Origin of the sequence: Luteolibacter sp., assembly GCF_039920825.1 — a bacterium.
Taxonomy (GTDB): domain Bacteria; phylum Verrucomicrobiota; class Verrucomicrobiia; order Verrucomicrobiales; family Akkermansiaceae; genus Luteolibacter.
The window spans coordinates 1-114,579 of record NZ_JBDSCX010000008.1 but is presented as its reverse complement, the minus strand read 5'-3'; the positions used below and the strand labels follow the sequence as shown (position 1 = coordinate 114,579).

At 57.2% G+C, this 114,579-nt stretch carries 108 protein-coding genes and 1 pseudogene (1 of these 109 only partly in view); 28 read left to right on the top strand and 81 right to left on the bottom strand.

What is annotated here, in order from left to right; genetic code table 11:
• The 4 genes in view from ABIQ96_RS01710 to ABIQ96_RS01695 are tightly spaced (at most 42 nt apart) and all read right to left on the bottom strand, a layout consistent with a single transcriptional unit that may run on beyond the window.
• Positions 1-1,936 carry the 5' portion of a hypothetical protein gene (locus ABIQ96_RS01710; protein WP_348212804.1) on the bottom strand. It extends 500 nt beyond the left edge of the window, so 1,936 of the gene's 2,436 nt are visible here — the first part of the coding sequence; the start codon lies at positions 1,934-1,936; its stop codon lies off the left edge, out of view.
• Entirely contained in the window at positions 1,933-2,874 is a 942-nt protein-coding gene (locus ABIQ96_RS01705) for a glycosyltransferase (protein WP_348212803.1), read from the bottom strand. The genes ABIQ96_RS01710 and ABIQ96_RS01705 overlap by 4 nt, the downstream gene beginning before the upstream one ends.
• On the bottom strand, positions 2,871-3,614 hold the full coding sequence (locus ABIQ96_RS01700) for a class I SAM-dependent methyltransferase (protein ID WP_348212802.1): 744 nt from the start codon (positions 3,612-3,614) through the stop codon (positions 2,871-2,873). The genes ABIQ96_RS01705 and ABIQ96_RS01700 overlap by 4 nt, the downstream gene beginning before the upstream one ends.
• A 42-nt stretch (positions 3,615-3,656) precedes the next feature.
• On the bottom strand, positions 3,657-4,505 hold the full coding sequence (locus ABIQ96_RS01695; RefSeq protein WP_348212801.1) for an alpha-1,2-fucosyltransferase: 849 nt from the start codon (positions 4,503-4,505) through the stop codon (positions 3,657-3,659).
• Between the two features lie 74 nt (positions 4,506-4,579).
• On the opposite strand from ABIQ96_RS01695, the gene ABIQ96_RS01690 reads away from it, so the two are divergent.
• Positions 4,580-5,488, top strand: coding sequence for a hypothetical protein (locus ABIQ96_RS01690; protein WP_348212800.1), 909 nt, complete (start codon positions 4,580-4,582; stop codon positions 5,486-5,488).
• Between the two features lie 17 nt (positions 5,489-5,505).
• Here the strand turns inward: ABIQ96_RS01690 and ABIQ96_RS01685 are convergent, their stop codons facing one another.
• The 37 genes from ABIQ96_RS01685 to ABIQ96_RS01505 form a co-directional block, all read right to left on the bottom strand.
• Positions 5,506-7,815, bottom strand: coding sequence for a glycosyltransferase (locus ABIQ96_RS01685; protein WP_348212799.1), 2,310 nt, complete (start codon positions 7,813-7,815; stop codon positions 5,506-5,508).
• A gap of 91 nt (positions 7,816-7,906) precedes the next feature.
• Positions 7,907-8,689, bottom strand: coding sequence for an FkbM family methyltransferase (locus ABIQ96_RS01680; RefSeq protein ID WP_348212798.1), 783 nt, complete (start codon positions 8,687-8,689; stop codon positions 7,907-7,909).
• A gap of 99 nt (positions 8,690-8,788) precedes the next feature.
• Positions 8,789-9,844, bottom strand: a complete 1,056-nt coding sequence (locus ABIQ96_RS01675; protein ID WP_348212797.1) for a hypothetical protein — start codon at positions 9,842-9,844, stop codon at positions 8,789-8,791.
• Between the two features lie 38 nt (positions 9,845-9,882).
• The gene (locus ABIQ96_RS01670; RefSeq protein ID WP_348212796.1) at positions 9,883-10,719 is read right to left on the bottom strand and encodes a glycosyltransferase family 2 protein; all 837 of its coding nucleotides are present in this window, start codon (positions 10,717-10,719) and stop codon (positions 9,883-9,885) included.
• Between the two features lie 96 nt (positions 10,720-10,815).
• A complete protein-coding gene (locus tag ABIQ96_RS01665; protein WP_348212795.1) occupies positions 10,816-12,918 on the bottom strand; it encodes a metallophosphoesterase in 2,103 nt (700 codons plus the stop codon).
• Positions 12,915-15,140: a metallophosphoesterase gene (locus tag ABIQ96_RS01660; RefSeq protein ID WP_348212794.1), complete on the bottom strand. Its 2,226-nt coding sequence runs from the start codon at positions 15,138-15,140 to the stop codon at positions 12,915-12,917. The genes ABIQ96_RS01665 and ABIQ96_RS01660 overlap by 4 nt, the downstream gene beginning before the upstream one ends.
• Before the next feature lie 113 nt (positions 15,141-15,253).
• Entirely contained in the window at positions 15,254-15,943 is a 690-nt protein-coding gene (locus tag ABIQ96_RS01655) for a response regulator transcription factor (protein WP_348212793.1), read from the bottom strand.
• Positions 15,940-17,331 (bottom strand): ATP-binding protein, encoded by a 1,392-nt coding sequence (locus ABIQ96_RS01650; protein WP_348212792.1) that lies wholly within the window; start codon positions 17,329-17,331, stop codon positions 15,940-15,942. Before ABIQ96_RS01650 ends, ABIQ96_RS01655 begins: the two co-directional genes overlap by 4 nt.
• Entirely contained in the window at positions 17,328-18,581 is a 1,254-nt protein-coding gene (locus tag ABIQ96_RS01645) for a glycosyltransferase family 4 protein (protein ID WP_348212791.1), read from the bottom strand. The genes ABIQ96_RS01650 and ABIQ96_RS01645 overlap by 4 nt, the downstream gene beginning before the upstream one ends.
• Positions 18,582-18,591: 10 nt before the next feature.
• The gene (locus ABIQ96_RS01640; RefSeq protein WP_348212790.1) at positions 18,592-19,236 is read right to left on the bottom strand and encodes a methyltransferase domain-containing protein; all 645 of its coding nucleotides are present in this window, start codon (positions 19,234-19,236) and stop codon (positions 18,592-18,594) included.
• A gap of 125 nt (positions 19,237-19,361) precedes the next feature.
• Positions 19,362-20,141, bottom strand: coding sequence for an FkbM family methyltransferase (locus tag ABIQ96_RS01635; protein WP_348212789.1), 780 nt, complete (start codon positions 20,139-20,141; stop codon positions 19,362-19,364).
• A gap of 6 nt (positions 20,142-20,147) precedes the next feature.
• Complete coding sequence (locus tag ABIQ96_RS01630) at positions 20,148-21,056, bottom strand: polysaccharide deacetylase family protein (protein WP_348212788.1); 909 nt, start codon at positions 21,054-21,056, stop codon at positions 20,148-20,150.
• Entirely contained in the window at positions 21,053-21,691 is a 639-nt protein-coding gene (locus ABIQ96_RS01625; protein ID WP_348212787.1) for an FkbM family methyltransferase, read from the bottom strand. Before ABIQ96_RS01625 ends, ABIQ96_RS01630 begins: the two co-directional genes overlap by 4 nt.
• A complete protein-coding gene (locus ABIQ96_RS01620; RefSeq protein WP_348212786.1) occupies positions 21,654-23,111 on the bottom strand; it encodes a glycosyltransferase in 1,458 nt (485 codons plus the stop codon). Before ABIQ96_RS01620 ends, ABIQ96_RS01625 begins: the two co-directional genes overlap by 38 nt.
• Positions 23,112-23,330: 219 nt before the next feature.
• Complete coding sequence (locus ABIQ96_RS01615) at positions 23,331-23,915, bottom strand: hypothetical protein (RefSeq protein ID WP_348212785.1); 585 nt, start codon at positions 23,913-23,915, stop codon at positions 23,331-23,333.
• 29 nt (positions 23,916-23,944) lie between these two features.
• Positions 23,945-24,955: a hypothetical protein gene (locus tag ABIQ96_RS01610; RefSeq protein WP_348212784.1), complete on the bottom strand. Its 1,011-nt coding sequence runs from the start codon at positions 24,953-24,955 to the stop codon at positions 23,945-23,947.
• 2 nt (positions 24,956-24,957) lie between these two features.
• On the bottom strand, positions 24,958-25,389 hold the full coding sequence (locus ABIQ96_RS01605) for a DapH/DapD/GlmU-related protein (protein WP_348212783.1): 432 nt from the start codon (positions 25,387-25,389) through the stop codon (positions 24,958-24,960).
• A 52-nt stretch (positions 25,390-25,441) separates the two neighbouring features.
• Positions 25,442-26,284, bottom strand: coding sequence for a DUF6492 family protein (locus ABIQ96_RS01600; RefSeq protein WP_348212782.1), 843 nt, complete (start codon positions 26,282-26,284; stop codon positions 25,442-25,444).
• Between the two features lie 55 nt (positions 26,285-26,339).
• The gene (locus tag ABIQ96_RS01595) at positions 26,340-27,038 is read right to left on the bottom strand and encodes a class I SAM-dependent methyltransferase (RefSeq protein WP_348212781.1); all 699 of its coding nucleotides are present in this window, start codon (positions 27,036-27,038) and stop codon (positions 26,340-26,342) included.
• 66 nt (positions 27,039-27,104) lie between these two features.
• Positions 27,105-28,553 carry a hypothetical protein gene (locus ABIQ96_RS01590; RefSeq protein WP_348212780.1) on the bottom strand — a complete coding sequence of 483 codons (1,449 nt, stop codon included), beginning with the start codon at positions 28,551-28,553 and terminating at the stop codon, positions 27,105-27,107.
• Between the two features lie 56 nt (positions 28,554-28,609).
• On the bottom strand, positions 28,610-29,326 hold the full coding sequence (locus tag ABIQ96_RS01585) for a glycosyltransferase family 2 protein (protein WP_348212779.1): 717 nt from the start codon (positions 29,324-29,326) through the stop codon (positions 28,610-28,612).
• 336 nt (positions 29,327-29,662) lie between these two features.
• Positions 29,663-30,808, bottom strand: coding sequence for a glycosyltransferase family 4 protein (locus ABIQ96_RS01580; RefSeq protein WP_348212778.1), 1,146 nt, complete (start codon positions 30,806-30,808; stop codon positions 29,663-29,665).
• Positions 30,809-30,866: 58 nt separating this feature from the next.
• Entirely contained in the window at positions 30,867-31,742 is an 876-nt protein-coding gene (locus ABIQ96_RS01575; protein WP_348212777.1) for a glycosyltransferase, read from the bottom strand.
• A 55-nt stretch (positions 31,743-31,797) separates the two neighbouring features.
• Positions 31,798-32,850, bottom strand: a complete 1,053-nt coding sequence (locus tag ABIQ96_RS01570) for an acyltransferase (RefSeq protein WP_348212776.1) — start codon at positions 32,848-32,850, stop codon at positions 31,798-31,800.
• Between the two features lie 43 nt (positions 32,851-32,893).
• Positions 32,894-33,640, bottom strand: coding sequence for an FkbM family methyltransferase (locus tag ABIQ96_RS01565; RefSeq protein WP_348212775.1), 747 nt, complete (start codon positions 33,638-33,640; stop codon positions 32,894-32,896).
• 159 nt (positions 33,641-33,799) lie between these two features.
• Positions 33,800-34,951: an acyltransferase gene (locus ABIQ96_RS01560; protein WP_348212774.1), complete on the bottom strand. Its 1,152-nt coding sequence runs from the start codon at positions 34,949-34,951 to the stop codon at positions 33,800-33,802.
• A gap of 6 nt (positions 34,952-34,957) precedes the next feature.
• Positions 34,958-36,103, bottom strand: coding sequence for a hypothetical protein (locus tag ABIQ96_RS01555; protein ID WP_348212773.1), 1,146 nt, complete (start codon positions 36,101-36,103; stop codon positions 34,958-34,960).
• 64 nt (positions 36,104-36,167) lie between these two features.
• Positions 36,168-37,121 carry a class I SAM-dependent methyltransferase gene (locus tag ABIQ96_RS01550; RefSeq protein ID WP_348212772.1) on the bottom strand — a complete coding sequence of 318 codons (954 nt, stop codon included), beginning with the start codon at positions 37,119-37,121 and terminating at the stop codon, positions 36,168-36,170.
• Positions 37,122-37,167: 46 nt separating this feature from the next.
• Positions 37,168-37,878: an acylneuraminate cytidylyltransferase family protein gene (locus tag ABIQ96_RS01545; RefSeq protein WP_348212771.1), complete on the bottom strand. Its 711-nt coding sequence runs from the start codon at positions 37,876-37,878 to the stop codon at positions 37,168-37,170.
• Positions 37,871-39,100: an N-acetyl sugar amidotransferase gene (locus tag ABIQ96_RS01540; RefSeq protein WP_348212770.1), complete on the bottom strand. Its 1,230-nt coding sequence runs from the start codon at positions 39,098-39,100 to the stop codon at positions 37,871-37,873. The genes ABIQ96_RS01545 and ABIQ96_RS01540 overlap by 8 nt, the downstream gene beginning before the upstream one ends.
• Positions 39,101-39,109: 9 nt before the next feature.
• The gene (gene hisH, locus ABIQ96_RS01535; protein ID WP_348212769.1) at positions 39,110-39,757 is read right to left on the bottom strand and encodes an imidazole glycerol phosphate synthase subunit HisH; all 648 of its coding nucleotides are present in this window, start codon (positions 39,755-39,757) and stop codon (positions 39,110-39,112) included.
• Positions 39,758-39,788: 31 nt separating this feature from the next.
• Positions 39,789-40,541, bottom strand: a complete 753-nt coding sequence (locus ABIQ96_RS01530) for an imidazole glycerol phosphate synthase cyclase subunit (RefSeq protein ID WP_348212768.1) — start codon at positions 40,539-40,541, stop codon at positions 39,789-39,791.
• A gap of 56 nt (positions 40,542-40,597) precedes the next feature.
• A complete protein-coding gene (neuC, locus tag ABIQ96_RS01525) occupies positions 40,598-41,734 on the bottom strand; it encodes a UDP-N-acetylglucosamine 2-epimerase (RefSeq protein ID WP_348212767.1) in 1,137 nt (378 codons plus the stop codon).
• A 63-nt stretch (positions 41,735-41,797) separates the two neighbouring features.
• Positions 41,798-42,847: an N-acetylneuraminate synthase family protein gene (locus ABIQ96_RS01520; protein ID WP_348212766.1), complete on the bottom strand. Its 1,050-nt coding sequence runs from the start codon at positions 42,845-42,847 to the stop codon at positions 41,798-41,800.
• Between the two features lie 128 nt (positions 42,848-42,975).
• Positions 42,976-44,766: an ABC transporter ATP-binding protein gene (locus ABIQ96_RS01515; RefSeq protein ID WP_348212765.1), complete on the bottom strand. Its 1,791-nt coding sequence runs from the start codon at positions 44,764-44,766 to the stop codon at positions 42,976-42,978.
• A 54-nt stretch (positions 44,767-44,820) separates the two neighbouring features.
• Positions 44,821-46,392 (bottom strand): hypothetical protein, encoded by a 1,572-nt coding sequence (locus tag ABIQ96_RS01510; protein WP_348212764.1) that lies wholly within the window; start codon positions 46,390-46,392, stop codon positions 44,821-44,823.
• Between the two features lie 84 nt (positions 46,393-46,476).
• Positions 46,477-47,400 (bottom strand): NAD-dependent epimerase/dehydratase family protein, encoded by a 924-nt coding sequence (locus ABIQ96_RS01505; RefSeq protein WP_348212763.1) that lies wholly within the window; start codon positions 47,398-47,400, stop codon positions 46,477-46,479.
• A 358-nt stretch (positions 47,401-47,758) separates the two neighbouring features.
• On the opposite strand from ABIQ96_RS01505, the gene ABIQ96_RS01500 reads away from it, so the two are divergent.
• Positions 47,759-48,373: a VTT domain-containing protein gene (locus ABIQ96_RS01500; protein ID WP_348212762.1), complete on the top strand. Its 615-nt coding sequence runs from the start codon at positions 47,759-47,761 to the stop codon at positions 48,371-48,373.
• Between the two features lie 78 nt (positions 48,374-48,451).
• Here the strand turns inward: ABIQ96_RS01500 and cysN are convergent, their stop codons facing one another.
• From cysN to ABIQ96_RS01450, 10 genes are all read right to left on the bottom strand, one after another.
• Entirely contained in the window at positions 48,452-49,696 is a 1,245-nt protein-coding gene (gene cysN / locus ABIQ96_RS01495) for a sulfate adenylyltransferase subunit CysN (RefSeq protein WP_348212761.1), read from the bottom strand.
• A gap of 94 nt (positions 49,697-49,790) precedes the next feature.
• Positions 49,791-50,696: a sulfate adenylyltransferase subunit CysD gene (cysD, locus tag ABIQ96_RS01490; protein WP_348212760.1), complete on the bottom strand. Its 906-nt coding sequence runs from the start codon at positions 50,694-50,696 to the stop codon at positions 49,791-49,793.
• Between the two features lie 217 nt (positions 50,697-50,913).
• Positions 50,914-51,522, bottom strand: coding sequence for an adenylyl-sulfate kinase (gene cysC / locus ABIQ96_RS01485; RefSeq protein ID WP_348212838.1), 609 nt, complete (start codon positions 51,520-51,522; stop codon positions 50,914-50,916).
• 52 nt (positions 51,523-51,574) lie between these two features.
• Positions 51,575-52,963: a UDP-glucose 6-dehydrogenase gene (locus ABIQ96_RS01480; RefSeq protein ID WP_348212759.1), complete on the bottom strand. Its 1,389-nt coding sequence runs from the start codon at positions 52,961-52,963 to the stop codon at positions 51,575-51,577.
• 31 nt (positions 52,964-52,994) lie between these two features.
• Positions 52,995-53,756 (bottom strand): WecB/TagA/CpsF family glycosyltransferase, encoded by a 762-nt coding sequence (locus ABIQ96_RS01475; protein WP_348212758.1) that lies wholly within the window; start codon positions 53,754-53,756, stop codon positions 52,995-52,997.
• 33 nt (positions 53,757-53,789) lie between these two features.
• Positions 53,790-54,908, bottom strand: coding sequence for a GDP-mannose 4,6-dehydratase (gene gmd, locus ABIQ96_RS01470; RefSeq protein WP_348212757.1), 1,119 nt, complete (start codon positions 54,906-54,908; stop codon positions 53,790-53,792).
• A 21-nt stretch (positions 54,909-54,929) separates the two neighbouring features.
• Positions 54,930-55,868 (bottom strand): GDP-L-fucose synthase, encoded by a 939-nt coding sequence (locus ABIQ96_RS01465; protein WP_348212756.1) that lies wholly within the window; start codon positions 55,866-55,868, stop codon positions 54,930-54,932.
• Positions 55,865-57,037, bottom strand: coding sequence for an FAD-dependent oxidoreductase (locus ABIQ96_RS01460; RefSeq protein ID WP_348212755.1), 1,173 nt, complete (start codon positions 57,035-57,037; stop codon positions 55,865-55,867). Before ABIQ96_RS01460 ends, ABIQ96_RS01465 begins: the two co-directional genes overlap by 4 nt.
• A gap of 201 nt (positions 57,038-57,238) precedes the next feature.
• Entirely contained in the window at positions 57,239-57,790 is a 552-nt protein-coding gene (locus ABIQ96_RS01455) for a transcription termination/antitermination NusG family protein (RefSeq protein ID WP_348212754.1), read from the bottom strand.
• Entirely contained in the window at positions 57,787-58,290 is a 504-nt protein-coding gene (locus ABIQ96_RS01450) for a transcriptional regulator (RefSeq protein WP_348212753.1), read from the bottom strand. The genes ABIQ96_RS01455 and ABIQ96_RS01450 overlap by 4 nt, the downstream gene beginning before the upstream one ends.
• Positions 58,291-58,429: 139 nt before the next feature.
• On the opposite strand from ABIQ96_RS01450, the gene ABIQ96_RS01445 reads away from it, so the two are divergent.
• Entirely contained in the window at positions 58,430-59,365 is a 936-nt protein-coding gene (locus ABIQ96_RS01445) for a UDP-glucuronic acid decarboxylase family protein (RefSeq protein WP_348212752.1), read from the top strand.
• A gap of 70 nt (positions 59,366-59,435) precedes the next feature.
• Positions 59,436-60,491, top strand: a complete 1,056-nt coding sequence (locus ABIQ96_RS01440) for a c-type cytochrome (RefSeq protein ID WP_348212751.1) — start codon at positions 59,436-59,438, stop codon at positions 60,489-60,491.
• A gap of 3 nt (positions 60,492-60,494) precedes the next feature.
• Here the strand turns inward: ABIQ96_RS01440 and ABIQ96_RS01435 are convergent, their stop codons facing one another.
• The 3 genes from ABIQ96_RS01435 to ABIQ96_RS01425 form a co-directional block, all read right to left on the bottom strand.
• On the bottom strand, positions 60,495-61,748 hold the full coding sequence (locus tag ABIQ96_RS01435; protein ID WP_348212750.1) for a nucleoside permease: 1,254 nt from the start codon (positions 61,746-61,748) through the stop codon (positions 60,495-60,497).
• 138 nt (positions 61,749-61,886) lie between these two features.
• Positions 61,887-62,768 carry a polyprenyl synthetase family protein gene (locus ABIQ96_RS01430; RefSeq protein ID WP_348212749.1) on the bottom strand — a complete coding sequence of 294 codons (882 nt, stop codon included), beginning with the start codon at positions 62,766-62,768 and terminating at the stop codon, positions 61,887-61,889.
• A gap of 103 nt (positions 62,769-62,871) precedes the next feature.
• On the bottom strand, positions 62,872-63,870 hold the full coding sequence (locus ABIQ96_RS01425; protein ID WP_348212748.1) for an aspartate-semialdehyde dehydrogenase: 999 nt from the start codon (positions 63,868-63,870) through the stop codon (positions 62,872-62,874).
• Between the two features lie 122 nt (positions 63,871-63,992).
• Here ABIQ96_RS01425 and ABIQ96_RS01420 point away from each other — a divergent pair, with 122 nt between their 5' ends.
• The 4 genes from ABIQ96_RS01420 (at position 63,993) to ABIQ96_RS01405 (ending at position 68,429) form a co-directional block, all read left to right on the top strand.
• On the top strand, positions 63,993-64,775 hold the full coding sequence (locus ABIQ96_RS01420; RefSeq protein WP_348212747.1) for an ABC transporter ATP-binding protein: 783 nt from the start codon (positions 63,993-63,995) through the stop codon (positions 64,773-64,775).
• Positions 64,776-64,980: 205 nt separating this feature from the next.
• Entirely contained in the window at positions 64,981-65,784 is an 804-nt protein-coding gene (locus ABIQ96_RS01415) for an ABC transporter permease (RefSeq protein ID WP_348212746.1), read from the top strand.
• A 201-nt stretch (positions 65,785-65,985) separates the two neighbouring features.
• Entirely contained in the window at positions 65,986-68,013 is a 2,028-nt protein-coding gene (locus tag ABIQ96_RS01410) for a GNAT family N-acetyltransferase (protein ID WP_348212745.1), read from the top strand.
• Complete coding sequence (locus ABIQ96_RS01405) at positions 68,010-68,429, top strand: ASCH domain-containing protein (RefSeq protein WP_348212744.1); 420 nt, start codon at positions 68,010-68,012, stop codon at positions 68,427-68,429. The genes ABIQ96_RS01410 and ABIQ96_RS01405 overlap by 4 nt, the downstream gene beginning before the upstream one ends.
• A gap of 52 nt (positions 68,430-68,481) precedes the next feature.
• On the opposite strand, the gene ABIQ96_RS01400 is transcribed toward ABIQ96_RS01405, so the two are convergent.
• The 4 genes from ABIQ96_RS01400 to ABIQ96_RS01385 are packed head-to-tail and all read right to left on the bottom strand — an operon-like array spanning position 68,482 to position 72,549.
• Positions 68,482-69,351 carry an SIR2 family protein gene (locus tag ABIQ96_RS01400; protein ID WP_348212743.1) on the bottom strand — a complete coding sequence of 290 codons (870 nt, stop codon included), beginning with the start codon at positions 69,349-69,351 and terminating at the stop codon, positions 68,482-68,484.
• Positions 69,352-69,354: 3 nt separating this feature from the next.
• On the bottom strand, positions 69,355-69,882 hold the full coding sequence (locus ABIQ96_RS01395; RefSeq protein WP_348212742.1) for a hypothetical protein: 528 nt from the start codon (positions 69,880-69,882) through the stop codon (positions 69,355-69,357).
• Between the two features lie 30 nt (positions 69,883-69,912).
• Positions 69,913-70,737, bottom strand: a complete 825-nt coding sequence (locus ABIQ96_RS01390) for a response regulator (protein WP_348212741.1) — start codon at positions 70,735-70,737, stop codon at positions 69,913-69,915.
• Between the two features lie 33 nt (positions 70,738-70,770).
• Positions 70,771-72,549, bottom strand: coding sequence for a GAF domain-containing sensor histidine kinase (locus tag ABIQ96_RS01385; protein WP_348212740.1), 1,779 nt, complete (start codon positions 72,547-72,549; stop codon positions 70,771-70,773).
• A 115-nt stretch (positions 72,550-72,664) separates the two neighbouring features.
• Between ABIQ96_RS01385 and ABIQ96_RS01380 the strand changes: the two genes are divergently transcribed.
• Positions 72,665-72,844, top strand: a complete 180-nt coding sequence (locus ABIQ96_RS01380; protein WP_348212739.1) for a hypothetical protein — start codon at positions 72,665-72,667, stop codon at positions 72,842-72,844.
• Between the two features lie 306 nt (positions 72,845-73,150).
• On the opposite strand, the gene ABIQ96_RS01375 is transcribed toward ABIQ96_RS01380, so the two are convergent.
• Positions 73,151-74,452, bottom strand: a complete 1,302-nt coding sequence (locus ABIQ96_RS01375) for a dicarboxylate/amino acid:cation symporter (protein WP_348212738.1) — start codon at positions 74,450-74,452, stop codon at positions 73,151-73,153.
• A 292-nt stretch (positions 74,453-74,744) separates the two neighbouring features.
• On the opposite strand from ABIQ96_RS01375, the gene ABIQ96_RS01370 reads away from it, so the two are divergent.
• Positions 74,745-74,879, top strand: coding sequence for a hypothetical protein (locus ABIQ96_RS01370; protein ID WP_348212737.1), 135 nt, complete (start codon positions 74,745-74,747; stop codon positions 74,877-74,879).
• An 8-nt stretch (positions 74,880-74,887) separates the two neighbouring features.
• On the opposite strand, the gene ABIQ96_RS01365 is transcribed toward ABIQ96_RS01370, so the two are convergent.
• The 6 genes from ABIQ96_RS01365 to ABIQ96_RS01340 form a co-directional block, all read right to left on the bottom strand.
• Positions 74,888-75,781, bottom strand: a complete 894-nt coding sequence (locus ABIQ96_RS01365) for a hypothetical protein (protein WP_348212736.1) — start codon at positions 75,779-75,781, stop codon at positions 74,888-74,890.
• 352 nt (positions 75,782-76,133) lie between these two features.
• Positions 76,134-77,174 (bottom strand): peptidylprolyl isomerase, encoded by a 1,041-nt coding sequence (locus tag ABIQ96_RS01360; RefSeq protein WP_348212735.1) that lies wholly within the window; start codon positions 77,172-77,174, stop codon positions 76,134-76,136.
• 31 nt (positions 77,175-77,205) lie between these two features.
• Positions 77,206-78,405 (bottom strand): L,D-transpeptidase, encoded by a 1,200-nt coding sequence (locus ABIQ96_RS01355; RefSeq protein WP_348212734.1) that lies wholly within the window; start codon positions 78,403-78,405, stop codon positions 77,206-77,208.
• Positions 78,406-78,426: 21 nt separating this feature from the next.
• Complete coding sequence (gene hflX / locus ABIQ96_RS01350; protein ID WP_348212733.1) at positions 78,427-79,728, bottom strand: GTPase HflX; 1,302 nt, start codon at positions 79,726-79,728, stop codon at positions 78,427-78,429.
• 64 nt (positions 79,729-79,792) lie between these two features.
• Complete coding sequence (locus ABIQ96_RS01345) at positions 79,793-80,131, bottom strand: hypothetical protein (protein WP_348212732.1); 339 nt, start codon at positions 80,129-80,131, stop codon at positions 79,793-79,795.
• Positions 80,115-80,456, bottom strand: a complete 342-nt coding sequence (locus ABIQ96_RS01340) for a hypothetical protein (RefSeq protein ID WP_348212731.1) — start codon at positions 80,454-80,456, stop codon at positions 80,115-80,117. The genes ABIQ96_RS01345 and ABIQ96_RS01340 overlap by 17 nt, the downstream gene beginning before the upstream one ends.
• 405 nt (positions 80,457-80,861) lie before the next feature.
• Between ABIQ96_RS01340 and lysS the strand changes: the two genes are divergently transcribed.
• Together lysS and yjjJ are read left to right on the top strand one after the other, a co-directional pair.
• Positions 80,862-82,340, top strand: a complete 1,479-nt coding sequence (gene lysS / locus ABIQ96_RS01335) for a lysine--tRNA ligase (protein ID WP_348212730.1) — start codon at positions 80,862-80,864, stop codon at positions 82,338-82,340.
• A 107-nt stretch (positions 82,341-82,447) separates the two neighbouring features.
• Positions 82,448-83,842: a type II toxin-antitoxin system HipA family toxin YjjJ gene (yjjJ, locus tag ABIQ96_RS01330; protein ID WP_348212729.1), complete on the top strand. Its 1,395-nt coding sequence runs from the start codon at positions 82,448-82,450 to the stop codon at positions 83,840-83,842.
• Between the two features lie 17 nt (positions 83,843-83,859).
• On the opposite strand, the gene ABIQ96_RS01325 is transcribed toward yjjJ, so the two are convergent.
• Positions 83,860-84,795, bottom strand: a complete 936-nt coding sequence (locus ABIQ96_RS01325; RefSeq protein ID WP_348212728.1) for a prolyl oligopeptidase family serine peptidase — start codon at positions 84,793-84,795, stop codon at positions 83,860-83,862.
• A 234-nt stretch (positions 84,796-85,029) separates the two neighbouring features.
• Here ABIQ96_RS01325 and rplU point away from each other — a divergent pair, with 234 nt between their 5' ends.
• The 3 genes from rplU (at position 85,030) to ABIQ96_RS01310 (ending at position 86,725) form a co-directional block, all read left to right on the top strand.
• Complete coding sequence (gene rplU / locus ABIQ96_RS01320; RefSeq protein WP_348212727.1) at positions 85,030-85,341, top strand: 50S ribosomal protein L21; 312 nt, start codon at positions 85,030-85,032, stop codon at positions 85,339-85,341.
• A 28-nt stretch (positions 85,342-85,369) separates the two neighbouring features.
• Positions 85,370-85,639, top strand: coding sequence for a 50S ribosomal protein L27 (gene rpmA / locus ABIQ96_RS01315; RefSeq protein ID WP_348212726.1), 270 nt, complete (start codon positions 85,370-85,372; stop codon positions 85,637-85,639).
• A 135-nt stretch (positions 85,640-85,774) separates the two neighbouring features.
• Positions 85,775-86,725, top strand: coding sequence for an endonuclease/exonuclease/phosphatase family protein (locus ABIQ96_RS01310; protein WP_348212725.1), 951 nt, complete (start codon positions 85,775-85,777; stop codon positions 86,723-86,725).
• On the opposite strand, the gene ABIQ96_RS01305 is transcribed toward ABIQ96_RS01310, so the two are convergent.
• Together ABIQ96_RS01305 and ABIQ96_RS01300 are read right to left on the bottom strand one after the other, a co-directional pair.
• Complete coding sequence (locus ABIQ96_RS01305; RefSeq protein WP_348212724.1) at positions 86,714-87,583, bottom strand: NAD(P)-dependent oxidoreductase; 870 nt, start codon at positions 87,581-87,583, stop codon at positions 86,714-86,716. The genes ABIQ96_RS01310 and ABIQ96_RS01305 overlap by 12 nt on opposite strands.
• Before the next feature lie 18 nt (positions 87,584-87,601).
• Positions 87,602-87,925 (bottom strand): hypothetical protein, encoded by a 324-nt coding sequence (locus tag ABIQ96_RS01300; protein ID WP_348212723.1) that lies wholly within the window; start codon positions 87,923-87,925, stop codon positions 87,602-87,604.
• Positions 87,926-88,030: 105 nt separating this feature from the next.
• Between ABIQ96_RS01300 and ABIQ96_RS01295 the strand changes: the two genes are divergently transcribed.
• Together ABIQ96_RS01295 and ruvX are read left to right on the top strand one after the other, a co-directional pair.
• Positions 88,031-89,113: a sugar phosphate nucleotidyltransferase gene (locus tag ABIQ96_RS01295; RefSeq protein ID WP_348212722.1), complete on the top strand. Its 1,083-nt coding sequence runs from the start codon at positions 88,031-88,033 to the stop codon at positions 89,111-89,113.
• Between the two features lie 148 nt (positions 89,114-89,261).
• Entirely contained in the window at positions 89,262-89,693 is a 432-nt protein-coding gene (ruvX, locus tag ABIQ96_RS01290; protein ID WP_348212721.1) for a Holliday junction resolvase RuvX, read from the top strand.
• Positions 89,694-89,756: 63 nt separating this feature from the next.
• Here the strand turns inward: ruvX and ABIQ96_RS01285 are convergent, their stop codons facing one another.
• From ABIQ96_RS01285 to ABIQ96_RS01275, 3 genes are all read right to left on the bottom strand, one after another.
• Positions 89,757-90,305 carry a hypothetical protein gene (locus ABIQ96_RS01285; protein WP_348212720.1) on the bottom strand — a complete coding sequence of 183 codons (549 nt, stop codon included), beginning with the start codon at positions 90,303-90,305 and terminating at the stop codon, positions 89,757-89,759.
• 94 nt (positions 90,306-90,399) lie between these two features.
• Complete coding sequence (locus ABIQ96_RS01280; protein WP_348212719.1) at positions 90,400-90,903, bottom strand: hypothetical protein; 504 nt, start codon at positions 90,901-90,903, stop codon at positions 90,400-90,402.
• A 78-nt stretch (positions 90,904-90,981) separates the two neighbouring features.
• On the bottom strand, positions 90,982-92,118 hold the full coding sequence (locus ABIQ96_RS01275; protein WP_348212718.1) for a PatB family C-S lyase: 1,137 nt from the start codon (positions 92,116-92,118) through the stop codon (positions 90,982-90,984).
• Positions 92,119-92,251: 133 nt separating this feature from the next.
• On the opposite strand from ABIQ96_RS01275, the gene ABIQ96_RS01270 reads away from it, so the two are divergent.
• On the top strand, positions 92,252-93,208 hold the full coding sequence (locus ABIQ96_RS01270; protein ID WP_348212717.1) for an MBL fold metallo-hydrolase: 957 nt from the start codon (positions 92,252-92,254) through the stop codon (positions 93,206-93,208).
• 8 nt (positions 93,209-93,216) lie between these two features.
• Here the strand turns inward: ABIQ96_RS01270 and ABIQ96_RS01265 are convergent, their stop codons facing one another.
• Positions 93,217-93,900, bottom strand: a complete 684-nt coding sequence (locus ABIQ96_RS01265; protein ID WP_348212716.1) for a YoaK family protein — start codon at positions 93,898-93,900, stop codon at positions 93,217-93,219.
• Positions 93,901-93,913: 13 nt separating this feature from the next.
• The gene (locus tag ABIQ96_RS01260; protein ID WP_348212715.1) at positions 93,914-94,399 is read right to left on the bottom strand and encodes a hypothetical protein; all 486 of its coding nucleotides are present in this window, start codon (positions 94,397-94,399) and stop codon (positions 93,914-93,916) included.
• 100 nt (positions 94,400-94,499) lie between these two features.
• Between ABIQ96_RS01260 and ABIQ96_RS01255 the strand changes: the two genes are divergently transcribed.
• Genes ABIQ96_RS01255 through ABIQ96_RS01225 form a run of 7 tightly spaced genes read left to right on the top strand, consistent with a single transcriptional unit; the run spans position 94,500 to position 101,256 of the window.
• The gene (locus ABIQ96_RS01255) at positions 94,500-95,048 is read left to right on the top strand and encodes a YceI family protein (protein ID WP_348212714.1); all 549 of its coding nucleotides are present in this window, start codon (positions 94,500-94,502) and stop codon (positions 95,046-95,048) included.
• Between the two features lie 23 nt (positions 95,049-95,071).
• A complete protein-coding gene (locus ABIQ96_RS01250) occupies positions 95,072-96,010 on the top strand; it encodes a polyprenyl synthetase family protein (protein WP_348212713.1) in 939 nt (312 codons plus the stop codon).
• Between the two features lie 18 nt (positions 96,011-96,028).
• Complete coding sequence (locus ABIQ96_RS01245; RefSeq protein WP_348212712.1) at positions 96,029-97,141, top strand: FtsX-like permease family protein; 1,113 nt, start codon at positions 96,029-96,031, stop codon at positions 97,139-97,141.
• A 14-nt stretch (positions 97,142-97,155) separates the two neighbouring features.
• Positions 97,156-97,827: an ABC transporter ATP-binding protein gene (locus ABIQ96_RS01240; protein WP_348212711.1), complete on the top strand. Its 672-nt coding sequence runs from the start codon at positions 97,156-97,158 to the stop codon at positions 97,825-97,827.
• Positions 97,827-99,065, top strand: coding sequence for a hypothetical protein (locus ABIQ96_RS01235; protein WP_348212710.1), 1,239 nt, complete (start codon positions 97,827-97,829; stop codon positions 99,063-99,065). Before ABIQ96_RS01240 ends, ABIQ96_RS01235 begins: the two co-directional genes overlap by 1 nt.
• Positions 99,062-99,460: a hypothetical protein gene (locus ABIQ96_RS01230; protein ID WP_348212709.1), complete on the top strand. Its 399-nt coding sequence runs from the start codon at positions 99,062-99,064 to the stop codon at positions 99,458-99,460. The genes ABIQ96_RS01235 and ABIQ96_RS01230 overlap by 4 nt, the downstream gene beginning before the upstream one ends.
• Positions 99,457-101,256 carry a cbb3-type cytochrome c oxidase subunit II gene (locus tag ABIQ96_RS01225; protein WP_348212708.1) on the top strand — a complete coding sequence of 600 codons (1,800 nt, stop codon included), beginning with the start codon at positions 99,457-99,459 and terminating at the stop codon, positions 101,254-101,256. Before ABIQ96_RS01230 ends, ABIQ96_RS01225 begins: the two co-directional genes overlap by 4 nt.
• 106 nt (positions 101,257-101,362) lie before the next feature.
• Here ABIQ96_RS01225 and ABIQ96_RS01220 read toward each other — a convergent pair whose 3' ends face one another.
• Both ABIQ96_RS01220 and ABIQ96_RS01215 read right to left on the bottom strand, forming a co-directional pair.
• Positions 101,363-102,457, bottom strand: coding sequence for an aminoglycoside phosphotransferase family protein (locus ABIQ96_RS01220; protein WP_348212707.1), 1,095 nt, complete (start codon positions 102,455-102,457; stop codon positions 101,363-101,365).
• Positions 102,450-103,379 carry a sugar phosphate nucleotidyltransferase gene (locus ABIQ96_RS01215; protein WP_348212706.1) on the bottom strand — a complete coding sequence of 310 codons (930 nt, stop codon included), beginning with the start codon at positions 103,377-103,379 and terminating at the stop codon, positions 102,450-102,452. Before ABIQ96_RS01215 ends, ABIQ96_RS01220 begins: the two co-directional genes overlap by 8 nt.
• A gap of 286 nt (positions 103,380-103,665) precedes the next feature.
• Here ABIQ96_RS01215 and ABIQ96_RS01210 point away from each other — a divergent pair, with 286 nt between their 5' ends.
• On the top strand, positions 103,666-103,953 hold the full coding sequence (locus ABIQ96_RS01210) for a helix-hairpin-helix domain-containing protein (RefSeq protein WP_348212705.1): 288 nt from the start codon (positions 103,666-103,668) through the stop codon (positions 103,951-103,953).
• Between the two features lie 383 nt (positions 103,954-104,336).
• On the opposite strand, the gene ABIQ96_RS01205 is transcribed toward ABIQ96_RS01210, so the two are convergent.
• A complete protein-coding gene (locus tag ABIQ96_RS01205) occupies positions 104,337-104,732 on the bottom strand; it encodes a hypothetical protein (protein WP_348212704.1) in 396 nt (131 codons plus the stop codon).
• 1,521 nt (positions 104,733-106,253) lie between these two features.
• On the opposite strand from ABIQ96_RS01205, the gene ABIQ96_RS01200 reads away from it, so the two are divergent.
• The gene (locus ABIQ96_RS01200) at positions 106,254-106,625 is read left to right on the top strand and encodes a hypothetical protein (RefSeq protein ID WP_348212703.1); all 372 of its coding nucleotides are present in this window, start codon (positions 106,254-106,256) and stop codon (positions 106,623-106,625) included.
• Positions 106,626-106,650: 25 nt separating this feature from the next.
• Here the strand turns inward: ABIQ96_RS01200 and ABIQ96_RS01195 are convergent, their stop codons facing one another.
• On the bottom strand, positions 106,651-107,256 hold the full coding sequence (locus ABIQ96_RS01195; RefSeq protein WP_348212702.1) for an adenylate kinase: 606 nt from the start codon (positions 107,254-107,256) through the stop codon (positions 106,651-106,653).
• 153 nt (positions 107,257-107,409) lie between these two features.
• Between ABIQ96_RS01195 and ABIQ96_RS01190 the strand changes: the two genes are divergently transcribed.
• The gene (locus ABIQ96_RS01190) at positions 107,410-108,738 is read left to right on the top strand and encodes a hypothetical protein (RefSeq protein ID WP_348212701.1); all 1,329 of its coding nucleotides are present in this window, start codon (positions 107,410-107,412) and stop codon (positions 108,736-108,738) included.
• A gap of 199 nt (positions 108,739-108,937) precedes the next feature.
• Here the strand turns inward: ABIQ96_RS01190 and ABIQ96_RS01185 are convergent, their stop codons facing one another.
• The 4 genes and pseudogenes from ABIQ96_RS01185 to ABIQ96_RS01170 all read right to left on the bottom strand — a co-directional run.
• Positions 108,938-109,378, bottom strand: coding sequence for a PTS sugar transporter subunit IIA (locus tag ABIQ96_RS01185; RefSeq protein ID WP_348212700.1), 441 nt, complete (start codon positions 109,376-109,378; stop codon positions 108,938-108,940).
• A 58-nt stretch (positions 109,379-109,436) separates the two neighbouring features.
• Positions 109,437-111,299: a cation:proton antiporter gene (locus ABIQ96_RS01180; protein ID WP_348212699.1), complete on the bottom strand. Its 1,863-nt coding sequence runs from the start codon at positions 111,297-111,299 to the stop codon at positions 109,437-109,439.
• A 37-nt stretch (positions 111,300-111,336) separates the two neighbouring features.
• A pseudogene (locus ABIQ96_RS01175) lies at positions 111,337-111,552 on the bottom strand (AraC family transcriptional regulator); the annotation flags it as partial.
• A gap of 15 nt (positions 111,553-111,567) precedes the next feature.
• On the bottom strand, positions 111,568-114,579 hold a 3,012-nt coding region (locus ABIQ96_RS01170), incomplete at its 5' end, for an efflux RND transporter permease subunit (RefSeq protein WP_348212698.1).

Here is a 114,579-nt window from a genome sequence, read left to right as displayed (position 1 = left end):
GGGAAACTCCGAATCGTCCGAGCTTGTCGGCATCGACAGGTATGTTGTTAGGCATCACCATGCCGTTGGGAACGACGCTGTCATAGCCGGTGATGGAAGCTATTCCGTATGCCTCCAGTGTGTTCGGCACGAATGGTGTCCGGGATAAATGTTCTGTCAGGTGGTTCATCGTGGTGACCCTGCCGTCGCGTCCCACATTCGCCCTGAGGGCAGCCACTTCGGGTGTTTCCGGAAACAATGGATATTTCGCGGGGTCCGCCCAAACCACCCAACGGGCCGCGAACATCGTCACCTCCAGCACGATGGCGGTGGCCAGCAGGATGGATCCCGTATTTCGCCGTGACTTGAATCGGCTGGCCGTCCATCCCAACCCCCACAACGCCATCGCCAGAAGCAGCAGCGGTACTGCCTGTTGGGGACTCCAGATGAAAAGGTCGCCCGTGAAGTTTTCCGCACGGGTCTCCAGCCATTTCCGGCACCCGGCGAAGGAGCTTCCGCTGGCAGCCGTTAGGATTCGCTGGTGCAGCGCTATCAGGAAATTTTTTCCAAATAGCGAAAGTGCGACACTGCCCGCCAGCCACAGTGCCGCCATCGACCCGGAGACCCATGCGGTGATTTTGCACAACTTTCGCCGCGTCAGGTCTGCGGATTGCCCCATGAACGCGACGAACGCCATCGCCCCTCCGAGGAGGAACAGCAACAACAGCCGTTGATAGAGGAACCGCACCGCGGGTGTCAGCGGCAGCACCAGCCCGATCAGGATCAGCAGTCTCTCGAGTGCGCCGGTTTCCTTTCTGCCGATGGCGAGAAAGGCGATGAGCGTTGGGAGCGTTCCAATGTAGGCGACGAAGAACAACTCGCTCTTGAACAACTTCAGCAGGTCCATGGAGTCGCACCGTCCGAGCGCGGAAGGGAACACCTGTAGCGGATAGGCTGCCAGGTTGAATAGCGGCTGAAGGATGCCCTGCGGATAGATTCCGTTTTCCGCATGCGCGAAAAGTCCGAAGTGCAACCCCAGCTTGTTGCTGGTCATCAGCGCGTCGGTGCACGGCACCAGCATCAGCCCGGAAATGCCGGCCCCGAGGATTCCCCATACCGCATAGCGACCAAATAGACCTGCCTGCCGCCGCAAATGAGCCCGACCTCGCCAGGCGAGCCAAGCTTCCTCGCCCCAACTCGCCGCCACCGCCAGTGCCACCATCGCGGCATGTTGGAGAGTTCCTCCGAGGAATGCGAGCGAGATGAAAATCGGCACCAGCCCCCAGGCCCAGCGCCTTCCCCGCCGGTGGCAATCAATGGCCCAGAGGATCCAAGGCACCCAGCAGAATGGACCCAATGCGAACCGGTGGTTGATCCAGGTGACGAACTGGGAATTTGCGGCGAAGGCCAGGGCACCGCAACTACTCCACACCACGTTCGCACCCCGCCCTCTCAGCAGGAGGACCATGCCAAAAGCGGCTAACAAGACCTGGCCGATCAATCCGAGATGCCACGCCGTCCAGAAATCAAACCACCTGTGAAGCTGCATCGCCCAGTCATCATACAGGGCCATCGTGTTGGCATACTGCGCGGTGCCGCCGTAAGTTAGATCGCTCCATCCCAGCCAGCCTTCCTTGCGGTAGCTGTCGGCGGCGACCATGTGATAGCCGAGGACCACATCAATGCTATCCGAGACGAAATGATTTTTCGCGATGCCGGGTTCGCCAGCTCCCCTCCAGGGTTGCATCATCTCGTTCGCCAGATCGAGCGGTGCCAGATTCCTGCCACCTGCCCACCACGGGGAAAACCAAGCGAGTACGACCGCGAGGCAGATCGCCAGACAGACACTGGTCTTCTTGGCCGAGCCATCGCCGGATCGTGGAGGAATGCCGTTGCTACCGGTCATCGGGAGAGAGGGATAATCGGGAGCGTGTGTCTTCACATCCGTTTCTGTCATTTGCCCTGTCGGATGGTAAGTCGCTCGAGTTCAAGCAAGCGCAGGTTGATGCTGTTGAGGATCAGTCCCACGCTGAGGGAGATCATGGATAGGATCATCAGTGCCGCCGCCAACACGGCGCTGGGGACATGAGAGACATAATGGTCCGGATTGGTGATGAAGTCATGGGCTGGCATGAAACCCGCCGCCAGGCCGAGCGTTCCCGTCAGCAGGCAGATGCTTCCGAACAAGGTGAGCGGTTTGTAGGACTTCAGGATCAGGAAAAGTCGCAAAAGGACGAGGAAGCCGTCGGACCAGGTGTTCAGTTTTGAAAAACTTCCGTCGGGCCGTGCCCGGTAGGGTGCGGGAACCTCTTGGATCACCTGCCCGCGATACAGGGATTGCAATGTCATTTCTGTCTCCACATCGAACCCCTTTGTGGTGATGGGAATCTGTTGGACCGAGGCTCGGGTGAATGCGCGGTATCCGGAAAAGATGTCAGTGACGCTGGATCCGAACACTCTGTTGATGATGGAGCAAATCATCCGGTTTCCGGCCAGATGCATGGGCCGGAAGGAACCGTCACCATGGCTTGCGAGCCGGGTCGCCACACTCATGTCGGCATCGCCCCGCAGTATGGGCTCCAGCAGCTGGTGCACGTGCGAGGCCTCGTAGGTGTCGTCGCCATCCACCATGACGATGATGTCTTCCGTCAGTTGTTCGAAGATTGCGGCGACCACGAATCCCTTTCCCTGGCGCTTCTCGCGGCGAATGATGGCTCCTGATCCGGCAGCGGCTTCAGCAGTGCGGTCGGTGCAGTTGTTGTCATATACATAGATTCGTGCGTCGGGCAGTTCCTGTCGGAAATCGGCTACGACCTTGCCGATGGTGAGCTCTTCCTGATAGCAGGGGATGGCCACGGCGATGGTGGGCTTCACGGAGGTATCGCTGGACATCATGACTCGATATTTCGGCTGACGAAAAGGATGGACTGTCCGACTGGCGGGCGGATCAAACGCTCTATTCGCGAAGCGAGAGGCACGACCCAACGATCAAAAAAGCGGATCTGCGCGTCGTTCTGACCCTCCAGTTTTCCCATTTTCGCGTTCCACCACCAGCCCCAGATGCCGATGAAATTGTAATACCGCATGAATTCCAAACTAAGACCGGCATTTTGCAATAGGATCCTTGAGCAGGATTTGGAATACCTCCGGTAATGTCCTAACCGTTCGTCGATGGGTCCGTGGGCCCACGGTCCCGCAGGCACCAGAACGATCAGACGGCCGCCGGTGGCGAGCCGTTGTTTCAATGTGTTCAGCACGGCGCGATCATCTTGAATGTGTTCGAGGACGTTCATCAGCACCACGCTGTCAAATCGCTCCTCGGGCGCAAGCACCGTGTCCAGGGATTCCACCGTGGCCCGGAGCGGTCTGACATTGCAGAGTTCCCGCGTTTTTTCCTCGAGCTGCCTGAAACAGAACTCATTCGGCTCCAGACTCGTCACCTTTCTTCCATTTCCGGCGAGTTGAGGGGTGAAATTTCCGATGCCTCCGCCGATCTCCAGGACCCGGCGGCCAAGGAAAGGCTCAACCATCCGGAACTGCCAATCCCGATAGTTGACGGCCCGTTCCATCTGCCGCAGATCCTCCGCGTAGAAGGGATCGATCTCTACGGGTATGGGGTCTTTTGGTGGTGTCATGGGGTGCGCGTCAACCCGGCATTCCGTCCGGGAATTTGTCAATCACCGCCAGCCCGGCATCCGCTTTTCATGGATCGGGGCTTTGGGGCCGGACGCATACCAGCGGTCAGGCATGAGAACTTGCTGGCCTTCCTTTTTTCCGAGCCACGCGGCCCACCAGGAATAGGTGCTGTTAGCGATGACATGGTGGGATGCGAGACTCATCAGGTAGAGGTCGTGGAGAGGATTAACGGCATCATTTCCCGAATCCATAACGATCTCGTCATCCCGTTGGAATTCGCTGCGGCACCATTCAGGATCGTCGGAGAAAATGTGGAAGCGGGCGGTTCCGAGGCGCGTGCGCATTTGATCCATCCGGTCCCGATAATATTGGCTGTCGCATACCAAAAAACCTTGCAAGGTCAGGTAATCCCTTCTCCGGACGTGGACCGCCACGGAGTTGGGATCGGACAGTTTCTCGCGAATTGGAGCGGGTGGTTGCACCGAGGCGGAAAGCAGGTGGTTCAACTCGTCCCGCAGCTCCGCATCGATGCCTTGGAAATAAAGAGGTGTCTGGAAATACCCGAACAACATGCAATCCGCCGGAACGTCCAGAAAGCCGGGTTCAAATGACTGATCATCCGGATTTTCCCGCAGGACAGGTACTTTGCGATATTCCCAATAATGTCGTCCGGTGACCTTGCGCAGCGCACGGGTGGCGAGGGAAACCCGGCGGACTACTTTCGCCTTCAGCGGCAGCTTGAGGAAATGGGAAACCTCCGCCCAGCCCTCCGCGTTGAACCAGGATGCATCCATTACCAGCGGCACCCCGTGCTTCTTAGCAAGCACCCGTCCGAGCGCGTATTGAAACAGGTGGTTGCCGGTCCGGCCGAGAAGGACGATGCGGATCATTGTGAGGCGGGTGATCGGAAAATTCTGTTTGCTTTTCGGTTCCGGATGAAAGGCACTTCTTCAGGTTTCCGGTAATGAACGCAATCAGAGAAAGCACGCGGCGGACGCCACTGACAGCACGGAGAAACCGTGTTAGCCGGGTGATTTCGGCTTGCGAGGCCAGGGATATTTCCGTGTGGACGGTCACCTCGCGGCAGGTCATCCGCCTGATTGACGCGGATTCCTATCAACTCGTCTGTCCGGACGATCAGATTGGTGTGTTCGAGGCGGCCACCGCTCCGGGCTGGGAGATCACGGGGGAAAGCAGATTCTCCTCCAACTGCCAGCTCGATATGATACGGGGAAAAGTTTCTGGGGCAAACACCAACCGGGTGCATTGGCTGTTCCAGCAGTTCATCAAGATCAATGCGATCGCCGAATCGGACCTCGATGATGGGGAACTAGTTGTTATTTGGGATGCGGATACGGTGCCGCTGCGGAAGATCGATTTCAGCGACGGACCAACCGGATGTATCCGATATTATCATGGCAAGGAGCATCACCAGCCCTATTTTGATACCATTGAGGCACTGTGTGACTTGGAGCGACTAACAAATTTATCGTTCATCGCCCAATGTCTTCCGGTTAGGGCGGGTTGGGTGAGGGAGTTGCTGCAGGATATCGAAGAGCGACTGTCACAGTCATACGTCGAGGCCGTGTTGAGTCGGTTGCCGGGGAAATCCGGAAGCGAGTTTTCCGAGTATGAGACGATCGGAGCCTGGGTGCTCGCGCATCATCGCGATGAGATGGTTTTTCGTAAAAAGAACCGCTGGTTACGGAGCGGGTCGTCGTTTTTCGGATCTCGGACATTCGGTCCCATGGCGATGATTCTTTTTCGGTTGCTGGCGATTCGTTATGATTTTGTTGCCATTGAGAATTGGCGACGTCCCTTCGATATGAAGCGTCTCTCGAAGGCTGCTTTCAGGATCTTCGGTCGTGGGTGATCGTCGCATCGGAACCGTCACACGGTGATGCCGTGGAATGCGCTCAAGATTTTCTCCGCCACTTTTTTCGCGGCATAGGTGTCCCGAAGTTTCAGGCCACATTCGCGGATTTCCGTGGAATTCATGCACATTACCTCGTCAAGCGCGGTGAAAAGGGAATCGGGGCTTTGGAGGGAGAACGCGCCTTTGTCGGTAACCACTCCGAGGATTTCCTCGACCGAGGTGCCTTCCACGAAGCACACGGGGGTTCCCAGATAGTAGGCTTCCAACGCTGGAAGTCCGAAGCCTTCGATTTCCGAGGGGAGAATGAGTGCTTTGGCTTCCATATAGGCCGCTTGGAGGGCCGCATCCGCTAGAAAAGGGCGTTTCACAATGCTGCGCGAATTCGCCAACAGGTCGGAGACTTCGGGCGGAACGGTTCCTATCAGGTGCAGCATGGGCATTTGGCGTCCGCGCGACTCCGCTTCGTTCCACCAACGGACCAGGTGGGCCGTCCGCTTGTGTGGTTCGCATGACGCCAGATGGATCACATAGTTTTCCTTGGCCGGTTCGGCAGGTTGTGGGATTCTCTCATAGAGGCACGGTTCGTAAGTCACGATGATCTCCTTGGGTGCAATTTCATGCCGTCGCATGAAGTCACGAATCTGCCCTTTTGAGGATTCCGAGACAGTTAGTATTCTATCCGCCTTTCGAAGAGTATGCTTCAACATCTTCGCCCAATAATAGTATTCCCACGGATTTCTCCAATTCGGATAATGGTCCTCGTCGTATTGGATGATCGTGTCGTGAATTGTCACCACTGACGGGCGGCAGCGGAAACTCAACAAGGGAAGGTAGCCTTTGGGGAAGTAGTGAAGATCCGGCGCAGGGCCACTCCTCTTGAACAGCGGATGAAAGTGATCGGTCAACAGGCGAACTGACTTTCTGCGCGTTCCCCACGGCAGGATGCTGGAAGGTCCCAGGCTTTCTGGCGCCTGTTGCGAGGTTTTTGAGGCAATGACCTCGATTTTGACCTGGCCAGTGGCTTGCAGGGCCTCCAACACGACTTGTGACATCCGCGAGATTCCGAAACTCCGGTCATGCCCGGGGTTCTGATCTGCGAGATAGACCGAGAGCGTGAGACCCGGAGTGATGTCTGGAGATTCCGCCTTGCCGGTGCGGGCAGTGGGTTCCGGAGCTAACGAATGGACGGGAAGACCGGCTTTGCGATTGAGAGCGGCGGCGGTTTTCCAACTGGCACCGACCCGTTCGATGAAGCGCGCGGGCAGAAAGTTTGCCTGATAGAATTTCCTGGAAATTCCGGAGATTTCAGCTGCGGGTGTTTTCCCCGATGCGAGTTCGATGAGTTCCGCCGCGTATCTTTCAGGCGATTTGATCGGAAGGATTCTCGCAGACGCACAACCGTCGAGCATCGCCGGGATTCCGGCCCACTCGGTGGAAACAAGAGGAAGTCCCATACCCAGAGCCTCCATCAGAACGATGGGCGTGGCTTCGGAGGCATAGTGGGTCGGAAAGAAGAACACGTCGGCGTTTCGATAGGCGTCCCACTTGGCATCTCCGGTCAGTTGCCCTACCAGTTCGACCATGTCTTCAAGTCCGAGTTCCGCTCTCAGAAGGCGGACTTCATCTTCGAATTCCGTTGAGAACCATTTTCCGACGATCCGGAACCGGAAATCATCGGCCCGACCCTGCTGCTTGAGGATGGCAGCGGTCCTCAGGATTTCGAGCACACCTTTGCCCTCCTGCAAACTGCCGACGAACAAGGCGGTGAAATGCCCGGGAGTCGTGAGTGGTTCCCGGTTCAATTCGGGCACATCGATGGCGCAGGGACACCACTGCCAGGTTTGCGCCGTAAATGCCTGATGCGGAGTGATGAGTTCCTGAGCCACCTCCAAAGAGACTTCCGCATGGTGATAGACCATGTTTCCTAGCAGACCGCGCAGCCGTCCGTTTTTCACGAAGACCGGCAGGCCGCTTGCGTGGAAAATGAAAACCGTGCTGCCTGCGAGATGTCGCAGGCTGATCAGAAAAGCCACATCCCGCAGAAAAGGGATCCATTTGGCACTCGCCGGCGGGTAAAAAAGGACACACCCGGGATTGGCCTTGAGGATCTTCCTGGCGCTCCGGATCAAATGGAAAAGATGAGCGACTTTTTTCCACTGGAAGCGCCCGACTTCCAGCATTTCCTCGCTGAACTCCATGCGCAAACGGTGAACCTCAAAGTCGGGCCAATCATGATCGAAAAGCAACTGCGTCGCCACCGCCTGTCCATGCCAGGGTGGCGGGGTTTGTCCCATCAGCAGGATGTGGAGTTTGTCGGACTGCATTGAAGAAATATTTGCGAAAGACGCGGAATCAGAAAGGGGGAATGGAAAAGTCGGGTGCCGGTGCGACTGACCAAAGGCCCTGTTGGGTCGGTTATTTTCTCAATCCAGTCTTTCTCAGAAGCGTGCCGACAGCCTTGCGTAGAGGAAAATAGAGGCTGATCCCGAGCCGTGCGAACCAAAAAAGGACGAATGAACGGAATCTATCAAAGACACCGGCGCCCTGATCTCGGACGAAAACGGCATCGCAGGAATACCTGCCAAAACTCAGAAAGCCGGCTAGCAGAAAACCCCGGGCAGATAGGAAATCGTGAATCTCCCAAAACAAGGGCTGCCCCTCGTAAATTTCGATGAACTCGGCCTCGAGACTCAGCAAATCCACGTCGGAAATCCTTTCTCCGAACCCGTGCAGCGCCATGAGTTCGGCGCCCTGAATGTCCATCCACAAAGCGCTTACCTTTTGAATTCCGCGCGCGGCCATGAACGTGTCGGGCCTGACGATGGACACCTCCTCGGAACGCTGCACGTAAGATTCGACTTCATATTTACCGGACGCCAGAAAGAGCGAGGACGCACCGGGGTTCCCGTCGTCCCACGTCGTGACGGTTTTCTGTTGGTCGATCGGATGAAAGGTTGCAATCCCGTCCCTATCACCCACAGCGCTTTCGACGAGCGTGATCATCGGATGTTCCTCCGTCCGGGCGCGGCAAACCGGCAAAGTGGCCCGGTTACATTCAAACGAATAGATCCTCGCATCGGGAAATTCGCGGGAAATCGCTACGCTCTCCTCGCAATCGCGGGCACCAAACTCGAACACAATATCCGGGTTGCCGACATGCTGCCGGACGAGGGCGGCGAACTTCTGGACGTTACTCACGCGATGGTTGATTGGGTTTTGTGGTGTGTCCGTTAGTTCGGCGGCTTCACACTACGTAAGGGAAAAATTTCTGAGGCCGGAATGCAACCAGATCACGGGTTATCGGTTCAAGCGCAGCGCGGCGTCCAGCACATCTCTGTTCTCCTGATGTCCCGCGCCCTGTTTATACGCAAGACTTGCGATAATCGGCAGCAACGGATCATGGCTCCAACCGGTCTTTCGCAGATAGTCCTGACACTGCGGCAATTGCATGACGGCGAGCGTTCTGTTGATCGCGTCCGACGGGCTCAACCGATCCACCAGCCGGAAGTCCTGAAGAAAATAGTGCACGAGATCGAGTCCGGGCATTCCGGATTCATGGCCCCATTCCCAGTCAATCACAGTCAGGTCTCCGCCAGGTTGTTCTAGCAGATTCCAGCGGGCAAAGTCGCCGTGACGGATGACCGGCGTCAGGGATTGACCCGTTAGCGCCCGGAGCGCTCTATTTCCGGAATCGCCCACACCGAGTGCATGGCTGATGGATCCCCACTCGCTGAAGCGCACGATTGGCATTGCCTCCCTGTCAGTAGCCCAGCGTCCGAGCAAGGCGAGGGCCTTGTCACGGGCGCCCGCTTTCACGTGGGTGCCGGTGACGTAGGGCATCCGCATGACGCAGATGTCTTCTCCGAGATGCAGACCGAGGCATTCCGGGACAGCCGCATCTACTTGGGAGAGCAACGAAAGGATTCGCGACTCCTGTTTTAGCAGCGTGGTGCCGTCTTTGCCGAAGGCGATCTTGGCGACTTCCCATTTTGATGACGTCCTGAACGTGGCGATCGCCCGCCTGATCCGGTGCTCCGGACTGCCTAGCAGAATTCCGCACGACCCCGGAACCACGTCAGGAAGCTCCGGTGTCAGAATCTCCCTTGGTAGGGAAGTGGCCGCTAGCGCTGGAATGCGGGAATGGACGCCTGCGAGAATCGACAAGCGAAGCCCATTTGCAAGAAACCGGGCCGCGCGGCGCTGTGGCTGATAGAGGCGCAGTGTCCTCAGCGCGCCTTCCTTATCTTCCGGCATTGCCAGAAGGATGCTGCCATTGCGGCGGATCGGGCGCAATGGTCCGCCGCGCGGGTCGAGGGCCGACAATACCCGGTTGACGACGATGGCATCAGTCATTTCGGAAAATTGGGAATCAACATCACGGGAAAATGGAGCTACTCCGGGGGCATTGTGACCTTGCTCCGATGAAGCCATTTCAAGATGCCTTTCTTGAGCCTGAACGCATGATAGAGGATCCCATCGATGACCCAGTTCAGTGCCTCGTCGCTGAAAAGCCTGATTCCGTAGATGCGGCGGATGGCACGGGGTTCGGCCGCCTGGCGCTGCAGGCGCAAGACGTTTTTCAAATCGTCTTTTCCAAGACTTCGCTGGCTGATGCTCTCTCCGTGCAAGCGGAAATCCGCAAGGACACATGGCAGATAGGCGAAGTGTTTCCCCAATCCGGCGAGCCTGGCGTAATACTCGCCATCCATGCAGTAACCGAAATCGACATTCAGGAACTGTCCTTCGGCGATCGTGGTCTCGCGCCGGAAAAAGCACGCGGTGGAACCGATATAACACCCTTGCTGCACCAGAATCCCGCGGTCGAAGGGAAGCAGTGTCATCCTGCGGAGGAACTTGCCATTGGCATCCATGAAATCCCAGCAGCCATAGATCACGTCCGCCCCGCCCTGGTCTTCCGCGAACGCTTTCACGGCTTTCAATGCACCCGGTTTCAAGCGATCGTCGGCATTCAGCCACATCACCCATTTCCCAGTCGCGCGGTGGAATCCCTTGTTGATTCCATCGCTCATGCCCTTGTCGGGTTCCTGGAAGAACGAGGCGTGAGGATGGCGGGCCACCACCTCGGCTGTCGCGTCCCTTGACCCGGCGTCCATCACCAGATGTTCCACTGTGACTCCGTCCTGATCCGCCACGCTTTGCAGGCACTCGCCAATGTAGTGGCCATAGTTGTAGCTCGCGGTGACGATGGTAAAATCGGGATCGATCATTCCAGATGTGATGGGAACCGGGACAAGGCAAGTAGCCTCCGGTAAGCAAAGATGAATCAGCTGTAACGCGAAATGTCCAGCGCTCGCGAATTTCGATCAGGGCGTCAAGGTCGCCCGCAGCTTGATAAATTTGGACTGGAGAGTGAGAGGCAGGGTAACTCGTCGCGGCTGGCCAGACGGGGTCGCTGCTCCGTCGTTGGTATCCAAGACGCCCGCAGGCTGCCATCCCGTCAAGTCGTTGGAAATGATTGCGTCGACTGTGAGGTCATCGCGTCCAGCCGCCCTGAAATATCGATAGATCCACGCGTTGCCTTCAACCTTGCCTTGGGGGCCCGCATCCAATTGACCGGGTTCACCGCCGGTTGCGTATTCCAAAAGAAGGGGAAGTCCGTCGGAATCGGCGTCATTTTGCCAGACCGCCGGCGAGGCTGGAAGTGAGTCGAAGCGAGACGTATACCAAGTGGCGGATGGCGTGGCCTCGATGGAGCCAAGGCGCAAGTCCTGTCCCGCAATGTGATAGATCCGCCTCGGTGCCGCACCGGCCTCCAGTGCCCGGGTCGCAGGCAATAACTTGAAATTGAATTTGGCGAGCCCTTGCCCCGAAACGGGAGCGAAGGATGCGAAACCCTCGAGTGTTTCGGGGGGAAAAGACACGCTGCCGGATGTCGGAGTCACCGCGCCGCCGGAAATTCCCTGCGTGGTAAACGCCACGTCGTCTGCGAATGCGGTCGCGCCCTTTCTCCCAACCCTGAAGCGAAGTCCTGGAGCCGACGGCCCGTTGAATGCAGGCGAAGGTGGAGACAGTTCGTAAGTGGATCCCTTGACGATGGTGAAATCATCCCGAACTGCTCCGGACTGATCCTGAAACTGCGCGTTGAGCCGCATGCCGTTCACCTCGATAACCATATTCCCAATAGTTGCCAGACTGACGATATGGGCGGGGTAGGGGGAGGGATTGACCAATGTCGCGGATCCGTCATACCACGACTGGACCGAACTGGATGTGCCGACCACCGCGTAGACCGTACCGGCCCTTCCTGTGGCGGCTGGCTTCTGAAACGCTCCGTCTGCAGCACCGGGGTCTTTGACAAATTCCCCGGCAGCATTCACTCCGCCGAGATCCGATCCATTGCCGCTCCACTTCACCATGGTTGTCGCGTTGAAGGTTCCTGAGCCTCCATAGTGGCCGTCGATCATCCGGGACCGTTCATATGCGTGGCTGTGTCCGCACAGGACAAGGTCCGCACCATATTGTTCGAGTAGTGGAATGATGTAATTACGCGTCAGGGCTAGATTCAATTCGGTGTCCGAATCGTGGCTACCCTTCGAATAGGGGCCCTCGTGCATGTAGGCGATGATCCAATCCGAGGCACATGCCTTGAGATCGTCCTTCAGCCAATCTACCATACCGTAGGTTCCGCCCGGTGAGTCGGCGACGGTTGCATAGGTATTCGAATCGATGCAGATGAAGTGGATATTGCCACGATTGAACGAGTAATAACTTTCCGTCCCCGAGGCCACTCCCCCGCATTCGCCGGCAGTCGGGAAATGGAATATCGAGTAGTAGGGAGCCGGGGGATTTGCCGGAACGGTGGTATCGTCGTGATTCCCGATCGTTGACCACAAGGGAGTGTTTCGCAACAGGTTGGCATAGCGGTTGAAGACCGCGCTCTGGTAATTGGAGTCCTCACCATAAGCGTAGGCATTGTCACCCAACATGATCACCGCGTCGGTCGGTTTCCCCGATGCCGCGTTCGCCGCCATGAAATTGGAGAATGCGGGTTCGGCATTGCCAAATTGATATCCTGAATCTCCCAGCACCCAGATCCTCGTCGGTGCGACGGAATCCGGCGGCGGCGAGGTTCGAAACCACTGATCCAGTCCGCCGACATCGACCGCCACACCCGAAACCGGCGTGCCCTTGATTCGATAAAAGAACCGGGTCTCCGGAAGGAGTCCGGACAGAGTCACCTCGTGATCCGTCGCCGTGCCTGGAGTGGTAACCGGCGGTGACATCGATCCTTCGGTCAGTCCAAATGCCACCTCGCTGGTTGTGGCCACGTCGGTTCTCCAACAGACGGTGATCCGGTCCGATCCGGCTGATTGCAGGTAGGGTCCCCTGGTCACGGTTGCCGCCATCCCGGTGAGTTGACCGCCGACCAGCGCCAGAATTGAAGATAGGGCGGCAAAAGTCCTCATGAATTTGGCGTTTTGTCGAGGTCCAGGCAAATCCGGTAGAAGCGTTGCTGATAGGCGGAGTCGAGGATGACGACCTCAACCTGTTCCCAATCTCCCGTGGAGAGCAGGATTGTTTCGGCGCATACCGACGGCTGGACCTTTTCCCAAGTCTTGAGATCCCGGGTTTGCTCGATCCGGTAGTTGATGTCGGTCAATGACGAGGATCTCATTCTCGGATATACTATTCTCGACATCCGGGCATTGAATGAACTCTGGATCGGTATACCGGGTTTCCTGCCTGGAGAGTATGGCTGGACGCCGCCGTCGTTTGACTGCAGGTCGAACGCGTATTGCAGGATGTCGTTGATTCCGTTAGCATCCGCATCTCCGGGGGCCAGATGAACGGACGCTGCGGGGTCGCCTGGGGTGGTGACTCTCGCGCGACAGTAGAGCGAGCCCGACCCGGGAGTTGGAAGCAACAGTCGTGCCTCCTCCCAACCGGAATCTATCGGGGTGATCGCGAGCTGGCTTTCGTTAGCAGCTGTCCAATGAACGAGGTCGTTGGAATATTCGGCCACGTATGAGACCGCGGGGAGAGACGAGGCGGTGCGTCGTGCGAAACGGAAGTCCATCACCTTGCGGAAAGTCTGGGAATAGCTGGGAGTTCCGGAAATTGGGGACGCCGCGGCATTGGCGGCAGCGGACGAGAGTGGCAGCGGGAGATTGAAGGCGTAGTGTTCCAGATTGGTGAACTGGCTTCCTTCCACCTTGACGGTCGGATCCGTAAGGTTCCCGCGAAGGATCGTTCGATACTGCCGGAACAACCACTTGTCGTAACCGGTTAATTTCGCCGGGTCCGCACCCAAGCCCCAGCCGAAGATCGTGATCCCGTCGTATGGCCCTTGTAAATCGGTAAGGGTTTTAATTTGGAGCGTCGGAGAGCTTCTGAATTGCGCGGGAATGGGAATCCGGTAAATCTGCTGGAAATTTGAGGGCGGAAGAGAAACCGCGACCCAGGAACCGGCTAGACCCGTGTGCGAGAAATAGCAGGTTGGAGGCACATACGCCGTGGCGATTTCAGCGGAAAGGAGGAACTCGGTGATCTTTCCTTCGCTGCGGCTGAGATCCGTCCGGACGGTGTATTTTCGACATGCGACAAAATGAGACCTCAAATCGATCCCATCGACGTCAATCAGGTTTCCCGGTCGTTCGTAAAGTCCTTCCTCACAGATGACCGCAGGGGACTCAATCACGTCAAATGGCCAGGCGAGGGGATAGACCTTCAGTTGTTCCACCGGCTTCTTGATTTCAAATCCGGTTTCAATGACCGAACGGAAGGCCCTAAAGAGAACCCGGCCTCCTTGCAAGGCGATCAAAACATATCCCGGGGGGCGGTTGTCGCTCCATTGTTTTGGATTTCCCGTGGTGACCTCCATTTGGATGAACCGGGTTCCCTGTGGATTCACGAAAAGTTGCTCTGCAAATCCGTGACCATGGCCTCCCACCAGCCAAACAGGCGCCCGGTGATTCGCGAATACCTTCGACACAAGGCGCTTGATGCCGGGTTCACCAAAGAGATAGTAGAATGATGGGTGGTGGGCAATGATGAGAACTTCCTGATCCGACGGGATGGTCGCAGCCAACGTATTGAACCATGCGATCTGGGCAGGATCCGGCATTCCGCCATTGGCGCTGTTGAGGTGAAAAACAGGAACACCCCCGAGAGTCGCCAGTTGATAAGGTGGAAGAGCGAGTTCCTCCCGCCACAGGTCGGCATCCATTTCATCCTTGTCGGTGTCGTGGTTGCCCGGGATGGCGCGGATTTTCATTCCGGAGCGGAAACGCTGGATTTGCTGGGTGATACACCGGAATTCCAGCCGGGAAAGGGCGTAGTGGCTGGGATAGCGGGAACCACCGATCGAAACGCTGTTGTGGACAATCAGGTCACCGGCAATCGTCAAATCGGTGATTGCGGGGGTGAGCCCGTTCAGTTCGTTTACCAGGCGGTCGTCGAGTTGGGTGGTGTAAGTGGGAGAACTCTGGTCGAGGTTAATGTGAACGTCCGCTACGATCGCCAGCAAGGCCGATCCGGGACTGTTGGCATTGAACCCTTTCGCCTGTAAAAGTGCGCTAATGTCCGGCGGCTGTGTTGCAGGGGCGGAGTCGGCGGACACACGGTTCAGCATTCCGCCTAACAATGCGGAGCCGGTTCCTACGATGAAATTCCTGCGGGTCTTTTCCATGGCTTGCCCGGGAAACTTTCCGGAAGCACTAAGCTAGGCGGAGATCCCACGATTTTCAACTCGGGTCGATCCTATTTCTGGTGTGGGGGTTTCCATCGCAACATAAGGTTAGGTCATGTTGATTTTCCATCATCATAACTCTCAACCCATTGGACGGCGCGTTGGAGCAATTGCACTCCGTCTTCGAGGTTGAGCTTGTCCTTGATCCTCGCGCGGTAGCTTTCGATGGTCTTCACGCTGAGGCCCAAGCTTTCTGCAATTTTCCGAGTCCCGCATCCCCGGCCGATAAGTTGGAAAACCTCGAGTTCACGGTCCGCCAGCTTGGAAACCGGGGAGCTATTCTGATCGAGATTTCCACCGATCGCGTTCATGACGAGTTTACCCGCGAGGCCGGGGCTCACGTGGATGCCGCCGCCGAGCACTTGACGAATGGCCATCAGGATCTCGCGGGTGTTTTCCTGTTTGCTGACATATCCCATGGCACCTGCCCTAAGCGCGCGTTCCGCGTAGAGTCCCTCGTCATGCATCGAGAGGACCAGAATCGGGATGCGCAGTCCCCGGGCTTTGAGATCCTTGATCAGGTCCAGGCCACTGGACTTCCTCAGGTTCAGGTCCACGACAGCGATGTCAGGCAACTGCCTCTCGATTCCCTCGAGTGCTTCCGACACGTCTCTTGCCTCTCCGCAGACATGAAGGTCGGGCTGGTTGTCGATGAGCTGCGTGAGTTGCTCGCGAACCATCGGATGGTCATCGACAAGGAAAACACTCTTGGTCTCCGGCAGGAATTCAGGATGTGGTGTCATCGCGGGTGCAATAAGGTGACGCTGCTTGGTGGCAAGGTACAGGTGACGGTGGTGCCTCGGTTCGGGCTGGTATCAATTTCCAGGTTTCCACCCATCATGTTCGCACGGTAGCGCATGAGGTTGAGACCGATTCCACGGGGTGGGGAGGATATTTCCATCCCCTTGCCGTTGTCGGTGACTATAAGCTTGAGGGTTTGATCATGAATTTGGAGGGAAATGCCGATGGCGTCAGGGATGCCGTGCCGGCAGGCGTTTGAGATGCACTCCTGGGCGATCCGATAGAGGTGGACCGTGGTCATGGGGTCCAACGCCGGAAGCACATCATCGACCTTGGCCGAGCACAGGATTCCCGTGCGCTCGCGGGTAGAATTCGCCAGTGTTTGCAATGCGACCTCGATGCCGTCCTCAAGCCCGGCCGGATACAATCCGTGGGCGAGGTCGCGGACCTCCGTGATCGCATCGTTGATCAGCGTGGCAATCTTGCCCGCATCCCTAGCCTCGGATTCGAGGGAAAGGGATTCGAGATGGCCCTGCAAGCCGCCTGCGGCAAACGCCACGCTCACCAGATGTTGGCAGACGCCGTCGTGCAGATCCTGGCCAATCCGGCGCTGTTCTCTTTCAGTGGCCTCCGCGATGCGCATTTCCATCGTCCGGCGCGCTGTCAGGTTGGCGATCACCACCACCACACCGGCTTGGGTGCCGAACTTGCCGAGGAGAGGTTGCGCGGTCACCCGGAGGATCCTCGGTTCATCCTCGTTGGCCGACCTCATTGAAAACTCCCGGTCACCCGAGAGCCTGCCGGATGTGGCCAATCGAAGCACGTTGGCACCTGAGCCATCCAAGTTGAAACCATCCAACCGGGTGCTTTCGAGATGCTTCACCCATTGGTCGGCGTTGCGGCCGATTGGATTGATCCCGAAAACTTTCTCGGCCGCAGGATTGAACCCGATCACTAGTCCTTCCGTATCCACGACCACCACTCCGTCGCGCATGCTGTTGAGGATCGAACTGAGGATACTGTCCTGCGCGGCCAGGGCTGCCTCTGTCCGTCGGCGGGATTTTATCTCGGAAACCAGCAGCACCGTGATCACGAAGAATGCGAGACGGATGAAGGCGTTCCAATAAGGGATGTAGGGATCCGTGTAGACGCGGTTGAAGGCAAGTTCCGTGGCCAGCCAGATCAGTGCCGCCACCAGGCAGATGATCAATGCCGTTCTCAGATTCGACAGCCACGCAACCAGAATGATCGCCGGCAGATAGAACATGGCGGAAATCGAGAGTTCCGGACCTGTCAGCCAGTCGATCATACCGCAGCCCGCCATCCAGACCATCGCGGCGACGGCCGGGGGCATGACCCCATGATATCTGCCTGTCGGGTATGGATTCATGAGGGTTTCTGGTCGGCTGATTTCTCAATCGCATTGAGATAGTGGACGCACATCCGCTCGAACTTGTCGTCCCAGGAAAAATCGTCGAGTGCCCGTTTGGAGGCCGCGAGGCTCATTTCCTGACGCAGTCCCGGAGTTTCGGCAAGCCGGACTACGGCTGCGGCCAGACCGTCGATCGTTTCAGCGATTGGCCCGGGATTCACCCTTGCGGCGCAGGTGTCGTCGGTGATGTCTCCCACTCCCTGATGGGCGATGCAAATGACCGGTAGTCCATGTGCCATGGCTTCGAGGTTTACCCCGCCCGACGTGTCTCTAACACTGGTGAAGAGAAACGCGTCAGCGTCATCGAAGCGCTCCATCAGCTCTTCCTGCGGGATGGTGCCGTGGAATGCCACCCTCGGCGCGATGTTCAGTTGGAGGGTCATCTCCTTCAGGCGTAATTCGTCCGGACCTGATCCGAGAATGTCGAATGTCCAGTCGCATTTGGAACTGGCGGAAACCTTGGCGAGCGCCCGCAGCGCGAGTTCGAGACCTTTTCTCCGTTCGAGCCGGCCCGCGTATAACAGCCGGATCTTTCCCTGCGGCGAATGGTGCCTGGGATTTGCGCGGGAATCGGGAGTTCCCGTATCCAGCATCACGTCCTCCGACAGCAAACCCTGGCTGGCTAACAAGCCGAGGGTTTCACTGTTGGCGGGCACCACGGCTGCGGCGCTGCGAAGAAGCCGCCGTAGCCAAGGCACGTGGAGAAAATGGTTCAGAATCCAGCCACGCACGCGCTGCAACCAGATGCGGCGTCCAAACAGTGGGAAATAGTGCGGGTTGACCAAAGGGGCCCCGACCGGCCCCAAAACGAACGCCGCGCGTTTCAACTTCCAGAATCCGGGACACAGCAAGGTGCAGAACGTCAGGTGGTGAACGACGTCCGCGGAGTCTGCTTGTGTGCCGAACCGCCGCGCCACCGCCCATTGCCAAACCGCGTAGTAGGCCAGTGTCGGCAGCCAGCCACGGCGCTTCGCCTTGAGAAACGGTTCGGGCAGATCATGGAAATGAAACACCACCGATCTCAGCGGGTCCCCCTCGGCCGTGGCCGCGACCGCCTGTTCGATCACCTGGCGGTTGGATTCCCGAGTCAACACCTGAAGGTTGACCCGGCGGGCAAGTCCGTTGGTCCATTTCCAGCCCACTCCCGGTTCGGAGCCCTTTCCCGGCTCGCACGCATAGGCGGACAGGAACACATCAGGCTTGGACATGGAGGGTCTATCATTCACCGGGGGAGAGCAGTATCAACAAGGTGCCGCCCAGTTTCGGAAATTTTTCGAACAGCGTCTTTCCCATTCTGAATCCCAAGGAATTATTGACCGACTCGGATTGATAACAGGTTCCGATCCGTGTGACCCTGAAACCATGTCGTTCCACAAGGTTTGTCAGGTTCTGCTCGTTGAAGGTCATCACATGTTGCCGGCCTTCCACAAATCGTCCGGTCAGGTGCCTCAGGAACGGTGCCAGGCCAAATGCGTGCGGGGTGGTTAGAACGACCGTCGTGTCGGGCCTGCAAAGTCTTCTCACACCATCTAGCATATTGCCGGGATTTGACAGGTGTTCGATCAGGTCGCCAATGACCACGATGTCAAACTCCGGGGTCAAATCGAGGTGATCGAGTTTCTCGACGTCGCCGACGAGGATGTTTTCGCAGATGCCGCTCCGCCGGTATTCCTCCACGGCGTCCGCGCTGATGTCCACGCCGGTCACGTCTGCCACGGCCGAAAGCTTCATGTGCAGCGTGCTTGGGGAGGCTGTCACCTTGTGGTCCGTGCCGGAGTCATTGTTTCCGACACAACCGAGATGAAGCACCCTTTTCGAACTGCAGAGCCCGAGGATCGCTTCGTGCTTGGATTGATATTTCATGAATTACTCAAAAGTCTAGCCGGGCTGAATCTGGCTATCGAATCCGGGCCAAGTCAAAGGCAGTTTGTGAGAAAAACGTAGTCAGCCGGTCGAATCCGTCGGTCATTTGTCATGATATTTTCGCCTCAGACTCCTGTTGGCTCGTAGGCCCAGTCGTCGGAACCGAAGGAAATCGTCCGGCGATAACCGAGTTCCTCCATCAAACCGTCACACTTCACGAGGTTTTCAGGAAAGATCTCGATCATCAGATAGCATGCGTTATCCCGTAGTGTGCGGCGCATCCCTTGGAGCACGTCGAACTCATATCCCTCCACGTCGATTTTCATCAAAACGGTTTTCCCGCGCACGGGATCCAGATCGTCCACAGCGATCTTGGTCACGGTGCGGAGACTGGCCAAGTTGTCCGGGTCATTGACTACCTTGCTTTTCCCGGTATTGAGGAGATCGCCGCCCCGGGATTCGAGAAATTGAACCGTGCCAGCTTGGTCGCCAACTGCGACATCGCGGATGGTGACCTGCTCCTCCAGTCCGTTGATTGCGATATTTGCTCTCAGAAAAGTGAGATTCCGCGTATCCGGTTCGAATGCGTGGGCGGTCAGTCCGGGAACCATCGTCGGAAGGATCACGCTATAGGCTCCGATGTTGGCCCCGATATCGTAAAGCAACGTTTGTCGGGCATCCCGCACCTTGGAAAGCAACCATTCCATTTCCTCGCGGTCGTATTCACCGAAGAGATAGATGACTCGATCCACCGCGTTGGCGCGGTCCACCAGCATTTGAGCTCCACACCGGAGTCGGGCGACCGCGGCACCACGGCACCAGTTCCGACAATGCCGGGAAAGGGTCCAACGCCCGCGGCGGATCGGGTATGCACGGCCGAGAATGGAGAGTAGTCTGCAGATCATGGAATGCTAGGGTGCGCTGGACAATGCCGACAAGGGAGCTGGCGCATCCGGAGGTTCGAGGAAATCCGTCGGCGAGAGTTTTCTGGCAAGAAAGCCGGGCATGTGTCTGGAAATGGCTCCATGGTAGTCTTCACTACCGGAGATCTGGCGCTCCAAAACTTCCAGACTGCCGCTGTTGACGATAAACCGGGGGAGGGCAAAACGATCGTCATTGGGAGCCACTCCACGGTGTTCGACACACAATCCATATCGATAGCCGAGCCGTTCGGTCGCGCGAACTACCCTGGCATCCACATTCCGGCCAAATTTGCCGTAGGGATAACACATTCCGACGTGCTCAAGTCCCAGCCGCCGAAGCAGGATTTCCCGGGATTCTCCAAGTTGAAACTCGATCCCGTCATCGGACAGGTGACTCAGCATGGGATGATCCCAAGTGTGGCTGCCGATTTCACAACCATGCTCTATCAAACTGCCTGCGTCATCCCACGAAAGAGCTTCAAAATCCTTGGTCTTCTGACGGAGAAGCGAGGTGAACCTGACTTGGGCACGGGGGTCGCGCTCCAGCAACCCGACTGTGACGTAGACACTGAATGTCACCCCGTGGTCCCGGGCGATCGGCAATGCATGGGTGAGGTTGTCCTTGTGCCCGTCATCGAAAGTCAGTGCCACTGCGGGTCTGGGGTTGTCCGTGCGGTCAGCATCCAGCAGCGATTCGACACTCATCACGTCGGTGTGGATCGTGAGCCAGCGGAGAATGCCACCGAAGGCATCGGGGTGGAGGTGGCTGTGGTTTGCCATCGGTTTCACCGAGTGGAAGCAAAGGATCACCTTACGGCCCATCCGATATTGGCGGGTCAGTGAACCGGCTTTCCGCAGGACCGAAGTCGTCAGGCGCTTGACCACGCCGGGATTCATGATCCGGGTTGCGTCCGGTTTTCGGTTAGTCCCGCGGATTCGCAAATGATGGCTTCACAGTAGCCGTGGACCACTCCATCCCACGGAGTCGGGGTGTCACCGGTGATTCTGAAACTCCGGTATCCCATGGAGTTGAGGAATTCAGCGAGCGATTGGGAAATTCCGGGAAAACGGTTTTGAACCTGCTCCTCGCTGTAGGCCTTGAGAATCAGATGAACCGGACGTTCTCGCAGGATTTCCGCGCAGGCGGAAAGGCATGGCAGCTCGTATCCCGCGGCATCGAGCTTCATCCAGATCCGTTTGTCGGCGGGGATGTCCTTCAGCAACGTGGCGAGGTCATACATCGGGATGTCCGCTAGGGCGGAGTTTATTTCGAGCACGGCTCCCTTGGTATTTTCGTCGGTGAAAAGGTGGCAGCGGCCACACCGTTCGCCCAGCGCGCCATGGATGACCCGGGTGTTGGGAATTTGATTGTCCTCGAAATTCCTCATGATGATTTCACAAAGGTCCTTCTGCGGCTCGAGGGCGATGATGGATCCTGTGGAGCCGACCGCCGCAGCGGCGATCAGGCTGTATTCGCCCACGTGGGCACCGATATCAAAGAAACAGTCTCCCGCCCGGAGGTGCTCCTCCATCCATTTTGCGATTTGAGGTTCCGAGTACTTTCGATAGTAGATTTGGGCCGCCGAGCCGCTCTTGGGAAGGGAGATCGAGAGGTCCCGGTGCCAGTTGCGGAGATTCATCGGGGCTGCCGTCAGATGCCATCGCAGTTTCCAGTGGATTTTCCTGAACAGGGCAAGGGGACTCATGGTTTTGCGCGATGGTTGGCGGGGAAGCGGAAGTTTGCGAATGGACCGGCGGAGATGCGACGCCGGTCGGGTTGGCGACGGGTGGCGATGGGATAGGCGTGGTGGCGGATGTCGCTGACTTTTCCGCGACCATCCAAGTCGCGTGATAGAGCATTGCCAGCGACTCGCCGACGACGCTGGCCGAGCATTTCGCCCGCAATTCCCTCAGGGTCCTTTCCGCGCATTTGATATTTTCCGCTGGGGACTTCAAGAGGTTTTGGATTGCCGCGGCCCAGGTGTTGGCATCAGGTTCCACCACCATTGACCGCCGCTGCGATTCGTCGAAAAAGCTGGTGAGGCATGCCCCTGATCCGACGAGAACGGGCAGGCCGCTTTCCAGTCCCTCCATCAGTGCGTAGCTGAACGACTCGTAGCGGGATGGCATGCAGAACGCATCGCATTCGGCCAACATCCGCAACTTTTCCTCGCCAAACCTTGGACCCGCACATTCGACGAAATCCCCGGCATTCATCGATCTCACCTGATCCTCCAGTTCCTTCGTGCCGCCGTTCTGATCATAGCCGATGCAGCGGAGACGCACCGGAAATCCCTCCGAGTTGAGCTTTAGCACGGCATCGATCAGCAGGTCGAGTCCCTTGGTATGGATGTCGTATCGTCCCAGGGTGCATAGGGTTGGAACCCGTCCGGCGACTGTTTTGACGCGCGGAAATGAGGCGCCTTTTGAATCGGGCAGCACCAGCGGCACCACGCCGATTCGCATTTTCGGCAGCAGTCCTTCCAATTCCTGCGCCTCCATCGGCGTGGTGCAGATGGCTAGGCTGGTTTGTTTCGCAAGCAGCCGTTCCACGAAATTCCAGTAGATCGTCTTGCGGTGGGTCTTGGTGGAGAAGACGTGGCTGGATAATGCCCCGTGCGGAGTGATGACGATGTGCAACGGCTCTCCGGTCGTCATCCGCCAGATTTTTTCCAAGGCGATGATCAGATGCACCGCGCACAACTTGATATCGAATGCTCCGTGAAGATGGACAATATTGGCGGTCTTGATTTCCTCACCGAATAGCCTGAGCCGGGTCCAGAGACCGGGACCTTGGAGCACCTTCAGGTTGGGCTCCGGCTGAATTTCAAGCGGCAGCGAAATGACGGTGCAGCTCAACCCCCGCGAGCTCAGGGCCCGCAGCCATCCTTGGATCGCCTTGCCGGTCCCGGTCTCGGTTCCGAACTGCGGAGCCCAGTGGAGGATCCTCATGTCCACCTCCTGGCGAACCCTGACTCGTGTTGGGCAACTTTATGAAAATACGGTTCCCGCCATCCATTGGCGGATGAAACGGGAAAATGCGAAATCGGGGGAAACATGGGCAGTGTGGTGGGTAACCTCTAGTTAATATGGACAAGTGCCCATCGGGTCACAATCGGGTCATGACCTGATGTTTTTGTGAGGGATTTCATTACACGTCGCCATCTGCGCTCAGTCCGGCCGAATGGCTTTCATCACCCTTTCCACGACTTCATGCAGCGCAGGGGTAGCGTCAATGACCCGGAACCGTGGATGTGTCAGGCACAACGCAAGATAGCTGGCCCTGCTGTGGTCCAGCGATTCCCGACCGACTTCCTGCTTCCTTGACAGCAGCACGTCGGCGGGGGCGTCGAGGAAAATCACCCGATCCGGCTGCGGCATCCAGTGTGAGGCAAACCGGGCGAGAGACATCGGCCCACCGTAGCGGTAGCGGCGGGGATCCACCAACAGATCCGCATGATAGCGGTCGAACAGCAAGAAGCCATCACGTCCATCACGCCGTAACTGTTGGAACCAGGCCACCCACCAGTTGAGCCACAGCCAGCCGAGCTTGGCGACAGAGGCAACCGCGCCGCGGGGGTGCGCGCCATGCGGGTCATCTGCTCCGGCCGCCGGGGTTTCACCGGTTGCAAAGGGCTTGGGTCGCCAGTGGCCGAACCGCACGGATTCCCCCGATTCCATCAAGCGGCGGGTCACCTCCTCAATGACCGCCGATTTGCCGGAACCGTCGCAACCGAGAAAGGCAATGAATGGCATGTTCGAAACGTAGCTTGGGGCCGGTCCGTTCAACCCGGATTTGATAGCATCTCGCGACGGGCGCACCGCTCCGCCAGACACCTTGCGAAGTTCAGGAGGAGCTCTCCCGTGTCCTGACCGCCGTCGGGACGATAAACACAATCCGCGGGAAGCAGGGATTCCACTATTCCCGGCATTTCAGGCACCACAATCACGGTGCTGGCGACGAGACCCTTAATCAGCGCAGGTTTCCAGCGGTCCACCTTGAGGAAACGGCGGAAATACAGGTGCCCGAAGGTCGCTTCCAACTCGCGGGATATTTCGTCGAAATCCCCGCCTCCGGTGACCACAATCATGCCGCTCGGCGAAAGGATGCGGGAAACGATCCGGGCGAACGAATCAGCATTGAAAACCGGGGGGCGGCGGTTGGACCGTCGCCTCAGATCCCCAAGCCCGGTTTTCAGATCCTCCGGATCCCAACCTGCCAGAATGATGCCCCAGTGCTTGGCAAGCCAAGTCTCACAGTTTTTGCGGGCAGGCTCCGGATAGCGGGCGAACTCCTCAGCCACCCCGGCCACCTCCTTGGACTTTGCCGCCGCCTTGGCGAAACGGTAGCATAATTCCTTCTCCGGAGTTAGGCTGAAGCCGCCCCACAAGTATGGCTTCCGCTCTTCCAACAGCTCACTGGCGGTCAGGTAGACGGTGCCGTTCCGCTGATAATCCGAACAGGCATCCAGCGCGACCGCACACGCCGGATCGTCGATCGCCGAGCAAACATGATAGGCGGCGGTCGGCTCGTGCCGAAGCACCTGGCAGAGTCTCCAACCGGCACCACCGCAATATTCGTGGATCAGCCGCGTGAGATTGCCCCAGACATTCCCCGCCACCGCGAAATCGACATCCGACAACGGGTTTTCGAATCCGTCCCCGCCTCCATGCAGGATGGCGGACGGGACGCCCTTTGATTGAAGGAAATTGAAGAATCCCCGTGCGAATTCCGAGATCCGCGAAGTTCGGTCGCGTTCCACGAAGGGGGCGAATTTCCCGGTGGCACCTTTCATGTTCAAGTCGGTTTGGCCAGCAGGACCCGGTTAGCTCCCACGACGGTCGCGCCTGCGGGAACATCCTTGGTGACAACCGCGTTGGCACCCACCACCGCATCATCTCCTATGCGAAGCGGGCCGAGAATCTTGGCTCCAGCCCCGATGTAAACCCGGTGCCCGATCTTTGGCGCCGCCATCACGCCGCCGCGGTTTCCAATGGTCACCTGATGCCCAATCACCACATCTTCGCCGAACTCCACTCCGCTGCTTACCACGATCCCGAACGGATGGGGCAGGAACACAGATTCCGGTAATGCCATGCCAAGGTCACAATTCAGATAGGCGGAGTAAATCCTGAAGACTCCTGGAATCCGTTTCCGCGAAAGCGCGATCAGCCACCTTGCCAATCTGCCGTTGGAAATGTGCGGATCATGCGGGTGGGTGCGTTTCATGGATGGAGCGTCAAACGTGGGACAAGCCGACATCGATCAAGGGCGCGGAGATTCAGGAATAGTCCTCGATGACCTTCTTTCCTGAGAGCTTTTGCAACGCGCGTTTGATGCGGTTCTTTAACGAAAAGAAGGTTTCAAAGGCGGCATAGGAATAGGACTCGGCAAGGATGCCGAGTTTCTCGGGCTTGGGTGGATAACCGGCGATTCTCTCGCCGTTGCGGGTCCACTGGAGATCTCTGAAGGTGATGGACTCGGGATGTCTCCATTTGGCGTAGTGGCCATACGTTTCATACTCGCTGAACAGGTTTGAGCCCTCGCCGCGCAGGTTTTCCATGATTGCCCATGCCCAGCCGCGGGATTCCGGATGTTTGGTTTCGATTTCAGCCAGCATCTGCCGGAGGATTGTCTTGTCGATGATCTGGTGTTGGGAAATGAATGAAAACTCCCGGTTAGCAGTGCAGCCGAACAATTGCTCGAAAGTCTTGAAGTAGGGTAAATGGTGCTCCTTGGCCTTGGTGTAAAGCGCACGCCCCGAACTATCGAAAAAGTCCATCGGCCTCAGGAGCACGGTGTCCGCATCCCAGATCAGATAGTGGTCACCGCCGCCTGACACATTGACGAAGGCGAACTTGAGGAACTGCTGGAAATACCATCCGGCCCCCTTGGGGAAGAAAGGCAACGGCATTTCACGAAGCTCCTTAAGCGTCATGCCCGGCAGGAGGGCATTCTCATCCCAAAGCACGAGATCCGTTCCGCAGGCGTTCCTGAAGCGGGTGAAATCCTCCTTGCGCGTGATCAGGTTGATCTCCGGATCGGGCAGATGCGTGCGCAGGCTGGCACAGGCTATCTGATAGATAGGCAGGTCGCGGGCGATGCATGCGGAGACGACTTGCATTCGGATTGGCTCGAGGTTGCCAACAGAGCCGAGGGGCGCCCGGGATCCGGCCGGATCATCCACGGCCTTGGGTGATTTTCAGGACCAGCTTCCTGGGGATCATTTTCAAGAGCACGCTAATGACTGGGGCGGGAAGGAGGCGCCCCAGCAATTCCGTGGGCTGCATGCGAAGGGAGGCAAGCGTTTTTGTCGCCACTTTCCGGCTCGATTCGCTCGGTTGGGCGGAGGTCTTGCGTGCCTCGAACATCCCCTCGTCGCTGACGTCGTGGAGTCGGCATTCCCAGTTGTCATGCGCCCGGAGATAAGGGACCAGCCATTTTCCTTTCCGAAGTTTCGCGTCATGGGATAGCAGAATCGCACCCACCGGCATCGCATCCCTAAGCAACTGGAATTCTGTGATCTGTTCCATTGGATTGTCACCGCCGTCGAGGAAAACCAAATCAACCGACATTTTCCCTCCATCCTTCGCCAGAAACTCGGGAATCACATTCTGGGAGAATCCGAATAGCGGGGTAAACCGCGCGGCGATTTCCTCGCCGGCGGTGTTGATGTTCTTGAGCATCGCGTCATAGATCGATTGAAACGCCTCGATTCCCCAGAGGTGTCCGCGGCCGTTGGCATGCAGCGCCTTGAGGATATGCAGGGTGCTCCCTCCACCGAGCCATGTTCCCACTTCAATGACGTGCTCGGGTTTCAGTTCGGTGACCCAGCGGGTGATGATCTCCCGTTCCTTGGTATTGAGTTGCCCTTCCATTTCGAGTTGTGTGGGGGTAGGTTGTTAGCGGGAATCCCCGCGGGTTTCGACAGAGGAAAAGGGGATTCAATAACCGGTTTCCCAGATTTCGAATCCGGTGAATCGGGCGACCGGTTTGAACGAGTCATGTTCCAGAGTAGCGCGGTGGTTGCCGCCCGGATATCGCAGGTCCGGGCGGTTGAGGATAACCACGTCGGCCACCAGCAGGCTGCTGGGAGGATTCGTTTCGAAGACCTGGATGGCGTTAACGAATTGGCCGCCGCCCATCCGATAGGCATAGTAGCGCGTGGCATTCATGTCGGCCTGCCACCACACGGTCTTGCCATTTTTCAAGGCATCGATTCCTATGGCAGTGGCCCTGCGGTAATCGTCCCTGGCGTGGCGTTCGAGAAACCTGAGTTCCAGCGACGAGGCCGCCATGAACATCACTGCGAGGGTTCCTAGAACACGCAGGCGTTTCGCCGACGGGCCACCTGCGCTGAAAACCGCCGCGATCGGTAGCAACAGGGCGGGAATTGCCGGGCTAAGGTGGCGGCCCAGCACACGGAAATCCTTGAGTTGGCCGACGACGGTCAACATGAGAACTGGAATGACGATGGCGCATATCACCCCCACGACACATCTGGCTGGAACGGTTTTCAGCCAGGATTTGACTCCGCAGAGCCACGCTCCGGCGATGCAGGCAAACGCCGCCAGAAGGATGGGAAGATAGGGCGCGACGGTGGCGGGTGATTCCCGCAATTCATTCCTTCCAGGGCCCAGGCCGAGCAGACCGAGCATTTCATAAAATCCGAAAAATACACTCAAGACTCCGCCGCCGCCTTCGATCCCTGCGGCGCGGAAGCCCTTGAGCAGAGTGAACAGGTAGTAGCCGCCGACGGCCAGTCCCCCTCCGATCCATGGCAGCGAGCGCAACCAAAATCCCTTTTTTGCCAGCCAATCCGGCCGTATGATCAGGATCCCCAGCCAAAATCCACTCGCCCATACCAACGCGGTGAGGCTGCTGGCGGCTAACAAAAGACCGGCGCCTGCAGCCGCATGAAGACCCTCGTAGCCTTGCCGGCCGCGTTCTTCGATGATCTCGCCCAGCGCCGCCGCCGCGAGAGCCCCCCCGGCGATCTGCATGGCGTAAGGTCTCAATTCACCCGTGTAGTAGAGCACGAAAGGGGAGGTGAGGCACACCAGCGGCCAGAAACGAACTTTTCTCAAAGCCAGGACGGCGAGAATCAGCCACGGCAGATTGATGCAACGCAGCGCGAACTCCCCCAGGACGCCGCACTTCGTCCAGCACCACAGCAGAAACATGTAAACCGGCATTTGGGTGTCCGATCCGCCGAGACGCATCGTCATCGTCCACCAGTCCCTGATGTTAGGCATGAGCGCCTTGAAGGCTCCGCTGCCCTCGTCCATCCACAAGCTTTGGGAGGTGATGGCACACAGGCCGACGATCAGCGCGATGAACGCGAGCAGCAGCGGGCGGGTGAACTCGCGTTTCGTGAATGAGAGAGGGGTCATGAAAATCGGATAGGGCGGGTTCCGCAGGATTGATTTCAATTCATCGGGCCGGGAGTCTAACGGATATCCGCTTTCCTGAGTTGGGTGAACAACTCCACGCCCTTTGCCGCGAATTTCGAAAATGGCACCGACGGCTCACCTCCACTTCGCGGAGGAAACCCGATGGGCACTACGCCGTGACGGATCATCCGGTTCTTTCTCAACATCACTGCCAATCCGACATTCGCGAGAAACAGATCTTCGGGGATCGACCGGAACACTTCCGCACAAGTGGCGGTGTCCATCAGCCGGTAGGGAACGTTCGCATCGACGCAATCCACACCGGCGAACAGTCGCAGCAAACCACGCAGGACCAGACTGGCGATGATACGGCGCAGCCCGTCCTGCCTCAGCCGCTTGCCGTAGATGACATCGAAATCATTCCTCAGCGCCCAGAATTTGCTGAAATACCGGGGATCGGACTGTCCGTCGGAATCGATCTGCATGACAAACGGAATGCCGCGATCCACCGCGATGCGGTAGCCTTGGACACAGGTTTGGCCATGGCCGCGGTTCGGGCGGTGGATGCATTCCAGTCTGGGGCCGTGTTTACTACGAAGATCCCGCAGGATTTCGGGAGTCGCGTCGGTCGAGCCGTCGTCGATCACCAGCAAGGTGAATTCCGCGAGATTTTCATCCAGTTCTCCGAACCATGCGGTGACCACCGTTTCCACCGAGTCCTGCTCGTTGAAAACAGGCATCACGACGAGAAGCTGCGGCACGGGAACGTCCATTTGGAAGGGAAAGGAGATCAGGGGCTTTTCCCCCGGGGGAAATTGACTCCGGAGCAGAGAGGGGAACCACGGATGATTTCCAACTTCTGTTCTTAAAAATCAGAGCAACCCGTGGAGTGGATAGTTAGATTTTCGAATCTTTTCCAGTGCCCCTCACACGAACGTTTTTGAGACGGAAGTTTGAACCACAGATTTCATAGAGGACACGGATGGTTGACGACTTGGACTCTTGATTTCTTGATCTGTGCTCATCCGTGAAATCTGTGGTTAGAGACTCCCTCGCCTTCCCCTGATGTAGAGGCTTTGGGGAGGGTATTGGCGACTGCCGAAGCCGCGTCAAATCCCGGATTGAGCGAGCGCTTCCCGATAGATCTCCAGGTGCCTCCGCGCGATGACTTCGGGATGAAACCGTTGACCGGCGACTTGTTTGGCTCGGGCCGCCATGGCCGCAGTTTCATCGGGATTTTCCTGCCACCGTGTTACCGCACCTTGGATGGATTTGGCATCCTGCGGATCGAACATCAGACCGGTCACGCCGTGTTCGATAAGATCCGGAATGCCGCCGATGTTTGAGGCCGCCACGGGCACCCCGGCGGCCATCGCCTCCAGGATCACCATCGGGCAGTTGTCCTCGGTGGACGGCAGGATCAGCAGGCCCGCCTTCCGCAGCCAGTTTTTCAGTTCCTGCCGGTTCACCGCACCTGGATGGCTGCACCAGGGGCGGGTCGCCAGCCGTTCGACCACTTCCGCACCGTATCCGCTCTCCTCCCCGACTCCTAACAATACAAGCTGAGGGCGGATTTCCTCCGGCAGAGCATCGAACGCGTCAATCAGTTCCATCTGTCGTTTCCACGGACTGAGGGACGCCACGCAGATCACAAGATCTCCTTGGCCGGTTGCGTTCACTTCGAAGAACGAGGCGTCCACCGCATTCGGAACCACCCAGGTCCTACGCGCGTTGTCCCGCAGGCGTCCTTGGGTGTAGTTCGTGATGGCGACCACTCCATCAGCCCGACGGACTGCCATGGCCTCCAGCTTTTTCACCAGCCAATAGTAGCTGAATGGCCTGGCATCGATGATCTCGGCGATTCGCGCCATATGACCGTGGATCGTCAGCAACCGGGGACCGCAGGGCGCGAACATCATGGAAACCGCACAATCGCGCTCGGTCCCCTGGGCGTGCACCACGTCCGGCTTGAGTTTGCAAAGCAACCGCCGCACCGCCAGCCCACATCCCGCGAATCCCGTCCGTCCCCATCCGAGATGGGGAACCAGAAGCTGATGGAAACGGATGTTAGGTGCCAGTGCCTCCGGCGTGTCCATTTTCCGGCGGGTGCAGGAAATCACGTGGATCTCCACCTCGTTCGGGAACTTCGCGAATCCATCCAGCAGGGCCTGGGGCGCGGTGCCGAAATGCGGAACCGGATTGTCGTAGTCCGAAAACTGCTCGCGGTTGTCAGTGGTCAGGAAGGCGATCTTCATGAAAAATAAAGTAGGGCGACAGGCCACGGCGGACCGGGCCGGATCCGCCCTATCGGGTTTACCGATGTAACACCCGCCAGATTGTCTTTTGAAACGCCCACATCCACAGCTCGATTCCCTGCTTCCGAAGTCGCGGCAGACAGTGGGCCATCAGCCAGAACCAGTCACGCCGCGTGCTTTGGCTGCTTCCGTAGTACAGGGCTTCGAGTGCGCGCTCCGCTTCTTCCGGATCGAGTCTCATGAAATCCCGGCAATGTCGCAGGGCGATGTCCCTGCTCAAACTCAACTGCACTTCCGCTTTTCGCTTGGAGATTGATGCTTGATGCACTCGGAAATCAAGCAGTGGCACGGGTAGGCCGACGACCGGTCCCTGGTGCACGAGTCGTCCCCAGAGACCGTAATCCTCCGCGTGGCGTTCCTCCGCGAGGTATCCGCCGGCCGTGAGGAACGCGTCCTTCCGAAACATCACCGTCGGATGTACAATCGGGCTTTGATAACACAGTCGAAGCAGGGTCAGTCCCTCGCTGCGGACGAGCCTTCCCGCAGGAGTCACGTAGCGCTCCTCGCCGATGATCCGGATCTGGGTGTGACATAACACCACTCCCGGTTCTTTCCGCATGATGTCCACCTGCCGTTTGAGCCGCTCGGGATACGCGATGTCATCCGCATCCATCCGCGCGATCAAGTCCGCCCCGGCTTCGGCCACGCCCCGGTTGAGCGCCACCACGATCCCCTCGTGCTCCTGGCGGATCAAGCGGATCCGCGGGTCCTGATAGCTCTCGATGATGGAAACCGTGCCATCCGTGCTTCCATCGTCGATGATCAGAAACTCGAAGTTGCGCTCGGTCTGTTGGAGAATGCTCTCGATGGCCTCCCGCAGATGGGCTTCACCATTCCAGACCGGCATGATCACGGAGATCAATGGTTCACTCATCGGTATCAGTGAAAAGAATAAGGACAGGTAGGAAAATGACGGCCCTGCTTTGGATTCAATCGAGGATGTAGGGTTTGCGGAAGCGCAGGAAAGGCTGTTCGATGAATTTGTAGGAAACGTGGCCGATTAGCACCATGCAGAGGAAAAAGAACAGTGACGCCATCAGTCCTACATAGAAATTCTCAATCGGAATGCCGGATTTGATCGCTGCCCGAGACATCTTGTGGAAAAAGAAAAAGTGAAGAAGATAGATGGAGTAGGAATAGACTCCGGCCTTGCCGATCAACCAAAGGAACCGATTCGGTTTGAATTCGAACGATTCGGCATACCACGCGATCAATGTTCCATATGCCAATGCCTCGATGGTGGGAATGAATACCCAAACGACACTTGGCGAGGGGTAGGCAGGCAACCCATAGAAGCCTCCTGCTCGGTCGAAAAAGTAGTAGAAACCTGCGAGAGTTCCAAATACGACGGCAGCAAACGCGTGCTTTCCCACAATCTTTGATCTCCAATGAAACGCCATGATTCCGATCACGAACTGGTCCATTCTTCCGGCGAGCGTTTGATAGGCGATCTCCTGAACCTCGCCGTATTGGAGCCAGATGAGTGATCGCAGCGCGATCATCATCACGATCAACAAGGGCAAGAACACTTTGTTCCTGCGGTCGAGCCAAAGCAGCAAAGGCAAAATCACGTAGAAGTGGAACTCGATGGCGATGGACCAGCCTCCGTTGGGGAAGCCCTTTCCGAGAATTCCGCTGACAATACCTTTGGCGTAGGCCATGACGTCCCTGTCTTTCAGATACTCGATGACCCCCACAATGAGGATGACGAGGCACAAAAGCGGTAGCAGTCGCAGGACGCGGTTCCAGATGAACTTCGGATAGTCAATTCTTTTGCCATTCAGCAGCTTGGCAAAAAGATAACCGCTGAGCGTCATGAACAGGGCAACGCCGGTATGTCCCTCGGCAAAAATTGAAAAAGGAGCAAGAGGCACGTTGGCCTTTGCTTCTGGCAGAAGGAAATGCCAACTGAAAACCATGAACGCCGCCAGAGCACGAATGTGATCGAGGTTCGCATAGTGTTTCCCTGACGATGATTTCATGATTCAATGCAGGAACTCGGGCTTGTTCATTGCATGGCAGGATTCACCAGGCATGCACCATCACCGGACGCGGGGTGCTCTCACCACGAAGTGTGACTCCGTAGGGTCTGACGTTGGAATAACCCACCCCTTCGAGCAGGGAGGAGATCACCGCGAAGTCCCAGGGATTGTGATAGGTCGTAATTCCCAATTTGGGATGGGACTCCCTCAGAAATTCCACACCCCCGGAAAGTGCCTGATATTCGCTGCCTTCGAGATCCATCTTGATGAAAGTCGGCTTGCCATGTTCCTTGGCCAGTTCCGCCAATGTCGTAACTTCCACCGTATCGCCGCCTCCGCCTTCGAAATGGCCGGCGAAGGCATCGTCCTCCGCGCTGGCGAATCCCGCGCTGCCGGAAAAGGAACCAAGTGCCACCGGCGCGACCACCACCCGGCCTTCGGCGATTTCATCGCGAAAGGTTGCCCGCAGACAATCCGCCATGGCGGACGATGGCTCCACACAAATCACCTTGACCGCTCCCGCCTCCAGCGCCGCGCGGGTGAAAAATCCTTCGCAGGCACCGCAATCCAGCACCACATCCCCGGAGCCCAGGGTCACGCCGCCTCTCGTATATTGGTGGAAGTTCATCGGATGGTTCCAGAAACCCACCAAATATTCGCTCCATAATTCGGCGGATTCGTCCATTCCTGTGGGAAACCAGAATCGATGCTTGCCGCCAAACTCCAGCAGCTTCCGCCGACCTGCCGTTTCCACGGTCTCGATCGACTGCGGCGGAGGATGGACGCCCACGGTTTGCGAACCCAAGAGAGAGGTGGCCGAACTCAACGGGCAGAGTGGAGCGCGGCCACTTAGCTTTTCGATCAGTGGGAGGAGTCGGTTTCCAATTTTCGACATATTGAATTTGGGTATCGAGTCCTGTCCTACGAATGGAGCGGTAATTAATAATAGTCAGTTGACGGGACTGGACAGCTTCCGGTTGACGAGGGCTGATAGTTTCGAACTTTTTGAAAGTCGTTTGCCAAGTGCGATGGCGGGAGTCTCAAGATAGCGGTAAACCACCATAGAAATGAAAATAGTGGCAATAACGGATCCAGAAAACACGACCCCCGAGAGCACCCCATCGCCAATCGATGATTTACCAATGATACTTTGAATCTTGCCTCCGACCTTGCTGATTCCGTGATGAACGATCGGATGCATCAGATACATCGTGTATGAGATCGAACCGAGGAAGGTGAGTGATTTCGATAGATTTCCTTTCTTCAATTGGGTGACCGCAAATCCCTGGCAGCAAACCAGACATACTGCGACAAGCAGGAATCGGCCGAATCCAGATACCCATGTCGGGACTTCAGCCAGGTAGGAAGCCAGGATGAAGACCAGCGCCGCGCCATAGACTCTTGCCGGGAATGTGGGATGGAGTCTGGCTCTCACCATCGAAGGACCGATTACCACCCCAAAGCTGAAGAGAATCAAATGGTTGAGGGGCTGGATGTAGGATTTCCACTGTTCCTCCACGGAATGAGCGGGACTCAATACGTGGAATGCATACCAGGAGGTGACGAGAATGACGGCTGCGATCAGAAGCCCGCTTGAGACACGCGAGCGCGTGGACCAGAGAATTAGAGGGAAAAGCGTGTAAAACGCCCATTCATTGCCGATCGACCATGCGCCGGTTGCGAAATAGGCATGGGGATCAATCCAAGAAAAAAGGAGTGAGTAGTTCAGGAATATTTTCCACAAGTTCCAGTCAGCGGAGCTGGTTTCAGTCAACAGAGCGATGGTGGAAACCAGCCAGAAAAGCGGGATGATCCGGAATACCCGTTTGATCCAGAATTCTGATGCGAAGGACCTGTTGATTTCACGATTCCGATAGACAATATAGAGGGCGGATCCGCTGAGGGTGTAGAAGGTGCAAACCGCATAAATTCCCAGAAGGTTGAGCGGACGCTGGATATGCCAAGGGAGCGGCAGCCGATGCCACTCGGCATAGTGATAGACCATCACCGAAAAAGCGAGAAGTCCGCGCAACTGATCCAGTCCTTCATATCTTTTGGCAGAAGGGGGTATTTGAGGCTGCGGCACAAGATGCGATTTCATTGGACGTCAACCGATTTCGGTTACGGCTCGGATCGACGGTTGGTGAAAGTGATTTTCCCCCAGCATCCGGTATCCGCCGACGAGGGGATCGAGGACGGGTGGAAAGAAGCGCTGCCAGGAGGCGCGGAACCGCGGTTCGCGGTTTTCCAGAAGGTGTTTGAAACTGGCCACTTTGCCGCCGCACTGGTGAATGTAGAACAGACAGGATGACATGTATCCGTAGGTGGTCACCAAGCGCGAAAGTCCGAGGTCCTCGGCACAGGCGTCCGGCGGAAGGGCATCGCAGGGAGTGCCCTGCGGCAGGGATTGGTGGAAGATCGCCCGCGCTTGTTCCCGCAGCTCCGGCCATGCGGCGCAGCGCGGATGGAGCTTGTAGGCCCAATGGTCGCCTCCCTCGTGTTCGTTGGCGACGACCTCGCGAACAATTTCGAGATAGGCCGTCCGCAGGTCCGGATGGAATGCGGAGAAATCGTCGAAAACTACGAGCCGGGTGATCGGGCTGGAGACCGGTTGATAGAGCGGGTGATTGAGGTTGATGACGGGCGCGGGGAAATCTGGAAAAGTGGCGGCGTTGGAACCAAACGCCCCCGCGTATTTCGATGGCCAGTGAGGATAGTCGGTGGTGGTGGGGGCGATCCGGCCAAGTGCACGGATCCGGGCACCCAACTGGAGTTCCTGAAAGCGGGTGAAGGGCTTCAGGTGGACCGGGCTGACTCCCGGCGGGCAATACGATCCGAGTCCTTCCTCGATCAGCCAATAGCGCTGGCAGAGCGGGTGCCAGAGGATTTGCTGGCAGATCGTGTCCGAGGGAGAGGGCAGGTAAGCGACGAATTCGCGGTTTCCGGTGATCTCCCTGATTCGGTTGCTGTTCTCAAGAATAGTGCGCCAGTCGCAGGGCAGGGTCCGCCACCGGTTGAGCAAGGGACTGAATCCGGCATTCTCGGAGTTCCAGCCGGGTGAGACGGAGGTGGATGTCTGGGAGCGGTCGGTGACGATGACCACCTCTTCCGGGTTCAATTCCAGGTGGGCGATGATGGACGGGACCATCCGGGCGACGATGCCGGAGTAGATGTAAAAGCAATGGATCACTGCCTGGCTTTTCCGGCGATTCGATGTTAGAAAGCAAAGTGCGAGGATGCGGGCGAGAATCAAATCAAAATCTCAGGGCGATCCCTACGTCTCGAAAATGATGTTGAACGGAAGGCCGTGCTTTTGATCACTTCTTCCCCACAAAATAGAATTCGGTGCTGTTCACGACTCCGCAACCGCACATGAGCCTGTCCATCTCCCGGATATATTTCGCCACCTCCGCGTTGAGGGTTTCCGGGAAGCGCAATCCGCCGATCACCTCGTGATAGAACCCCGAAACCTCATCATATTCGATTTCAGAAAACCTGGATCTCAAGGCTCCGGTCATTTCGGGATGGCCGGCGTCATTGTCGTTCACGGACTGAAGCTTCTCACCGTTCTCCGATTCATAGCGCAGCTTGTTCAAGATGAGATTCACCTCGTTTTTCAACTGTTCGGAATTCTGTGGAAGAGGCTGCGCGTCAAAGTAGCCACCGCCAGCCGACAAGAGGCGGGTCAACAGGTGGACTATCGAGGCGTTTGAGATCGAGACCCGATCCCGGGTCGGTTCGTGGGCGATCACAATTCCGGAAGGAACAAGCAGTTCGTGAACCCTCCGCATCACCTGATCCTGATCCTTGAAGTGGTGCAGCGCGCCCACAAATACCACGGCGTCGAAAGTGGATGTCGTCACGTGATCATTTGAAAAGAAATCACCCACAATGTATTTCAGATCCCCGCGCTCGCCAATGTGCGGATCCTTGTCAGCGACCTGCTCCGCGACGCGAATGCACTCGGGGGACAGGTCCATGCCTACCACGGAATGACCAGCCCTGGATAGCTCGAGGGAGATGAATCCGGGACCGCATCCCACTTCGAGAATGCGTAGCGGGCGAATGCCGAAGCTAATGGTCAGGCTCGCATGAATTCTCGCGAACTGCTCGCCCATATCCAATGCGACGTACTCCGGCCGCCGCCAGGAATTGTTGTAGAAATAGTCGCACGGAGTGCAGTAGCGCAAATCCGGGACATGACCGTTTTGGACACGTTCAATGATCTGGTGGTCAAATGCCTCGGCCTCGAGTTCGAGATTTTCTTTCATGGAATGATGGGATGAATGAAATGTGATTGCGTGACCATGTGCTCGATCACAAACCTTCAGTTGTGGATGAATGACCGGATTGGGAAAGCAGGAGCGAAACCCGTTTCAAATCGTCGGGCGAGTCAATGTCCTCGCTGGCTTCGATGCTCATCACGTAAGGAATCGTCTTGTCGGTGATCAATGATCCGGTCGACAGGAAATTCTTCTGGTGGATGAGGTAGATCGCGCCATTCGGCATGAGTGCCATCGGCAAATCCTGCCGCCGCATGAACGGAGTCCTGTTATCCACAAGTCCCGTGACGAATCCGTCCTCGCCCAGCTTGAAGCACTTGAATGGCGTATGCCTGGGTTCATACACGCTGATCAGCGCGGTGGCATCGCTGCTTGCCAATGATTCGATGCAGGAATCAATGTCGCGCGCCGTTCGCAGGGGGGATGTCGGCTGAAGCAGAAGGATCAGTTCAAAATCGCCATAGATGGAAATCGCATGCCTGACCACACTCTCGCTGCTCGCGGTGTCGGAAGCCAGTTCATCCGGTCTTCGAATGACCGCTGAATGGTATGCCTGCGCCACGTCAAGAATTCTCGGACTATCCGAACTAACCAGACAGAGATCCACGTAACGCGACTTTTGCGCGGCCAAGATCGAATAGGCAATGAGAGGCAATCCATTCAGTTGAACGATGTTCTTGTCCGGAAGTCCCTTGGAGCCGCCGCGTGCCGGAATGATCGCGAGCACCTTGAGGTTGTTAATCATCGGTGCCGTCCAGTGAGACCGTGTGGCGCAATTTCCAATCCGATCCGACCTTGTTCCACAGGTGGGGTGAGCGGAACCTTTCGATGGTCTTCCAAAAATCCTCCTCGGACGTGTCAATATAGTCGAGGAATTCAGGGAAGAATTTCTGGGGGAACTCCTGATCGAACTTCTGGACCAGAGTCACACCTTCCTCACGGGTGATCTTGCCATTCCTCACTTCCTGCGCTGCGTCGTAGGTTGCGCGACCGATACCAAACTTGATGAGTGTGGTGAGATAGTGAAACGGATCAATCTTGTCGTCGATGCTGCTGTATTTGCTGTAGCTGCCTTCGGTACGCTCGGTATTGGCCGTGAAACCCGTGTGTTCCGCGGCATAATAATAGCATTCCTGAGGATCCCATTTGAGATAGTAACCCAGGTAATGGACTGACACATTCTTGGACTTGAGGTAGTCCTCGCGCGGAGGGACGTAGGGAGTGAAATCGTTGAATGAATATCCGTGTCGGGCGATGATCTCATTCACGGTCAGTCCGCCCAACCGCATTTCGCGCGGATCGTCCACCGAGAAAAATTTCTCATTCATCGTGGGGATGTTGTTCTCGTCCACCTTGTTCCCATATTCCGCCTGGTTCTCACCATACATCACCAACTGGACCCCATGGCGGGCGGCCATGGCAGGACCGATGATGCGTTGGCCGACGATGAATGGCTGGAACGGATGGAGCAGATTGTGGAACGCCAGTTTTGTGAGGAGGCGGTGGAGTTTGCCGTTCGGAGTGTAAAGCATGTTGTCGTGACCGCCCACATGCATCCAGTCCTCAAAGTTCTTCCAACCGATCTCCGTGTAGACGTGGGGGGACCACGTGACGGTGAGGGGATTCATCCCGTATTTGTATTTCAGGATATGGGAGGTGAAGGCGCTGTCCTTGCCTCCGCTGCCCGGAACGATGACGTCATATCCGCCGTCATCGCGACGGAACTTATCGAGGAGTTTCAAGAGGGTTTGTTCCCGGGTCTCCCAATCGATATTCCGTTCCTTTTCCTCATGGTAACGACAGGCCGAGCAAACGCCCTCATCATCAAATCCGATGACTTGCTTTTTCTCGTCCTTCGTGTGTTTGAATTCGACGGTGGAGCTCGGACGCTGGTTGGAGATGACACACTTCCTGCAAAATTTCACTTTTGTGGGAAGTCCGAAATAGGCTTCTAGTTGATCGGGCATGGGTAGGATTTAGCTGAGGGTCAATTGGGTGAAGTTCCTGAGAATTCTCAGACCGCTGGCGCGGCTCTTTTCGGGATGAAACTGCATTCCGTAGATGTTGTCATGCTGCACGGCGGAACAAAACCGGCAATCTCCGTAGTCTGTGGTGGCGAGCACGTCTTCCTGGCGTTCAGGCATGCCCACGAAGCTGTGTACGAAGTACATTTCCTCCTCCGCGGTTGTCCCCGCCAGGAGGGTATTGTCCCAACGCCCGGAGTGGGGTTCACGGATGGAATTCCAGCGGATGTGGGGCAGCTTGCAGGTGCCTTGGCTTGAAAATGGCATTTGTCTGACCATGCCCTTGATCAATCCCAAGCCTCTGGTGTTTCCGAATTCCTCGCTTCCATCAAACAGCATCTGCATGCCCAAACATATTCCCAGGAAGGGCTTGCCGGTTTGCACAAAGCGGTGGATGACATCGATCAGATCAAAAGCAGCGAGGTTATCCATGCCGTGGGAAAAAGCTCCCACGCCGGGAAAGATCAATGCCCTTGCCGTGATGATTTCGGATGGATCCCGGGTCAGCAGCGGAACGGCTCCAACAGATTCGACTGCATTGGAAATGCTTCGAATGTTCCCGATCCCGTAATCCAGAATTGCAATGGGAGAAGCGGTCACGACTTACGATTGGATTGGGCGGTTGGCATCATCAAGCGGAGGCTAAACGGGAGCACGAGGAGATTTCGGATTTGATCTCGGCAATGTTGAGAAGGTTGTAATGAAGTACGGATGCGACGGCCAACGCATCGACCTGAACGTTGCCCCACAAGTCTCCAATGTGCCGCAGGTTGCCTGCACCTCCGCAAACGATCATCGGAACATGGGCAACTCGTGAAACCGCCTTGCACAATGGCAGGTCGAATCCTTTTTTGGTACCTTCCTGATCGATGGACGTCAGCAGGATTTCTCCCGCGCCCAAGTCCTGCAGTTTCTTGATCCATTCGATGACATCGACTCCGGTTTCCTGCCGTCCATTGTCCACATAGACCTCCCAGCCGTTAGGTTTGCGCTTTGCCTCGACGGACGCGACGATGCACTGGGAGCCGTAAATCCTGGACGCCTCCCTGATGATGTCCGGGGTTCTAACGGCCTGGGTGTTGATGGCAACCTTGTCCGCGCCGGATTTCAGGGCCATTTCGATGTCACTGACGGAGCGGATTCCGCCTCCGATGGTGATAGGGATGAATATTTCCCTGCAAGCCCTCTGGATGATATCAAACAGATTGTTGCGGCCGTAGAGGCTGGCAACCGCGTCCATGAACAGGATTTCGTCGATTCCCGCATCATAGTATTTGCGGGCCAGTTCGTTGGGATCACCGACTTTCCGGAGGCCTTCCAAATGGATGCCTTTGATCACATGTTCGTTTTTGACGTCGATGCGTGCGATGATTCGCGGTTTCATGGGATCGAATTTAGGGATCGTGAATTCAGGTCGGAAACGGCGGATTTGCCGACGGTCTAGACCGTGTGCGCGGTATCGACAAATTGCTTCTGTCTGTTGATTTTCGCGAATACGTCGTCGGTAACCGCGCGGAAGAAGAGTTCAGCGCTGTTGCCGGTTCCAAATGGATTGAGGGTTGGCAAGTGGGGGAGAGCCAGCGCCATCCGGATTGCTTCCAGAATCTCCGCGCGTCCGCACCCGCAATGGATGATATTCGAATTGTCGCCCGCGCGGTTGCTCTGTCGGGAGCCGATGTTCACGGTCGGCAGTCCGTAATAGGGAGCCTCGCGGATACCGGCACTGGAATTGCCAACGATGAAAGACGCGTTTTTCAGGAGAACGAGGAATTTCTCAAAGCGGATTGATGGGAAGATCCTGAATCTCGGGTTTCCGAGAAGCCTTTGATAGTGGTGAATGATCAGCGATGAGCCCATGTCGTTGTTCGGGTAGATCACCACATAATTCAGATTCGATTCAAGGACAGCGTTTACCAGGTCCTTGGCCTGAGCGTCCAGGAGTTCAACTTCGGTGGTGACCGGGTGGAAGAGCAATACCGCGTAGTCATCAAACCCGATTTCATAGTGTCGTTTGACGTCAGCGAGATCCGGCAGACTATCGGACATCATGACGTCCACATCCGGCGAACCGATCACGTGGACGCTCTCCGATCGCTCTCCCATTTGAATCAACCGACGTCTAGCGGTCTCGTTTGAGACAAAATGCGCGTGACTCAATTTGCTGATGGCATGCCGGGTGAGTTCATCGACCGTTCCCGAGACCTCCCCGCCCTCGATGTGTGCCACGAGAATGTTGTTGAATGCGCCAACGATCGCTCCGGCCAGTGCTTCCAAACGGTCACCGTGGACGACAATCAGATCCGGATTGATGTGTTTCACGTAATCCGAGAATGCGACCACCGTCCTTGCGAGGGTGTGGTCCATGGTTTCCTCCGTGGTTTGGTTGATATATTGGTAGATGTTCCGGTAGCCGCATTTGATGATTTCATCCACGGTGCTCCCATATTTCTTGCTGAGGTGCATCCCGGTGACAAACAGGTGAACCTCGAAACTCTCATCCGCGGATGTGATTTCGATGAGAGATTTGAGTTTTCCGAAGTCCGCTCGGGTGCCTGTCAGAAAGACGATTCGTTTCATGTGAGATTGTAAGGTTTTTTAATTCCGGAAAAATCCGGGACAGTCGCGCTGTTCGAGTGCGGATCAGATGTCTGCCGAGATGTCGGAACTGCTCAGCAGGGAATCATCGGGGATGTCACGGGCGGCCGTCTTGCCTAGGACGGATTCATATTTTTCCGCCGGAAGTTCGCCGGTTCCGGGCCTCTTTACCCAGAGATTGTCCTTGGTGAAAACCTCCCCGGATTGAACCGGACGGATGGTCACCACCGACGCATAGGCGAAATCAATGGTGACCTCCTCCTCTTTCACAGGGCCTTTGGAGCCGCCTCTTGCCTGTTTGATGATTTTTGACCCTTCAATGAGTTCCTTCATGGCGTCAGCGTCCATGGAACAAACGATGTCCGGTCCGGGGCGCTGCATGTGATCGGTGAAATGGCGCTCGAGGATGGAGGCCCCGACGGCGACAGCACCCAGGCAAGGATAGTTCGAGGTGGTGTGATCGGAAAGTCCCAGAACCGCATCGGGAAAGTGATTCGCGAGTTCATTGATCGCTCCCAGACGGACCAGGTGTGGCGGCGTCGGATAGACGTTGGTGCAGTGCAACAACGCGTAGGGCACGCGGTGCTTCCGAAAAATATCAACGGCCTTGGAGATGCTGAGAATGGTGTTCATTCCGGTGCTCAGGATCACAGGTTTCCCGAACGACGCGATCAGCTCAATCAGGGGATAGTTGTTGCACTCGCCGGAACCGACCTTGTAGGCCGGTATTTCCATCTGCCTGAGCCTCATCGCTGCTGCCCGTGAGAATGGCGTGCTGATGAATATCATTCCCTTGGATTCAACGTAATCCTTGAGACTGGATTCATCCTCTTCTGAAAGGGCGCATCGGCGCATGATTTCATAGATGGATTCCGTGGCGTTACCCGGAATAACCAGTTTCGCGGCACCACTCATTTCATCGTCAACGATGTGGGTCTGGTGTTTGATGATTTCCGCGCCTGATTTGTGAGCGGCATCAACCATTTCGATCGCGGTCTCCAGTGATCCTTCGTGATTGATTCCGATCTCTGCGATGACGAGCGGATCGTGATCGTATCCGATCAATCTGTCAGCGATTCTAAATTCCGGATGCATGGTTGAATTGAGTGTTTGCAGTTTGCCGATTCAGATGTGCCCAAAAGGTGAATTGATTCACACTCTGGTGATCGGTGATGGGGTGTCGGGATTGATGCAGGCCCCGGCGACGATATAACAGGAGGATCTTATGCGGTGATTCCGAGATCGACAGGCGGCCGTGAATTGTCGGCGGCGAGCTTGTGGAGGATTTCTGCGGGAGTTCCGGTTTCCACCAATTTTCCGGCTTCCATGCGGAAGATGCGGTCGCAGCTTTCCACGGTGGACAGGCGATGGGCGACGATGATCACCGTTTTTGATCCCCGCAGCGCGTGGATGGCGTCCATGACCTCGGACTCGGTGGAACCGTCGAGCGCGCTGGTGGCCTCGTCGAGGACAATGACCCCGGGGTCATGATAGAGGGCGCGGGCGATGCCGATCCGCTGGCGCTGGCCACCCGACAGCCGGATTCCCCGCTCGCCAACGATGGTTTGAAGACCGTCCGGAAGGGTGCTCACGAACTCGTCAAGGCGGGCGGATTTCATCGCCTTCACCACCGCCGCTTCGTCGATTTGATCGGCTGCCAGACCAAAGGCGATGTTGCGGCGCAGGGTGTCGTCGGTGAGGAAAATCGATTGCGGCACGTAGCCGATCTGGTCCTGCCAGCCGCGCATGCAGTCGCGGACGTCGTGACCGTCGATGAGGATCTGCCCCGCGTCGGGGGGGAGCAGGCCGAGAATCACATCCACCAGCGAGCTTTTGCCGGAACCGCTGGGGCCGACGATCCCGACAGTTTCACCGCGCCGGATGGCTAGGGAAAGGTCGTTGATTGCTTGCCGGGTGGCGGAGGGATAGCTGAAGGAGATCTTGCGGAGTTCGATGCGTTCCGTGAGAGGGAAGGGTTCCGTCTTATCAGACACGAAGGGTGTTTCGAGGCCGAGTTCCTGCTTCAGCATCTTGATGGCGCTCTCCCCGAAGCGGACCGATTGGGCGGCGACCATGATTTTGGTGATGGAGGGAAGCAGGCGGAAGGCCGCGGCGGCGAACAGTCCCAGGGTGGGAATGACGGCGGCGGATTGTTTGCCTTGGGCCACCATGATCAGAACGATGGTGGCCAGACCGATGATTGTCATCAGTTCCAGCCACAGGCGGGGCATGGACTGGAGGATGGACAGGTTGACCGACGCCCGGGCGGTCGCCTGGTTGTGAACGGAATATTGGTGGAGGAAATCCTCTTCGCGGCCCAGAAGCTTGACGTCCTTCGCTCCACCGAGTCCTTGCTGGACCTGCTGGATCCGGAGTCCGTCGTGAATTTGGCGGAGGTGACCCCACTGGATGACCCGTGCCTTGGTGAACTTTTGAAACAAGAGGCAGGCACCGCCTACCACCAACACAATTCCCAAGGTTCCCAACGGTTCGACGAACAGGAGCAGCGTAATGATCCCGACCAGCACCAGCAGCTCGGTCATCAGGGTCATCACCGAGCTCAAGCCGGTGTTGAGGAAATAGCCGACTTCGTTGACAATGTTGCGGATCAACTGAGCGGAATTCCGCTGGAGGTGAAAGGTGTAGGGTTGCCTCAGGTAGAGTTTGAAAAGCTGTTGGGAAAGCTGGACCTGGATCCGGTTGTTAAACTGGTTTTGCTTCCAGACAAGAAAGGCTAGGAACAGCGTTTTTACCAGATAGACCGCGATCAGCAACCCCATGCCCCAGACGACAAGCTGTTGCCTGCCGGGGGATCCGATGAAGGAAAGAAACGGGCGAAGCCATGGATAGGCGGCACCCATGTCCTCCTCCATAAACAGGGCGATGGCCGGCACCACCAACCCGATGCCGACTGTCTCGACGATCATGCCGATAACCATCAGCCCGAGCAGACCGTAGACGCGGTGCCGCTGGTCGCCCGACAGGATGGAAAAAATGGAGCCGAGTTGCATCATGCGGGATGGCGGTCAACTCCCAAGGTGTCGGGAGGCTCAGGCGCAGGGGGCCGATCAACCTTGTATCGGCTTTTGTTCATCAGCGGAACTTGCCCGATGCTGACCGAGGACGAACGGTTCCCGCTTCCTCACCACATAGTGGGGAATGGGAAGATTCTTCTCCAACATCCGGACCATCGCCGCACCCATGAGGAGTGCGTCCGCTCCGCCGGAAAATGAACCAAAGATGAAAATCCACCCCAAAGGCAGCCAGATGTAAACATTGCCGATGAACAGCGCGGTGCCGTACCATTCGGTATTTCGGCAGCGAATGATCTGGCGATGGGCGTGAACCGTGACTCGGAACATCCCGATGACCAGAATCGCCAGCCCCAGATAACCGCAGGTGCGGATGGTTTGCACCGGGCCGCTGTGGTAGTCCCCGCTGATCAGGATCGACTCACGGTGATAATCGAATCCAGAGGAGCTTTCTCCCAATTTATCCTGCAGGAACAGGGTCTGTTGAAGTTGCTCCATGCTCATGCCGAGACCATCTCCCAAGAGCTTGTTGCGGATGTATTTGTCACTCTTGAGGGCCTCCATCCACAGTTCCGTCCGCCAATCGGTCGAGCCCTTCGCATCGTCCTTGTAGCGTTGTTCCCAAGTGCCGGGAAGGAAGGTGAGCGCCCGTTGGACGTTGGGTGGCAGCGGGGAGATCAGGTTGACGAGTGCCAGGAGGACGAGACCGGCGGCCCCGAGGAAAAAGGATAGCACCACCTGCCGGAGCCCGCCCCGGTAATACACGCCGACCAGGTAGGTCATCGCCACGGTGGCAAGCTGGGATCGATAGCCGCTGTAAGCCGCTCCGACGATCGTGAAGATGACCAAAGGAGCCCAAAGAGGGCTGAAGCTGGCGACCAGCGGGGAAATCCTGCTTGAGATCCAGTTGGCTAGGTTTATCGAAATCAATCTGACAAAGGCTATCCGGCTTGCCGCCCCTTCATCCAAGGCATCACGACTTCCGGAGCTATCTCCATCCGAGGCATCGGTGGCAAAACTGGCGTGTAGGAAATAGCCAATGGAAGGGACCAGCTTGGAGACGATTCCGAGGGCGAAATTCGCCCACGTGGCAACCATGGTGATAGTGACCCACCATTTCAGCTCCTTGGGTTCGATCTTCAACACCATGAGCAAGGTGGCAGTAAGAGTCAGCATCACCAGCACGGCATAGGGTTTCGCCCCGACGGTGGAGGAACCGAAGATGTTGAGTCCGACCGGGTTGCGCATGTAAGCCTGAGCCACCGAGAGAACGAACAACAAGCACCAGAACTCCAGCTCGGTGAACTTGAACTGCAGCGGCAGCCGCCGGGTGAAGAACAACATGGAGCAGAAGCCGATCACCACGGCCTCGGTCATAAAGATGGTGGAGAAGCTTCCGGGCAGCGGAAGGACGAGGCCGATGGAACTTGCGAATGGCAGCAGCAGCCAGATCCTTCGGCCGAGCGCCAGACAGACGGTGATTCCCACTCCACCCACCACCCACAATACGGCCTCGAATTGGGCGGTGGCCGCCGCGATGCCGAGGTAAAGGGCTCCGAACAAGGCCGCAGCCAGGATCAGGATCAGCTTGATTTTATTGGAATCCATGGTGCGGAAAAGAAGTCAGCCGGAAGTAGTGGAAAATCGTTCGAGCCCCGGTGAATGCGACGACGGACAGCACACTGCATGCGACTACCTGATCCCGCCGGAACGGAAGTAATCCAAGGTTTCCGCGAGGCCTTGTTCGAGGGAACTGGCGTGGCGGAAGCCGGTGGCGAGGAGCTTGTCGATGGAGGCCCGGGAATGCCTCACGTCACCCGGGCGTTCGGGGAAATGGACGATTTTGGAAGATGAGCCGGAGAGGCGGATGATATAATTGGCGAGCTCGGAAACGGTTATGCTAGTGCCATACCCGACATTGAACGTGCCGTTGAGATCCCGGTGGGTCGCGACGTGAACCATGGCGGAGACCACATCCTTGACGTGGACGAAGTCCCGGGTTTGCTCGCCATTGCCGAAAATGGCAAGATCCTCATTGGCGAGAGCGTTTTGCATGAAAATGGGAACCGCGGCAGCGTAAGCGCTTTTGGGGTCCTGGCGGGGACCAAAAACATTGAAAAAGCGAACGGAAGCGGTGTCGAGCTTGCCGGCGCGGCGGAAGAGTTCGAGATAATATTCGCCGTCAAGCTTGGTGATGGCGTAGGGGCTTTTCGGCTCGGGCAGCATCGGTTCGCATTTAGGCACGACAGGGTTGTCACCATAAATGGCGGCGGAGCTGGCAAGTACGACCTTTCGAACACCTGCGTCAGCAGCGGCTTCGAGAACGTTGAGTAGTCCTATTCCATTGATTTTCAGACATTCACGAGGATTTTCCATCGACTCCGGCACGGAAATCATCGCCGCAAGATGGAAGACGATTTCCACGCCTTTCATGGCCCTGCCGACGGCTTCCGGATCGGTCACGCTACCGTCAATGAATTCATACTCCAGTCCGGCGAGGTTCTGACGGTGACCGGAACGCAAGTTGTCGAGCACCACAATTTCCGCGAGTCCTTGAAAATGGTCGACCAGATGGCTGCCGATGAAGCCGGAACCGCCTGTGATGAGGATGCGCATGGATGGGTGAGGAGGCGGGCCGGACACGCTGCCGCCCTTGGTTGTGGTCTTGCGTGGACCAGTGACCGGGTGAGTTTTTCGAGAATATCCGTCGGCAGATCCCTAGGATCACGCGCTGGCGAGCTTGATTTGGGCAAATAATTGTTCAAGAAAAAATGAACAAAGAAAAAGCCCGCATCCGGGAACGGTGGGGCTGGGGATTTCGGAGGATGATTTACGGGCTGGATGAATTCTTGCCAATCAACGGGCCGGAATGAATGGTGCGGCCCGGATGGCGACGATTTGGAAGCTTTTGGCGGACCGACGGGTAAGATTTGGAATCGGTGGTTTGCTGGTGATCGCCCTGGTTGCCGGGTGGATGGCTTGGAAATCCGGGGTGGATTTGGCCCAATTGAAATCTCTATGGCAGCGCTGCAACGCCTATCTCGCCCGTCATCCGGCGGCACTATTCTGGGCGATCGTTTTTCTCCCCGCTTTGCCGATTCCGACGAGCGCCTTGCTGTTTACGGCGGGCGTGGTGTGGCGGGAGCGTCCGGTGATGGCGTGCCTGCTGTGTTTGCTGGCGATGGCACTGAACCTGTCCTGGACCTATTGGGTGGCGGCCCGGCCGGGGCGCGGATGGGTGGAGAAGTTTTTGGCCACCGGATCGTTCCGAATTCCCGATCTGCCGCGTGGAGATCATCTGAAATTGATCCTCATCATGCGGCTGACCCCCGGATTCCCGTTTTTCGTGCAGAACTATGTGCTGGGATTCATGCGGCCCCCGTTTTTCCTCTATCTGCCGGTGTCCCTTTTGTGCAGCGGAGTCATCGGCACCGGCATCGTCCTCAGCGGTGTGGGCTTGGCCGATGGCAAACTGATGCCAGCCCTAACGGGAATCTCGCTGATCGTGGTGGGAGCGGTTTTCACCCATCTCGTCCGCGGCTGGCTGGCGAAGAGGAAGAATGGCGGAGTGAAAGCCGAAACTCTCTGAACAGCCTATCGAAAAATCAGGCCGGGTTCGCGGGAATGATCTAACATTCCCGCGTCACGGTGTTTCAGCGTTCACCCGTCAGATGATCATTCCCGCGGCGACGGTTTCGTTGGTGCCGGGGTCGATCAGGATGAAGGAGCCGGTGATGCGGTTACGGCGATATGAATCGTGGATGAGCGGCACGGCGGTGCGTAGTGAGATGCGGCCGATGTCGTTCATGGCGAAGCCGTCCACGCCTTCGATTTTGTGAAGGGTGTTGATATCGACGTGATATTTGACGTCTTGGATGATCGCCTTGGTTTCCTGAGTTGTGTGGCGGATCACCAGCTTGGCCTTGGGCGGCATCGGCTTGGCGGAAAACCAGCAGATCATTGCCTCAATGTCCTGTTCGACTCGTGGCGGGTTGTTGGTCTTCACCAACGTGTCGCCGCGCGAGATGTCGATTTCTTCTGTTAGGGTGATGCAGACGGACTGCGGGGCGAAGGCCTCTTCCTGTTCGCCGTCGGGGCTGTGGATGGCTTTGACGTGGGTGGTGAAACCGGATGGCAACACGGTGACCTCGTCGCCGGGTTTGAAAACGCCGCCGGCGACGCGGCCTGCATAGCCGCGGAAATCATGCCACTCGTCGCTCATCGGGCGGATCACCCATTGCACCGGGAAACGGGCATCGACGTGGTTTTCCTCACCGCCGACGTAGACGTTTTCGAGGTGATAGAGGAAGGTCGGACCTTGATACCAAGGCATGTGCTCGGACTTGTCCACAACGTTGTCACCGTTGAGCGCGGAGATCGGGATGTCGGTGATTTCGACGATGTTGTCGAGGCGCGACGCGAAGTCGCGGAAATCCTGGACGATGTTGTTATAGACCTCTTCGGAGTAATCGACGAGGTCCATCTTGTTGACGGCGACGACGAGGTGCTGGATGCGCAGCAGGTTGGCGATGAAGCTGTGACGCTTCGTCTGCTCGATGACTCCCTTGCGGGCATCGATTAGAATGATGGCGACGTTGGCGGTGGAGGCACCGGTCACCATGTTCCGGGTGTACTGGATGTGGCCCGGAGTGTCGGCGATGATGAATTTCCGTTTCGGTGTGGCGAAGTAACGGTAGGCGACATCAATGGTGATGCCTTGTTCGCGCTCGGCCTTGAGCCCGTCGGTTAGCAGCGCGAGGTTGACGTTTTCGTCGCCGCGGCGGCGGGAAGATTCCTCCATGGCTTCGAGTTGATCCTCGAAGATGGATTTGGAATCATAAAGAAGGCGTCCGATGAGGGTGGATTTGCCGTCATCGACGGAGCCGGCGGTAGTGAAGCGAAGTAGGTCCATTTTGAAAATTTGTAGCGGCGGTCTGTGACCGTCGGAGTTGGTTCTGAATGTCAGGCGAAGGAGGAGCGGCGGTCACAGACCGCCGCTACAGTAGTTAGAAGTATCCTTCCTTCTTGCGGTCTTCCATGGCGGTTTCGGAGCGTTTGTCGTCGGAACGGGTGCCGCGCTCGGTCTGGCGGGCGGCGGCGACTTCGGCGATGACCTCGTCGAGGTCGGAAGCGGTGGATTCGACGGCACCGGTGCAGGTCGCGTCGCCGATGGTGCGGAAGCGGACGATTTGCTTGCGGACGGTTTCGGTGTCCAGCGGCTTGAGGAATTCGGTGACGGCGAGCAGCGAGCCGTTGCGCTCGAACACCTCGCGTTCGTGGGAGAAATAGATCGAAGGCAGCGGGATTTTCTCGCGCTTGATGTACATCCAAATGTCCATCTCAGTGAAGTTGGAAAGCGGGAAGACGCGGAAGTGCTCGCCGGGATTCTTGCGGCCGTTAAACAGATTCCAAAGCTCGGGGCGCTGGTTCTTCGGGTCCCATTGGCCGAAGTCGTCGCGGTGCGAGAAGAAGCGCTCCTTGGCGCGGGCTTTTTCTTCGTCGCGACGGCCACCGCCGAGGCAGGCGTCGTATTGGTTTTTCTCGATGGTATCGAGCAGGGTGACGGTTTGGAGTTTGTTGCGCGAAGCGTTCGGGCCCTTTTCCTCGACCACGCGGCCGGTGTCGATGGACTCCTGCACGGAGCCGACGACCAGCGAGGCGCGGATCATTTCGACGAATTCATCCCGGTAAGTCATGGTTTCCTCAAAGTTGTGCCCGGTGTCGATGTGGACAAGTGGGAAGGGCATGCGGGCCGGCCAAAACGCCTTGCGTGCGAGCCATGCCATCACGATGGAATCCTTGCCGCCGGAGAACAGCAGCGCGGGGTTCTCAAACTGGGCGGCGGTTTCACGAAGGATGAAGATGGCTTCGGCTTCAAGTTGGTCGAGATGACTGAGATGATAGTTGGGCATGAGTAAGTTCGATAAAAACGTGAAAAAGCATTGCGCCGCAAGGAGGAGCGCGTTGGGATTAGGCCCGCTGGCAAAAGCGGTCAAGGTTTAATTATTATCTTAGGTGGAATGGTAAGGATTTAATGAGCGCTGAAATGCGAGTCATCCGGGCGTAAAAAAAGGCTGAAGCCCAAGGACTTCAGCCGATTTATATCGTCATTGAAAATCGCCGCAATCTTCACAACGGAAGATGCACGGTGATTTTTGGTTGGATGGCTTCGAGCAGCTCGAAAGCGGCGTCCTCGATGGACGTTCTCTCGGTATCGAGCGTGAGATCAGGATTGTGAGGCGGCTCGAAGGAACCGTCCTTGCCAGTGAAATGGGCGATTTCGCCCCGCGCGGCCTTCGCGTAGAGGCCTTTGACGTCGCGTTGTTCGCAAGCCTCGTAACTCGCCTTCACGTAAACTTCCAAAAGGTCTTTGCCGAGAATTCCGCGGGCGAGGTCCCGCAATTCACCGCGCGGCGTGATGGCGGAAACAAAGGTGATGATTCCCTGCGAAACGAAAATTTTGGCCACCTCCGAGATGCGCCGGATGTTTTCAAGCCGGTCTTGGTCGGAGAAGCCCAGATTGGAATTCAAGCCGGTCCGGAGGTTGTCTCCATCGAGAATGGTCGTGAACCGACCCTGCTGATGGAGCACCCGCTCCGCCGCGTTGGCGATGGTGGATTTGCCCGAGCCGGAAAGGCCACAAAGCCAGACGACGACGCCCCGCTGGCCGAGAAGGTTTTCTTTGTCCTGACGGTGAAGGAAGCGGTGGAACTCGGGATGGATGTTCGACATTGGGATAAAAGTATAGCGTTGGAATCGCAGATTAGGCGAGGGAATTTCTGCCAGTCGCTCAAACGCCTTTGCCGATCACGAAAGCATCAAAACCGTGGGCCTTCAGTGAATCAAGCGGCAGCACCGCGCGACCGTCGAAAACGAATGCCGGCTTGAGCATGAGATCATAAATGCGCGGCAGATCGAGCGTGCGGAACTCGTCCCACTCGGTGAGCGTGGCGAGTGCGTGGGCACCGGTGACGGCGGTGTAGGGGTCGGCGCAGATTTCCACGTTGGTGGTGATGAGTTCCTCCGAAACACCGGCCGAGAGCAGATCCTGATGGATGGTCGCCGCGCTGACCCGTGGATCATAAATCGCGAGGTGGGCGCGTTCACTGAGCAGGTCGCGGCAGATCTGAATGGCTGCGGATTCGCGAGTGTCGTTGGTATCTTTCTTGAAGGCGAATCCAAGGATGCCGATCCGCTTGCCATTGACGGTGTTATAAAGCGTGCGGACCATCTTTTCGACGAATCGGCTTTTCTGCCAATCGTTTAAATGGACCACTTGACGCCAGTATTCCGCGACGTGGGGAAGGTTGAAGGAATCGCAGAGATAGACGAGGTTCAGAATGTCCTTTTGAAAACACGAGCCGCCGAAACCGACGGAGGCTTTCAGGAATTTCGAACCAATCCGCGAGTCCATGCCGATGGCGCGCGCAACCTCATCGACATCGGCGCCGGTGGCTTCGCAGAGGGCTGAAATCGAGTTGATCGAGGAAATGCGTTGGGCGAGAAAGGCGTTGGCAACGAGCTTGGAAAGCTCCGACGACCAGAGGTTGGTGGTGAGGATCCGCTCGCGTGGAATCCATTTCGCATAGACCGATGCCAGAGCCTCGACCGCGGCATTTCCTTCCGGAGTGGGTTCGCCGCCGATGAGGATGCGGTCCGGATTCTCCATATCTTCGACAGCAGTTCCTTCTGCTAGGAATTCCGGATTGGAGAGAACTTGGAACGTCGCTCCGTTAGGCGAGTTCGCGGCGAGGATCGATTTGATCGCGGTCGCGGTTTTCACCGGGATCGTGCTCTTCTCCACGATGATCTTGTTCCCTTCCGAAACCTCGGCGATGAGGCGTGCGGCGGATTCGATATAACGGAGATCGGCGGCGCGTCCGGCACCGATTCCGTAGGCTTTGGTGGGCGTGCCAACTGAGACGAAGATCAGATCCGCAGCGGCGATCGATCCGCGGATGTCCGTCGTGAAATGGAGATTGCGACCGATCGCGGAGGCGACCACGGCATCGAGGCCGGGTTCGTAAACGGGAAGTGTGTCCGAGTTCCATGCGGCAATGCGTTTTTCGTTCATGTCCGCCACGGTTACCTGGATCTCAGGGCACTTGGCGGCGATCATGGCCATGGTAGGTCCGCCGACGTAACCGGCGCCGAGGCAGCAAATGGATTTAATGGGCATGGTGATATGGCTGGGGTGAACAGGGGAAGAATCAATGCCGGACATGGTCCCGCACAAGGTGATAGAGAAACAAGGTATTGTAGGTGAAATAACGTTTGAACAGGCGGCGAGGCTCCATTGCCACCCGATAGGCCCATTCCATTCCAAGGCGCTGGATCAGCATCGGAGCCTGGCGGACTTCTCCTGCATGAAACGCGAATGCCGCGCCGATGCCGAAATAGACGCCCGGAGGAAGCCGGTCCTTGTGACGGGCGATCCAGTGTTCCTGCTTGGGACAACCGAGCCCCACCCAGATGAGGTTGGCTCCGGAGTCGCGGATTTTTCCGGCGATGATGTCGAACTCGTTTTCCGGCCACTCACCGAAGGGTGGCGAGTGGGTTCCCGCGATGGCGACGCCGGGAAAACGTTCGGCGAAATTTTTTGTCAGGTCGTCCAGCGTGCTTTGCTTGCCGCCGAGGAGAAAGTGTTTGAAATCGGATGATCTGCCGTCGGTCGCCTTCAGAGTCTCCAACATCAGAGTTGGTCCATAGACGCGGTCGGTTAGTTTTTCTCCGGTCGGGAGTTGGGAATTGAGCGCCCACACGAGAGGCATGCCGTCGGGACAAATCAGATCGAAGCGGCGTATCGCTTCGCCGAATTCCTCATCCGTTCTGGCAAGCGCGGCGACGTGGGTGTTGGCCGCCTCGACAGCGTAGGCCCGGTCCCGCTTGCCCGCATGATCGAGGATCCAGTCCACCGCTCCGGCATAGGTGGTCACCGCGACGGGAAGACCGATGATGGAGCGGGTCAGCATCCGTAGGTTCAATAGGAAAGCAGGGAATTGCTGTTACTCCTTCGATACGGAAACGTGGTGGCCGTGCAGTTTGAGCAGCGAATGACGGCAGGCGACGTCGAGGTCGTGGGCCACCATCTCCGCGCACATTTCCTCGACGGTGATTTCCGGCACCCAGCCGAGCTTTTCCTTCGCCTTGGTCGGATCGCCTAACAAGGTTTCCACTTCCGCCGGGCGGAAATAGCGGGGATCCACCTTGACGATCACGTCGCCGACTTTGACTGCGGGGGCTTTCGCGGAATCGACCACCTTGCTGATCGTGGCGATTTCCTTTTCGCCTTCGCCCGAAAACGTGAGCTCGATGCCGGCTTCCAACGCGGATAGCTTGACGAACTCACGCACGGAAATTTGCTTGCCGGTGGCGATGACGAAATCATCCGCGGTTTCCTGTTGGAGCATCATCCATTGCATGCGGACATAGTCTTTGGCATGTCCCCAGTCGCGGAGGGAATCCATGTTGCCGAGGTAAAGGCAGGATTCAAGGCCTTGGGCGATGTTCGCGACAGCGCGGGTGATCTTGCGGGTGACGAAGGTTTCTCCGCGACGCGGTGACTCGTGGTTGAACAGGATGCCGTTGCAGGCATACATGCCGTAGGCTTCGCGGTAGTTTACCGTGATCCAGTAGGCATACATCTTGGCGACGGCGTAAGGAGAACGCGGGTGGAATGGAGTGGTTTCCTTTTGCGGGATTTCCTGAACCAGACCGTAGAGCTCGGAAGTGGACGCCTGATAGAAACGGGTCTTCTTCTCCAGTCCGAGGAAACGGATCGCTTCCAGCAAACGCAGCGTGCCGATGGCATCGACGTCCGCGGTGTATTCCGGGGCCTCGAAAGAAACGGCGACGTGGGACTGCGCGCCCAGATTGTAAACTTCATCCGGCTGAACCTCGCTGATGATGCGCGTGAGGTTGGAAGAGTCCGTCAGGTCGCCGTAGTGGAGACGGAACCGCGAATTCTCGACCTGCGGGTCTTCATAAATATGGTCGATCCGCTGGGTGTTGAACAGCGAGGCGCGGCGTTTGATGCCATGGACTTCATAGCCTTTCTCGAGCAGGAACTCGGCGAGGTAGGAACCGTCTTGTCCGGTGATGCCGGTGATCAGTGCTTTTTTCATGGGTGTCGGGGAGGGAAGTAGTTAGAGGCGTGCCGCACCCGTGGCGAGGGTGGCGAGGAAATCCTGATAGGCTGCGGCGAGGCCGTCCGCGAAAGGGACTTCAGGTGTCCAGCCGGTGGCCTTGATCTTGGAAATGTCCAACAGCTTGCGAGGCGTGCCGTCGGGTTTGCTTGGGTCGGTGAGGATTTCACCGGTGAAGCCCACGGTCGTGGCGACCAGCGAGGCGAGCTCGAAAATCGTGACGTCGTCACCGACGCCGACGTTCACCCAGTCCGGCGGCGCGTCCAGCGAAAGCAGATGAAAGCAGGCTTTTGCGAGATCCTGGACGTGAAGGAATTCACGGCGGGGAGTGCCGGTGCCCCAGATGGTGACGCTGGCGTCGCCACGTTCCTTGGCTTCGTGGAAGCGGCGGATCAATGCAGGGATGACGTGCGAATTCTCCGGATGATAGTTGTCGCCCGGGCCGTAGAGATTGGTCGGCATCGCGCTGTGATACATCAGGCCGTGCTGGGCTCGGTAATGTTGGCAGAGCTTGAGTCCTGCGATTTTTGCGATCGCGTAGGCTTCGTTGGTGCATTCGAGCGGAGAGGTCAGCAGGCAATCCTCGGTCATCGGCTGGGGAGCCATCTTCGGATAGATACAGGACGAACCGAGGAACAACACGCGTGGCACATCGGCCTGGCGGCTGCCCTCCACGAGGTTTGCGGCGATCGTTAGATTTTCATAAATGAAATCCGCCGGATAGGTCGAGTTCGCATGGATGCCACCGACTTTGGCCGCGGCGATGACGACGATGTCCGGCTTGTCCGAGGCGAGGAATTCAAAGACGGCGCTTTGGTCACAAAGATCGACCTGGTCCCGGGTGGTGGTGATGACTTGGAAACCGCCGAGTTCTTCCGCTTCGCGCACGAGTGCCGAGCCGACCATTCCGCGATGGCCTGCGATGTATATTTTTTTCATGGATTCGTTCCGTATCGGGAAATGAGTTTGTCCGCTTCAGCAATGGCCATGCCGGTAACCTGGTCCATATTGTAATAGCGGTAAGTCGCCAGCCGGCCGATGAAACTGGTGGCCGGTTCGGCGGCGGCGAGGTCGGAATAGCGCTGATAGGCGGTGCGTGCTTCCGGCGCGGGAATCGGATAGAACGGCTCGACGTCGGGCGTCCAGTCCTTCGGGTATTCGCGAACGATGGTCGTCGCGTCGATCTGCTGGCCGGTGGCGTGCTTGAGTTCGACAATCCGGGTAAACGCTTCTTCGGTGCCCGGATAGTTCACCTGCATCGCCGGTTGCCAAAAGCCGGGCTTGCCGGAAATAGGCTCGCGTTCGCGCAGTTGCCCGGCGGAAAAGGATTCGTGCTCGAAGCGCAGCGAGCGGTAGGGCAGGGCACCGAACCGCCGGTCATAGAACTCGTCGATGGCCCCGGTGAAGATCAAGTGTTTGTGTTTCCAACGCGTGCGGGCTTCGTGAAAATCGACGCCCAGATGGAGTTCCACACCGGGCGAAGCGTTCAGCATCGTTTCAAAAAGCGCGGTGTAGCCGTGCTTCGGCAGCGCCTGGAAATTTTCCGCCAGATAGCGATCGTCACGATTGGTGCGGATCGGGATCCGTCCGCAAACGGAGGCATCGAGATCGCGCGGATGACGCTTCCATTGCTTGAGCGTGTAGCCTTCGAAAAACAGCTCATACAACTCCCGGCCAACCTGTGAGATGATGACTTCTTCCGAATTCTTCGGATCGGAAATTGGAACCTTGTTCTGCTCCAGCCAGTCCGAGAACTCACTGGTGGTGGCCGGTCGGCCGATGAACTCCTCGAAGGTGTTGAGGTTGATCGGGAAACTCCAGTAACGGCCGCGGGTGTGGCTTTTGATCGTGTAGTCCACCGCGTGCCATTCGGTGAATTTTGATAGATAATCGACGATCCGCTGCGAGTTCGATCTGAAATAATGCGGACCGTAGGGATGAATGAGGACGCCGGCGGCATCCTTGCGATCATAGGCATTCCCCCCGAAATGGTCGCGCCGGTCAACGACCGCGCATTTCCAGCCGGCGGCGGAGAGGCGTTCCGCGATGACGAGACCGGAAAAGCCGGCGCCAATGATCAGGAAATCGGTGGATCTATCTGTTTCCAAACGACGAGGGATGATGGCCGGTCAACCACGCTGCCGCCCTTGGTCGATCTCTCCGAAGCGGAAAGAAACCTGAGGGGCTGGGGTATGCGGGGGATTGGGGGCCGTTGCTGTTGCGGGAAATTCCGCGCCAGCGACGGCGGTGAGTGTTCAACGGAAACCGAACTTTTTGACTAACGTAATCGCGTAGGAACCGGACGGTTTTCAGGGAGTGGGACGCCTTGGGAGCAGAATCGAGAACAAATCCATGTCCACGGCCTGCGGTTTTCCGAGGAATTCGAGGAGAATTTTGACCCGCTCGGTGGCGGACGGGACCGAAACCACCGTGCCTTGCATGCCTTGGAACGGGCCGGTGGCGACTTCCACCTCGTCGCCGAGTTCGATGGTCGGACTGAGCGTCACCAGCTCGTTCTCGGTCGCGTCCTTGCGGTTGAGAATTTCGTGTTTGATCGCCTCGACGAAGGATTCCGGGACGGAAGGAATATCCGATCCGAAGCGGACGAGACCGCGCACCCCTTGGCAAAACATCACAGCTCGTTCCATTTCCGCCATCGTGAATTTTGCGAGCACATAGCCCGGAAACATCGGCTCCACCCACCAGATTTTGCCGCGGCGGGTGGCCTTGCGATAGCGCAGGCGGGGACAGAAAACCTCGATGCCCTCGATCTCCCGCAAGTGGCCGGCGGCGATGTGTTCGCGTTTCGTCTGGCAGCGAACGCAATACCATTCCCGTGAATCTGAGGTGGCGGAACTCATTGGCCGAGAAGTTTTTGGAGCACGGGCAGCACCCTGCCGCCGCTGCGCATCCAGGTTTCGAGCCGCTCCATCCGTTCGCTGAGAAATTTCCGGCGTTCCGGATCGTCGATCTCGCGGGCGGTTTCCGACAGGCGGTTGATCTTGGTTTTCCCGCTCTCCAAGTGCGGGCGGATTTGTTCGCGAATGAATCCCCCGGCCAAACGCTTCAGCTCGATGGCCGGTTCGTAATAAGTGCGTCTCTCGGTCCCGCTTTCCGCTTCGCGGACGGCACCGAGGCTTTTGAGCATCCTCAATCCTTGGCTGGCGGAGCCCTTGCTGATGTGTAGCCGCAGCACGAGATCGTCGAGCGACAGGGCGGTTTCGGAAATGAACAAAAGCCCGTAGATTTCTCCGATCGACCGGGGCAGTCCGAGGACGCGCACTCCGTCGACGAAAACGGCGACCACTTGGCGTTCCAAGGGGTCCAGCTCGTATTGATCGCCGTTGAGCAGATCGTCCATGGGCCGGACTTTAAGGAACAGAGGCGGTTTGTTCAAACTAAATTGAACTCTCGCCCGAGCTGGGCTTTCAAAGGCTGCTAAATGTTTGGTGCCGGATGAAACCTTGATTTACCGGACGGAAGCTGTTCGCCTCCTGCCCATGCGAATTTTGATCACCGGCGGTGCCGGATTTCTCGGATCCCATCTTTGCGAGCGACTGCTCCGAGAAGGGAACGAAATCATCTGCCTGGACAATTTCTTCACCGGCCGGAAAAGCAACATCGCCCACCTCCTCGACAATCCCTATTTCGAACTTGTCCGCCACGACGTGACCGAGCCTTTTCGATACGAAGTCGATCAAATTTACAACCTCGCCTGCCCGGCCTCGCCGCCGCACTACCAACACAATCCGATCAAGACCACCAAGACCTCGGTCATGGGCGCGATCCACTGTCTTGGCCTCGCGAAACGACTCGGTGCCCGTGTTTTTCAAGCGTCCACCTCGGAAGTTTACGGCGATCCTGATATCCATCCGCAGCCGGAATCTTACTGGGGTAGCGTCAATCCCATCGGCATCCGGTCCTGCTACGACGAGGGGAAACGCTGTGCCGAGACCTTGTTCTTCGACTATCATCGTCAGAACAAAGTGGATATCCGCGTCGTCCGCATTTTCAACACCTACGGCCCGCGCATGCTGCCCGACGACGGGCGGGTGGTGTCGAATTTCATCGTCCAGGCCCTTCGGGGAAATGATATCACCATTTACGGCGACGGCAGCCAGACGCGTTCGTTCTGTTATGTGGACGATCTCATCGAAGGCTTCATCCGCCTGATGAACCACCCGTCGATGACCGGACCGGTCAATATTGGCAATCCGGGAGAATTCACCATGCTGCAACTCGCCGACCTCGTTTTGAAAAAAGTCGGCGGGCCGTCGAAAATTACCTTCCTCCCGCTCCCGGGAGACGATCCGAAACAACGCCAGCCGGACATTTCGCTCGCCCAACGCGAACTCGGTTGGAATCCGACGATTTCCCTCGACCGCGGCCTGGATTCGACCATCGATTATTTCCGAAACCTTCTTGCCGGAGCATGATTCCCGTTACCGCATTCGGGGGGGCGAAAACTGACAGTCTGAGCAACCACCGGACGTATCTACCTGTCTCATGCGTTTGATCCTGATTCCATTATTCCTGCTTCTGGCAGCATTGCATTGCCGGGCCGATGCGGTGGGAAAACCGGAAAGCGGGCAATCTGCCGTCGGCTGGATCTGGAAAAGCGCTACGCCTGCCGACCGTGAGCGGGTGTTTTTCCGGCGCGAATTCGAGCTGCCGCCGAATGTTGCGAGTGCCGCGATCACCATTGTTTGCGATGATTGGCATCACCTGTTGATCAACGGCGTGGACCTCGGAATGGCGGGGGATTGGCATACTCCCCGGACCTACGATGTGCTCCCGCATCTCAAACAAGGTGGCCGGAACGTGATCGCCGTGGAAGGTCGGAATGATCGCGGCGCGGCCGGAATGGCCTTGCGTTTCCGGGCCACCCTTAAGGACGGGAAAAAACTCCACGTCGTTTCGGATGCCACCTGGTTCTGTAGCAATGAATCACCCGAGGGCTGGCAGAATATCGATTTCCAAGCGGATTCATGGCCCAAGGCAGTGGTTGTCGCCAAGATGGGTGGTGATCCGTGGGGGGCCGTCGTCCTGCCGCCTGAGCCTGCGGATCTGCCGGAAATCAAAGGACCGGATCACGAATGGAGCATCGATGAAGTCGTGAAACTCGCGGAAAGCAGTCTTGATGGCCGCGATAAAAGCAAAGGTCGCGACATGTTCCGCGCTTCGCAGTGCGCCGCCTGCCACCGCGTCGGAAACGAAGGAGCCACCTCCGGTCCCGATCTTTCTTCACTCACCGGGAAACTCTCCGTCCATGACCTTGCCGAAGCCATGATCGAGCCGGGCAAAGTGGTCTCGGATCCATTCGTCTTCGAACTCATCACCCGCCAGGACGGCACGCAAATCACCGGCAGGATCCTCGAGGAAAAGGATGGGAAATTGACGGTCGCCACCAATCCGTTTGATTTCTCCCAGACCATTGAGATCCAGCGCAACGACATCAAGGAGAGTAAACATTCGCCCGTTTCCCCGATGCCCGCGGGTCTGATCAACCACCTCAATCCCGACGAACTCAAAGACCTGCTGGCATGGTTGTTAGGTAAGTGAGTCTCAATGAACGGGCGCTTCCACCGCATCGGAATCATGTTCGTGCCTGAATAGGACGGCGAACGCAATGGCGATGACGAACGCATAGAGGGCGAATGAAAGCCAGACGTGATGCCAGTCCGTCCGTCCGTTGATCGTGAAATATTTCTGGATCACATACCCGCTGGCGAGACTTCCGAAGATGGCCCCGAATCCATTGGTCATCATCATGAACAATCCCTGCGCGCTCGATCGGATCCTTGAATCCGTAGTGGTCTCGATGAACAACGAGCCTGAAATATTGAAAAAGTCGAACGCCATTCCATAAACGATGCACGATAGGATGATCATCCAAAGTCCGTCTCCCGGATTGCCATAAGCAAAAAATCCGAACCGCAGCACCCATGCGAACATGCTGATCAACATGACCTTTTTGATCCCGAAACGTTTCAGGAAAAATGGAATCGCCAGGATGAACAATGTCTCGGAAACCTGCGAGATGGACATGATGATCGTGGAATATTTCACCACCAGCGAGTCGCTGTAACGGGGGATCGTTGCGAATTCGGAAATGAAGACATCGCCATACATGTTGGTCAGTTGCAGTGCGCCGCCGAGGAACATGGAGAAGATGAAGAACAGGGCGAGTTTGAGGTTTCCAAAGAGTTTGAACGCATTCAATCCTAACAATTCAACCCAAGTCGCGTTCCTTGATGTCGATTTCAGCGGCGGACATTTCGGCAACGAGAAAGAATAGAGTCCGAGGATCACCGCCGCTAGAGCCGCGATATGGAATTGGTTTGAGGAAGCCTTATTTCCTGATAGGTTGGTAGCCCACATGGCGGCGATGAATCCGATCGTTCCCCATACGCGGATGGGAGGAAAAACTTTGACCACATCAAATCCATTCGTCTTGAGAATGTTGTAAGCGACCGAATTGGATAGCGAGATGGTCGGCATGTAGCAGAGCATCGCGCCGAAGATGACCCAGAAGAATGTCCCCGGGTGGTTCACCATCGGGATGCAGGCGAGCGCCAGACCTCCGAGGATGTGAAGGATGCCGTAGAGTTTTTCCGCGTTGACCCAACGGTCCGCGATGATTCCGGTGATGGCGGGCATGATGAGCGACGCGAGTCCCAGCGTCGAGAAGATGGCGCCGAACTCCTCACCTCCCCATTTTTTGGTGATGAACCAGTAATTGCTGACGGTGATCAACCACGCTCCCCATACGAAGAACTGCAGGAAGCTCATGACGACTAGCCGGATTTTGATTCCCATGGGAGAGATAGTGAATGGCGGGTTTTGCGGCCGTGCGAATAGGCACCTGCCAACAGGCAAACTGTTGGATTGCCACCGGGGTTTCAAGCTCCGATGCGCGCGTCCGGCGTCACATCAGCACCGGACATACCAACCGGGCTAGTATTCCCGCTTCAACAAATGCGTCGCGATTTCCTGCAAGCGCGCGGCTTTCTTCCCGAACGGCTTCAACGCGTCCATCGCCGCTTTCGTCAACCTCGCGGCTTCCTTGCGCGATGCGTTCAGCCCGAGAATCGCGGGATAGGTGGATTTCTCGACAGCCTGATCCTTGCCCGCCGTTTTTCCTAACACCTCGGTGCTTTGGGTGACGTCGAGGATGTCGTCAATGACCTGAAAGGCGAGGCCGAGGTTGTAGCCAAACGTGGTGAGTGCTTCCAGCTTCGCCGGCGTCGCGTTCGCGCTCATCGCGCCAAGTCGTAGCGAAGCGGTGAGCAGCGCGGCTGTTTTTGCCTCATGGATGCGGACGAGATCACGCTTCGTGAGTTTTTTTCCTTCTCCCTCGAGGTCCATCACCTGCCCGCCGATGAGCTTGCGGCTGCCGCCGGTTTCCGCGAGTTCGGAAATGTAATCGCGGGCATTGTAGCGTTTCGTCGCCGGGGTTTTGGCGAGAACGATGAACGACTCAGTTAGAAGCGCGTCGCCGCAGAGCACCGCCATTCCCTCGCCATAAACCTTGTGGCAGGTCGGTCGGCCGCGGCGGAGATCGTCGTCATCCATCGCGGGAAGATCGTCGTGGACCAGCGAGTAGGTGTGCATCAATTCCACCGCACAGGCCGGAGCAAGGGCATTGGAAATTTCACCCCCGCTTGCTTCCGCCGCTGCCAGGCAAAGCACCGGGCGCAGGCGTTTTCCTCCGGCGAAAACGCTGTAACGCATCGCCGAATGGATCGTTGCCGGGCGTTCCTTGGCTTTTGGCAGAAACGCGTCCATCGCCGCATCCACTTCCGTGGCGCGGGCGGTGAGGTAACTTTTCAGGTCCATGCGGGTGGGGAGGAAGTTGCTGATCTATGGGTGATAGTTGATAGTGAAGAGGAATTCATTCATTTTCTTACCATCAACAATCAACTCTCAACCATCGACCTCTTCAAAGAATCTCCGCGATCTGCACCGCATTGAGCGCGGCACCCTTGCGGACCTGATCGCCGACGACCCACAGATCGAGCGCGTTGTCGAACACCAGATTCTTGCGGATGCGGCCGACGAGGCAGTCATCCTTGCCGGTGGTATCGAGCGGAACAGGGAATGATTTGTTAGCAATGTCATCCACGACCTGCACGCCGGGCTTGCCGGCATAAGCGGCGCGGGCTGCATCGGCATTTACCGGACGTTCGAACTGCGCGGTGATGGAAACCGAGTGCGACCGATAGACCGGCACGCGCACGCAGGTGCAGGAGACTCGGAGGTCCGGCAGATTCATGATTTTCCGGCCTTCGTTGAGCATCTTGAGCTCTTCCTTGGTGTAGCCATTTTCCGTGAAAGCATCCACTTGCGGGATCACATTGAAAGCGATCTGCCGTGGATAAACTTTGAGCGTCACCGGCTCACCGGCGTTGATCGCCTTCATCTGCTCTTCTAGCTCGATGATGCCCTGCGCTCCCGATCCGGAAACCGCCTGATAGGTCGATGCGATAATCGAACGCAGGCCGAACGTGTCATGCAACGGCTTGAGTGCCATCAGTGAGATGATCGTCGTGCAATTCGGATTCGCGATGATGCCACGCGGACGGTTCTTCGCGGCTTCCGGATTGATTTCCGGCACTACGAGCGGCACGTCGTCATCCATCCGGAAGGCGGAGGAATTGTCGATCACCACCGCTCCCGCCTTTGCCGCGGAAGGTCCATATTCGAGGGAAATCCCGCCACCCGCGCTGAAGAGAGCGATGTCGACATCTCCGAACGAATCATGCGTGAGTTCTTCGACCGTGATTTCTTCCCCACGGAAGGTCATTTTTTTCCCGGCGGAACGCGCCGAAGCGAGCAGCTTGAGTTTGCCGAGCGGGAAATTCCGCTGTTCGAGACAAAGGAGCATTTCGACACCGACGGCACCCGTCGCACCAACGATCGCTACATGGGGATGATTCATTTTGAGGAACCGGCGTCTTTTGCCGGGGCGCGGAGCATACCGAGATCCGCCGTGCTGGCAACCGATTCGTTTCGCTGGTAAATGGGGGTGGAAAACCGGTGACTCTATGCCAGTTTCCGGCGATGCCCGACGCCACACCCATCCTCGAAGCGGATCGACTCGTTAAAATTTTCGGTAACTCCACCGCGCTCGACGGCCTGTCCTTCACCGTGGCGGAAGGCGAATCGCTCGGCCTGCTCGGTGTCAACGGCGCGGGAAAAACCACTGCAATGAACCTCCTGCTCGGCCTGACGACGCCGACCTCCGGCACTGTCCGCATGTTCGGGCTCGATCTTTGGAAACACCGCATCGAGATCCTGCGCCAGGTCAATTTCTCCTCCGCCTACACCGCGCTGCCATCAAATCTCCTCGTCTGGCAAAACCTCACCGTCTTCGCCCGGCTCTATGGCGTCGCCCGTCCGAAGCAACGGATCGAAGAACTGCTTGAGGTCCTCGACATCACCCACCTGCGAAAATCCGTCACCGGGCAGCTCTCCGCCGGCGAATCCACCCGCGTCAATCTCGCCAAGGCCCTGCTCAACAAACCGCGCCTGCTTCTGCTAGACGAGCCCACCGCCTCGCTCGATCCCGACATCGCCGACCGCGTGCGCAAACTCCTCCGCAAGCTTCAGAAGGAAAACGGCCTTTCCATCCTCTACACCTCCCACAACATGCGCGATATCCACGAAGTCTGTGACCGGCTCATCTTTCTTCATGGCGGAAAAGTCCTCGCCGAAGGCACACCCGATGACGTTGCTGAGAAATTCAACCGCAGTTCGCTCGAAGATCTCTTCATCGGCGTCGCGCGCGGCGAGGTCGATGCGATCGGGTTGAAGGGGGATAAAAAGTTGATGGTTGAGAGTTGATGGTTGGAAGATGAGGAATTTGAGAAACCGCAGATGAACGCAGATCAACACGGATTCAGAGGAATGGCTTCGGACGGGGAGGGGGGCTCCGCTCCCTTTCGGATGAAACAGACTCACGCGGATCAGCGGGAATGAGATCGGAATCTGCAAAGTCTTCCTGTTTTTCATAACCATCAACTATCAACTCTTCAACTTTCAACCTCCCATGCCATTTTCCATCAACACCGTTAGAGCACTCGTTCTCCGCTATCTGTTTCTCTACACCCGGCATTCGGTAAGATTGGTCGAGCTGGTCTTCTGGCCGCTCGTCGATCTGCTCGTCTGGGGATTCCTCACCACCTACCTGCAAAAGCAGGGAGCGGGGCAGTTTCCCACCGCAATCAGCTACCTGATCGGCGGGATGATTCTGTGGGACGTGCTGTTCCGCTCGCAGCAGGGCGTTGCCATTTCGTTTCTCGAAGACGTATGGACGCGAAATCTTCTCAATGTCTTCGTCGCACCGGTTAGGACCGTCGAATACGTCGCCGCCACTTGTGTCGTGGGCGTGTTGCGCGTCGGTGTCACCTTGGTCGTCCTTGCTGTCGTCGCCGCACTCGCCTATCAGTTCAAGCTCACCAGTCTCGGTCTCGGACTGCTGCCGTTTCTTGGAAATTTGATCCTGTTCGGCTGGTTTCTCGGCATGATCTCCACCGCGCTCATCATGCGCTTTGGCCAGGCCGCTGAGAGTCTCGCCTGGGCGGTGCCGTTTTTCATCCAGCCGCTCGCCGCGGTTTTCTATCCGGTCTCCGTGCTTCCCGCTTGGCTGCAACCCGTCGCCATGGCCCTGCCGTGTACGCCGATTTTCGAAGGCATGCGCACCGTTCTATCCGGCCAGCCGGTCCCGTGGGGAAACGTCCAATCCGCCCTGCTTCTCAATCTCGTCTGGGGTGCCGTCGCCGCCTTCTTTTTCGCTGCGAATCTCCGCTACGTCCGCAAAACCGGCCTGCTCGTCAAGGTGGCGACCCAGTGAACGGAGCGCAAAAGCCATAAGGAGTCGGGACATTCCTGTCCCGACTTTTTCCAACAAAAGCACCTCCTACTACTGCGGACTTCCCTCCGCCACAGCAGTGTCGGTATTCCGAAACGTCGGCGGATTAGATGCCGATGGTTTTCGCGCTGTCGGCCACGCATTCATTGCCAAATCCGCCAGTCCCGTCACATTCGCATCGCGATGCCTATCTCCATCCACCAACTCTCCAGACAAGATCGGTGTGATGAGGTGTTCGCCCTCTATCGCAAGGATTCCTGCACGCTAGGCTTCATGCCGCGCGGGGCGTTTGAGGAAGGTATCACCAAAGGCACGCTGCTTGTCGCCACGGATGGTCAGGATCAAATTCTCGGCTATCTCCTCTACCGGGTGGCGCACGCCTACGCATCCGTCGCACACCTTTGTGTGGCTCCGGCTGCGCGAAAAGGTGGGGTTGGAAAATCACTGATGGACGAACTCAAGCGCCTCACCACTCACCTAGACGGCATCAAACTAAAATGCCGCCGTGATTTCGAAGCCCACCGGCAGTGGCCGAAATGGGGCTTCATCGCCAAAGGGGCGGCAATCGGACGCGGTGCGGATAACGCTGATCTCGTCATCTGGCACCTGGACCACAACCCCGACGACCTCCTATCCGCCCTCCCGCAGCGCAAAACCCTCGTCGCCATCGACGCCAATGTCTTCTTCGATCTCTTCTGGCCGGATCGTCCCACGCGGAAAATCTCGGGAGCACTTCTCGAACCATGGATCGACGACATCGTTGAGTTAGGCCTCACCTCTGAAATCTACAACGACATCGACCGCTGCAAGGATACCGAGTTGCGAGACACCAGCAAAGCCAAAGCTGCGACTTATCATCCCATCCGTGCCGCGGCCACCAGGATCGACCCAGTCGATGCGGAACTCAGGAAATTCTACCCGGTCACCGGTTCGCTCACTCCCCAGGACATCTCGGACATCCGCCATGTGGCCCACGCCATCGTCGCCGAGGTGAGGTATTTCGTCACCCGGGACGCGAAGCTCTTGGCCAAGGCTCCTGAAATTCTGGATAAGTTCGACGTGCAATTGCTCTCGCCCGTCGAGTTCGTCTCCCGTCTCGATAGCATTGAACGCGAACAGGAATACCAACCCCAGCGCCTCGGTGCTTCCAGCATCGTCACCAAGCGCTTCGAACCTCAGGAAATCGACCGCTTCATCGAAAGCTTCAGACACCATCCTCACGAGAAAATCAGCGCATTCAAAAACCTGATCGACTCCTGTTTGCTCGATCCCAAAACCACTTCAGTCCATATCGCACACGTCAGCAACGCGGACATGGCTGTATCCATCGCCATCAATCGGCAATCGCCCCACCGCACCCTGATTCCACTCCTGAGGCTCAACTCGCTCCCACTGGCCAAGACCGTCTTGCGGCACCTGGTCATGAAAGCCATCGTCGATGCGGTTGAAAGCGACGCCCGCTCCATCCATATCGGGGAACCCCACCTCACACGCGACGTCACGGATGCCTTGGTGGAAATGGGCTTCGGCCTATCCGCAGGCGGCTGGGTCAAACCCGTGGTCAAAGGTTTCCACGAACTCTCCAGCGCCCGCCAGCGCCTTGAAGACGTGAATCTCACGTGGGAAGATTCCACCTCCCACACTGCCATCGATCAACTCGTGACCATGATCTGGCCCGGCAAACCCGCAACAGAGGGAGTCACCTCCTACCTGATTCCCATCCAAGCCCAGTGGGCGGAACACTTCTTCGATACCGAAGCCGCCGCCCAACGCTTCCCCAGTTTTTCGGGAATCGATGACGAACTCCACCTCGGCGTGGAAGCCGTCTATTTCACCGCATCCAATATCGCCATCAAGCCACCCGGCCACCTCCTCTGGTATGTGAGCAGCGGAAACGAACGCCTCGGCACCAAGCAGGTGAAGGCCACCTCCAGACTCCGCGAAGTCGTGAGAGGCACACCCAAGGAACTCTTCAGCCGCTTCCATCGGCTCGGCGTCTATCGCTGGAAAGACCTGACGGCCGCCGCCAAGGGCAATCCAAATGCCCGGCTCACTGCCCTCCGATTCTCCCACACCGAAAATTTCACCCATCCGCTCGACTCCGACCTCCTGCGGACCTTCAATGTCCCGCCACCCTATCCCGGACCTCGTCCCATTCCTTTCGCCACCTTCCGGGAAATCTATCACCACGGATTCAACACCGCCCCATGAGCCATCGAGCCGTCCTAATGTCCATCAAGCCGAAGTATGCGGACCTCATCTTCGCCGGAACCAAAACCATCGAACTCCGCCGCGTTTGCCCCAAGGTCGGACCGGGCGACCTCGTTCTCGTCTATGTCTCAAGCCCGAGAATGGCCTTGGTCGGAGGTTTTGAAGTCGCCGGAATCGTCTCAGACGAGCCGCCAGCCCTTTGCAAAAAATGGCAGACCCAATCCGGAGTGGAAAAAGAAACCTTCCTCAACTACTTCCAAGGCGCATCCACTGCCTACGGGATCCTGATCGGCCGCACTTGGATGCTCCCAACCGCCACCGAACTCAAAGCCCTCCGCCGCAGAAAAGGCGGCTTTCACCCGCCTCAGTCTTATCGGTATGTCGGGAGTGAGGAGTTGGTGAAGCTGATAGATTGATGGATTGGCTAACGCCGCCTTTTGTGAAACGGAGAGCATTACATGACTCCGTTCACGAAATGTTTCTCCCAAGCTGCGCTGCTTCTTCCAAAAACTGATCCACCGCCTGGTGAGGCGGATTTGGTCCAGATTCAACTTTGTAGAAAATAGGCCGAATTGCGAATTTTACGAGCCGTTCTGCCCTGTCACGGTTTTGCTGGGTATCTGACAGCAAGGCATATGCGACGGGAATTTCTCCATCAAAGGTATTATACAATTCCTTTCGCAATTCAAGCAATCGCGTTTCAAGAGAACAACCTATAAAAACAAACTGATGACTTAGCATGGAAGCCTTTAGAAAAGGACGAACTGTTTTGATTTCGGAATTTTCAAGATAGACCTTGTAATAATCCTCCGAGGACAGAATGACCTTGCTCTTATTCCACGTTGCGCTGTGGAGACGGACATAGAACCTTTCATTTCGGCTCAATACATATCCGAGCGAACGGTCATCCCCGCTACATGAGAACCAACCATTGCAGACACTGCCAATTAGTTCGTCAAAATTGGTGGTGATTATTCCCGCCCACGGAGCAGCCTCCAGATTGTGAAGCCGAGTTTTCATTCGATCATGGATATGGGTCGGCGCTTTTGCATAGCGGTCCCATGAAAACTGGTCTTTGAGAAAATCACCGTATTCCGCAGGTTGAAGCATATCTCGTAAGGTATCTGCAGCTTCGACCAAATTCCCATGATCCAATTCTATCCGGCAGGCCTCAATTTTATTCGAATCAGCATCTAGTTTTTGACAATACTCCAGAAGGGAAAGCATCAAGCCTGCCCAGTCTGGCATGCCACAGATCCGCGAAAAACCGGCTCCGACAAAAGCGATGCAGCGCCTTTTCTTGATGTATTCCGCGAGTTGGTGGGGAATAATACTCATGGATTACCCCCGACTAGACAGTTTAATTAGAACTCTGGCAGCGTCCGCAATAAGGGGATCCAATTCCCACCGCTTCAAACAAGTGCTGATCCGGGTAAAGACCTTTAATTCTTCGCCAGTCCATGGTTTTTTAATGGGATTCTCAAGTTCTTTCAAAATGAGCATGACAGACTCAACCATGGCGCGAATGCCGTCAGTGCCCTCCTGTTTGTCACGCAACATGGCACGGCGTTGAAATGAGAAGTCCAGCAGACTCACGCAAAGCATAATCAGAACACATTCCCGTGAAAGCTTGCATTTCTCGGCGGTTAGCAGTTCTCTGACACTAAGTCCAAGAGCCTGTGCGACTCCCTTGAGATTATTGAATGCGGCATCTCCACCACCGTGCGAAACCCTCAACAGCGTGGGAAGCCCGAGCGCTCTTCCATCTATGCGGACCAAATAGCCAGTATGCCGTGATTCCTCTCGGCGCTCAAAATGCATCTTCCCACTCACTAAAAAACGATTCAGTTCGCTTATTTTTAATGACATAATTTGGAAAATTGTGAGATTGATCTAAAGTTAATTAGGAACTTTTAGAAATGATAAAAGATTCTTCTTTACCTTGGCCGCATAACCGACGGGCTCATGAGCTTCGGTTAAGAATAATTTTGCCTCTGCAACAAGGATTTCCGCCAAGTCGTTGATCGCCTCGACCGGATCATCGCCTTCACCGGATGTGGCGATGCCGATTTGAATCGCGCTGGCTGAGTAGCGATATTTCCCTTGTTGAGTACATATTACCTCAATAGGTTTGCACACATGAAAATCTGATCCAACATCCGTCAGGTAAGTCAGACGCGAGAGTCGAATCACTTTTCGTACTTTTTCTGCGATCGCTTCATCTGTGAGTAAATCGCGAACATCAATTTTCAATTCTTTTAATCTGGAACGGAAACCCTGATCTGCCTTCAATGTTCTGGTTAGGCAGTCCCTTTCAATAGTGTCCCAAGCGCTCAGAGGACCATTTTCATTGCCCAGTTTCTGGTGCCAACTATCGACTCTTATCTTACCTTTTTTTGCTTGTGCTTTTTTGTCAACATCATCTCCTTCTACAGATACAACCGCTGTCGGAACTTCAGGACGCACTTTTTGGGCAAATTGAATGAAATCCAAACCATCGCGAAGGTTCCTTACGTCATCACGAGTCTCTTCACGGAAATTCAAATCCATCACTAGGGCGTCGATGCGCACATCAACATCTTCAATCAAGTTTGCAGCATTCACGAGTGTCTGGGCCACTAGGACACCCATCGAAGTCTGTTGTAAAAAATTTCGCGACATTCGTCTTGTCACGGCTTCGTCATCATCCACGATTAGAACTACAGGAGAATAGGTTTGGTCCATATGGGTAATTACTTTGAAAAACATTTAGTTGATTCAGGGGTCGGACTCAAGAGTCAAGTCAAAGAGAGCTTTGCTCCTGTCCTTTAATTCAAGATTTCCACGGAAATGAATATCAATCAAGCGACGCGACATAGGCAGACCCGTCCCGGTGCCTTGTCCATCCTTTTTAGAGGTCTTTCCCAGAAGGAAAATATCGTTAGGATTGGGAAAATGTGGCCAGCTGATACCAGGGCCGTCATCCCAAAATTGAACCTTAATCTGACGCCTCGCTCCAATTTGGGCCTCTTTGCAAATAACATGAATAGTGTTTTTACGATTTTTACCGGTCGATTTTTGAGCATCAATAGCATTAATAATCAGATTAAAAATAACCTGCTCCAGCACCCGGCGAGGACCGTGAAGAGTCGTATTTCCACTGGTCTGTATCTCCATATTCATGCTGTTGCGATCCAGCGCCGATCTGAAATCCTTTTTGACAGCCGCAAATACGTCACCGACATTGAATTCAACTGACTCACCTGCGTCAAAATGCTTAGTAAGGGCTTTTAGCTGGCTCAGTTCATTCTCCACACGCAAGCAAGCTTCTAAAGCTTCCTCTGCAGGTTTCTGAATTCGGTCCGAGGATAGTTTTTGTCTGATCGCTTTCTTTGCATCGTCAATCAGTGTTTGTACTTTTTCGCTGGCATGGATGGCTTTGTGTCCTAAGTCATGTGCGAACAGGGATATAATCTCCGCGCGAGTTGAGGCGTTGGACTGAGTCATCACAAATTCGTTGGTCTCCTCTTGCTGCTTCATGAGTGCAATCAACGCCAGATCATCCCCGACTCGCTCTGCAAATGAGTGGAAAAGCCTTATGTCTCGAAGCGAGAATTCATGGTCCCTGTAATGAAAAATGGCCAAGGTGCCTAATTTTCCCGCTAGGCTTGCGGACACAATGTCCGATTGTAGGCCCATGACCATATAGGACCCTATACCAGCTCGCCGGAGGGCTTCTTCATCAGCCCGAGTCATTTCAACACCGAATCCCTTTGCTGAGCTAATGGTTCGTGCGGTGCCGTAATGACTGGAATCGTCAAATACGCGCTGACAAATACGCTCACCAGGGCTGCCGAGTTCATCTGGATTGTGGCGGATATCCCCCCAACTTCCGCACACTCTCAGAGAATTTCCAGCTTTATCAAACAAGCGAAGCACTGCCCCATCAGCTGCGAATCCCAAGGTCGCTTGTCGGCAGATTTGTTCATAGAGGGCATCTTCAGAGACTGCTCCATCCATTGCCACCCCCCCGAAGTTAAAAGGCGCGGCGAGTGCTTCCAGACGCATCGAAAAGACCGCCTCGGAAAGGCAGCGGCAAATTGCTTGCCAGGATTGACGAAGCTCCGACATCAAATGGTCCGCTTCAGTTGAATCGACATCCAGACAGAGCATGCCGAAAAATTCACCGTTCCCAAGCAATTTGACTGCGACACGGGATTCTAATGGACTCAAATCACCCGGCAGCATTCTATTCTCATCCGCACTTAAATAGCGCATGGCTGATTCATTTCCCAAGAGTTTGTCAGATAGTGCGCGCTGAATCTTTTGAGCAAGAATTGGCGAGTTCGTGGGAAGTGCCGCGACTATTTTGAACGCAGAGCGTGTCAGGCCAGCGACCGCGAGATAGCCATGCTTTATCGAAGGTTGGTGCTGTTGGAGTGTTTGCAGTAGTTTTTCGCCAAAGCGCCTGAACACAGTCTCTCCTTGATCGGTCGATTCCAAATCGGAAGCCGCATATTCAGCTTCCGCATTTAACTCCCAGACGGCGTCGGTCAAGTTCGACATAAATACTTCTACGGGACTGTTAATATACGAATCATGCAATTGATAGTATCAGTCCAGACTAACAGGAATTGATGCTGGTGTTGCTGTCTGGTCGTTCGAGGTCGCGTTGGGTGAACCCGTCGAGGAGGTAGCGGTTGCGGGAGACGAGAAGGGCCTCGTCTTTGGCGGCTTCGTGCTCGGTGTCGCCGTCGTCGAGGAAGGCGATGGAGGCAGCAAGGGCGGAGGTGTCGCCATCGATCCAGCCTTGTTCGTCGAGGGAACCGGTGTGGGCGAGTCGAGCTGTTGAGGGCCTTGCTGAGGAGGCCAGCAGAGGGGGAGAGTGTGGTGAGGTGGAAATTGCATCTGCCGGGGGCTTGGTAGATAAATGACTTTTTTATCGTGACACTGCGGAGGGTGGGGAAATCCGGGAAAATGACAAGCGGCAAGTTAGAAAATGAAATGAAGAATTGGTTAGGAAATGCGAAGTTTTTCGCAAAGGTGCAAAGGCAGGGATTGGTGAGGTTGTGAAAATGGCCGGGGAGTGCCCGGTTTGCATTGAGGGTGGCAAGGATTTTGGGTGTCCCTGGTCGATGCCTTGTTCAGTTTCTGCTCGTCAAGGTGGCGACCCAGTGACATCCGCCTCAACCGTGTCGTCTTGGATCTCCTGATTCAGCACGCGGGTCATCCGGCTCTCATCCAAATCGCCCGTCCACTTGGCTACCACCACGGTCGCCACTCCGTTGCCGACCAAGTTGGTCAGGGCACGTGCTTCGGACATGAAGCGGTCGATTCCCAGGATCAGCGCCAGACCCTGTACCGGCACATGACCTACGGCAGATAGAGAGGCTGCCAATACGATGAATCCGCTTCCGGTTACTCCGGCGGCCCCTTTCGATGTTAACAACAGCACGGCTAACAGCGTGAGCTGCGAAGTCAGGGTCATGGGCGTATTGGTCGCTTGGGCGATGAAGATGGCCGCCATGGTCATGTAAATCGAGGTGCCGTCGAGGTTGAAGGAATAGCCGGTGGGAATCACCAGCCCGACCACGGATTTTTTCACACCGAGGAATTCCATTTTCGCGAGCATCCGCGGCAGAACCGATTCCGATGACGACGTGCCCAGCACGATCAACAATTCCTCGCGAATGTATTTCACGAATTTTAAAATCGAGAATCCATGCAGCCGCGCGATCAATCCCAGCACAATGAAGATGAAAAACAGACACGTTAGATAGAACGCGCCCATCAGCTTGCCCAGCGACAGCAGCGTGCCGACGCCGTTCTTCCCGATCGTAAACGCCATCGCACCGAATGCTCCGATCGGCGCCAGTTTCATGATGAAGCCGACCATGCCGAACAGCACGTGCGAGGTCTTCTCGATGAGGTCAAACATCACCGTGCCGCGTCCGCCGAAGCGATGCAGCGCGAAACCGAACAGCACCGCGATCAACAACACTTGAAGGATCTCGCCCTTGGCAAACGCGTCGAAGAGTGTCGTCGGGATGATGTTCAGCAGGAAATCCGTCGTGCCCAGCATCTTCCCGGGTTCGGTGTATCCGGCGATGCCCTCGGTATTGAGCGTGGCGGGATTGATGTTCATCCCTGCTCCCGGCTTCACCACGTTTATCACGACCAGGCCGACGATGAGCGCCAGCGTGCTGACGATTTCAAAATATAACAGCGCCAGCCCGCCGGTTTTGCCGACCTTTTTCATGTCCTCCATCCCGGCGATGCCCGTCACCACCGTGCAAAAGATCACCGGCGCGATGATCATCTTGATCAGCTTGATGAAACCATCGCCCAGCGGCTTCATCGCGATTCCGTATTTCGGGGAAAAATATCCCAGCGCGACACCGATCACGATGGCCGTGATGACCTGGAAATAAAGCGATCGATAGAAGGGTTTCTTCCGCATGTTCGGCGGCACTCTATCATTCCGGAGATCGTTGGCAATCTCAGGGTCAATTCGCGCTGCAATGGGAGGCTGGCAGTAGAAGCTTCATAGCCGATGATCGCTGCAGCAAGATGATTCATTTGGGTGAAACCGGCATTTTCTGGCGGGGCGCGGAGTATGCCGGGATCCGCCATGCTGGTGACCGATCCGCTTTGCCGTTGGAAAAACCTTCCCTTGGTGCCACCCCGACCTCTGGCACCGCCGCATGTTCGGGTTGAATCTTTGGAAGCACAGCATCGAAATCTTGTAGCTGGTGAATTCCTCCTCCTGCTACACCGAGCTGCCGTCGAACCTCCTCGTTGGGGGCACAGCCACGGTCCTCTGCTTCACCGCGAATCTCCGCTATTTTCGAAAAACCGGCCTGCTCGTCAAGATGGTGACGCAGTGAGGCGCCGCTTAAGAATTGTTCGAAATGTGGAGCCGGAAGGTCTGCTTTTCGTCACCGTGGAGCCGCGATTCTGCGGTGTGGATCGCGCCATCTCCGAAGATGGGGTCGCCCAAAGGCTCCCAGGAGCCTCCGTCTTTTGAAACCTGCGGCTGGATCACCACCGTCCGTGGCACCCGGAATGCCAGCAATGCCATCCGTGTGCCGGGGAGGATCTCCACATAAAGCTCATCGTTCAATTGGATCAGCTCGAGCGATCCTGTCCACTTGTTAGGCCAGTCGTGGTTCCATGCTGAAAAGAAAGCCTTGCGGTCGTGTCCATCGAGAGTGAGAACCGTACTGATTGATGAATAGTCGGAGCTGATTCCCTTCTCATCAAGATCCGCCAAAATCAGCTTGCTGTGTTTTTCCGTGATGGTTTTGCCTTGGATCGCTGCTCCGCTGTGGAAGACCAGCACGCGCGCTTGGCTGAAAAGCCGGATGTCTTCTTCCGGCGGAATGCCACCCGCGATCACAAGAGTCGAACGCCCGGAGGATCCCATGTATTCCTGCACAGTCCCTTGATCCAGGATGGCCAGGCCGCCATCGGCAGACGAGAGGGATTGAGACCTCCCGCCATTTTGCCGGAGAATACCTCCATCGTTGGCTGTTAGGGAGCCGGTCACCAGATATCCGTCCAGTTCGATGGTGCCACCCAGTGGCCACGTGTAGACGCGATCAAATCTGCCTCCGTGAATCATCAATTGGGCGCTGGCATTGGCCTGCGCTTCCGCGGTGATGTTCTTTGAGTCATATAAATCGATCCGCGACCGGCCGTGGGCGTAAACGTAAGCAGTTCTCGCGTTAAGGATGGTCAGCTCCGCCAGATCATCGGTCTCGATATAATTGAACACTCCTTGGTTCACGGTTCCCGATGCCTTGTTCGTAAGCACTAGCCCCCTCGCGAATCCGCCATGGAATTTGCAAGTAGAATGATCGCGAATCCGCACGTATTCAAAATGGTCGTTCCAATTGAAATTGTGGGGAGCTGGCGATGTGCGAGAGTCGTAGTCGGGCGGCCGAAATCGGGTCTGTCCGAATACGTGAGCCATCAGGCAGGCGCTCAGGCAAAAAATGCGGAAGGCATGGAGAGAGAGGCGCATGGTTCTTTGATTACTGATTCAATGCCTATCGGAAATGCGGTCGATGGTCTATCATCTTTTAGTAAAAAGCGGATTGCCGTTGTCCTGCCTCAGAGCGGATCAAACGCTATTGCTTCTAAGGGGAGGGACGATCGGCGATCGCCGCAAGAGCCGGAAAAATTTCGATCTTGCCCACCGCCGCATTGCGCAGTGATTTGCGGAGGTCTTCTGTCGCATCGTGGCGTTTGATGGTCTCAAGGGCGGCGAGGATCTCGGACTTCGCCTGCTCGAAAGTGCGGGCTTCTGCAAGCTTGTGGGCGGTGACTTCGACAAGATGCCAGCCGAGTTTGGTGCGGACGAGCGCGGGCCTGTTGAGCTCCATCGCGAAAACCGGCGTGGCGAAATCGGCGGGCAGACGGTCGCGGGTCATCCAGCCGAGGTTGCCGCCCGAGTCCTTGGTGGCGGAGTCCTCGCTGAGTTCCTTGGCGAGGATGGGAAAGTCTTTTTTCTTTTCCGTTAGTTCGAGAAGCGCTGCGTCGAGTTTCTGTTTCGCTTCCTCCGGCGGATGGTCAAGCGTGGCGATAAAAACTTGGCGCGCTTCGATGCGCTCGGGCAGGGCGATGGCTTGCTTGTTGTCCTCGAACCACTTTCGGGCTTCATCGTCGGAGATCTTGATGGCCGGAGTGATCCGCAGCTCGATGTATTTCTCCCGCCGGATCATCGCGGCGAGGCGGTCGCGGAGATCCTGCTCGGTCGCAATGCCTTGCGATTTCATGGCGGCATCGAAAGCTGCTTTATTTTCGAAACGGGCTGATAGTCGGACGATGCGTCCGTTGATTTCCTGCGGATTAACAACAAGCTGCGGGGTCAACGCTTTTGTCTGAAGATCGAGCAAGGATTCGTCGATGAGATCGTTCAGCGCGGCATCGCGGGCGGCTTTGAGATCGGTTGGCGGGAGTGCGGCCGCGGATTTTCCTTCAAGCCAAAGCCGCTCGATGACGGCGCGGTCGAGTTGCCTGCTACTAATAAGTTGGGTGGAAACGCGGGCTGCGAGAGGCTCGGTTTTGGGATTGAGAGCGGAATGCAGCCAGCGGCTGACCGGGCCTTTGACGAGAAACGCGTCGCCGAGGAGATAGAACGCGGCGGCGAGACAAAGAATGCGCGGAAGGTTTTTCATAGCAGCGCGGCGTCTGGCGATTGCCGTGAATTCAACGAATCTCGACGGTGGTTCCCGGGCGGATCAGCGTCGGCAGGCGGACGGCATCCCAGTTGGCCATGCGGATGCAGCCGTGACTGCGAGCGCGGCCGATGGTTTCCGGATTGGGCGTGCCGTGCAGGCCGATGCCGGGCTTGCTGAGGCCGCACCAGAATACACCTACAGGGCTGTTGGGGCCGGGTGGAATTTCCAGCGACTCGGAATCGGCGCTGCGCTTTCCGGTGTCGAGGAGCTGCTGATCATAACGCCAGTGTGGCAATTCGACGGAATTCCTAACTTCCCAGGTGCCGAACTTGATGAACTTGTTCTCACCGGGCGTGATGGGGAACGAGGCGATCAGCCCGTGGTTCGGACGTGAGGCGTGGCTGATAGAGGTTGCGCCGGGTTCGGCGATGACGAGGGCGGCTGGCGCGGCTTCGAAGATGCGGACCTGGTTGAGCTTGGTATCCACGACGGCGTGTCGCTGGCTCATCGACTCATCCGCCTTGTAGCCAGCACCGGTCAGGACCTCGATGTTGAACGGCGTGACGTTAGGAACGATGATGGTATCGCGGGCCTTGAGATTGTTGATTTTCGAACTGCCGTTGAGTTCCACCAGATAGGGGACATCGCAGTGGTAGCGCTCTGACATGAATTCAGCGACGCTGCGGTAGCTCATGCGCTTGCGTTTCGCCTGGAGTGAAACCTTGGTCGGCAAGGTGCCATCCACCCAGTCCTTCACGATGTCGGGAACGACGGCGACAGCGAGCGGATTTGGCACCGCCTTGCGGGCGGCGGTGTTGGCGGCGACCCAATCTTCTGTCGGGTGGCCGTGGACTTCGTTCCACGATTGCACGGCGAGCTCGGTGAAACGTCCTGGTTTCGCATCGATGATACCGGGCCCGAATTTCGCTTCATCGAGATAAATTTGAAGGCGCAAGGCGTCGTCGCCCGTTGGCTTGACGTCGAGCGGGGAAGGGATCGCCGTGCTTTGCATTGGCACCGCTTGAGGAGTCGCCGGAGCTGTTAGCGCAGGTGCGGCAGGAATAGCGGACTCTTCCGGATGGGGCCGGGAGTTGAGGTCTTCGTCGCCGCCGAGCGGGAGCGCGCGAAGAACCGTGCGGATCGGTGGAGGGGTGGCAGGCCGTGGTTCTTGCTGCGCGGCGGCGAGCGTGGCCAAGGCGAGGAAAGCGGAGGATACAAGTCGGAGCATGGGATGGAGTCGGTGAGAAAATTACGCGGGCACGGCGGCAAATGCTTCAAGCCGCCCTGAAATGGCGGCAGGCACCACCGCACAGACGAGGATATCATCGCCTTCATATTCGGTGGATAGAACTTTGGCCTCGCGATGAAGCAGGCTAACCAGATCGGCACGGTGCTGCGGAATGCGGTATTCCTTGCGGCGCACGCGGTCGGCGAGAATTTTTGAACAGGATTTCAACAGCTCCTCCAATCCAAGCCCGGTCACCGCCGAAGCGTGGAGTGCGTCGGGGAATTTGCGGTCAAGCGCGGCGAGTTCTTCCGGATCGGTGACGCGATCGATTTTGTTGAGAACCGTGATGGTTTCCTTTTCGTCGGCACCGAGCTCTTTCATAACTTCGAGCGTGGTCTGGTGGAATTTTTCGATTTCCGGCGAAGTGGCGTCGAGCACATGGATCAGGAAATCCGCGAGCGTGGCTTCTTCCAACGTCGCCTTGAACGCCTCGACGAGGCGGTGGGGCAGATTTCTAACGAAACCGACGGTGTCTGTAATGAGCAACGGCTGTCCATCAGGCAGCTCGATCCGGCGCGTGGTGGTATCGAGCGTGGCGAAAAGCATGTCCTTCGCCATCACGTCGGCCCCGCTGAGGATGTTGAGCATCGTCGATTTTCCCGCGTTGGTGTAACCGACGATGGCGGCATGGGGCGTATCGAATTTCTCGCGTTCCTTGCGCTGGGTTTTCCGCTGTTTGCGGACGACCTCGATCTCGCGTTTGGCGCGGTCGATGATCTGATAGGCCAAACGGCGGTCCACCTCGATTTGTTTCTCGCCCATGCCGCGGGAAGCGCCACCGCCCGCGCCGCCGCCTGAGCCGGCGGATTCGCGGTCAAGGTGTCCCCACATCCGCGCGAGCCGGGGAAGGGCATATTGCATCCGGGCGAGCTCGACTTGGAGTCGGGCTTCCTTGGTCTGGGCGCGCTTGGCGAAAATATCGAGAATGACTTCCTCACGGTCGATCACGCAGAGATCGGCGAGGCGTTCCCACTCGCGTTGTTGCGAGGGAGCGAGGCCGTTGTCGATGACGATGACGTCGCATTCATGGGCGCGTGCGAGAGCGACCATTTCATCGGCCTTGCCGGTGCCGCAGAGGAATTTCTTGTGCATTTCGCGACTGCGGCACAACACCGACTCGACAACCTCGATGCCCAAGGTCTTGACGAGCTCGCCCAGCTCTTCGAGCAAGGAAGCTGATTCGTCCGCCTCACGGGCGTCAAAGTAAAAGCGCACCAGTAAGGCGCGCTCGACCATGTCGGGCTTTTGTCTGACTTCGAACATCCGCGCGACAGGTAGCACCGATGAGACACTTCGGCCATGCGAAATTTTTCGCGCGGCCGGTCTTTCAGCGCGTTTCCTTCAGCCAGCGTTCGTGGCCCCACAATCCCCAGACAATTCCGGCGAGGCCGAAAGCCAGCAACAAAGGCGGAAGTCCCTCGGCCAACACGAGTCCGAACCGACCAATGGCGGCCTGGAATTCAAAAGTCATTAAATGGGGTGCCAGGATGATATAGAGCCGGGCGAGGATCAACGCGATCGCCCCGATGGCCATCATGGTTCCTCCCCACGATTGGTATCTGCGTGACAGTCTTACGGCGGCGACGCCGAAGAGTCCAAGGCCGATGACACCAATGGCGTCAAACAGCGCTCCGTTTTTCAATGCGACTTCAAGTAATAAATTCATGGGTTGCTGCGGGGGGGAGAGCAGGGTTACGACGGGGTGTGGGTGAGGTGAAAACTTTGGCATGCAGGGCGAGGCCCAAGCCGAAGAACAGCCAGCCGCTGTTCATGATGACCAGTTTCACGGCGTGCCAGGCCAAGGCCGTGGCGGGACTGCCGTGATAATGGCCTGCTGCGGAAAAAGGTTCGATGCGTCCTGCTTCATAGAGCGGGATCAGGATCGAGTAGCCGAATCCGAGCAAAAGAGCACCTGCCACGATCAGGCGGGCGGTCCAGCCTTCGGTGTTTTTTGCAAGTCTCCAAGCGATCACCATCAGGAAAATTCCCATCACGATGAGATAAACCGGACGAATCGCAGCAATGGAACCTAGGGGGGGGAAGTTTCCGCAGCTCATTGATGCATACTGAAACTCTTCATAAGTCGTTGATCAATAATAATGAACGAAGGATGGATTGGATATGAACATTTGAGGAAATCTTTGTTTATTTGATAGAAAGGCTAAGATTGAAATTTTGGTTCTCCAAATGACTCGCCCGCCAACCCTTGTATTTGTTGGACTTTGTGGGAGCAAAGAAGCTGAAAAATGCCCATGAAATAAGGAAGTCAGTGGCTTTCCTGCGGTGAAATCGCGGTTTTCCTCTGCAAAATTATTTTTCCTGAAAATCAGATTTCTCGCCCGGATTCCGTTTCAACTCTTGCGGGTCACCCGCCTGCCGCCTAATCCGGTCGCGACATGAGTGAAGCCGTCACACCGCAGCAGCCACAGAATACCGAAGCAGAACTGATCGCCGTCCGCCGCGAGAAACTCGGAAAACTCCGCGAACTCGGTGTGGATCCGTACGGCGCGCGCTTCGATGTCTCGATCACTCCGGCCGATCTCCGTGCGAATTTCGAAGAAGGCAGGCAGGTGAAAGTCGCCGGTCGCATCACCGCCTTGCGCGATATGGGCAAGTCGTGCTTTTTCCTGCTCGCCGACGTCCTCGGCTCGATTCAAGGCTATGTCTCGATCAAAAATCTCGGCGAAACCGAAGCAGCCATCTGGAAGTGCCTCGACCGCGGCGACTGGATCGGCATCGAGGGCGAAACGTTTCTAACGAAGACCGGCGAGCCGACCGTCAAGCTTGAGAAATTCACCGTGCTCTCCAAGTCGCTCCGCCCGATGCCCGACAAGTGGCACGGCCTCGCCGATCGCGAGCAAAAGTACCGCAAGCGCCACCTCGACCTGATGGGCAATGCCGACAGCGCCGCGATTTTCGTGAAGCGCTCGCTGATGATCGCCGAGATCCGCCGGTTCCTCCAGGACCGCGGGTTCCTCGAAGTGGAAACGCCGATGCTGCACGACATCGCCGGCGGTGCAGCGGCACGTCCGTTCGAGACCTATCACAATGCGCTCGGCATGCCGCTCACGCTGCGCATCGCGCCGGAGCTTTTCCTCAAGCGCCTGTTAGTCGGTGGCTTCACCAAGATTTTCGAACTCAACCGCAGCTTCCGCAACGAAGGCATCTCGCGGCGTCACAATCCGGAATTCACGATGTTGGAAGCCTACTGGGCGTTCTCCGACTTCGAGCAAATGGCCGACATGGTCGAGGAACTCACCTGCCATCTAGCGGAAAAATTCTGCGGCGGACTGAACATCGAGCACAAGGATGAGGACGGCAACGTCACCCGCACCATCAACCTCACCCGGCCTTGGAAGCGAGAGAGCTACCACACGCTCATCGCCGGAGCTGCCGGAGATGACTTCTTCACCATCGACGCCGTCGGACGCCGCGAACGTTGTGAGAAACTCGGCGTGCAGATTTCCGAAAACATGGAAGACCACGAAGTCATCCAACAGGTCTTCGAAAAGCTCGTTGAGGAGAAAACCTTCGATCCCTGCTTCGTCACCCGCGTTTCCAGCGAACTCGTCCCGCTCGCCAAAGTTAGCCCCGGCGGCAAGACGGTGGAAGTTTACGAACTCATCATCAACGGCCAGGAAATTTCCCCCGGCTACTCCGAGCTCAACGACCCCGAAGTCCAACGCGAACGCCTCGAAGCTCAATCCGGCGAGGAAACCCAAAAGGTGGACTACGACTTCATCGAAACCCTCGAATGCGGCATGCCCCCCGCTGGCGGCATTGGCATCGGCCTCGACCGCCTTTGCATGATGCTGACAGGTGCTCCGACTATCCGTGACGTGGTGCTCTTCCCGCTGCTGAAGCGGAAGGATTGATGTTTTTTTGATGTATAATGATTTGGTTGATCAGAGTTTTCCTTGATTGAAATCAAGGAAAACGATTATTGCATCGTTTAATTTACGATGCATAATAAGTGCATCGAATGGCCCGTCCCGCACAAATCACCCGCGAAAACCTCTCCCCGTTGATCCGGGCGAGGGGGCCGATTTCGGCGACGGAGCTGGGGGCTTTGCTGCGCGTGAACCGCACGACCATCGTCCGCACGTTGCCGGATTTCGGAGATGAATTGGTGACTTTGGGTGCGACGCGGAGCACTCGCTATTTGCTGCGCCGGGGAGTTCGGAATATCGGGAACCGTTGGCCGGTGTATCATATCGATGCGGCGGGAAGGGCGGTCGAGTGGGCGGAGCTGGAGGCGTTGCACGAGCGGTTGTGGCGGATCACCTGGACCGGGACTCCGCCGGAATGGGCGGGTCTTTTCACCGAGGGAAACGGATTGTGGAGCGGGTTTCCGTTTTTTCTAGGGGATGCCCGGCCGCAGGGATTTCTCGGAAGAGCCATCGCCAGCAGGATTTCAAGGGCGTTGCAACTTCCTGATGATCCGCGGTTGTGGAGTGACGAGGAAATTTTGGTTTATCTTCAGGCGGCGGGCGAGGATTTGCCGGGAAACCAGGTGGTGGGTAACGATTGCTTGCGCCGGGCTTTGGCGAGATCTGCGGATTTACCGGGCGGGAACGTGATTTCGGAAACCGAGCGGGAAACGTTTTATCCCGCACAGGCCGTTGAGATCGCGCAGAGTCTTCCCGGTTCGTCGGCGGGCGGAGAGCAACCGAAGTTTCTCGTCACGCTGCGGAATGATAGCGGGGGATTTCAACCGGTGCTGGTGAAGTTTTCCGCTCCGATGGATCAACCGACCGGCCAGCGCTGGGCGGACCTGCTGCTTTGCGAATTTCACGCCCATCAGATTTTGGCGGAGGCGGGTTTGGCGAATCCCGGGGCCCAGCTGCTGGATGCGGGTGGCCGTCGTTTTCTCGAAATCCCGCGCTTCGACCGGATCGGGCCGGGCGGGCGACGGGGTGTGGTTTCGCTGGAGGCGCTGGCTTCATCTTTGATCGGATCCTTGTCGCGGGACTGGATCGAGGCGACCTCGGAGTTTCATCGGCGCGGGCTGGTGGATAGCGGAAATCTAGCAGCGATCCGGCGGCTGCACGCTTTCGGCGAACTGATCGGAAACACCGACATGCATTTCGGAAATCTCGCGTTTTTCCTCGAGGAGTCGCTGCCGTTCCAAGTCACGCCCGCCTACGACATGCTACCGATGCTCTGGTCGCCGGGGAGCCAGGGCGAAATCATCGAACGGAATTTTGCCCCCGCGCCACCCTTGCCCGCGATGACTGAACCTTGGCGTGAAGCGGCGGGCTGGGCGGAAAATTTCTGGGACCGGTTGGCCGGTGATTCGAGACTCTCACGGGAGTTCGCGCGTATTTCTCAAGATGCCGTAGCAACGATTCGGCAACTGCGTCGGCACGTCGGGTAATGAAGATATTACCAATCTCACTTCTTCACTCCCTGCGCGAACAGCCAGTCGTGCGTTGCTTCGTCGTCGAAGACCTTGCCGACGACGCCGTGACCGCCGGTGGGGTATTCGGTGTATTTGCATTCCTTCGAGTGCTCCAGAGCTTTGGCGAGTTCGCGCGATGACTTCACGTCCACAATGTTGTCGTCCGCCGCATGGAACAACCAGAGGGGGACTTTTTTGAAACTGCTCGCCGTATCCGGACCGGTGCAACCGGCGACGGCCACGCCTGCGGCGAAAAGGCGCGGCTCAGTGTTGATTAGATGACAAGTGCCGAAGCCGCCCATCGAGTGGCCGATGATATAGATGCGGTTTTTGTCGATGGGCAGGGACTTGATGAGCTCCTTCACCAGATCCACCGTCTGCACGCCGGGTTTGTCATTCCAGCCGGACCCGGTCCCACCGAACGGCTGATAGGCGAGTGGAGCGACGATGAAACACGGATTCTTTGAGTAGCGGGCGGAAGTGGTGAAAGTTTTCATCCAGCCAGCGACCTGTTTGCCGTTTTCGTTGTTCGTACTTTTGCCATGCAGGGCGAGGATCAGAGGATAGGTTTTCTCGGCGCTGAGATCCTTCGAAGCATAAAACGAGAATGGCAGTCCGTCGCGCTCGGACAGGGCCCAATCGCCGGTGATCAATTTCGCGAACGGCCCTTCGATCGCCTTGGGAGCTGCGGCGGGTTTCACGGGTTGCTCTTTTAGCCACGCCTGATCCGCCGCGGACAAACGGGCGAGCGGCAGGGTGAAAACCTGGCCGTCGGTCGCGCGCTTGAGTTTCACCTGTCCTCCTTCCGATGAAACGAGTTCCGCATCGAGTTTTTTGCCATCCGTTGAAATCCATTCACGTGCCCCGGCATTCGGAATGAGGGTGAATGTCAACAGGCTTATTCCAATGGCCAAATCGCGGACTTTCATGGATCGGGTTGCTAGCAAAGTGAGGTAAAATTGGCAAACTCCATCGGCAACTCGGGCGGGAAATGCGGATTTTTCCCTGTATTGAAGGGTGATTTATGCCCTCATTCTTCCGAAAGCCTCGCCGCTCCGACGAAAACTCGGATTGCCACGAAAAAAACCTTGCGCGGGTGGGTGCTCCGTGGTGTTCTCCCCGCCCGCCCACAGGGGTGGACCAACTTTTATTCCCATACGGCCATGGCCTACGCAGTGATCAAAACCGGCGGTAAACAATACCGCATCCAAGAAGGCGACAAATTCGACGTCGAGAAGCTCGACGCTGAAGTCGATTCAGAAATCAAGTTTGACGTTTTGCTCGTCGGCGAAGGGGATTCCGTGAAAATCGGCGCTCCACTCGTTGATGGCGCTTCCGTCACGGCGAAGGTGATCAACCAATACCGCGGACCCAAGGGCGTTGCCTTCAAGTTCAAGCGCCGTAAAGGTTTCCACAAGAAAATCGGCTTCCGCCGTGCACTGACCACGCTCGAGATCACCTCGATCGCAGGCTAATCCGCTAACCACCCACTTACCTACTTTTATGGCCCATAAAAAAGGACAAGGCTCCGTCAAGAACGGCCGCGATTCCCGCAGCAAGCGTCTCGGCGTGAAAAAATTCGGCAGCCAAGCCGTCATCGCAGGCAACATCCTCATCCGTCAGCGCGGCACGAAAGTGCATCCTGGTCTCGGAGTCGGCATCGGTCGCGACCACACGCTCTTCGCCCTCGTCGATGGCCGCGTGTTCTTCGACAAGGAAGGCCGCCGCGTCAACGTCGTGACTCCGGCTCCTGCCGCAGTCGCTGCGAACTGAGCGATTCCCAATTTCACTGAAAAGGCCGCTTCCTCACCGGAAGCGGCCTTTTTTGTTGCGATGAATGGAGCGCTGACTTTAGTCGGCATGTATCTGTCAAATCCATCCGATCGAAGTTAGCGCCCTGTGATAACCATGAAGTTCCGACTCCTTTCGCTCAGCCTGTTGGTCGCGCTTTCCTCACTCGGTAGTTGCCAACGAAGCCGCGCCGTGGGGCCGCCCAAAGCTGTGGCAGTTAGATCGGACGGAGCCATCGAGCTGAATCTGATGAGCTTCAACGTCCGCTATGAAAATCCGGGCGACCTGGATGACCATGCATGGCGGCAGCGGGTGACGGGAGCGGTGCGCATGATCCGCCGTGAGGCTCCGGACATCATCGGCGTGCAGGAAGCGCTGCACGGGCAGGCGGCGGATTTATGGGCATCCCTGCCGGACTACGAGTTTTTTGGTATCGGTCGTGACGACGGGTTGCGCGCAGGGGAATACTCCGGGATTTTCTATCGGAAGGAACGCTTCAAGCCGGACCCCGACGACCACGGGACATTCTGGTTGTCAGACACTCCGGCTGTCGTGGGTTCGCGCACCTGGGGAAATGAAATTCCACGAGTTGCGGCATGGATCCGGCTGATAGACCTTTCCACCATGCGCGGTTTTTACGTGTTCAACACCCACTGGGATCATCGCAATCAGGAATCCCGCGAACGGGCGGCATTGCTGATCGCGCAAAGGATCGATACACGGAAACAGGTGGATGAACCGGTCACTTTGATCGGCGATTTCAACTCACTCCTGTCGAATCCCGGGATTGTCTATCTGACCGGAAAATCGGGCGTTGTCGCCGGCAGCAAGCAATCCTGGTCCAACGGGCTTTCGGATGCCTATCAGACCCTACATTCCAACGAGAAAAACCACAGCACCACCCTGCATTTCTGGAAAGGCAGCCGGGAAGGGGAAGTGAAAATCGATCACATCCTCGTCAGCCGTGGAGCGAAAATCGAAGCGGCGGAAATCGTTTCTGACGACAAGCCGGTGGTGTCCGACCACTTTCCCGTCACCGCGCGGATTTTGTTTCCTCTAACGAAGTAAGCTCCGCTGCCGGACGTGTTCCGCGAGCGCTTCCCGCCACGGACGCGGCGGATGTCCGAGAATTTCCGTCAGGCGGTGTGTCGCCAGCGAGGAATGGCGCGGACGAGCTGCGCGGAACGATGCCATTTCCGACAGCTTCTGACGCTCGACTGACGGGATCGCGGAAAGCAACCCGATGGATTTCATTTCCTCCACGACGGCGATTGCCATGTCATGCCAGCTCACCGGTTCACCCGAATTGCAGGCATGGATGATGCCCGTGGTTTTGCGATCTATCAGGCAATCGAGCCACTCGGCCAAATCGGTCGTTAGAACGGGAAGTGAGAATTTGTCGGCGACGGCGGCAATCGGCCGGCCCGCCAGTGCGTCATCGAACACCCGATCAACGAAGGACGATTTTTCCGGTCCATAAACCCACGAAACGCGGATCACGCAGTTTCCCGGACGGGCGAGAATCTTCCGCTCACCGGCCAGTTTGCTGCGGCCGTAAACGCTGATCGGTTCCGGAGTTTCATCCTCGTTGAAAAGTCGCGGTGTGTCGCTGTTGAAGACGTAGTCCGTGCTGAAGTGGAAAACCGGCACGCCTCGGGACTGCGCCCAATCCGCGATTTCCGCAGGAGCCTCGGCGTTGACCCGCATTGCCATAGCAGGATCGTCCTCACAGTCTTCCAGTGAAGTGATGCCCGCCGGATTGATTAGAACGTCGCACTCCAGTTTCTCCAATGCAGCGGCAAGCGATTTCCGATCCGCCAGATCGCATCGACTGCGGGGCAGGGGAATGACCTCGTGCTTCGCCGCGAGATGATTCGCCAGTGCGGCACCCACCCGGCCGGTCGTCCCTGTCACCGAAATGCGCATCGGCTCCGGGCGGAAATTTCAGATCAACCCCTGTTCACGGAGCTCGTCCTCCACGCTTCCGTAATCCGGTGCGACGATTCCGGCATCTCGGATGCGCTGGATATTCCGCTTCACTCCGAACTTGCTGCGTGGACCTGTCACTAGGCCGGTCACTCCGCCGACGACGAAGGGCAGCAGCGCCGCGACGCCCAAGGCACCCAGGCCGATCCCCACTCCGCGCCGTGCTCCGCGGTGCATCAAATCCCCGAGCAGCAGGCCGGCGGCGGCTCCAAGCAATGCGGGGGCGGTCAGGGCACTGGTTTCAATCCATGCCGGCGTCGTGTCGGAATACTCGTCTGCCATGAACGGGTTTTAGGCCTTTCCTCCCCTAACGACAACACTGGAAAATGAAAATGTTGCAGATTCCCGCTTTTCGCGCCGGGGGATCTCGGTAAGGCTCCCGCCCTCATGCCAGCCCTTGAAAACACCTACGCCCTGATCCTCGCCGGAGGCTCGGGAACCCGATTCTGGCCGCTGAGCCGCAACGCCAAACCCAAGCAGCTCCTCGACTTGTTCGGAAATGGCACCCTCCTCGAACAGACCATCCAGCGTCTCGAAGGACTCGTCCCGCTCGAAAACATCCTCATCCTCACCAACGCCCAACAGGTTGATGCCGTCCGCGCCATTGCCACCATGCTGCCTCCAGGAAATGTCTACGCCGAGCCCGCCAAACGCGACACCGCCCCCGCAGTTGCACTCGGCATCGGCCTCGTCGCCGCCCGGAATCCCGATGCCGTCATGATGGTCCTGCCCTCCGACCAACTCATTCAGGACACCGCCGCCTATCAGGCCGTCATGCGTGACGCCCTGACCACTGCGAAAAAAACCAACGGCCTCGTCACCATCGGCATCCGTCCCACTTGGGCCTGCCCGTCTTACGGCTACATCGAGCGCGGCGAACCTGCCTCGATCGACGGGCTCCACTGCGAACACCCGCCCGTTGAGGTGAAGCGCTTCCGCGAAAAACCCAATGCCGAACTTGCCGCGCAGTTTCTCGAACAAGGCCACTTCACTTGGAATGCCGGCATGTTCGTCTGGTCCCTTCCCGTGGTCATCGAGCAGCTCGCCAGCCATGCCCCCCAGCTCGCCGGCTTTATCTCCGAGCTCCGTCACTCCCACGACATCGACGCCACCGTCGCCGCCCAATTCCCCACGCTCACCCCCATTTCCATCGACTACGCGCTCATGGAAAAAGCCCGGCGTGTCCTTAACATCGAGGCCACCTTCGACTGGGACGACGTCGGTTCCTGGATCTCCATCGCCAAGTATCTCGAAAAAGACAGCGATGAAAACCGCACCAACGAGCCCATCTCCCAGATCGAATCGGAAAACAACATCGTCTTCAACGCCCGTCCCGGCACCCGCATCGCTCTGTTAGGCGTCGATGATCTCATCGTCGTTCAAACAGGCGACGCCCTGCTCATCGCCAACCGTCACCAGGCGGACGCCATCAAGAGACTCTCCGACCTCCTTCCGCCCGAGCTGCTCTGAAAAAATTGGAGCGCGGAATTTTTATTCCGCGCGCATGGGAGGGGCTCGGGTTCAGGGACTAGGGACCGGTAAAGACTTCGCTTCGCATCTTCCTCTTCACTCTCTACCAGACTCTAACTGCTGGCCCCCAGCCCCTCAGTTTCTCCACGTGAGATCCCAGGATTCCAACTCCCCGCACCCCGCCCTCGGCATCGATCACGGTGACGCCCGCATCGGCATCGCCGCGACCGATGACTTCGGCATCCTCGCGCATCCCGTAGAGACCATCGATGTCGCCAGGACCGACGCCATCGAGCGCATCGCCTTGTTAGCCGCGATGCGGAAAATCCAAACTCTCGTTGTAGGTCTGCCGATCCGCATGGATGGCACCGAGGGAAACTCCGCGGCCAAGGTCCGCGCCTTCGCCGGCAAACTCCGCGAGCGCCTTCCCGCGCTTCCGCTCATCTTCGTCGATGAAACGCTGACCACCTCAACCGCCGCCGGCAAACTCCGCGAAGCCGGCCGCAAGGCGAAACAGCAAAAATCCATCATCGATCAAGCCGCCGCCGTCGAGATCCTCAACGCTTGGATGGAGAATTAGGAGACAGTGAGGAGCAGAAAAAACGACAGTGTGGTCGTTGCTCTTGGACTTATATGCTCACGTTCAAGGCTTCGGGACTTTGCGCGGTTTTGGGTTGACTGGGCCCTTCTTCTTGGCTGGCGGCACGACTTCCTTAAGCAAAGTCGCGTAATGATCGCTACTAACCGCTTTGCCAATTTTGACCGTCCCTTGCGAGCAGGTGACCTGCCACTCCTCGAGGGTCTCCTCGAACTTGCGGTTGCGCCATTCGATTTCACGGAGCTCGATTTTGCCGAGTTCGAGTGTGAGTCTCTCGTTCGGCTTCATGGCGGGAACCTTCATCGTGCCGAGCGATTCCTTAACGACCTTTTCATTCGCGTCTCCGGCACGGGTGACAAGTGCGTCTCCGGCAAGTTCGGACTCGGCGACGAGGGCGGAAGTGGCGTTCACGATCTCAACACGCAGGGTCAGGGTTTTCTGCCGGGAACTGCCCTGTTTGCCGCGCAGGTCGTGATCGGTATCAAGAATCTGCTGCTTCACGGTGAGCGTGACGGCGGGCTTGGCTGGTTCGGCGGCGCGGAGATTCGAAAGGCCGCACAGCCCGGCGGCAAGGAAGAGGGCGAGGGTTTTCATGATGGGGGGGAAACCCCCGGCGCCAGGATTCGTTGCGGTGATGTTCCCAAGGCGCGGCGATCCGTGAACCGAGACAAGCCGCTCTCCCTTGCGGCTATTGGTCTTTCGGCACTTTTTTCTTCAGCACAAGATGAGCCGCAAGTGCGGCCCGATCATCAGGCCGAACTTCCATCCCCGCGTAGTATTGCTCCAATTCGATCGCTTTGGTTTCATAGCCGTCTGCGACCACAGTGATCGCCCCGATGATTTGAAGCTTCGGCTTATCGGAGGCCGAGTTGTCAATGCCACAAGAGCAATACAACGTGATATGCCCGGCTTCGTCAGTGGAGGAATTCTTCGTGTTTTTGACGTCCTCTTCGGTATAGCCATCGGGTTCGATCCGTTTGATTGCGGCTATCGCCCCTTTTACGGGTTCATTCTGCTCGTTAGTGACTGTAACCACGATGGGGACCCGTGGCCTTATCACATCCGATCCGCATACGAGTTGTCCATCGACCACTCTGATCGTGAATGAACTGTCGTGGTCGGGGTCGAGTTGATATTCGACTTCCGAGCGCACGGACAGCAAGGAAAGTAAAAGCAGTGGGATCGCTTTCATAACCTCTGACATGTTGTCTTTCGAAACCTCGAGTGCAATTTTAAACGATGAGTTGGTTTCTGTCGGCTGATAAGCGACTTAAAGCGCGCCTACGATCTTCTCCAGCCCCTCCAACATCCGTGCCCGTGGGCAACCGAAGTTGAAGCGGATCCAGCCGGGCCAGCCGAAGTAAGAGCCTTCCGATAGAAAGAGTCCTGCTTTTTCCTCGAAGTGTTGGGCAGGATGCTTGACTCCCATCTTGCGCGCGTCAATCCAGGCGAGATAAGTGGCTTCGCCGGGAGCAACGGACAGGCGTGGGCAACGCGTGTTGATGAACTCGACAAGGGTGTCGCGGTTGGATTTCAGATAGGCCATCAGCTCCAACCGCCATGGCTCGCCGTGGCGGTAGGCAGCCTCGGCGGCGTAGTAGGAGAGGGCGTTGATCTCGCTGAGCGTGTGACCGCGGACTCCGGCGAACTTGCGGCGGATGGTGTCGTCGGGGATAACGGCGAAGGCGTAACCCAGCCCGGCGATGTTCCAGGTTTTGCTGGGAGAAAGCAGCGCGATGGTGTGCTTTGCGAGGTTTTCCGGGAGATTGACTGCCGAGAAATGGGGCGTGGCGGATTCGTCGAAGATGAGGTCGCAATGGATCTCATCCGAAACGAGGACCAGGTCGTGCGCCTCGCAGAATTCCGCGAGCCGGGTGACTTCCGCCGCGGTGAACACACGACCTAACGGATTCTGCGGATTGCAGAGCAGAAAGATCTTTGTCTCGGCTGTGACGGAGTTTTCCATGGCTTCCCAATCGAAGGCCCACTGTCCGTCGGTCAGAACGTGATCCACAGTGATGAGATCGACATGGGCATCGTGATGGACGCCGATGAACGGCGGATAGACGGGCGTGCAGGTCATCACCGCGTCGCCGGACTTGCAGAAAGCACGGGCGGAAAGGGAAAGCGCGGGAACGAGCCCGCCGAGGTGGATGATGTGGTCCAATGGTACGGTCGCGCCGCGGCGGTCGCGCAGATAGTCGATGACGGCTTCGTTCAACCCTGCATGTGGCTGGGCGTAGCCGAAAATGCCGTGGTCCACGCGCTTGTGCAGCGCTTCCAGTATCACCGGCGCGGAGGCGAAATCCATGTCCGCGACCCAGAACGGATCGAGCTCGGGCCGGCGGTCATACTTGATGCAGCCGGTGCCACGACGGGGGATCAGGGTGTCGAAATCGAAGTTCATGCGCGGACTTCTCGCCGCTGATGGCGGAAGATTCAAGCGCGGGGTTTTGTGGTTCTTTTCCAAAGGTGAGAGGTGGACCTTGATTTTTTCATGTGCGCTCGAGCCCATCGTGGGTTCCACTTCTCGACAGACGATGAGCCTTTTTCGAAATCCGTGGCCACATGACGAGCATGGCTTCCTCGACATCCTGCGGTGGAAACTGAAATGGGGTCCGCAGGAAACTCCCGAGCTGCCGGATGCCCCGGATTCACCGGCGGAGCGGCGGGTGGTGGCGTCGGCTGAGATCGCGACTCCGCCACAAGTCGGCTGGCGGGTGACTTGGATCGGCCATGCTTCCTTTCTGCTGCAAGGCGGTGGCCGGTCGCTGCTGATTGATCCGGTGTTCTCTGAATTCTGCGCGCCCCTGCCGCTCCCGGGACTGCGGCGGATGGTGGCCACGCCGTTCGCCATTTCCGAGTTGCCGAAAATCGACGCGATCTTGCTGACCCACGGGCACTACGATCATCTCGATCTGCCAACGCTGCGGGAAATCGGCAGGCACACTCCCATCGTCATCGCTGAAGGCCATGCGGCATGGCTAACAGGAAATGGCTTTTCCGATGTCACCGAACTCGCATGGAACGAGCGGCGGGAGATTTTTTCAGGCATCAATCTAACATCAACTCCGGCGCAACACTTCACAGCGAGAACCCCATGGGACCGGAACCACGGCCACTGGTGCGGCTGGCTGTTGGAAGGCCTCGGCTGCAAGCTCTGGCACGCAGGCGACAGCGGGTATTGTCCGGCATTTTCGGAAATCGGCGAACGCCACGGACCCATCGACTTCGGGATGATCCCCATCGGCGCCTACCTTCCGCGGCGGATCATGCGGGCGATGCACATGAAGCCCGAGGAAGCGGTGCGGGCGTTTCTGGAAAGCCAATGCCGCCGCGCGGTGGCGATGCATTGGGGGACGTTCCGGCTCACCGATGAACCCGCCGGGGAACCGCCGATTTTGTTAAGCCGCGCTTTGCGCGAACACGGCGTTCCGGCCGGATGTTTCGAGGTCGCCGCTGTCGGCACGCAATGGGAGATCCTGGCGGAAAGTTAGACCGATTGCTACGTGGATCCGCCCTTCAGATGGAGATGCTTGTAGAGCGTCCACCCCGTTCCGCCCGCGATATAAATCCCTGCCAGGATCAGCAGGGCCGGGAGTTTCAGGACGACGACGAGTGCGGTGCCGAACAGGGCTCCCGCGAAAAAACTCAGAACCAGAAAGGTGGGGATGAGTAATTTCCACCGGGCGATCTCATGCCCGCGCAGGCGCATCCCGAGATGAGTGCCCAAGTCGGTTAGCAGACCGGTAACGTGGGTCGTGCGCAGGACCATTCCACGGTAGTGGGTGGCCAAGGCGTTCTGAAATCCACAGGCGAAACTCGCGAGGATGATCGATAGCGATGGCGAGGCGTTGAACGAGAAATGGGCTCCCGCCAGACAGACTCCGATGGCGATGATCGACCTTCCGTAAGGGCGATCAAACTCGATGCCCGGATGGTGGATGAAATAACCGGAAGTCGCCGCACCCATCACGAAGCCGATGGCGGCGGTGAGGAGATTGATCGCTCCCGCGGACAAGTGGCTGCGGCCCTCCACCGCATTCATCGCCACCTTGGAGACGTCACCCGTTAGGTGGCTGACCGAAGTGCCGAGACGAAGAAGAAAGCACGCATTCACTGCGGCTCCGAGGAAGGCCAGACAGCATCCGCCGCCAATGATCCATCTCGTATTCGGCTGAATGGTCATCACCGCGTTTTGCTTACTTCAGCAAGCCATCCACCGGTTCCGCTTCCGGCGTCCAGTAGCTGATAGAAGTAATCTTGCCACCCGAGAGCGCGAGGACTGCGACCTTGCCTTTTTGCTCAGGAAAACGGGCGATCAACGCGGCGTCGTCGGTAAGGATGATGCGGTGGCTGTATTTCTTCATCTTCGGAATCGCGAACATGCGGCCGATCCCCGGCATCCCGAAAATGTTCGCCACATAGACGGCCTTCTTGGATGGGAGATAGTCTTTTCCAAGGGCGGTGAGAGCGGCGTTTGCCTTTTTGCCGGTCTCCATGTCATAGCTGACGAGCAGGAAACGAGTCTCCGCGGGCTTGAAGATGAAGGCGTTGTCGAACTGGTCCTTCGCGGTGAAGGCTTCCACGGCCTGACCTTTTTCATAAGGTGCCGAAAACGCCGTGAGGGCTCCGAAAATCGTCGCCGCCAGGGTGAGGGTGATTCTCTTGATGAGACACGATTTCATGATGATTTGGTGGGGATTCTGAATTGGTAACAATCCGTTTGGAAATTCAACAAAGGGTTGTTTGGTGACGCTTTCCCGCCGAACCTAGGTTCACTTTCCGATGAAAACAATCCTCATCACCGTCGCTGGCGGAATCGTTTTATCCGCGTTCTCGGTTCGGGCGGCGACGGTCGAAATCGATCCGGCCCGCAGCCGGATCCAGGTCGATGCCAAAGCCACCGGTCATGCCTTCACCGGAAACTTGCAGAAATTCACCGTCAAGGCGGAAGGCGACGCCACCACCGCCAAGCCGACGAAACTTGAACTGTCATGGGACTTCAACGATCTCAAAACCGGCGACGAGAAGCGCGACGTGGAAATGATCAAATGGCTCGGCGGCGGCAAGCCGAAGGGCACGTTCTCATTTGATAAATCCTGGGATGAAAAATCCGACGGCGGCAGTGCCCAGGGCTCGCTCACCATGAACGGCGCTTCCAAAACCCTCGGCTTCCACTACACCGTGAAACATGAAGGCGGCTGGGTGACCATCGACGGCAAGGCCGGCATGGACTATCAGAATTTCAAACTGCCGCTCATCCGTTCGATGGCGGTCATGACCGTGGATCCCCAGCTCATGGTGCGGTTCCATCTGGTCGGGAAAGTAAAATAGTAACTAACTGAATAAATTCTATTATGACTCCGGAGATTTGGTGGCGCAGGCGTGCGGGATGTGCCCACACGCTGATGCAAGGAAGCTTTTCCAACGGTATGGGCCGCTTGGACTGCGTCGAACCGCGAATGGCTGCGGCATTGAGCGATATTCTGGCGAGGCCGGGATCTCTGGTCCGGGCGGTGACTGCCTACCTGACAGGAATCGAGATGGGAGTCCCCGAGCAATCCGCGCGCGCGATGGCCTGCGGGATCGAATACCTTCATACCGCATCGCTGGTTTTCGACGACCTCCCGGCGATGGATGATGCCCGCACCCGGCGCGGCGCGGCCTGTATCCACGTCGTCCACGGCGAGGCCGTCGCAATGTTGACCGCATTGGCCGTGATCAACCGTGCCTACTCAATGATCTGGCAGGGCATTCATCAGGCGAATCCCCAGCGGCGCGCGACTGCCGGAGAATGGGTGGATGCTCGACTCGGAATCGGTGGGGTGATCGGCGGACAAGCCTATGATTTGCGCGGTTGGCGCGGCGAACAAAGCGCTGCCGAAGTCTCCGAAGTCGCCGCGCGGAAAACCGGTGACCTGCTTCGTTTGACCTTGGTTCTTCCGGCCATCGTCGGTCGTGGAACGCCGCGTGAAATCCAGATTCTCGACCGCGTCGCGCTGCTACGCGGACTCGCCTATCAGGCGGCGGACGATTTGAAGGACGTGCTTTCGGCCGAAGAGGATTTCGGAAAAACAGCGGGTCGCGATGAAGCGCTCGGCAGGCCGAATTTCGTGATCGCCGAGGGACTTCCCGCGGCATTACGACGTTTCCGACGCCTGAGCGATACCGGCGACCGCGTGCAGGCTACGCTACCCGGTCCGGCGGACCGCTGGATGATGCTTGAAATGCTAAAAGTGCCGACGCCGGTATCCGCCGCGGATACGGATTCGTCGCTTCTCTCGGCAGTGATCTGATTTTTACAGAAAAAGGGAATGAGTCTTTGGCGCATGATTTTCACCAACCTGCGGCGGCATCGCGTCCGCACGGCGATCGGAGCAACCGGGATCGCGTTGGGAGTGGCGACGATGCTGAGTGTGGTTGGGTTGTTAGGCGGAGCGGTGAAAATGTTCGAGCGCATCCTGAGCAGCAACTCGGAGATGGTCGTGTTCGAGAAAAACGTCTCGGATCTTTTCTTCAGCAATGTCCCGCAGGAGGTGGTGGGCGAGTTGGAATCGCAGCCATTCGTTAGGGAAGCGCAGCCGGTGCTTTTCGCGATCATCTCCGCGCCGGACCGTCCGGTGATCACCTGTTTCGGCATTCGTGCCTCGGACAGCCGTTTGCACAAAGGCCAGTGGCTGCAAGGCCGCGCCAGGGATTTCACCGACAACGGAGTGGGCGTGGTTCTCGGCGAGAGGGCGGCGGATTTCCTCAATGCGAAAGAAGGCGGCACCATCGAACTCGGTCAGGGAACCTATCCCGTCGCCGGCGTGGTGCGTCTCGAAAACGGATTTGAAAACGGCGGTGTGTTCATGCCGCTGTCCGCCTGTCAGAAGGCTTTCCACAAGGAAGGCGTCTGCTCGGTGGTGACCGTCGCGCTCCAGTCCGGGCACAAGGCTGCCGAGGTGAAATCCTGGATGGCGGCACGCCACGAAAAACTGACGGCGCTGGAGAACAAGGAATTCAACCAGACCTATTCGCAGTTCCGCATCATCAAGACCACCGCGTGGGTCGTTGGTGGCTGCGCGTTTCTGCTAGGCGGGCTCAGCGTGACCAACACGATGATTCTATCGGTTTTTACCCGGATCAAGGAAATCGCCATCGCCCGTGTCTGCGGGTTCTCGCGCGCGCAGGTGGCGCTGATGATTTTCGGCGAGTCGCTGCTGGTCTCCGCCATCGGCACGGTTGTCGGCTGGGGGCTGAGCATGGCCGGGCTGCGGTTGCTCAAGATGGTCCCTATGTTGCAGGGCTATATCGAACCTAACATCGGCTGGAAGGAAGCCGTCGGCGCGATGACGCTGGCGGTGGTGACCGCGCTCGCCGGAGCGATGTATCCGGCCTGGTATGCCTCCCGCCTCAATCCGGCGCAGGCATTGAGATTTGAATAACGAAAGGAACAACGATGAACACACAAGTATTGGTGGAGGATGTCTGGAAGAGTTTCGACCGCGGGCGCATCGAGGTGCTCAAGGGCGTGGCGCTCACCGTTCCCAAAGGCGAGATTGTCGCGTTGTGCGGCACGTCCGGTTGCGGGAAATCGACCTTGCTCAACGTGATTTCCGGCCTTGAGGAAGTGGATCGTGGGAATGTCCGCGTTTCCGGATTCGACGTGGTGAAGGAATCCACCCGCGTCGATCTGCTGCGCCACCACATCGGCTATGTTTTCCAGTTCCATCACCTGATGCCGGATCTAACACTGGCGGAGAACTGCATGGTTCCGGTGATCGCCGCCGGCGGCAACCGCGCCGACAGCATGGTCCGCCTGCGGGAGCTGGCGGTGGCGACCGGCGTCGATCACCGGCTCAACCAGCGGGTGCGAGAACTCTCCGGTGGCGAACGCCAGCGCGGTGCCTTGGTCCGCTCGCTGATGAACGATCCGGAGTTGTTGCTTTGCGACGAGCCGACCGGCGCGCTCGACGAGAAGAACCGGGAAAAAGTGTTTGAACTGTTGATCGAACTGGTGCGCTCGCGTGGCCGGACGCTGGTCTTTGCGACGCACGATCCGGACCTCGCCAGCCGCTGCGACCGCACGGTGAAGATGCGTGATGGCAGGATCGAAGGATTTTCCAACTGATGCTCCCAAGCCCGTCGGCTCCGGAAGACGAAGGTGTCACCACCGCGGTGAAACACGCCTTTGGCTGGCTGGTGGCGGGAAATGCGGTCGGGCTCTATCTGTCGCTGCTCCTGCTCAAGCCCGAGTGGCAGTTAGGCGCTCTGACCTACGGTCGCTGGGTGCCGGTGCATTTGAACGTGCAGCTCTACGGCTGGACGGCGCTGCCGCTGGTCGCATGGCTTTTCTCGATGTATGAGGTGAATCAGAGCAAATTCGCCGCATGGGCACCGGCGGCGGTCTGGGCATGGACCGCGGCTTTGGTGATGGGAGCCATACACTGGCTGAACGGCGAAACTGGGGGCAAGATTTTCCTCGATTGGAAAGACGGCGCGCTGTGGGCGTTCGTCCTCGCGCTGGTGGTTCTTTGGATGGTTCTAACGATTTCGTGGCGGGAACGGTCGCGCGGTTGGAGAAAGTTGAAACGGAAGGTATCGCTCGGCGGTCTGGTCGGACTGGCGCTGGTTCCGGCCGCGATCATCCTGACAGCGTCTCCGAAGACGTATCCGCCGGTGGACCGGCTGACCGGCGGCCCGACCGGATCAAGTTTGTTAGGTTCTTCACTGATCGTTGTCGGCCTGATGCTGTTGCTGCCGCGGGTGGTCGCCCGCACTGGAATCGGCTGGGCGGGGCTGGGAACGTGGGCATACTTCGTTTTCTGTTGGATCTTTTTCGGCGTGGCCGAGGCTGTCGGCGGCACCCACTTCGACTGGTGGCAGAATGTTTCGTTGCTGCTGATGCCGCCGTGGGCGTGGTTGCTGGCGAGAGACTGGTCCGGATTTGACTGGCCCGCACCGGCACGCGGCTGGCGGGTGGCGATGTTTGGCTGGTGGGGGCTGCTGGTGCTGACCGCCTATCTGATGTATTTCCCGTGGATCCTCGACCGAATCAAGTTCACCCAAGGCCTTGTCGCCCATTCGCATCTTGCGATGGCGGGATTCACCACTTCGTTCTGCGCCTTGCTGGCGGTGCTGCTCACCGGCAGGAAAGTCGGCGGGCCGATCTCGGTGGCGGTGTGGCATTTGTCCGCGTTCGTGATGATTTTAACCTTGGCCTGGATGGGCTGGCGAGAGGGGGCCGAACCTTCGTGGATGTTGACGCATCCCGTCTGGCGGGAAGTCGGATTGGCCGTGCGGAGTGCGTGTGGTTTTACCATGCTCTCGGTTTCGGCATTGTGGCTGATTCAATGGAAACTCAAATGAACCGGATCACTTTTCTCAAATTCTGGAGCATCGCGGTAGGATCGATGGATGCCGTGACCGGGCTCCTTCTCATCGCCGCACCGGCACTGGTGTTGCGGATGTTAGGAATCGCGCCGCCGTCCGCGGATGCGCTGGTGTTCCTCAGTTGGATGGGGGTTTTCATCACCGCCGTAGGGCTGAGCTACGCCATGGCGTTGGGCAGGCGCTCGCGCGGCGAGACGGTCTGGGCGTTCACTGCAATAGTTAGAATTCTGGTCGCATTGTTTCTGCTGGCGAAAATCCTCGGCGGGATCCTGCCAATACCTTGGGGAATCGTCGGTTTGTCAGATGCCGTGGTCGGGGGAATTCAAATCGCCATCCTGCGCATGGGTTGGTGGAAGGAGGTGCCTGAATGAAACTCACAGCGATCCGCGCCGCAGTCGTTGTGGCTGCTGTTTACGGATATTTCCTGATCTTCGCGCAGTTCGCGTTTGTCGAACTCCTGCGGGCCGGCGGAGCGAGTCTGACGCAGGAAAAGGTTGCGCTCGGATCGATGGCGCTCGCCGGATTCGCGGGCGGATTCCTTGCCGCATGGCGTGGCGCGAGCCCGGCGATGGTCCGGATCGCGCTGGCGTTGGCTGCTGTTAGCTCGGTGCTCGCGCCTTTCGCGAATGCGATGCCTGGCGCGTTGGGAATCGCCATTGCGACCGGTGCCGCGCTGGGCGTGGCGACCGTGAGCCTCGCGGCGATGGTTCCGGCATGGTGCGGCGTCGCGTGGGTGGGACTGGGAACCGGGCTGGGCTACGCGGTCTGTAATTTTCCAGCGATCTTCACGCAGACTCCGGTCGGACAGGCATACGTGGGAACGGGCTTCGCCATCGCTGGCTTGTTAGCCGTGCCGTCGCTGACGAAGTGGCGGGAGCATGAGTTGAAGAAAATTTTCCCGCTGTGGGGTGCCATCGCCTTGTTCACCGCGCTGGTATGGATGGACTCGGCGGCGTTTTTCATCATCCAGCATTCGACCGACTTGAAGAACGGCACGTGGGGAACCGGACTGCTGTGGCGGAATGCCGCGGTGCATCTATCAGTCGCCATCGCCGCTGGATTCTGGCTCGCTCGCGGCGGGGCGCGGATGCTTCCGGCGTTCGCGTGGGCCATCCTTGCCGTGGCGGCGCTGGCGGTGAACGGCGGATCCACCCGTGATCTCGCAGGGTGGCTTTATCCGGCGGGAGTTTCGCTCTATTCGGCGGCGCTGGTGGCCTGGCCCGGTTGGTTTTCAGGTGTGAGTGGACCCCGGCGCGCCGGTTGGCGGGCGGCATGGTTGTTCGCCATCGCCGGCTGGTTCGGCTCGGCCAACGGCATCGGCATGGCGCAAACGTTGCAAAGGGTTCCGCCGGAGTTTGTCGCGCTATCGGGGGCTTTGGTCGTTGCGGTGATGGTTCTATCTGATTTGAAACACTGGAGGTCGGCGGCCGCCGTGGCGGCGGTGATCCTGACGGCGATGCTGTTCCCGAAGACCGCGACCACTCCGGTCGGTGATGCATTCGAACGCGGGCGGCAGGTTTACCTATCGGAAGGCTGCATCCACTGCCACTCGCAATACGTCCGCCCTGATTCGTTGGATGTGGCGAACTGGGGGCCGGTGAAAAGCGTCGGTGATGTGTTCAAGGGGGAACCGGTATTGATTGGCAATCGCCGCCAAGGACCGGATCTAACGAATGTCGGCGCGCGGCGCTCGGCGGCGTGGCTGAAACTGCATTTCATCAATCCGCAGGTTTTTGTTCCGGGAAGCGCGATGCCATCGTATGCCCATCTTTTTGAAAGCGGAAAAGGCGACGATCTTGTGCGGTATCTGAAGCAAGCGGGCGAAAATCAAATGGGAGGTGTTGTGGAAACCGCTTCCAAATGGCAGCCGCATGGCTCGGCGGAAGAGGCGGATGGTAAATCACTTTTCGCGACTAACTGCGCGACCTGCCACGGGTCGAATGGATTGGGAAATGGTCCTATCTCACTGGAGCTCGCGAGAAAGCCCGCGAATCTGGTAGCAGGACCATTCGCCTGGACTCCGGCGGGAGAGATCTTGGAACTGCGGGTGGCCCGCGTGATCAAGTTCGGTCTGCCGGGCACGGATATGCCGGGGCATGAGGTGCTGACGGACGGGCAGGTGCTTGCGCTGAGGGACTGGGTGTTGCAGTTGAGGGCTGCACCTTAAGGAGCGTGGACGCCTCGTCCACGAAGCCCATGTGCTGAGAAATAAAAGTGCGAAGCTCGTCTCTTTCTCCTCCCATTGGCCAGGCGGACGTGGGCGTCCGCCCTCCTTATTGGGCTTTCGCGACGATTTCCTCCATGGCCGCCATGTTCTCTTCGAGCGCGCGGACGAAGGCGAACTGGTTGCGGCAGCGGTCGAGGTTGTGGCCGGGACGCTTGATCTTGAAATAGGTGTCGCCGTTCAAATGATCGGTTAGGAAGCGGATGCCGCATTCGAGCGTGAGCAGCTTGCCGGAGAATGCCAGGTTGGCGCGCTCTGCCCCGTTGAGGAAGGTGGCGGTGGAGAGGTAGCCTGTGACCAACGACTCGAAGCGATCGAGGCGGAGGCCGATGTGGGTCACATCCGGGTCATCCTCCCGCGTGGTCGGCGCGGCGGCGCGGACCATGTCGCCGAAGTCATACAGCGCGCAGCCTGGCATGGTGGTGTCGAGATCGATCACGCAGATGCCTTCCGCCGTAATTTCGTCTAGCAGGACGTTGTTGAGCTTGGTGTCGTTATGGGTGACTCGCTCGGGGATTTCACCGGAGGCGATGAGGTAGGTGATGCGCGAGCAGTCCGTGGCGCGGGCGCGGGCGAAATCGATCTCAGTTTGGACGCCGGATACGCGGCCGGCCACGTTGCATGCGATCGCCGCTTCGAGAGCTTCGAGGCGTTTCGCCGTGTGGTGGAAATCGGGAATCGTCTCGTGGAGACGCTCACCGGTGAGTCCGGCGGTGAGTTGTTGGAAAGCTCCGAAGGCGCGGGCCGCCTGATAGGCCTGCTCGTTGCTCTCGATTTCATCATAGCCCTTCGCTCCCTCAATGAACGGATAGGTGCGCCAAAGGTTGCCGTCCTTGTCAATGGCGTAGGGCTTGCCATCGCGCGCGGGGACGCAGGTCAGCGTGCGACGGTGGGCCTCGGGATTTCCACTGGCCAGCAGTTGCTCCAGCGCATGACGGGTGACGCGGGCGACGTTTTCCATGACCTTGATCGGGTCCTTGAAAACGTTGTGGTTGATCCGCTGATGGATGTAGCGGACACGGCAGCCGGCCTGGTCATACCAAGCGCAGTAAGTGTCGTTGATGTGCCCCGAACCGAACGGCTGCGCATCGACGAAGTCGGCACGCATCTCGAACAGGAGCGAAATCGCGCGCAGGTCATGCATGGACCACCGCTTGGGAAAGGTCCGCAGGATAGTCACCCGCCGCGATCAGTGCCCGGATCGATGCCACGACGTGAGGCTTGTCATCCGGGTAGGTGACGCCGAACCAGTGGCTCGTCGTGTCGAGCAAGGAGCAATCCGCATGACCGGCGCGGATCAGCGCGTCCACCACGGTCGGAATGTAACACTCGGACTTTTCCATGTGGCCGAACTCACGGATGAAATGGGAGAACTCGTTTTCCAGCTGCCCCATGAAACAGGCGGTGAAGGCCCAGAAATTCATGGAAACCGGTGACTTCTCGCACACCTCGCGACGGCTGCCGTCGAGGGAATTTCCGCGAACCATGCCATCGGCCTCGCGTTCGATTTTCACATACTCCTCGACGCTGTGGAGGAGACCGACTTCGTCACGCGTGCAGATGCCGCGGTTCACGTCGCCGTGGTCGGAAAGGGTGTTGATGAGCGGATAGCCCACCATCGCATAGTGAGCTTTCTCGCATTCCGTATTGGCATTTCCGAGGAATTCCGCAGCGCGGACATAGGCGTCGCGACCGTAGAAATCGTCCGCATTGATCACGGCGAAGGGCTCCTTCACCAGATCGCGTGCGGCACGGACGGCGTGGGCGGTGCCCCAGGGTTTCGCACGGCCTTCCGGTACCTCGAAACCTTCCGGCAGGTCATCGAGTTTCTGGAAGGCGTAGTCCACTTGGATCATGTCGGCGAAACGTCCGCCGACTCCCTGTTTGAAAGCCTCGGCGAAATCCTCGCGGATGATGAAAATCACGCGTCCGAAGCCGGCGCGGATCGCGTCATAGACCGAATAGTCGAGAACGGTTTCACCATTCGGGCCCATCGGGTCCATTTGCTTGAGGCCGCCGTATCGGCTGCCCATTCCGGCTGCGAGAACAAGGAGTGTCGGTTTCATGGGAGGCAAGGAAACACCACGGGTTCTGAAAGTCCGCAGAGCTGCCCTGCAATGCCAATTGGCGGCCCCGCTGGCAACCCCTCAATTTGGGGGGCGGGAAGACTGGGGAGCGAAAAGCGGGGAAATTCAGCGAACGCTTTGACTCGGAGAGGCTGGTGAGCGGGGGCATGAGGTCGGATATGGGATTTTCCCACCAGCCCCCGGCCCCTGAATCCCAGCCCCTCAATCTTCCCCGGCCGCTTCAAATTCCTTGAAACCGCCGCCGCTCCACGATCCATTGAAATCCATGAAAATCCATCCGGATGCGGCCGTCGCGCGGCTCGAAGATCTCCCGAATGTCGGCAAAAGCATCGCCAACGATCTCCGGTCGCTCGGGATTCACAACGCGGAGGAGTTCGCCCGGCGGTCGCCGCTGGACGTTTACCTCCAACTCACGCCGGTCATGGGCAAACGCCATGATCCCTGTGTTTTCTACACCTTCCTCGCGGTGGAGCATTTCCTGAAAACCGCCGAACCGCTGCCTTGGTGGAAATTTACCGAAGCCGGGAAGCGCATTCTTCGGGAAAACCCGTGAGGCTAAGGAATGGATTGCCAGTGGCGACGAACGTGTTGATTCCGGATTCAATCGATGGCGCCTATGGGCCGGATTTGGAAAATGTTGGGACTGGACCAAGGTGGCGAACATTCAAGTTGAGTCGCACCATGCGACCGTTGCCCGCGCCCTCCGCGATGCTTTTGGATGGAAGGGGAATCAGGATTTTCGGGAACGAAAGAGGATCGTCGAGGACGTTGTGACGAATACGATTCTTTACGGATAGACTCCCGGATTTGGGCCCGATAATTGTTCTTATGAAAAATGCAAACCAATGGAGTTAGTAGACAATCGAAACGGGAAAATGAATTAATATAAATATGGTTTAATGGATAGCGACTAGAGTCCAAAAAAATAAACGAATTTCAAAATGGTATCGAATCTTCTTCAAATGTCGCCTGTGCGACTAACGAACGAACAATCTTGATGGTGTCAGGGTGATTGATTTTCTCCCTTACGAAATTCTCTAGCTCAGCTTCATTGTCAATTATTGTTTCTTCAAAATCATGTGTATTAACAGGATATAGGGATATTTCGTGATAAAGGCTAAAAAGTTCATATTTGTATTTTAGAGAAGGAACCCGGAGATAGAAATCGTGAAGAAATCCACCATTTTGGGCTGCTCTCGTATTGACCTCGGCAAGAACTAAATTTCTCGTCTTCGGTCCTAGTTGTGCAGCTACTCTTTCAAGTACTTGGCGAGGCGTGCTTGGTATATTTTCCAGTAAATCGTTAGGCCAGAATTCTGTATCTGTTGTCATTATATTATTTTGTTGGTAGGTCGAAGTTCAATAGTATTGGGAGGTGGTCTGACGAGGTCGGAATTCCTCGTTCGCTGATTAGAGATGATGAGCCGGCTTTTGTTAAGACATGGGTCGAGTCCTTGGGCAGAAATGGAAGTAGTTGTGGCCTCACTAGTACTTGATCAAATAGATGCCAAAATTGGCAATTGTCTTCCGAGCTTCTGTAGTAGTAGGATCCAGGAGGGGATTCTCGATCGTCTCCGTAAACGCTCCAAGTCGGATTGTAAAAAAAAGGGAAATCCCCGAATGGGGAAACTTCGCGTTCTCCGCGAGAAGCAACGTTCCTGCACATCACGGCATGCATTCCGTTGGCAGCGGTCATTCCATCAGAATACGGTTCGGAATTAAAATCACCAACTGCAATTGTGCGGCGATGTCCGCACATGTCTTCTTCTTCTCGAATAACGTGCGCAAGCTGGATGAGAGCGCTATTCTGGCTGCTGGGGCTCCGATTTCGCAGGCTTTTCCAGTGTAACGCGCAAAGCAAAAAAGATTGATGCGTCGGAAGCGAAATTTCTCTTATGGTGAAATACTTCGATTCTCTCTTCAATTTGATTAGTGCATCGCCAAACGATGTGAAGATATTAAGCCTTTCACATACGCTAGGGGTAATATAATAATTCGATAACTCCTTGTTTAGAGATGAAAGACGGGTGCCTGTGCTAACAGGATCTTCAGCAAGTATCAGTATGTCGATCTGATGCTCAGTCGCCAAAACTCGAATTTCAGAAGATAAATCTTTTCTGTTCACGTTCCAAAATAACAATCTCAACATTTTCGGAATTGCTTATTAAGCGACTATTTTTAGGATTAATTGAAATTCGAATCCGTTCTCAGCGATTGGTGCAAATATTCTGGGTTGGCGGTCATCATCTTATTTTGATGACGGACGAAAGCCTCCGAGGCGGAACTTGACTGGGAAATGGGGGACGGATCTACTGACCTGATAGCGTTCCAAGTGGATTTCGCGGCCGCCGTAGTTGTCGTGAGAAAGTTTGGCATTTTCTTTGGGGTGAGAAAGAATGGTCAGGAGCTCAGAACCGAATAACGGATGGAAAGTTCCCGGACAAGGAAACTCGGATTGAATAGGACTTCTGGGTTCATTATACGGTCTTTTTATACGGTGAGACTGACTAAAAGAGAATATTAGGGATAAATGAGGTGGTCCTAAATGATGGCGAAGGTGCTCATGATCAGCGTGTTGAGTAGCCGGGAGGGATGGAGCGCTCTCTAGTAACCCTCTTGTTCTTGTCCCGAACGAGGCGCGCTACCAGTCTGCGCCACGCCCCGACTGCATTGGCATGTCTCGCACGACGCGGGCGGTGAAGAAGAATTTTTCCGATTTTTCCACCGGCATCAAGTGGATTTTGGGAGTGTGGGGTGGGTAGAGGGGATCACAGATACGGGGCTCTTATATGGTGGGGACGAGGAAGCTGGCATCTCGACTGCTTCACCTAACGATGTCATCCCCCCGAAAATATGATCACTCTCGAAATCCGGATCAGCGGCAACGGACCCGCTCATTTCAACTTCAGCAGCGGCCAGATCGCCGCCGTGCACCTCAGTCCGCCGACGGATGGTTCAGGCCTGGCGATGCAGATCGGCAATTTGCAGGCCTCGTCGCTTTCCCTTTCGCCCGGCAACGGCGTGGAAAATACGGCGATGGTGGACATCACGGAGGGCGTGGATCCGATCTGGCTGGCACTCACCATCGACTGCACGGGCGGCGGATCCGTAAGTGTCGGGTTTTCCGGATCGCCAACCGTGCGGGTGAATGCCGGGTCGTTTATCGGGCTGGAATACAACAACGGCCATCCGGCTCCAATGGTGAGTTCGCAGGAGTTCCAGTAGGAGCGATTTGCCGAATCGCCCGACGCTATGCTGTTAGCGCGGGCTTGTCACTTGCCGGTTTGTGATGCTCCCTAACGATTTTCAGGAACGCTTCCGTTTCGGATGGTGTTTTCAGTCTGACAAACCGGATGTGGGAATACTTTTCCTCCACCGACAACGCCTCGTATTTCCGTCGGATGGAGCGGAAATTCGTAACCGACCAGAGGATGATCGAGTCGTTGCTGAAGAAGCTTTTCCTGAACGATTCGCGGTTGCCGGTTCCTTCCCAGATTTCCTCCCGGGTGAGCGAACGCTTGAACGCGCGCTTCACGGATCGGAAAAAAGTCGTCGGAAAACCGGGGTCCAACCAGACGACCATATCGACTTCCTCCCACTTGATATCAATCGTCCGGTTGTAGTTGCCATCAAGAACCCAGTTTTCCTTCGAAACGGCCGCGCGAAGTTTTCCGAAAAACTCCTCATCCGATGGCCAATGCCAATCGGGTCCCCAGAAAAGGGCATCCATCTCGATGTGACGGACTTGCAGGATGTTTGCCAAGGCGTTGCTGAAGGTGGATTTTCCGCTGCCGCTGCTGCCGACCACGTTGATCCGCCGCACACCTGATAAATCCGGCTTGATAATCTCGGGCATAGGTTTCTTGGGAGATAGCGAGACCCCGGATGGGATGGCCAGCAGATTTTCAACGGAAGCCGTGTCATGGAGGCGCGTTGTCTCCGTGGCAGTTGGAATTTCCTTCACTTCAGGGGGATTTCCGAAATAGAAATGATGGTAAATCGAATTGTTATGAAACCATCCGTTACTCGTCTGAAAATGATCGCCGGAGTTTTCGGCGCCTTGTGCGTTTCCCAACCCGGATTGATATCGGCGCAGGGCGTTCCTCTCAAAAAACTGGGAACTCCGGTCGGGGAAAACGCGGTTCCGGTGGGTGAGCACGCGGTTCCTGTCGCGGAAGACGCGAGTCCGGCGGGAGAGGATGCGGTGCCGATCGGTGAAGGGGCGGTGCCGTTGTCGAAAGGGGGAATCCGTGTGGGGGAGGGGGCGGTTCCGGCGGGCAAAAACGGAATTTCAGCGGGTGAAGGTGCGGTCCCGACGGGCAAGAACGGAACTCCGGCGGGCGAGGACGCGGTTCCCACTGGCAAGGACGGGATTCCCGCCGGTGAAGATGCGGTTCCTGCGGGAAAGAGCGGAGTTTCGGTGGGAGAAGATGCCGTCCGCGTGGGGGAGGGAGCTATTCCGATCAATGAGAATGCGGCGCTAAACGAACAGGCTCAGCAGCGCCGCCTGCAAAACCGCGAGGCCGCGATGAACGATCCGGCGACGTCGCGATTTTTCGAAGGCGACACCGGAACGCGTTTGGGAAAAGTGTCGGGAAATCTCACCGCCGCCACCGGGTATCCATCAAATGTCACTGCTCCGGCCATCGCGCAACAGGACGCCGAGGACCGGGATTGGTCCCTGGGGGCGGTGACCTCGGCCGAGTCCCGCCCGCCGGATCTTTTCACCAAGGATTGGTGGACCGCGCACCCGGATGTTCTCGACGGGACGAGCCGCTATTACGCCGACAAGCCGGCCTCCGCCTGGTGGCAGGGCTCGCCGTGGAATGAATTGATCCGCGTGCTCGGAATGAGGAATGCCATCAAGCCGTTCAAGTATGTGAATGATCGCAACATCACTTTCAAAAACGATGTCATCTATGTCAACGGCCAGGCGGTTTCGTCCTACGAGGATTTTGTAACGTCCGCCCGCGCTCTCGCCAACACGCATCCCGAAGGCATCGCCGAGCGGCCGGGTTGGTTTCCGTTAGGAACCTTCGCCGTTTCCTCCAGCATGAAACAAAAGACCTCGAACCACGCCATCCAGCTCGCGATGGACGCTGCGGGAAACATCGCCGGAGTTTATGTGAACTGGCCGCAGGGCAATGTCCTGCCGATCGGCGGCAGCGTGGATACCAATTCACAACGCGTCGCCTTCAACATCGGCGGCAGTGACAACATCGTCATCGAAACGGGGCTCGCGAATCTTACGGAACCCAATACCCGCGTCTGGGTGCATCTTCCTAGCAGCCATAGCCAGACCTGGCTGATCACCCGGATCAAGTCAGGCGGGGAATAGCTCCCGGATTCCGCGGAGCATTCGTCCCGATTGGAACGGCCAGAGGTTTATCCCGCGCCAACACCTGACGGCGGGCGGAGTTCAAACGGGACCCAATCGGGTTCGGCGAGACTCGATAACAGCTCGCCGCCGCGAGCCCGGATCAACTCGCGGGCGATGTCGTAAGAGAGGTGTGACGATTGGGTTATCTAACGAACACTCAGGCGAGTAATCGGGTGAATTCCTCCGGTGTTTCCGCCGTCAGCAAGCCGTTCAGAACCTCCGGATCGCGCAACCGTTTCACCAGGACCGACATGAGTTCGAGATATTCGCTGATCCGGTGCGGCGGGATGCCCAACAGGAAAATCAGACGAACCGGCTCAGCCTCGGGGCCGAACGGAATGGGGCTGGCACATCGCGCCGCCACGCACACGATCTCGCTGGCAAGCACGGTGCGGGCGTGGGGAATCGCCACCCCGTTGCCGAGAAGCGGCGGATTGATCCGCTGCCGGTCGATCACGGCGTCCACAAATCCACCAAAATTCGTGATTCCCGAACCGATCGCAAGAAGGTCCGCCGTGCGCCTAACCGCATCGTTTTCGTCCACGGCTGCGAAATCAAGAAGCGGAGGCGCGGCGAATGTCAGGTGGGGGAGGGTCATTGGTATTGATTCAAAAGAAGGATTTACGATCCGGCGACAAAAAATCAGGAATCACCCGTTATTGCTCTTGGGCCCCGGCGGAATTCGTGCCTTGGGTGGAGGTTGCCTGGCCGGTGGCGATGTCGCTGCGCATCAGTTCGTTCAGGCTGCGGTGCGCCTCCTTGGCGGCGGTGAAAAATTCCTTTGAATCGATTCGATGCTTGGCCATTTCCCGGACCATGACTTCGTCCCGCTCGCGGTAGAGCCGGCTTGCGCGATCCGCGGCTTCGTCGGATTCGCCTAACATTTTCAAGACGTCGATGCCGAGGCGGATGGAGGAATCGAGAGTGTCCCGATAAATGAGATCTTCGCCGGCATTGAGGTATTCGTAAGCTTCGATCCGGCTGTAAGCGCGGACGAAGATTTTCAAATGCGGATGATGGCGGCGGGCATTTTTCACGATCTTCAGCGTGGTGTCGGCGTCTTTGAGCGCGATGACGAGGATTTTCGCGCGCGCGGCTCCTGCGATTGTTAGGAGTTCCGGGCGGCTCGCATCCCCGTAGAAAATCGGGACGCCGAGGGAGCGCAGCAACTCGACCTGATCGGTGTCGTGATCGAGCACCGTGCAATCAAAACCCCGCGAACGAAGCAGGCGGCCGATGGCGTGGCCGAACCGGCCGAAGCCGCAGATGATCACCGGATTTCCTTCGTCGGTTGCGTCGGATTCGGGCTCCGGTTTCGATGATTCAGGGACGCGGGAAATGATGTGCTGCGCCGCGAGGATCAGCAGGGGAGTGGTGGCCATCGAAAGTGCGACGATCACAACGACCGCCCGGCCTGTTGCCACGCTGAAAACACCGGAGGACAAGGAAAGCGTGATGAGCACGAAAGCGAATTCACCCCCCGCGGCAAGCGAAGCGGCGAATAGCAGGGCGGAGTTCGTGCGCCTTTCTTTCAGCATCGAGAGGCCATACAAAATGCCACCTTTCACCACGATCAGCCCCAGCGCTCCGCCGATGACGAGTCCCAGGTGATCGCGGATGTAGCCGAAATCGATACCTGCTCCCACGCCGAGGAAAAAAAGTCCTAACAAAATTCCCTTGAACGGATCGAGGTCGCTTTCAAGCTCGTGGCGGAATTCACTGCTAGCAAGGACCACGCCCGCGATGAACGCGCCGAGCGCCGGGGAAAGCCCAACCTTCGTCATCAGCAGCGCGACGCCGATCACCAGCAGCAGCGCGGCTCCGGTGAACGCTTCCCGCTGATGGGTGCGGGCGATGGCTTGGAACATCCGTCGCATTCCGATTTGTGCGACGGCGACGATCAGCGCGACGGCCCCGATAGTGGTCAGTGCCTGGGCCCAACCCGGCCAGTGAGCCATCCACGCGTTCGAAGCGCCATGGTTGTTCAAGGCTCTGCCGCCGTTTCCTAACAATGGCATCAGCGCGATGATCGGGATGACGGCGATGTCTTGGAAAAGAAGCACCGCGAAAGAGTTCTGCCCGGCCTCGGTGTGCAGAAGGCCCTTTTCCGCCAGCGTTTGCAGGACGATGGCGGTACTCGACATCGCGAGGATCAGGCCGATGGCGATGGCCGGTTTGAATTGAACTCCGAAAGCACAGGCGAGTCCGGCGACACCGAGCGCGCACAGTCCGACTTGGAGCGATCCCAAGCCGAGCAAGTGATGCCGCATTTTCCATAGCATTGTCGGGCGGAGTTCCAAGCCGATGAGAAACAGCATCACGACGACTCCAAACTCCGCGAAGTGGGTGATCTGCTCGCCCTCGTTTCCCATCAAATGAAGTCCCCATGGTCCGATCGCCGCGCCGATGATCAGGTATCCCAGCACCGCACCGAGGCGGATTTGTTTCCCCAAAAGCACCGCCACAATCGCGGCCGCCAGATAGATGAATGCTTGTTGGAAAGCCTGCTCGAACGCCATGCCACGATCTTACAGACCGGGAGTGCGCGATCAAGCGTCAGAAGCGCATCAATGCCTCGCGCAGGCGGCTGGCTTCCGACGCCGGGCCGTCGCCGAAGTAGCGCTTGAATTCGTGGCTGAACTGCGAGGCCCTTTCGTAACCCACTTCCCGTGCGGCGACTGCGGCGGTGGTGCCTTCGTGGACCATCAGCATCCGCGCCTTGTGGAGACGGATATTTTTCAGATACTGCAGCGGCGAGGAAGCGGTGAATGCGATTTGAACAGAAAGTCACCGTGGCTGCAAATTGGAGTCGTCTCCCTGCGGATGTCCGGAATGACTCACTTCGGTGCGGCTCGCACGGAACCAGATGGCGTAGAGCGCGGGCAGGAAGGCCAGGGTCAAGAACGTGCCGACGGCAGTTCCTCCGATCAGTGCATAGGCCATGGATCCCCAGAACACCGAGTGGGTGAGCGGAATAAATGCCAGCACGGCGGCCAGTGCGGTTAGGATCACGGGCCTTGAGCGCTGAACGGTGGCTTCGATAATCGCGTGATAGAGATCGAGTCCTTCTTCCTGATTGGTATGAATCTGGCCGATCAGGATGAGCGTGTTGCGCATCAGAATTCCCGACAGCCCGATCAAGCCGAGAATGGCGTTGAATCCGAAGGGTTGTTGAAAAATGAGCAGCGTCGGCACCGCGCCGATGAGTCCAAGCGGGCCAGTTAGCAACACCATCCACATCCCGGAGAAAGAACGCACCTGGATGATGATCACCGCCATCATGAACAACAACATGATCGGGAAAAGCGGAGCGAGTGCCGAGTTGGCTTTCTGCGCTTCTTCGATGGAGCCCGCCATTTCGACCCTGTAGTTCTCCGGCAGTGATTTCCGCAGTGGTTCAAGCTTCGCCCAAAGTGCGTTAGACACGTCCGGCGGCTGGGTGGACTCGACGTTGTCGCCGCGCACGGTGATGGTGGAAACACGGTCCCGCCGTTTGATGAGCGGATCCTCGGGGCGTATTTCCACTTTTCCGATTTGGCTCAAAGGAATCGCCTTTCCGTCGCGGGAGGTGAGGGTGAAATCCTCCAGCTTTGTTGGATCCAATCGCTCGGGTCCCGCGCTTCTCGCCACGATGTTCACAGTCCGAATGTCCTCTCGAACTTGGGTGATGGTGAGGCCGGTGAGGAGAAATTGCAGTTGCTGCGCGGTCTCTTCGGGTGAAAGCCCGATGAGCTGGAGTCGCTCTTGGTCCAGGGCAAAATGAACCTTGGGAGCGCGGTCGCCCCAGTCCACGTTGACCGTGCGCATGCTCGGATCATCGCGCATGATTTTTTCGACATCGTTTGCGATTTTTCGAATCTTTTGCGGATCGGGTCCCATCACCCGGAACGCGACGGGGTAGGGAGAGTAGGGGCCGAACACCAACTGGGTGACGCGAATCCTCGCGTCCGGAGCCAGACCATCGGTGGCAGCTTGGCGAAGCCGCACTTTGAGGTGATCCCGGGCTCTCGCATCGGGAGTTAGAACTATGATTTTTGCGAACGATGGATCGGGCAACTCCGGATTGTAGGAGAAGAAAAACCGTGGAGCTCCGGCTCCGATATATGAAGTCACGATTTTCGATTCGGGTTGTTTCGAGAGCCATTGCTCGACTTTTTTGGCCGCCGCACTGGTCGTCTCGATACTGGTTCCCTGTGGAAGCTGGACCTCAACTAGCAATTCAGGCCGGTCGGAATTTGGGAAAAACTGTTTCTTCACGATTGCCATACCAGCACCGGACATGAGAAATGTTGCGAGTGTAACTCCGGCGACCGTGTATTTCCTCTTCACACACCAAGTGATAATTCCACGAAGCCGCCGGTATCCCGGAGTCGAGTAGATCGCCGCATGGCCGCCCTCCACGGTTTTAATTTTCGGCAGAAGTTTCACGCCGAGGTAGGGGGTGAAAATCACCGCCACGATCCACGAGGCGATCAATGAGAATCCAACGATCCAGAAGATGTTTCCGGCATACTCACCAGCGGTCGAGCGGGCGAAACCGACGGGTAGAAATCCGATCACGGTTACCAATGTTCCGGCGAGCATGGGCCCTGCGGTGTGGCTCCAGGCGGAGGCCGCGGCCGGGATACGATCCATTCCCTCCTCCATCTTCACCACCATGGACTCGATGGCGATGATGGCATCATCCACTAACAGTCCAAGCGAGACGATGAGTGCTCCCAATGTGATTCGATCGAAGACACGGTCCGTCACCATCATGACGACAAACACCGCGCCCAAGGTCAGGGGAATGGCCGCCACGACGATGATTCCAACCCTCCATCCGAGGCTAAGCAGACTAACTAACATCACCACGCATACCGCCATCGCGAATTTGATCATGAATTCGTTCACCGCCGAGCTGATGTTGACGGCCTGGTCCGTGATTTTTTTCAGGCTAACTCCTGCGGGCAGATCGGAGGAAATCTTATCGCTTTCCGCTTGGAGGGATTTCCCCAGTTTCAATCCGTTCCAGCCATCGTGCATGACGACACTCAGCAGCATTGCCTGTTCGCCATTATGCCGGATCACATAGGTTGCCGGGTCTTCGTAGCCTCTCTTGACCTCCGCGATGTCCGAGAGCTTGAAGCTCTGCTTGTCGGTTACGATGGGAGTGTTGCGGATTTTTTCGATGTCGGTGTAGGCCCCGTCGAGACGGACAAACACCTGTGCTCCGTTCGTGTCCACCGATCCTGCTGGTGTCATCGCATTCTGCCGCGAGAGAGCGGAGAAAATTTCCGTTGGAGAGATGCCTAGCGTGGTTAGTTTCTGGAAGGAGAAATCTACAAAAATCCTCTCCTGCTGCTCTCCGGAAATATCCACTTTTTTGACGCCCGGAACGTGCAGGAATCTTTGCCGTAGATCCTCGGTGATGCGTGTTAGTTCCCGGAGGGGAAGACCCGGAGCTTCCACCGAATAAATCGCAAATGAGACATCCGAATACTCGTCGTTGACGAAAGGTCCCATGGCGCCCTGCGGCAATTTACGGGCTTCATCACCCAGCTTTTTCCGCGCTTGGTAAAATTGTTCGAGGACTTCCTTGGGTGGAGTTTTGTCGCTCAGTTGCAACATCATTAATGCCAGGCCGGGACGCGTGGTGGTTTCCACACGATCATACCAGCGCAGTTCCTGAAGTCTTTTTTCCAATGGCTCCGCCACCAGATCTTGCATTTCCTGAGCCGTGGCTCCGGGCCATACCGCGCTCACCGTGAGGACTTTGACCGTGAACGATGGGTCTTCCGCCCGTCCCAATTGGAAGTA

Coding starts and splice junctions, on each gene's coding strand:
- ABIQ96_RS01705 (WP_348212803.1), bottom strand. CDS start 2,874: ATGATGTCCAGCGATACCTCCGTGAAGCCCACCATCGCCGTGGCCATC.
- ABIQ96_RS01700 (WP_348212802.1), bottom strand. CDS start 3,614: ATGACACCACCAAAAGACCCCATACCCGTAGAGATCGATCCCTTCTAC.
- ABIQ96_RS01695 (WP_348212801.1), bottom strand. CDS start 4,505: ATGATCCGCATCGTCCTTCTCGGCCGGACCGGCAACCACCTGTTTCAA.
- ABIQ96_RS01690 (WP_348212800.1), top strand. CDS start 4,580: ATGAACGCAATCAGAGAAAGCACGCGGCGGACGCCACTGACAGCACGG.
- ABIQ96_RS01685 (WP_348212799.1), bottom strand. CDS start 7,815: ATGCAGTCCGACAAACTCCACATCCTGCTGATGGGACAAACCCCGCCA.
- ABIQ96_RS01675 (WP_348212797.1), bottom strand. CDS start 9,844: ATGACTGATGCCATCGTCGTCAACCGGGTATTGTCGGCCCTCGACCCG.
- ABIQ96_RS01670 (WP_348212796.1), bottom strand. CDS start 10,719: ATGATCGATCCCGATTTTACCATCGTCACCGCGAGCTACAACTATGGC.
- ABIQ96_RS01665 (WP_348212795.1), bottom strand. CDS start 12,918: ATGAGGACTTTTGCCGCCCTATCTTCAATTCTGGCGCTGGTCGGCGGT.
- ABIQ96_RS01660 (WP_348212794.1), bottom strand. CDS start 15,140: ATGGAAAAGACCCGCAGGAATTTCATCGTAGGAACCGGCTCCGCATTG.
- ABIQ96_RS01655 (WP_348212793.1), bottom strand. CDS start 15,943: ATGACACCACATCCTGAATTCCTGCCGGAGACCAAGAGTGTTTTCCTT.
- ABIQ96_RS01650 (WP_348212792.1), bottom strand. CDS start 17,331: ATGAATCCATACCCGACAGGCAGATATCATGGGGTCATGCCCCCGGCC.
- ABIQ96_RS01645 (WP_348212791.1), bottom strand. CDS start 18,581: ATGTCCAAGCCTGATGTGTTCCTGTCCGCCTATGCGTGCGAGCCGGGA.
- ABIQ96_RS01640 (WP_348212790.1), bottom strand. CDS start 19,236: ATGAAATATCAATCCAAGCACGAAGCGATCCTCGGGCTCTGCAGTTCG.
- ABIQ96_RS01635 (WP_348212789.1), bottom strand. CDS start 20,141: ATGATCTGCAGACTACTCTCCATTCTCGGCCGTGCATACCCGATCCGC.
- ABIQ96_RS01630 (WP_348212788.1), bottom strand. CDS start 21,056: ATGAATCCCGGCGTGGTCAAGCGCCTGACGACTTCGGTCCTGCGGAAA.
- ABIQ96_RS01625 (WP_348212787.1), bottom strand. CDS start 21,691: ATGGAGGAGCACCTCCGGGCGGGAGACTGTTTCTTTGATATCGGTGCC.
- ABIQ96_RS01620 (WP_348212786.1), bottom strand. CDS start 23,111: ATGAGGATCCTCCACTGGGCTCCGCAGTTCGGAACCGAGACCGGGACC.
- ABIQ96_RS01615 (WP_348212785.1), bottom strand. CDS start 23,915: ATGCCATTCATTGCCTTTCTCGGTTGCGACGGTTCCGGCAAATCGGCG.
- ABIQ96_RS01610 (WP_348212784.1), bottom strand. CDS start 24,955: ATGAAAGGTGCCACCGGGAAATTCGCCCCCTTCGTGGAACGCGACCGA.
- ABIQ96_RS01605 (WP_348212783.1), bottom strand. CDS start 25,389: ATGAAACGCACCCACCCGCATGATCCGCACATTTCCAACGGCAGATTG.
- ABIQ96_RS01600 (WP_348212782.1), bottom strand. CDS start 26,284: ATGCAAGTCGTCTCCGCATGCATCGCCCGCGACCTGCCTATCTATCAG.
- ABIQ96_RS01595 (WP_348212781.1), bottom strand. CDS start 27,038: ATGGAAGGGCAACTCAATACCAAGGAACGGGAGATCATCACCCGCTGG.
- ABIQ96_RS01590 (WP_348212780.1), bottom strand. CDS start 28,553: ATGACCCCTCTCTCATTCACGAAACGCGAGTTCACCCGCCCGCTGCTG.
- ABIQ96_RS01585 (WP_348212779.1), bottom strand. CDS start 29,326: ATGGACGTTCCCGTGCCGCAGCTTCTCGTCGTGATGCCTGTTTTCAAC.
- ABIQ96_RS01580 (WP_348212778.1), bottom strand. CDS start 30,808: ATGAAGATCGCCTTCCTGACCACTGACAACCGCGAGCAGTTTTCGGAC.
- ABIQ96_RS01575 (WP_348212777.1), bottom strand. CDS start 31,742: ATGAGTGAACCATTGATCTCCGTGATCATGCCGGTCTGGAATGGTGAA.
- ABIQ96_RS01570 (WP_348212776.1), bottom strand. CDS start 32,850: ATGAAATCATCGTCAGGGAAACACTATGCGAACCTCGATCACATTCGT.
- ABIQ96_RS01560 (WP_348212774.1), bottom strand. CDS start 34,951: ATGAAATCGCATCTTGTGCCGCAGCCTCAAATACCCCCTTCTGCCAAA.
- ABIQ96_RS01550 (WP_348212772.1), bottom strand. CDS start 37,121: ATGAAAGAAAATCTCGAACTCGAGGCCGAGGCATTTGACCACCAGATC.
- ABIQ96_RS01545 (WP_348212771.1), bottom strand. CDS start 37,878: ATGATTAACAACCTCAAGGTGCTCGCGATCATTCCGGCACGCGGCGGC.
- ABIQ96_RS01540 (WP_348212770.1), bottom strand. CDS start 39,100: ATGCCCGATCAACTAGAAGCCTATTTCGGACTTCCCACAAAAGTGAAA.
- ABIQ96_RS01530 (WP_348212768.1), bottom strand. CDS start 40,541: ATGAAACCGCGAATCATCGCACGCATCGACGTCAAAAACGAACATGTG.
- neuC (WP_348212767.1), bottom strand. CDS start 41,734: ATGAAACGAATCGTCTTTCTGACAGGCACCCGAGCGGACTTCGGAAAA.
- ABIQ96_RS01520 (WP_348212766.1), bottom strand. CDS start 42,847: ATGCATCCGGAATTTAGAATCGCTGACAGATTGATCGGATACGATCAC.
- ABIQ96_RS01515 (WP_348212765.1), bottom strand. CDS start 44,766: ATGATGCAACTCGGCTCCATTTTTTCCATCCTGTCGGGCGACCAGCGG.
- ABIQ96_RS01510 (WP_348212764.1), bottom strand. CDS start 46,392: ATGGATTCCAATAAAATCAAGCTGATCCTGATCCTGGCTGCGGCCTTG.
- ABIQ96_RS01505 (WP_348212763.1), bottom strand. CDS start 47,400: ATGCGCATCCTCATCACAGGCGGTTCCGGCTTCATCGGCAGCCATCTG.
- ABIQ96_RS01500 (WP_348212762.1), top strand. CDS start 47,759: ATGGCTTGGAAATCCGGGGTGGATTTGGCCCAATTGAAATCTCTATGG.
- cysN (WP_348212761.1), bottom strand. CDS start 49,696: ATGGACCTACTTCGCTTCACTACCGCCGGCTCCGTCGATGACGGCAAA.
- cysD (WP_348212760.1), bottom strand. CDS start 50,696: ATGCCCAACTATCATCTCAGTCATCTCGACCAACTTGAAGCCGAAGCC.
- ABIQ96_RS01480 (WP_348212759.1), bottom strand. CDS start 52,963: ATGCCCATTAAATCCATTTGCTGCCTCGGCGCCGGTTACGTCGGCGGA.
- ABIQ96_RS01475 (WP_348212758.1), bottom strand. CDS start 53,756: ATGCTGACCCGCTCCATCATCGGTCTTCCCGTCGCGGTGACCACCTAT.
- gmd (WP_348212757.1), bottom strand. CDS start 54,908: ATGAAAAAAGCACTGATCACCGGCATCACCGGACAAGACGGTTCCTAC.
- ABIQ96_RS01465 (WP_348212756.1), bottom strand. CDS start 55,868: ATGAAAAAAATATACATCGCAGGCCATCGCGGAATGGTCGGCTCGGCA.
- ABIQ96_RS01455 (WP_348212754.1), bottom strand. CDS start 57,790: ATGAGTTCCGCCACCTCAGATTCACGGGAATGGTATTGCGTTCGCTGC.
- ABIQ96_RS01450 (WP_348212753.1), bottom strand. CDS start 58,290: ATGGACGATCTGCTCAACGGCGATCAATACGAGCTGGACCCCTTGGAA.
- ABIQ96_RS01445 (WP_348212752.1), top strand. CDS start 58,430: ATGCGAATTTTGATCACCGGCGGTGCCGGATTTCTCGGATCCCATCTT.
- ABIQ96_RS01440 (WP_348212751.1), top strand. CDS start 59,436: ATGCGTTTGATCCTGATTCCATTATTCCTGCTTCTGGCAGCATTGCAT.
- ABIQ96_RS01435 (WP_348212750.1), bottom strand. CDS start 61,748: ATGGGAATCAAAATCCGGCTAGTCGTCATGAGCTTCCTGCAGTTCTTC.
- ABIQ96_RS01430 (WP_348212749.1), bottom strand. CDS start 62,768: ATGGACCTGAAAAGTTACCTCACCGCCCGCGCCACGGAAGTGGATGCG.
- ABIQ96_RS01425 (WP_348212748.1), bottom strand. CDS start 63,870: ATGAATCATCCCCATGTAGCGATCGTTGGTGCGACGGGTGCCGTCGGT.
- ABIQ96_RS01420 (WP_348212747.1), top strand. CDS start 63,993: ATGCCCGACGCCACACCCATCCTCGAAGCGGATCGACTCGTTAAAATT.
- ABIQ96_RS01415 (WP_348212746.1), top strand. CDS start 64,981: ATGCCATTTTCCATCAACACCGTTAGAGCACTCGTTCTCCGCTATCTG.
- ABIQ96_RS01410 (WP_348212745.1), top strand. CDS start 65,986: ATGCCTATCTCCATCCACCAACTCTCCAGACAAGATCGGTGTGATGAG.
- ABIQ96_RS01405 (WP_348212744.1), top strand. CDS start 68,010: ATGAGCCATCGAGCCGTCCTAATGTCCATCAAGCCGAAGTATGCGGAC.
- ABIQ96_RS01400 (WP_348212743.1), bottom strand. CDS start 69,351: ATGAGTATTATTCCCCACCAACTCGCGGAATACATCAAGAAAAGGCGC.
- ABIQ96_RS01395 (WP_348212742.1), bottom strand. CDS start 69,882: ATGTCATTAAAAATAAGCGAACTGAATCGTTTTTTAGTGAGTGGGAAG.
- ABIQ96_RS01390 (WP_348212741.1), bottom strand. CDS start 70,737: ATGGACCAAACCTATTCTCCTGTAGTTCTAATCGTGGATGATGACGAA.
- ABIQ96_RS01375 (WP_348212738.1), bottom strand. CDS start 74,452: ATGCGGAAGAAACCCTTCTATCGATCGCTTTATTTCCAGGTCATCACG.
- ABIQ96_RS01360 (WP_348212735.1), bottom strand. CDS start 77,174: ATGAAAAACCTTCCGCGCATTCTTTGTCTCGCCGCCGCGTTCTATCTC.
- ABIQ96_RS01355 (WP_348212734.1), bottom strand. CDS start 78,405: ATGCTCCGACTTGTATCCTCCGCTTTCCTCGCCTTGGCCACGCTCGCC.
- hflX (WP_348212733.1), bottom strand. CDS start 79,728: ATGTTCGAAGTCAGACAAAAGCCCGACATGGTCGAGCGCGCCTTACTG.
- ABIQ96_RS01345 (WP_348212732.1), bottom strand. CDS start 80,131: ATGAATTTATTACTTGAAGTCGCATTGAAAAACGGAGCGCTGTTTGAC.
- ABIQ96_RS01340 (WP_348212731.1), bottom strand. CDS start 80,456: ATGGGAATTTTCCTGATGGTGATCGCTTGGAGACTTGCAAAAAACACC.
- lysS (WP_348212730.1), top strand. CDS start 80,862: ATGAGTGAAGCCGTCACACCGCAGCAGCCACAGAATACCGAAGCAGAA.
- yjjJ (WP_348212729.1), top strand. CDS start 82,448: ATGGCCCGTCCCGCACAAATCACCCGCGAAAACCTCTCCCCGTTGATC.
- ABIQ96_RS01325 (WP_348212728.1), bottom strand. CDS start 84,795: ATGAAAGTCCGCGATTTGGCCATTGGAATAAGCCTGTTGACATTCACC.
- rplU (WP_348212727.1), top strand. CDS start 85,030: ATGGCCTACGCAGTGATCAAAACCGGCGGTAAACAATACCGCATCCAA.
- rpmA (WP_348212726.1), top strand. CDS start 85,370: ATGGCCCATAAAAAAGGACAAGGCTCCGTCAAGAACGGCCGCGATTCC.
- ABIQ96_RS01310 (WP_348212725.1), top strand. CDS start 85,775: ATGAAGTTCCGACTCCTTTCGCTCAGCCTGTTGGTCGCGCTTTCCTCA.
- ABIQ96_RS01305 (WP_348212724.1), bottom strand. CDS start 87,583: ATGCGCATTTCGGTGACAGGGACGACCGGCCGGGTGGGTGCCGCACTG.
- ABIQ96_RS01300 (WP_348212723.1), bottom strand. CDS start 87,925: ATGGCAGACGAGTATTCCGACACGACGCCGGCATGGATTGAAACCAGT.
- ABIQ96_RS01295 (WP_348212722.1), top strand. CDS start 88,031: ATGCCAGCCCTTGAAAACACCTACGCCCTGATCCTCGCCGGAGGCTCG.
- ABIQ96_RS01285 (WP_348212720.1), bottom strand. CDS start 90,305: ATGAAAACCCTCGCCCTCTTCCTTGCCGCCGGGCTGTGCGGCCTTTCG.
- ABIQ96_RS01280 (WP_348212719.1), bottom strand. CDS start 90,903: ATGAAAGCGATCCCACTGCTTTTACTTTCCTTGCTGTCCGTGCGCTCG.
- ABIQ96_RS01275 (WP_348212718.1), bottom strand. CDS start 92,118: ATGAACTTCGATTTCGACACCCTGATCCCCCGTCGTGGCACCGGCTGC.
- ABIQ96_RS01270 (WP_348212717.1), top strand. CDS start 92,252: ATGAGCCTTTTTCGAAATCCGTGGCCACATGACGAGCATGGCTTCCTC.
- ABIQ96_RS01265 (WP_348212716.1), bottom strand. CDS start 93,900: ATGACCATTCAGCCGAATACGAGATGGATCATTGGCGGCGGATGCTGT.
- ABIQ96_RS01260 (WP_348212715.1), bottom strand. CDS start 94,399: ATGAAATCGTGTCTCATCAAGAGAATCACCCTCACCCTGGCGGCGACG.
- ABIQ96_RS01255 (WP_348212714.1), top strand. CDS start 94,500: ATGAAAACAATCCTCATCACCGTCGCTGGCGGAATCGTTTTATCCGCG.
- ABIQ96_RS01250 (WP_348212713.1), top strand. CDS start 95,072: ATGACTCCGGAGATTTGGTGGCGCAGGCGTGCGGGATGTGCCCACACG.
- ABIQ96_RS01245 (WP_348212712.1), top strand. CDS start 96,029: ATGAGTCTTTGGCGCATGATTTTCACCAACCTGCGGCGGCATCGCGTC.
- ABIQ96_RS01240 (WP_348212711.1), top strand. CDS start 97,156: ATGAACACACAAGTATTGGTGGAGGATGTCTGGAAGAGTTTCGACCGC.
- ABIQ96_RS01235 (WP_348212710.1), top strand. CDS start 97,827: ATGCTCCCAAGCCCGTCGGCTCCGGAAGACGAAGGTGTCACCACCGCG.
- ABIQ96_RS01230 (WP_348212709.1), top strand. CDS start 99,062: ATGAACCGGATCACTTTTCTCAAATTCTGGAGCATCGCGGTAGGATCG.
- ABIQ96_RS01225 (WP_348212708.1), top strand. CDS start 99,457: ATGAAACTCACAGCGATCCGCGCCGCAGTCGTTGTGGCTGCTGTTTAC.
- ABIQ96_RS01220 (WP_348212707.1), bottom strand. CDS start 102,457: ATGCATGACCTGCGCGCGATTTCGCTCCTGTTCGAGATGCGTGCCGAC.
- ABIQ96_RS01215 (WP_348212706.1), bottom strand. CDS start 103,379: ATGAAACCGACACTCCTTGTTCTCGCAGCCGGAATGGGCAGCCGATAC.
- ABIQ96_RS01210 (WP_348212705.1), top strand. CDS start 103,666: ATGAAAATCCATCCGGATGCGGCCGTCGCGCGGCTCGAAGATCTCCCG.
- ABIQ96_RS01205 (WP_348212704.1), bottom strand. CDS start 104,732: ATGACAACAGATACAGAATTCTGGCCTAACGATTTACTGGAAAATATA.
- ABIQ96_RS01200 (WP_348212703.1), top strand. CDS start 106,254: ATGATCACTCTCGAAATCCGGATCAGCGGCAACGGACCCGCTCATTTC.
- ABIQ96_RS01195 (WP_348212702.1), bottom strand. CDS start 107,256: ATGCCCGAGATTATCAAGCCGGATTTATCAGGTGTGCGGCGGATCAAC.
- ABIQ96_RS01190 (WP_348212701.1), top strand. CDS start 107,410: ATGAAACCATCCGTTACTCGTCTGAAAATGATCGCCGGAGTTTTCGGC.
- ABIQ96_RS01185 (WP_348212700.1), bottom strand. CDS start 109,378: ATGACCCTCCCCCACCTGACATTCGCCGCGCCTCCGCTTCTTGATTTC.
- ABIQ96_RS01180 (WP_348212699.1), bottom strand. CDS start 111,299: ATGGCGTTCGAGCAGGCTTTCCAACAAGCATTCATCTATCTGGCGGCC.